At 37.0% G+C, this 115343-nt stretch carries 121 protein-coding genes (2 of these 121 running past the window's edge); 68 read left to right on the top strand and 53 right to left on the bottom strand.

Features of this window, described 5'->3' with window-relative positions; all coding sequences use genetic code 11:
• The 4 genes in view from A1704_RS01640 to A1704_RS01625 are tightly spaced (at most 27 nt apart) and all read left to right on the top strand, a layout consistent with a single transcriptional unit that may run on beyond the window.
• A protein-coding gene (locus A1704_RS01640) for an MFS transporter (protein WP_062669836.1) crosses the window boundary here: on the top strand, positions 1 to 230 show its 3' portion. The gene continues 1216 nt to the left of window position 1, outside the view; only the last 230 of its 1446 coding nucleotides appear in the window; its start codon lies off the left edge, out of view; its stop codon occupies positions 228 to 230.
• 10 nt (positions 231 to 240) lie between these two features.
• Complete coding sequence (locus A1704_RS01635) at positions 241 to 1350, top strand: endo-1,4-beta-xylanase (RefSeq protein WP_062671541.1); 1110 nt, start codon at positions 241 to 243, stop codon at positions 1348 to 1350.
• Positions 1351 to 1371: 21 nt separating this feature from the next.
• On the top strand, positions 1372 to 2346 hold the full coding sequence (locus A1704_RS01630; RefSeq protein WP_062669834.1) for a glycoside hydrolase family 43 protein: 975 nt from the start codon (positions 1372 to 1374) through the stop codon (positions 2344 to 2346).
• 27 nt (positions 2347 to 2373) lie between these two features.
• Positions 2374 to 4407, top strand: a complete 2034-nt coding sequence (locus tag A1704_RS01625) for an alpha-glucuronidase (RefSeq protein ID WP_062669832.1) — start codon at positions 2374 to 2376, stop codon at positions 4405 to 4407.
• A gap of 122 nt (positions 4408 to 4529) precedes the next feature.
• On the opposite strand, the gene A1704_RS01620 is transcribed toward A1704_RS01625, so the two are convergent.
• A complete protein-coding gene (locus A1704_RS01620) occupies positions 4530 to 5126 on the bottom strand; it encodes a hypothetical protein (RefSeq protein ID WP_062669830.1) in 597 nt (198 codons plus the stop codon).
• 156 nt (positions 5127 to 5282) lie between these two features.
• Here A1704_RS01620 and A1704_RS01615 point away from each other — a divergent pair, with 156 nt between their 5' ends.
• The 3 genes from A1704_RS01615 to A1704_RS01605 all read left to right on the top strand — a co-directional run bounded on the left by A1704_RS01615 (position 5283) and on the right by A1704_RS01605 (position 7385).
• Positions 5283 to 6155 carry an AraC family transcriptional regulator gene (locus A1704_RS01615; protein WP_062669828.1) on the top strand — a complete coding sequence of 291 codons (873 nt, stop codon included), beginning with the start codon at positions 5283 to 5285 and terminating at the stop codon, positions 6153 to 6155.
• A 176-nt stretch (positions 6156 to 6331) separates the two neighbouring features.
• The gene (locus A1704_RS01610; RefSeq protein WP_062669826.1) at positions 6332 to 7132 is read left to right on the top strand and encodes an HAD family hydrolase; all 801 of its coding nucleotides are present in this window, start codon (positions 6332 to 6334) and stop codon (positions 7130 to 7132) included.
• 46 nt (positions 7133 to 7178) lie between these two features.
• Entirely contained in the window at positions 7179 to 7385 is a 207-nt protein-coding gene (locus tag A1704_RS01605) for a hypothetical protein (protein WP_062669825.1), read from the top strand.
• 117 nt (positions 7386 to 7502) lie between these two features.
• On the opposite strand, the gene A1704_RS01600 is transcribed toward A1704_RS01605, so the two are convergent.
• The 16 genes from A1704_RS01600 to A1704_RS01525 all read right to left on the bottom strand — a co-directional run bounded on the left by A1704_RS01600 (position 7503) and on the right by A1704_RS01525 (position 22852).
• Positions 7503 to 8324 carry an alpha/beta fold hydrolase gene (locus A1704_RS01600; protein WP_062669823.1) on the bottom strand — a complete coding sequence of 274 codons (822 nt, stop codon included), beginning with the start codon at positions 8322 to 8324 and terminating at the stop codon, positions 7503 to 7505.
• A gap of 49 nt (positions 8325 to 8373) precedes the next feature.
• Complete coding sequence (locus A1704_RS01595) at positions 8374 to 8892, bottom strand: DsbA family protein (protein ID WP_062669821.1); 519 nt, start codon at positions 8890 to 8892, stop codon at positions 8374 to 8376.
• A gap of 2 nt (positions 8893 to 8894) precedes the next feature.
• Positions 8895 to 9356 carry a redoxin domain-containing protein gene (locus A1704_RS01590; RefSeq protein WP_062669819.1) on the bottom strand — a complete coding sequence of 154 codons (462 nt, stop codon included), beginning with the start codon at positions 9354 to 9356 and terminating at the stop codon, positions 8895 to 8897.
• Between the two features lie 4 nt (positions 9357 to 9360).
• Entirely contained in the window at positions 9361 to 10053 is a 693-nt protein-coding gene (locus tag A1704_RS01585) for a YoaK family protein (protein ID WP_062669816.1), read from the bottom strand.
• 5 nt (positions 10054 to 10058) lie between these two features.
• Entirely contained in the window at positions 10059 to 11105 is a 1047-nt protein-coding gene (locus A1704_RS01580) for a cupin domain-containing protein (protein ID WP_062669814.1), read from the bottom strand.
• A 133-nt stretch (positions 11106 to 11238) separates the two neighbouring features.
• Positions 11239 to 11796 (bottom strand): hypothetical protein, encoded by a 558-nt coding sequence (locus tag A1704_RS01575; protein ID WP_062669812.1) that lies wholly within the window; start codon positions 11794 to 11796, stop codon positions 11239 to 11241.
• 199 nt (positions 11797 to 11995) lie between these two features.
• Positions 11996 to 12547 carry an antibiotic biosynthesis monooxygenase gene (locus A1704_RS01570; protein ID WP_062671539.1) on the bottom strand — a complete coding sequence of 184 codons (552 nt, stop codon included), beginning with the start codon at positions 12545 to 12547 and terminating at the stop codon, positions 11996 to 11998.
• 22 nt (positions 12548 to 12569) lie between these two features.
• Positions 12570 to 13628, bottom strand: a complete 1059-nt coding sequence (locus tag A1704_RS01565; RefSeq protein WP_082798677.1) for an NADH:flavin oxidoreductase/NADH oxidase — start codon at positions 13626 to 13628, stop codon at positions 12570 to 12572.
• A 12-nt stretch (positions 13629 to 13640) separates the two neighbouring features.
• A complete protein-coding gene (locus tag A1704_RS01560) occupies positions 13641 to 15848 on the bottom strand; it encodes a hybrid sensor histidine kinase/response regulator (protein ID WP_062669808.1) in 2208 nt (735 codons plus the stop codon).
• Positions 15849 to 15958: 110 nt separating this feature from the next.
• Positions 15959 to 16654 carry a LytR/AlgR family response regulator transcription factor gene (locus tag A1704_RS01555; protein ID WP_002978774.1) on the bottom strand — a complete coding sequence of 232 codons (696 nt, stop codon included), beginning with the start codon at positions 16652 to 16654 and terminating at the stop codon, positions 15959 to 15961.
• Positions 16655 to 16708: 54 nt separating this feature from the next.
• Positions 16709 to 17182: a Dps family protein gene (locus tag A1704_RS01550; RefSeq protein WP_002978775.1), complete on the bottom strand. Its 474-nt coding sequence runs from the start codon at positions 17180 to 17182 to the stop codon at positions 16709 to 16711.
• Positions 17183 to 17346: 164 nt separating this feature from the next.
• Positions 17347 to 18186, bottom strand: a complete 840-nt coding sequence (locus A1704_RS01545) for a sugar phosphate isomerase/epimerase family protein (protein ID WP_062669806.1) — start codon at positions 18184 to 18186, stop codon at positions 17347 to 17349.
• 19 nt (positions 18187 to 18205) lie between these two features.
• On the bottom strand, positions 18206 to 19615 hold the full coding sequence (locus A1704_RS01540; RefSeq protein ID WP_062669805.1) for a carbohydrate porin: 1410 nt from the start codon (positions 19613 to 19615) through the stop codon (positions 18206 to 18208).
• A gap of 5 nt (positions 19616 to 19620) precedes the next feature.
• Entirely contained in the window at positions 19621 to 20865 is a 1245-nt protein-coding gene (locus tag A1704_RS01535) for a sugar MFS transporter (RefSeq protein WP_062669803.1), read from the bottom strand.
• Positions 20866 to 20876: 11 nt separating this feature from the next.
• A complete protein-coding gene (locus tag A1704_RS01530; protein ID WP_062669801.1) occupies positions 20877 to 21791 on the bottom strand; it encodes a carbohydrate kinase family protein in 915 nt (304 codons plus the stop codon).
• 53 nt (positions 21792 to 21844) lie between these two features.
• Positions 21845 to 22852: a LacI family DNA-binding transcriptional regulator gene (locus A1704_RS01525; RefSeq protein ID WP_062669799.1), complete on the bottom strand. Its 1008-nt coding sequence runs from the start codon at positions 22850 to 22852 to the stop codon at positions 21845 to 21847.
• 659 nt (positions 22853 to 23511) lie between these two features.
• On the opposite strand from A1704_RS01525, the gene A1704_RS25110 reads away from it, so the two are divergent.
• The 3 genes from A1704_RS25110 to A1704_RS01515 all read left to right on the top strand — a co-directional run bounded on the left by A1704_RS25110 (position 23512) and on the right by A1704_RS01515 (position 25066).
• Positions 23512 to 23682, top strand: coding sequence for a bacteriocin-like protein (locus A1704_RS25110; RefSeq protein ID WP_409993834.1), 171 nt, complete (start codon positions 23512 to 23514; stop codon positions 23680 to 23682).
• Between the two features lie 577 nt (positions 23683 to 24259).
• On the top strand, positions 24260 to 24673 hold the full coding sequence (gene arr / locus A1704_RS25060) for an NAD(+)--rifampin ADP-ribosyltransferase (RefSeq protein ID WP_065119540.1): 414 nt from the start codon (positions 24260 to 24262) through the stop codon (positions 24671 to 24673).
• A 207-nt stretch (positions 24674 to 24880) separates the two neighbouring features.
• Positions 24881 to 25066 (top strand): bacteriocin-like protein, encoded by a 186-nt coding sequence (locus tag A1704_RS01515; RefSeq protein ID WP_062669797.1) that lies wholly within the window; start codon positions 24881 to 24883, stop codon positions 25064 to 25066.
• Positions 25067 to 25158: 92 nt separating this feature from the next.
• Here A1704_RS01515 and A1704_RS01510 read toward each other — a convergent pair whose 3' ends face one another.
• Positions 25159 to 25842, bottom strand: coding sequence for a hypothetical protein (locus A1704_RS01510; protein ID WP_062669796.1), 684 nt, complete (start codon positions 25840 to 25842; stop codon positions 25159 to 25161).
• Between the two features lie 385 nt (positions 25843 to 26227).
• Here A1704_RS01510 and A1704_RS01505 point away from each other — a divergent pair, with 385 nt between their 5' ends.
• Positions 26228 to 26596 carry a hypothetical protein gene (locus A1704_RS01505; RefSeq protein ID WP_034694405.1) on the top strand — a complete coding sequence of 123 codons (369 nt, stop codon included), beginning with the start codon at positions 26228 to 26230 and terminating at the stop codon, positions 26594 to 26596.
• Positions 26597 to 26634: 38 nt separating this feature from the next.
• On the opposite strand, the gene A1704_RS01500 is transcribed toward A1704_RS01505, so the two are convergent.
• Complete coding sequence (locus A1704_RS01500) at positions 26635 to 27270, bottom strand: hypothetical protein (RefSeq protein ID WP_062669795.1); 636 nt, start codon at positions 27268 to 27270, stop codon at positions 26635 to 26637.
• Between the two features lie 154 nt (positions 27271 to 27424).
• Between A1704_RS01500 and A1704_RS01495 the strand changes: the two genes are divergently transcribed.
• The 16 genes from A1704_RS01495 to A1704_RS01420 all read left to right on the top strand — a co-directional run bounded on the left by A1704_RS01495 (position 27425) and on the right by A1704_RS01420 (position 41633).
• Positions 27425 to 27997 carry a C40 family peptidase gene (locus A1704_RS01495; protein WP_062669794.1) on the top strand — a complete coding sequence of 191 codons (573 nt, stop codon included), beginning with the start codon at positions 27425 to 27427 and terminating at the stop codon, positions 27995 to 27997.
• A 214-nt stretch (positions 27998 to 28211) separates the two neighbouring features.
• Positions 28212 to 28850: a methyltransferase family protein gene (locus A1704_RS01490; protein WP_062669793.1), complete on the top strand. Its 639-nt coding sequence runs from the start codon at positions 28212 to 28214 to the stop codon at positions 28848 to 28850.
• A gap of 71 nt (positions 28851 to 28921) precedes the next feature.
• A complete protein-coding gene (locus A1704_RS01485) occupies positions 28922 to 29734 on the top strand; it encodes a 2,3,4,5-tetrahydropyridine-2,6-dicarboxylate N-succinyltransferase (protein ID WP_062669791.1) in 813 nt (270 codons plus the stop codon).
• Positions 29735 to 29763: 29 nt separating this feature from the next.
• On the top strand, positions 29764 to 30933 hold the full coding sequence (locus A1704_RS01480) for a glycosyltransferase family 87 protein (protein ID WP_062669788.1): 1170 nt from the start codon (positions 29764 to 29766) through the stop codon (positions 30931 to 30933).
• 5 nt (positions 30934 to 30938) lie between these two features.
• Positions 30939 to 31868, top strand: a complete 930-nt coding sequence (locus tag A1704_RS01475; RefSeq protein WP_062669786.1) for a glycosyltransferase family 2 protein — start codon at positions 30939 to 30941, stop codon at positions 31866 to 31868.
• Between the two features lies 1 nt (position 31869).
• Positions 31870 to 32646, top strand: a complete 777-nt coding sequence (locus tag A1704_RS01470; RefSeq protein ID WP_062669784.1) for a polysaccharide deacetylase family protein — start codon at positions 31870 to 31872, stop codon at positions 32644 to 32646.
• Positions 32643 to 33740 (top strand): glycosyltransferase family 4 protein, encoded by a 1098-nt coding sequence (locus A1704_RS01465; RefSeq protein WP_062671537.1) that lies wholly within the window; start codon positions 32643 to 32645, stop codon positions 33738 to 33740. The genes A1704_RS01470 and A1704_RS01465 overlap by 4 nt, the downstream gene beginning before the upstream one ends.
• Positions 33741 to 33987: 247 nt before the next feature.
• Complete coding sequence (gene hisG, locus A1704_RS01460) at positions 33988 to 34845, top strand: ATP phosphoribosyltransferase (protein ID WP_062669782.1); 858 nt, start codon at positions 33988 to 33990, stop codon at positions 34843 to 34845.
• Positions 34846 to 35060: 215 nt separating this feature from the next.
• The gene (gene hisD, locus A1704_RS01455) at positions 35061 to 36338 is read left to right on the top strand and encodes a histidinol dehydrogenase (protein WP_062669780.1); all 1278 of its coding nucleotides are present in this window, start codon (positions 35061 to 35063) and stop codon (positions 36336 to 36338) included.
• Positions 36339 to 36424: 86 nt separating this feature from the next.
• A complete protein-coding gene (gene hisC, locus A1704_RS01450) occupies positions 36425 to 37450 on the top strand; it encodes a histidinol-phosphate transaminase (protein ID WP_062669778.1) in 1026 nt (341 codons plus the stop codon).
• Positions 37451 to 37452: 2 nt separating this feature from the next.
• A complete protein-coding gene (gene hisB, locus A1704_RS01445) occupies positions 37453 to 38547 on the top strand; it encodes a bifunctional histidinol-phosphatase/imidazoleglycerol-phosphate dehydratase HisB (RefSeq protein ID WP_062669775.1) in 1095 nt (364 codons plus the stop codon).
• Positions 38548 to 38549: 2 nt separating this feature from the next.
• Complete coding sequence (gene hisH / locus A1704_RS01440; protein ID WP_062669773.1) at positions 38550 to 39128, top strand: imidazole glycerol phosphate synthase subunit HisH; 579 nt, start codon at positions 38550 to 38552, stop codon at positions 39126 to 39128.
• Between the two features lie 2 nt (positions 39129 to 39130).
• Positions 39131 to 39850 carry a 1-(5-phosphoribosyl)-5-[(5-phosphoribosylamino)methylideneamino]imidazole-4-carboxamide isomerase gene (gene hisA, locus A1704_RS01435; RefSeq protein ID WP_062669771.1) on the top strand — a complete coding sequence of 240 codons (720 nt, stop codon included), beginning with the start codon at positions 39131 to 39133 and terminating at the stop codon, positions 39848 to 39850.
• On the top strand, positions 39843 to 40595 hold the full coding sequence (gene hisF / locus A1704_RS01430) for an imidazole glycerol phosphate synthase subunit HisF (protein ID WP_062669769.1): 753 nt from the start codon (positions 39843 to 39845) through the stop codon (positions 40593 to 40595). Before hisA ends, hisF begins: the two co-directional genes overlap by 8 nt.
• Positions 40592 to 41179, top strand: coding sequence for a bifunctional phosphoribosyl-AMP cyclohydrolase/phosphoribosyl-ATP diphosphatase HisIE (gene hisIE, locus A1704_RS01425; protein ID WP_062669766.1), 588 nt, complete (start codon positions 40592 to 40594; stop codon positions 41177 to 41179). The genes hisF and hisIE overlap by 4 nt, the downstream gene beginning before the upstream one ends.
• A complete protein-coding gene (locus A1704_RS01420; protein WP_062669764.1) occupies positions 41148 to 41633 on the top strand; it encodes a tetratricopeptide repeat protein in 486 nt (161 codons plus the stop codon). The genes hisIE and A1704_RS01420 overlap by 32 nt, the downstream gene beginning before the upstream one ends.
• Positions 41634 to 41777: 144 nt before the next feature.
• Here A1704_RS01420 and A1704_RS01415 read toward each other — a convergent pair whose 3' ends face one another.
• The 6 genes from A1704_RS01415 to A1704_RS01390 all read right to left on the bottom strand — a co-directional run bounded on the left by A1704_RS01415 (position 41778) and on the right by A1704_RS01390 (position 47634).
• Complete coding sequence (locus tag A1704_RS01415; protein ID WP_062669762.1) at positions 41778 to 42947, bottom strand: M20/M25/M40 family metallo-hydrolase; 1170 nt, start codon at positions 42945 to 42947, stop codon at positions 41778 to 41780.
• Between the two features lie 207 nt (positions 42948 to 43154).
• The gene (locus tag A1704_RS01410) at positions 43155 to 44330 is read right to left on the bottom strand and encodes a M28 family peptidase (protein ID WP_062669760.1); all 1176 of its coding nucleotides are present in this window, start codon (positions 44328 to 44330) and stop codon (positions 43155 to 43157) included.
• Between the two features lie 62 nt (positions 44331 to 44392).
• Positions 44393 to 45571 carry a M28 family peptidase gene (locus A1704_RS01405; protein WP_062669758.1) on the bottom strand — a complete coding sequence of 393 codons (1179 nt, stop codon included), beginning with the start codon at positions 45569 to 45571 and terminating at the stop codon, positions 44393 to 44395.
• 351 nt (positions 45572 to 45922) lie between these two features.
• Positions 45923 to 46267 (bottom strand): 50S ribosomal protein L20, encoded by a 345-nt coding sequence (gene rplT / locus A1704_RS01400; RefSeq protein ID WP_002979659.1) that lies wholly within the window; start codon positions 46265 to 46267, stop codon positions 45923 to 45925.
• A 117-nt stretch (positions 46268 to 46384) separates the two neighbouring features.
• Complete coding sequence (gene rpmI, locus A1704_RS01395; protein WP_034694453.1) at positions 46385 to 46582, bottom strand: 50S ribosomal protein L35; 198 nt, start codon at positions 46580 to 46582, stop codon at positions 46385 to 46387.
• A 230-nt stretch (positions 46583 to 46812) separates the two neighbouring features.
• Positions 46813 to 47634 (bottom strand): alpha/beta fold hydrolase, encoded by an 822-nt coding sequence (locus A1704_RS01390; protein WP_062669756.1) that lies wholly within the window; start codon positions 47632 to 47634, stop codon positions 46813 to 46815.
• A gap of 357 nt (positions 47635 to 47991) precedes the next feature.
• Between A1704_RS01390 and A1704_RS01385 the strand changes: the two genes are divergently transcribed.
• From A1704_RS01385 to A1704_RS01370, 4 genes are all read left to right on the top strand, one after another.
• A complete protein-coding gene (locus A1704_RS01385) occupies positions 47992 to 48234 on the top strand; it encodes a hypothetical protein (RefSeq protein ID WP_062669754.1) in 243 nt (80 codons plus the stop codon).
• Positions 48235 to 48606: 372 nt separating this feature from the next.
• A complete protein-coding gene (locus tag A1704_RS01380) occupies positions 48607 to 51075 on the top strand; it encodes a tetratricopeptide repeat protein (protein WP_062669752.1) in 2469 nt (822 codons plus the stop codon).
• 61 nt (positions 51076 to 51136) lie between these two features.
• On the top strand, positions 51137 to 53344 hold the full coding sequence (locus A1704_RS01375; RefSeq protein ID WP_062671530.1) for a tetratricopeptide repeat-containing sensor histidine kinase: 2208 nt from the start codon (positions 51137 to 51139) through the stop codon (positions 53342 to 53344).
• A 2-nt stretch (positions 53345 to 53346) separates the two neighbouring features.
• Positions 53347 to 53976: a response regulator transcription factor gene (locus tag A1704_RS01370; RefSeq protein WP_062669750.1), complete on the top strand. Its 630-nt coding sequence runs from the start codon at positions 53347 to 53349 to the stop codon at positions 53974 to 53976.
• Positions 53977 to 54057: 81 nt separating this feature from the next.
• Here A1704_RS01370 and A1704_RS01365 read toward each other — a convergent pair whose 3' ends face one another.
• Together A1704_RS01365 and A1704_RS01360 are read right to left on the bottom strand one after the other, a co-directional pair.
• Positions 54058 to 54624 carry a hypothetical protein gene (locus A1704_RS01365; protein WP_062669748.1) on the bottom strand — a complete coding sequence of 189 codons (567 nt, stop codon included), beginning with the start codon at positions 54622 to 54624 and terminating at the stop codon, positions 54058 to 54060.
• An 86-nt stretch (positions 54625 to 54710) separates the two neighbouring features.
• On the bottom strand, positions 54711 to 55784 hold the full coding sequence (locus A1704_RS01360; protein ID WP_062669746.1) for a hypothetical protein: 1074 nt from the start codon (positions 55782 to 55784) through the stop codon (positions 54711 to 54713).
• Between the two features lie 158 nt (positions 55785 to 55942).
• Here A1704_RS01360 and A1704_RS01355 point away from each other — a divergent pair, with 158 nt between their 5' ends.
• The gene (locus A1704_RS01355; protein WP_131797462.1) at positions 55943 to 56485 is read left to right on the top strand and encodes a hypothetical protein; all 543 of its coding nucleotides are present in this window, start codon (positions 55943 to 55945) and stop codon (positions 56483 to 56485) included.
• Between the two features lie 95 nt (positions 56486 to 56580).
• On the opposite strand, the gene infC is transcribed toward A1704_RS01355, so the two are convergent.
• Positions 56581 to 57081 (bottom strand): translation initiation factor IF-3, encoded by a 501-nt coding sequence (gene infC / locus A1704_RS01350; protein WP_027372223.1) that lies wholly within the window; start codon positions 57079 to 57081, stop codon positions 56581 to 56583.
• Positions 57082 to 57255: 174 nt separating this feature from the next.
• Positions 57256 to 59175 carry a threonine--tRNA ligase gene (gene thrS, locus A1704_RS01345; RefSeq protein WP_062669742.1) on the bottom strand — a complete coding sequence of 640 codons (1920 nt, stop codon included), beginning with the start codon at positions 59173 to 59175 and terminating at the stop codon, positions 57256 to 57258.
• 242 nt (positions 59176 to 59417) lie between these two features.
• Between thrS and A1704_RS01340 the strand changes: the two genes are divergently transcribed.
• Positions 59418 to 60392 (top strand): dipeptidase, encoded by a 975-nt coding sequence (locus A1704_RS01340; protein WP_062669740.1) that lies wholly within the window; start codon positions 59418 to 59420, stop codon positions 60390 to 60392.
• 169 nt (positions 60393 to 60561) lie between these two features.
• On the opposite strand, the gene A1704_RS01335 is transcribed toward A1704_RS01340, so the two are convergent.
• On the bottom strand, positions 60562 to 62106 hold the full coding sequence (locus A1704_RS01335) for a hypothetical protein (RefSeq protein WP_062669739.1): 1545 nt from the start codon (positions 62104 to 62106) through the stop codon (positions 60562 to 60564).
• A gap of 148 nt (positions 62107 to 62254) precedes the next feature.
• Here A1704_RS01335 and A1704_RS01330 point away from each other — a divergent pair, with 148 nt between their 5' ends.
• From A1704_RS01330 to leuB, 4 genes are read left to right on the top strand one after another with little or no spacing between them, the layout of a single operon-like run.
• Positions 62255 to 63418 carry a 2-isopropylmalate synthase gene (locus A1704_RS01330; RefSeq protein WP_082798676.1) on the top strand — a complete coding sequence of 388 codons (1164 nt, stop codon included), beginning with the start codon at positions 62255 to 62257 and terminating at the stop codon, positions 63416 to 63418.
• A 30-nt stretch (positions 63419 to 63448) separates the two neighbouring features.
• Entirely contained in the window at positions 63449 to 64837 is a 1389-nt protein-coding gene (leuC, locus tag A1704_RS01325; protein WP_062669736.1) for a 3-isopropylmalate dehydratase large subunit, read from the top strand.
• 15 nt (positions 64838 to 64852) lie between these two features.
• The gene (gene leuD, locus A1704_RS01320; RefSeq protein WP_062669734.1) at positions 64853 to 65461 is read left to right on the top strand and encodes a 3-isopropylmalate dehydratase small subunit; all 609 of its coding nucleotides are present in this window, start codon (positions 64853 to 64855) and stop codon (positions 65459 to 65461) included.
• Positions 65442 to 66566 (top strand): 3-isopropylmalate dehydrogenase, encoded by a 1125-nt coding sequence (gene leuB / locus A1704_RS01315; protein WP_062669733.1) that lies wholly within the window; start codon positions 65442 to 65444, stop codon positions 66564 to 66566. The genes leuD and leuB overlap by 20 nt, the downstream gene beginning before the upstream one ends.
• 98 nt (positions 66567 to 66664) lie before the next feature.
• On the opposite strand, the gene A1704_RS01310 is transcribed toward leuB, so the two are convergent.
• The 10 genes from A1704_RS01310 to A1704_RS01265 all read right to left on the bottom strand — a co-directional run bounded on the left by A1704_RS01310 (position 66665) and on the right by A1704_RS01265 (position 76079).
• Positions 66665 to 66850, bottom strand: coding sequence for a hypothetical protein (locus A1704_RS01310; protein WP_062669731.1), 186 nt, complete (start codon positions 66848 to 66850; stop codon positions 66665 to 66667).
• 72 nt (positions 66851 to 66922) lie between these two features.
• Positions 66923 to 67528, bottom strand: coding sequence for a DUF4230 domain-containing protein (locus A1704_RS01305; protein WP_062669730.1), 606 nt, complete (start codon positions 67526 to 67528; stop codon positions 66923 to 66925).
• Positions 67529 to 67531: 3 nt separating this feature from the next.
• Positions 67532 to 68095: a TlpA family protein disulfide reductase gene (locus tag A1704_RS01300; protein WP_062669728.1), complete on the bottom strand. Its 564-nt coding sequence runs from the start codon at positions 68093 to 68095 to the stop codon at positions 67532 to 67534.
• 3 nt (positions 68096 to 68098) lie between these two features.
• On the bottom strand, positions 68099 to 68566 hold the full coding sequence (locus A1704_RS01295; RefSeq protein WP_034694493.1) for a pyrophosphohydrolase domain-containing protein: 468 nt from the start codon (positions 68564 to 68566) through the stop codon (positions 68099 to 68101).
• A 104-nt stretch (positions 68567 to 68670) separates the two neighbouring features.
• Positions 68671 to 69402, bottom strand: coding sequence for an energy transducer TonB (locus A1704_RS01290; protein WP_062669726.1), 732 nt, complete (start codon positions 69400 to 69402; stop codon positions 68671 to 68673).
• Positions 69403 to 69516: 114 nt separating this feature from the next.
• Complete coding sequence (locus A1704_RS01285; protein WP_062669724.1) at positions 69517 to 69927, bottom strand: hypothetical protein; 411 nt, start codon at positions 69925 to 69927, stop codon at positions 69517 to 69519.
• A gap of 10 nt (positions 69928 to 69937) precedes the next feature.
• On the bottom strand, positions 69938 to 70651 hold the full coding sequence (locus A1704_RS01280; protein ID WP_062669722.1) for a glycohydrolase toxin TNT-related protein: 714 nt from the start codon (positions 70649 to 70651) through the stop codon (positions 69938 to 69940).
• A gap of 473 nt (positions 70652 to 71124) precedes the next feature.
• Positions 71125 to 74055, bottom strand: a complete 2931-nt coding sequence (locus tag A1704_RS01275; protein ID WP_062669720.1) for a reprolysin-like metallopeptidase — start codon at positions 74053 to 74055, stop codon at positions 71125 to 71127.
• Between the two features lie 365 nt (positions 74056 to 74420).
• Positions 74421 to 74918 (bottom strand): DinB family protein, encoded by a 498-nt coding sequence (locus A1704_RS01270; RefSeq protein ID WP_062669718.1) that lies wholly within the window; start codon positions 74916 to 74918, stop codon positions 74421 to 74423.
• Positions 74919 to 74939: 21 nt separating this feature from the next.
• A complete protein-coding gene (locus A1704_RS01265) occupies positions 74940 to 76079 on the bottom strand; it encodes an acyl-CoA dehydrogenase family protein (RefSeq protein WP_062669716.1) in 1140 nt (379 codons plus the stop codon).
• Positions 76080 to 76270: 191 nt separating this feature from the next.
• Here A1704_RS01265 and A1704_RS01260 point away from each other — a divergent pair, with 191 nt between their 5' ends.
• The 6 genes from A1704_RS01260 (at position 76271) to A1704_RS01235 (ending at position 83384) form a co-directional block, all read left to right on the top strand.
• On the top strand, positions 76271 to 78184 hold the full coding sequence (locus A1704_RS01260) for an endonuclease (protein WP_062669714.1): 1914 nt from the start codon (positions 76271 to 76273) through the stop codon (positions 78182 to 78184).
• Between the two features lie 446 nt (positions 78185 to 78630).
• Positions 78631 to 79236, top strand: coding sequence for a SatD family protein (locus tag A1704_RS01255; RefSeq protein WP_034698295.1), 606 nt, complete (start codon positions 78631 to 78633; stop codon positions 79234 to 79236).
• A gap of 2 nt (positions 79237 to 79238) precedes the next feature.
• A complete protein-coding gene (locus tag A1704_RS01250) occupies positions 79239 to 79934 on the top strand; it encodes a DUF3307 domain-containing protein (RefSeq protein ID WP_062669712.1) in 696 nt (231 codons plus the stop codon).
• Between the two features lie 36 nt (positions 79935 to 79970).
• On the top strand, positions 79971 to 80693 hold the full coding sequence (gene purC / locus A1704_RS01245) for a phosphoribosylaminoimidazolesuccinocarboxamide synthase (RefSeq protein ID WP_047430685.1): 723 nt from the start codon (positions 79971 to 79973) through the stop codon (positions 80691 to 80693).
• A 99-nt stretch (positions 80694 to 80792) separates the two neighbouring features.
• Entirely contained in the window at positions 80793 to 82292 is a 1500-nt protein-coding gene (gene purF, locus A1704_RS01240; protein ID WP_062669706.1) for an amidophosphoribosyltransferase, read from the top strand.
• Between the two features lie 144 nt (positions 82293 to 82436).
• Positions 82437 to 83384: a glycerophosphodiester phosphodiesterase family protein gene (locus A1704_RS01235; RefSeq protein WP_062669704.1), complete on the top strand. Its 948-nt coding sequence runs from the start codon at positions 82437 to 82439 to the stop codon at positions 83382 to 83384.
• An 89-nt stretch (positions 83385 to 83473) separates the two neighbouring features.
• On the opposite strand, the gene A1704_RS01230 is transcribed toward A1704_RS01235, so the two are convergent.
• The 6 genes from A1704_RS01230 to aroB all read right to left on the bottom strand — a co-directional run bounded on the left by A1704_RS01230 (position 83474) and on the right by aroB (position 89290).
• The gene (locus A1704_RS01230; RefSeq protein ID WP_062669702.1) at positions 83474 to 84193 is read right to left on the bottom strand and encodes a porin family protein; all 720 of its coding nucleotides are present in this window, start codon (positions 84191 to 84193) and stop codon (positions 83474 to 83476) included.
• Positions 84194 to 84558: 365 nt separating this feature from the next.
• The gene (locus A1704_RS01225) at positions 84559 to 85257 is read right to left on the bottom strand and encodes a porin family protein (RefSeq protein ID WP_065119536.1); all 699 of its coding nucleotides are present in this window, start codon (positions 85255 to 85257) and stop codon (positions 84559 to 84561) included.
• Between the two features lie 431 nt (positions 85258 to 85688).
• Complete coding sequence (locus tag A1704_RS01220; protein ID WP_062669698.1) at positions 85689 to 86276, bottom strand: porin family protein; 588 nt, start codon at positions 86274 to 86276, stop codon at positions 85689 to 85691.
• 205 nt (positions 86277 to 86481) lie between these two features.
• On the bottom strand, positions 86482 to 87102 hold the full coding sequence (locus tag A1704_RS01215; protein WP_062669696.1) for a porin family protein: 621 nt from the start codon (positions 87100 to 87102) through the stop codon (positions 86482 to 86484).
• A 230-nt stretch (positions 87103 to 87332) separates the two neighbouring features.
• Positions 87333 to 87968, bottom strand: coding sequence for a porin family protein (locus tag A1704_RS01210; protein ID WP_062669694.1), 636 nt, complete (start codon positions 87966 to 87968; stop codon positions 87333 to 87335).
• Between the two features lie 275 nt (positions 87969 to 88243).
• On the bottom strand, positions 88244 to 89290 hold the full coding sequence (gene aroB / locus A1704_RS01205; RefSeq protein WP_062669692.1) for a 3-dehydroquinate synthase: 1047 nt from the start codon (positions 89288 to 89290) through the stop codon (positions 88244 to 88246).
• A gap of 101 nt (positions 89291 to 89391) precedes the next feature.
• Between aroB and A1704_RS01200 the strand changes: the two genes are divergently transcribed.
• Complete coding sequence (locus A1704_RS01200) at positions 89392 to 90573, top strand: pseudouridine synthase (RefSeq protein ID WP_228432286.1); 1182 nt, start codon at positions 89392 to 89394, stop codon at positions 90571 to 90573.
• Positions 90574 to 90762: 189 nt separating this feature from the next.
• Here A1704_RS01200 and pncA read toward each other — a convergent pair whose 3' ends face one another.
• Positions 90763 to 91368, bottom strand: coding sequence for a bifunctional nicotinamidase/pyrazinamidase (gene pncA, locus A1704_RS01195; protein ID WP_062669690.1), 606 nt, complete (start codon positions 91366 to 91368; stop codon positions 90763 to 90765).
• Between the two features lie 214 nt (positions 91369 to 91582).
• On the opposite strand from pncA, the gene A1704_RS01190 reads away from it, so the two are divergent.
• From A1704_RS01190 to A1704_RS01170, 5 genes are all read left to right on the top strand, one after another.
• Positions 91583 to 92725, top strand: a complete 1143-nt coding sequence (locus tag A1704_RS01190; protein WP_062669688.1) for a DEAD/DEAH box helicase — start codon at positions 91583 to 91585, stop codon at positions 92723 to 92725.
• A gap of 216 nt (positions 92726 to 92941) precedes the next feature.
• A complete protein-coding gene (locus tag A1704_RS01185) occupies positions 92942 to 93478 on the top strand; it encodes a YfiT family bacillithiol transferase (protein WP_062669686.1) in 537 nt (178 codons plus the stop codon).
• Positions 93472 to 93933, top strand: a complete 462-nt coding sequence (locus A1704_RS01180; protein ID WP_262486803.1) for a DUF1569 domain-containing protein — start codon at positions 93472 to 93474, stop codon at positions 93931 to 93933. The genes A1704_RS01185 and A1704_RS01180 overlap by 7 nt, the downstream gene beginning before the upstream one ends.
• Positions 93930 to 94310: a bacillithiol system redox-active protein YtxJ gene (gene ytxJ / locus A1704_RS01175; RefSeq protein WP_062669684.1), complete on the top strand. Its 381-nt coding sequence runs from the start codon at positions 93930 to 93932 to the stop codon at positions 94308 to 94310. Before A1704_RS01180 ends, ytxJ begins: the two co-directional genes overlap by 4 nt.
• Positions 94307 to 94903: a Crp/Fnr family transcriptional regulator gene (locus A1704_RS01170; RefSeq protein ID WP_034698263.1), complete on the top strand. Its 597-nt coding sequence runs from the start codon at positions 94307 to 94309 to the stop codon at positions 94901 to 94903. The genes ytxJ and A1704_RS01170 overlap by 4 nt, the downstream gene beginning before the upstream one ends.
• 145 nt (positions 94904 to 95048) lie before the next feature.
• On the opposite strand, the gene A1704_RS01165 is transcribed toward A1704_RS01170, so the two are convergent.
• Positions 95049 to 96470: an aminotransferase-like domain-containing protein gene (locus A1704_RS01165; protein WP_062669682.1), complete on the bottom strand. Its 1422-nt coding sequence runs from the start codon at positions 96468 to 96470 to the stop codon at positions 95049 to 95051.
• A 96-nt stretch (positions 96471 to 96566) separates the two neighbouring features.
• On the opposite strand from A1704_RS01165, the gene A1704_RS01160 reads away from it, so the two are divergent.
• The 15 genes from A1704_RS01160 to A1704_RS01095 all read left to right on the top strand — a co-directional run bounded on the left by A1704_RS01160 (position 96567) and on the right by A1704_RS01095 (position 108626).
• On the top strand, positions 96567 to 97451 hold the full coding sequence (locus A1704_RS01160; RefSeq protein WP_117753074.1) for a DMT family transporter: 885 nt from the start codon (positions 96567 to 96569) through the stop codon (positions 97449 to 97451).
• A gap of 85 nt (positions 97452 to 97536) precedes the next feature.
• Positions 97537 to 97770 carry a hypothetical protein gene (locus A1704_RS01155; protein WP_062669679.1) on the top strand — a complete coding sequence of 78 codons (234 nt, stop codon included), beginning with the start codon at positions 97537 to 97539 and terminating at the stop codon, positions 97768 to 97770.
• 316 nt (positions 97771 to 98086) lie between these two features.
• Positions 98087 to 98683 (top strand): Crp/Fnr family transcriptional regulator, encoded by a 597-nt coding sequence (locus tag A1704_RS01150; protein WP_062669677.1) that lies wholly within the window; start codon positions 98087 to 98089, stop codon positions 98681 to 98683.
• A 46-nt stretch (positions 98684 to 98729) separates the two neighbouring features.
• The gene (locus A1704_RS01145) at positions 98730 to 99344 is read left to right on the top strand and encodes a Crp/Fnr family transcriptional regulator (RefSeq protein ID WP_062669675.1); all 615 of its coding nucleotides are present in this window, start codon (positions 98730 to 98732) and stop codon (positions 99342 to 99344) included.
• A 214-nt stretch (positions 99345 to 99558) separates the two neighbouring features.
• The gene (locus A1704_RS01140) at positions 99559 to 100353 is read left to right on the top strand and encodes a KGG domain-containing protein (protein ID WP_062669673.1); all 795 of its coding nucleotides are present in this window, start codon (positions 99559 to 99561) and stop codon (positions 100351 to 100353) included.
• Between the two features lie 72 nt (positions 100354 to 100425).
• The gene (locus tag A1704_RS01135; RefSeq protein ID WP_062669671.1) at positions 100426 to 101013 is read left to right on the top strand and encodes a ferritin-like domain-containing protein; all 588 of its coding nucleotides are present in this window, start codon (positions 100426 to 100428) and stop codon (positions 101011 to 101013) included.
• 62 nt (positions 101014 to 101075) lie between these two features.
• On the top strand, positions 101076 to 101378 hold the full coding sequence (locus A1704_RS01130; RefSeq protein WP_131797461.1) for a hypothetical protein: 303 nt from the start codon (positions 101076 to 101078) through the stop codon (positions 101376 to 101378).
• A 15-nt stretch (positions 101379 to 101393) separates the two neighbouring features.
• The gene (locus A1704_RS01125) at positions 101394 to 101771 is read left to right on the top strand and encodes a hypothetical protein (protein ID WP_062669667.1); all 378 of its coding nucleotides are present in this window, start codon (positions 101394 to 101396) and stop codon (positions 101769 to 101771) included.
• 58 nt (positions 101772 to 101829) lie between these two features.
• Positions 101830 to 103968 carry a catalase gene (locus tag A1704_RS01120; RefSeq protein WP_062669665.1) on the top strand — a complete coding sequence of 713 codons (2139 nt, stop codon included), beginning with the start codon at positions 101830 to 101832 and terminating at the stop codon, positions 103966 to 103968.
• A 126-nt stretch (positions 103969 to 104094) separates the two neighbouring features.
• A complete protein-coding gene (locus tag A1704_RS01115; RefSeq protein WP_047430617.1) occupies positions 104095 to 104595 on the top strand; it encodes a CinA family protein in 501 nt (166 codons plus the stop codon).
• 5 nt (positions 104596 to 104600) lie between these two features.
• Entirely contained in the window at positions 104601 to 105392 is a 792-nt protein-coding gene (locus A1704_RS01110; protein WP_062669663.1) for an SDR family NAD(P)-dependent oxidoreductase, read from the top strand.
• Positions 105393 to 105415: 23 nt separating this feature from the next.
• Complete coding sequence (locus tag A1704_RS01105) at positions 105416 to 106162, top strand: SDR family oxidoreductase (RefSeq protein WP_062669661.1); 747 nt, start codon at positions 105416 to 105418, stop codon at positions 106160 to 106162.
• 37 nt (positions 106163 to 106199) lie between these two features.
• Positions 106200 to 106364: a hypothetical protein gene (locus tag A1704_RS24325; RefSeq protein WP_157885741.1), complete on the top strand. Its 165-nt coding sequence runs from the start codon at positions 106200 to 106202 to the stop codon at positions 106362 to 106364.
• A gap of 20 nt (positions 106365 to 106384) precedes the next feature.
• The gene (locus tag A1704_RS01100) at positions 106385 to 107917 is read left to right on the top strand and encodes an FAD-dependent oxidoreductase (protein ID WP_202967935.1); all 1533 of its coding nucleotides are present in this window, start codon (positions 106385 to 106387) and stop codon (positions 107915 to 107917) included.
• Positions 107918 to 107969: 52 nt separating this feature from the next.
• Positions 107970 to 108626 carry a DUF6766 family protein gene (locus A1704_RS01095; protein WP_062669656.1) on the top strand — a complete coding sequence of 219 codons (657 nt, stop codon included), beginning with the start codon at positions 107970 to 107972 and terminating at the stop codon, positions 108624 to 108626.
• On the opposite strand, the gene A1704_RS01090 is transcribed toward A1704_RS01095, so the two are convergent.
• Complete coding sequence (locus A1704_RS01090) at positions 108608 to 109411, bottom strand: AraC family transcriptional regulator (protein ID WP_062669654.1); 804 nt, start codon at positions 109409 to 109411, stop codon at positions 108608 to 108610. The genes A1704_RS01095 and A1704_RS01090 overlap by 19 nt on opposite strands.
• 115 nt (positions 109412 to 109526) lie before the next feature.
• Here A1704_RS01090 and A1704_RS01085 point away from each other — a divergent pair, with 115 nt between their 5' ends.
• Positions 109527 to 110663, top strand: coding sequence for an NAD(P)H:quinone oxidoreductase (locus A1704_RS01085; RefSeq protein WP_062669652.1), 1137 nt, complete (start codon positions 109527 to 109529; stop codon positions 110661 to 110663).
• Between the two features lie 126 nt (positions 110664 to 110789).
• On the opposite strand, the gene pdxR is transcribed toward A1704_RS01085, so the two are convergent.
• Positions 110790 to 112241 (bottom strand): MocR-like pyridoxine biosynthesis transcription factor PdxR, encoded by a 1452-nt coding sequence (gene pdxR / locus A1704_RS01080; RefSeq protein WP_062669650.1) that lies wholly within the window; start codon positions 112239 to 112241, stop codon positions 110790 to 110792.
• Positions 112242 to 112342: 101 nt separating this feature from the next.
• Between pdxR and A1704_RS01075 the strand changes: the two genes are divergently transcribed.
• Genes A1704_RS01075 through A1704_RS01065 form a run of 3 tightly spaced genes read left to right on the top strand, consistent with a single transcriptional unit; the run spans position 112343 to position 113957 of the window.
• Positions 112343 to 112798, top strand: coding sequence for a cupin domain-containing protein (locus tag A1704_RS01075; protein WP_062669648.1), 456 nt, complete (start codon positions 112343 to 112345; stop codon positions 112796 to 112798).
• A gap of 31 nt (positions 112799 to 112829) precedes the next feature.
• Positions 112830 to 113714 (top strand): dihydrodipicolinate synthase family protein, encoded by an 885-nt coding sequence (locus A1704_RS01070; RefSeq protein ID WP_062669646.1) that lies wholly within the window; start codon positions 112830 to 112832, stop codon positions 113712 to 113714.
• A gap of 9 nt (positions 113715 to 113723) precedes the next feature.
• A complete protein-coding gene (locus A1704_RS01065) occupies positions 113724 to 113957 on the top strand; it encodes a hypothetical protein (protein ID WP_062669643.1) in 234 nt (77 codons plus the stop codon).
• A gap of 138 nt (positions 113958 to 114095) precedes the next feature.
• On the opposite strand, the gene A1704_RS01060 is transcribed toward A1704_RS01065, so the two are convergent.
• The 3 genes from A1704_RS01060 to A1704_RS01050 all read right to left on the bottom strand — a co-directional run.
• On the bottom strand, positions 114096 to 114602 hold the full coding sequence (locus A1704_RS01060) for a pyridoxamine 5'-phosphate oxidase family protein (protein ID WP_062669636.1): 507 nt from the start codon (positions 114600 to 114602) through the stop codon (positions 114096 to 114098).
• Positions 114603 to 115000: 398 nt separating this feature from the next.
• Positions 115001 to 115303 carry a DUF3817 domain-containing protein gene (locus A1704_RS01055; RefSeq protein ID WP_062669634.1) on the bottom strand — a complete coding sequence of 101 codons (303 nt, stop codon included), beginning with the start codon at positions 115301 to 115303 and terminating at the stop codon, positions 115001 to 115003.
• Between the two features lie 2 nt (positions 115304 to 115305).
• Positions 115306 to 115343: the 3' end of a hypothetical protein gene (locus A1704_RS01050; protein ID WP_062669633.1), read on the bottom strand. Its footprint extends 421 nt past the window's final position; 38 of the gene's 459 nt are visible here — the last part of the coding sequence; the start codon falls outside the window, past its right edge; its stop codon occupies positions 115306 to 115308.

Raw genomic sequence — 115343 nt, 5'->3', positions numbered from 1 at the left:
GCATCGGAAGCTCTCTGGTAGCTTTGATCATTGGAAAATACGGATACATTTCAGTACACGGGAGCGAACAGGTTATTCAGCCTGAGACAGTGGCAGCAGGAGCGAAGATGCTTGTGAGTATTTTCCCGTCCATACCGTTTTTCATTGCCTGCGGACTGCTTTTATTTTACAAAATCAATAAAAAAATGGAAGTTCAGATTGAAAAAGATCTGGCTGAAAGAAGAAAATAAAAAAATTACTATGAAACGTATTTTAATTGGTTTGGCGGCTCTTACCGCTTCCGGGCTGTCGGCGCAGAAGTCTGACGGTACTTTAAAAAAAGCATTTCAGGATAAATTTTATATCGGAACTGCCATGAGCCTTCCCCAGATTGACGGGACAGATCAGAAAGCAGCGGCGATTATCAAAAAACAATTCAGTTCTGTTGTTGCCGAAAACTGTATGAAATCTATGTTCCTGCAGCCTCAGGAAGGAAAGTTCTTCTTTGATGACGCCGATAAATTTGTTGATTTCGGGATGAAAAACAATATGTTCATCATCGGACATACGTTAATCTGGCATTCACAGCTTCCAAAATGGTTTTTTTCAGATAAAAATGGAAAAGATGTTTCTCCGGAAGTGTTGAAAAAACGCATGAAAAACCACATAACAACGGTAGTTTCCCGTTACAAAGGGAAAGTAAAAGGATGGGATGTGGTGAATGAAGCCATTCTTGAAGACGGAACCTACAGGAAAAGTAAGTTTTACGAAATTCTGGGTGAAGATTTTATTCCTTTGGCATTTCATTATGCACAGGAAGCTGATCCCAATGCAGAATTATATTACAACGATTATAATGAATGGTATCCTGAAAAGGTAAAAACAGTCATTGCAATGGTTGAGAAACTTAAATCAAGAGGAATCCGTATTGATGGAGTAGGAATGCAGGCCCATGTCGGAATGGATAACCCTTCTATCGATGAATATGGAAAAGCAATTCTGGCCTATTCCAATGCCGGAGTTAAAGTCAATATTACGGAGCTGGAAATTAGTGCGCTGCCTTCTCCATGGGGCAGTTCTGCCAATATTTCAGATACCGTTGCCTACCAGAAAGAAATGAATCCTTACACCAAAGGACTTCCCAAGGAAGTAGAAATGAAGTGGGAAAAACGTTATCTTGATTTCTTTGGCTTGTTCTTACAACATAAAGATAAAATAAGAAGGGTAACTTTATGGGGAGTAACCGACAAACAATCCTGGAAAAACGATTTCCCGGTAAAAGGAAGAACAGATTACCCGTTACTATTTGACAGAAAAGACCAGGAGAAACCTGTGGTACAAAAAATAATAAAACTGGCAGAGAAAAATTAAAATCAATAGAATTTTTACTTAATGAAAAAATCAAAATATTTATTTCCGGAAGATTATATGGCAGATCCTTCCGTTCATGTTTTTGAAGATAAAATCTATATCTATCCTTCCCACGACCGCGAAAGCGGAATTGAAGAAAACGATAACGGAGATCACTTCGATATGAATGATTACCATGTTTTCTCAATGGATGATGTGGACAGCGGAGAAATTAAAGATCATGGCGTGGTGCTTTCGGTAAAAGATATTCCATGGGCGGGAAGACAGCTTTGGGATTGTGATGTTGCCTTCAAAGACGGGAAGTATTATATGTACTTTCCCCTGAAAGACCAAAATGATATCTTCAGAATCGGTGTTGCAGTGAGTGATAAACCTTACGGACCTTTCATTCCTGAAAAACATCCGATGATGGGAAGTTACAGCATCGATCCCTGCATTTTTGAAGATAAAGGAAAATATTATATGTATTTTGGAGGGATCTGGGGTGGACAATTGCAGCGATACAGAGATAATAAAGCACTTGAATCTGCTATAATTCCAGAAAATAATGAACCCGCAATCCATTCAAAAGTGGCACTGCTGAGCGATGATATGCTTCAATTTGCGGAAGCTCCTAAAGACGTTGTCATCATCGATGAAAACGGAAAACCATTGCTTCATGGTGATAAGCACCGCTTTTTTGAAGCGTCATGGATGCATCAGTACAATGGCAAATATTATTTTTCTTATTCTACAGGAGACACCCACCTGATTTGCTATGCGACCGGGGATAATCCTTATGGTCCGTTTACGTTTCAGGGTGAAATTCTTACTCCGGTGGTTGGATGGACCACTCATCATAGTATTGTGGAATTCAAAGGGAAATGGTATCTGTTTTTCCATGATTCTGTTCCGAGTGGTGGTAAAACATGGCTGAGGAGTATGAAAGTGATTGAACTGGAATACGATCACGAAGGTAAAATCAAAACGATTGAAGGTCTTGATGACCAGTCATAGTCATCTTTAATAACTTAAAATTTTTCAATGCGATATCTGAGATTCAACATTCTATTTTTGCTGATATTTCCTTTGCTGGTTTTCGCGGAGGACGGAAGTCAGCTATGGCTTCGGTTTCCTGCAAAAAACGGAATATCGGCAGATAAAATTATTTCCAAAGGCAGCAGTCCAACCCTGAATATTGCCAGAAAAGAGCTGGGCAGCCACTGGCAGGGACAGACGGTGGAACTTCGTACCGAAAACAAAGAGAAAAACCTGAAAGACGGTTACAGGATTGTTTCCACGCCTGAAAAAATTGTTATTTCTGCGGGTAAAGAAATAGGACTGTTGTATGGAGTCTATCATATCTTACGATTGCAGCAGACAAAAGCCGATCTGTCCCATTTAAATACGATTGAAAAACCTTCATATGATGTAAGGATTCTGAATCATTGGGATAATCTGGACGGAAGCATTGAAAGAGGATACGCCGGAAGATCACTTTGGAAATGGGAAGATTTACCGGGTAAAATTTCTCCGCGCTACGAAGAATATGCAAGAGCAAATGCTTCCGTAGGAATCAATTCCGTTGTTTTGAATAATGTGAATGCATCGCCCAATATGCTTAGGGAAGATTATCTTAAAAAAGTAAGGGTTCTGGCTGATATTTTCAGGCCTTATGGCATCAGGGTATATCTTTCCGTCAATTTTTCTTCACCTAAAGTGCTGGGCGGATTACAGAACTCAGATCCATTGAATAAAGACGTACAGAAATGGTGGAAAGATAAAGCAGCTGAAATTTACAAGTTGATTCCTGATTTCGGTGGATTTTTGGTGAAAGCCAATTCCGAAGGCCAGCCTGGCCCTCAGGATTACGGAAGAACCCATGCAGACGGAGCCAATATGTTGGCTGATGCCTTAAAACCTTACAACGGAATCGTCATGTGGAGAGCCTTTGTATACAGTCCGAGCAAAGACGACAGAGCCAAACAGGCTTATCTGGAATTTGTACCTCTGGACGGTAAATTCAGGGATAATGTGATTATTCAGATCAAAAACGGACCTGTTGATTTTCAGCCCCGTGAAGCATTTAATCCACTTTTTGGAGCTTTAAGAAAAACTTCTGAAATGGTAGAATTTCAGATTACCCAGGAATATCTGGGCTTTTCAAACCATCTCGTTTTCCTGGCTCCATTATTCAAGGAAACATTGGACAGCGATACTTATTCTGACGGACAGGGATCCACGATTGCAAAAATTACAGACGGCACATTAAGACCTGCAAAATTGACAGCCATTTCAGCCGTTGCCAATATAGGGGAAGATACCAACTGGACCGGACATCATTTTGCACAGGCCAACTGGTATGCATTCGGGAGATTGGCATGGAATCATCAGCTGACCTCACAGCAGATTGCAGAGGAATGGATTAAAATGACATTCACAGACGATCAGAACTTTCTGAATCCGGTAAAAGAAATGATGCTTTCTTCCAGAGAAACTGCTGTGGATTATATGATGCCGTTAGGATTACACCATATCTTTGCAGGAGGCCATCACTACGGCCCTGAACCGTGGGGAGATTATAAAGGCGGAAGACCGGACTGGTCCCCTGTCTATTACCATCAGGCTGATGCTAAAGGGTTAGGTTTTGACAGAACAAAAACAGGAAGTAATGCGGTTTCACAGTATTTTACACCACTGAATGAAAGATACGGGAATATCTCAACCTGCCCGGAAAATCTTATCCTGTGGTTTCATCATGTTCCGTGGGATTATACAATGAAAGATGGAAAATCTTTGTGGGATGAGCTGTGCTATACCTATGATTCCGGGGTGAAGAAGGTAAGGGATTATCAGAAAACCTGGGATAGAATGGAACCTTATATTGATAAACAGAGATTTGCTGATGTTCAGTCAAAGCTTAAAATTCAATCTAAGGATGCGGTATGGTGGAAAGATGCCTGCCTGCTGTATTTCCAGACTTTTTCCAAAAAGCCGATTCCTTACGACACAGAACGTCCTGTTCATGAACTGGAAGATCTGAAAAAGATTAAACTGAACATGGGCCATCACAATTAAAAAATGAGGCAGCTCTTTTTCTGTTAGGAAATGGAGCTGCCTCAAAACAATAAACTGTAAGTAAAATTTTAATCCAAAATAATTGGAATGATCGATAGGTCAATCTATCTGTATATTCCGTTTTATCGGAGAGAAATTATTTTATTAAAAACATTTCCGTTTTCTTCTACCTGGATGATATACTGATCAGCAGTTTTAGGATCAAGATCAAAAGTGATATCTACCTTGCCGTCAGCATATTTTTTATTCGAAGTATAGTACGTTGTATTGGAAAGGTCATATACTGAAATGCTTACAGTACCTTTTACATCAGACATGTGAAGCTTGGCCATATGCCCGGAAATTGTATATTCAGGCTTATTCACAGCGCTTACAGGTGTTTTTTCCACCTCCATTACATTATCAGCATTAATTTTTATCTTGTATTTCTCTATCTTGGCTTCTGATTCTGCTACCAGATAATACGTTCCCGGTGTAAAGTTTTGAAAATCATAAGTCTTCATCACATGATCTCCATCTTTAAGATTTTCGGAAAATAGTTCATCATGTGCAGTGTTATAAACAAAAACAGAAACACTTTTAGCATTTGAAAGCTCAAAGTTCAGGGTTTTGTCTTGTACATTTCCAAAGGAAAGGGAAAAATCTCTGTCCTTACTCATTACGTTTGCTGAGAACAATAAGGCTCCTGCAAAAAATACGGCTTTTAATAATGTGCTCATGGGTTAAGGCTTTTAGGATTAATACTGCAAAGCTATTGCAGCAATAATTCTCACGCTATAATTAAATTTTCATATTGATGTACTATATTAACCTTGTTTAATGATATTAATGTATTATTTGTTAATTTTGCATATGAAATTATTTGTATTTGTCCTATGAAACATGTAAATCCTTCTTTTGAGGCGGTAAGACCTACTATAGGAAGTAGTTTTACCAGTCTTAAATTTCTGACTAATGAGAATATAAAATCTCATGTCTGGCATTACCATCCTGAGGTTGAGCTTATTTTTGTATGCAAAGGCTCCGGGAAGAGACAGATCGGAAGCAGTATCACTTATTTTTCAGAAGGAGATCTTGTACTGATAGGAAGCAATCTTCCACATTGTGGACTGACCAATGAAAGTACGCATAATGAGTATGAAATGGTCATTCAGTTTAAGCCTGACTTTCTGGGAGAACCTGTTTGGGATATACCGGAGATGCAAAGGATTTCGGCTCTGCTGGAAAAGTCAAAGGCAGGAATCGTATTCGGGGAAGAGGTGAAGAAAACAATCGGGAAAGAGATTACGGAGATGCATGAAACTTCTTCACTGGACAAGCTGTGCAGGTTTCTGAAAATTTTGGATGAACTGTCTGTGACTCAGGATTACAGGATTTTAAATGCAGGAAAATATTACCTTCAGACGCAGGTTGAAGACAATGAAAGAATCAATCTTATTTTCAATTACGTTAAAGATCATTTTAAAGAAGCTATAACCCTCGAAGAAATGGCTGATCTTGCCAATATGAAAGTGCCGTCTTTCTGCCGTTATTTTAAAAAAATTACCAATAAAACCTTTACGCAGTTTGTTAACGAATACAGAATTACCCATGCCCTTAAGCTTCTGGCGGAACAGCCATTGAGTATCACAGAAGTTTGCTTTGAATCAGGGTTTAATAACTTCAGCTATTTTAACAGGACTTTTAAAGATTACATCCAAAAAAGCCCTTCTCAATACCGGAAAGAATTTAATTACTTTATCCAATAGTTTTATACGAAAATGCTGGCAAAGTCTCAGCGGGACATTACTTCGGAACAAAGTGCAGCTATATTAAGAAACCTTCCCACCATTCATTGCAAGAAAAAATAATAAATCAATATCTTTGAAAAGAATAAGCAAATGACGATTCTGTTGCAAACAGAATATTGTTTTTAAATAAAATTATGGAACAGATTAAATTAATTGTGACGGACATGGATGGGACGTTTCTCAATTCCAGCCATGAAATGAGCCCTGAGTTTGCAGAAGTTTATAAAGAACTGAAAAAAAGAAATATTGTATTTGTACCCGCAAGCGGAAGACAGATGCCGGGAATTACCCATTACTTCGTAGAAATAGAAAGTGAGATTGGTTTTATTGCTGAAAACGGAGGGTATGTTATCTATAAAGATCAGGAGCTTTTTGCCGATACACTGGAATACAAATATATTGTTGAGATCATCAAAGCTGTTCGTGAAATACCAGGCGCCAAAGCTGTATTATCTGCTAAAAAAATGGCTTATTATGAGACCGAAGATCAGCAGTTTGTAGATTTTTTCTCAAAGTATTATACCGAAAATATGAAAACGGATGATCTTACGGAAAAAATTGATGATACAGCTTTTAAAATAGCAGTCTATCATCCTGATGGTTCAGAAAAACACCTGTATCCGGCTCTTAAAAAATTTGAAGAATTCGGTCTTGAGGTAGTTATTTCAGGAGCGCATTGGCTGGATGTTATGAATAAGGATATCAATAAAGGGAATGCTCTGAAAATCTTACAGAAATCTTTGGGTATTTCTCCTGAAAATACAATGGCTTTCGGGGATTATATGAACGATATAGAAATGCTGAAGAATGCCAAATACTCTTACGCCATGAAAAATGCGCATCCCAATGTAAAGCAGATCGCTAATTTTGAAGCATGTACCAATGACAGCTTCGGGGTTCTGAAAACAATTAAAGATTATCTGCATGTGAATTGATATTTCCTAAAACTATACTACCAGAAACACTATTAAATATAAGGATATGAACAAACCAAGCGCAAGAAAACCCGCCAAACCCTGCTATGAGCATATTGGAGGAAAATTAGGGCAGCTTCTGCTGGAACAATTTGTAGAGAAGGGCTGGATTGCCAAGGATAATCCTGCCGAACGGCAATATTACATTACAGATAAAGGAACAGAAGAATTTACAAAACTCGGGATTGACCTTTCAAAAATAAAGGGTGAATAAAAAGTAAAAAATAGTAGAACTATAAGGTTTTGTTTTTCAATATGTTATATTGTATTGAATAATAAAAAGATGAACCCTTGAAAGGTTCATCTTTGTTGTTTAGAAAAGTATTGATACTTATGATCTGATAAATTCCAAAAGGTCTTTATTAATGGTTTGATGTTCCGTAGTCGGCATTCCGTGAGGGAATCCCGGATACGTGATCAGTTTTCCGTTCTTTAACAATTTAATTGATTTTAATGCAGCATTGGCAATAGGAACGATCTGGTCATCTTCGCCATGCATTACCAAAACAGGAATATCCACTGCTTTTAAATCTTCGGTTAAATCTGTTTCCGAAAAGGCTTTAATTCCGTCATAATGGGCTACAATTCCACCCATTAATCCTTGTCTCCACCAGTTTCTCTGAACACCGTCTTTTATATTGGCACCTTCTCTGTTATAGCCGTAGAAAGGAAAAGTCAGATCATAATAAAACTGGTTTCTGTTATTCATAGTCTGTTCTCTAATGTTGTCGAAGACTTCCATCGGAACGCCGTCAGGATTATTCTCACTCTTCACCATTACCGGTGGAATGGCACTGATCAGAACCGCTTTCTTAGCTCTTCCATTCGAGTATTTATTCACATAGCGGATTACTTCACCACCACCTGTTGAGTGCCCGATGTGTACAACATCTTTCAGATCTAAAAATTCAACCAGCTCAGCGGCATCAGAAGCGTATTGTTCAATAGTGTGATTATAGATATTCTGGCTGGAACGCCCGTGACCTCTTCTGTCGTGGGTAACCACCCTGTATCCTCTCTGTAAAAAGAAAATTACCTGTGCATCCCAGTCATCAGATGATAAAGGCCATCCGTGGTGAAACATCAGTACAGGTCCTTCTCCCTGATCTTTGTAAAAAATTTCTGTTCCGTCTTTTAATGTTAATGTGCTCATGTTGTTTATTTTTAATGTTATGAATTGATTTTGTTTAAATATTTTCTGATTAATAGGCTGTGTTTTCACGTACCAACTGGAAAAGATCTTCTGCACCGCCATTGAATTTATTTCCGTTAATGAAAAAAGAAGGAGTTCCGTTCACTCCGCTGACGATACCGCTTTCAAAGTCTGTATCTATCTTTTCTACTAATTCCTTCTTATGAATATCAGCTTTGAATTGGGGAATATTTAATCCCAGTTTTTCTGCAAGCTTTAACGGAAGATCAGCATTCAGATATTCCTGGTTTTCATAAATAGCATCATGCATTTCCCAGAATTTTCCCTGCAAAGCTGCCGCTTCTGCTGCCAGCGCTGCTGTTCTTGCATACTGATGCATTTCTGACAGAGGAAAATTTCTGAATACAAATCTGATCTGATCTCCAAATTCCTTTAGTAACTCTTTAAGAACCGGATAGGCTGCTCCGCAGTAAGGACACTGATAATCCCCGTATTCTACAATGACTAAGCTGGCATCTGAGCTGCCCTGAGTGTGGTCAGCATTGCTGACTGATGGTTTAAGTGACATAATTATTTTGTGTTAAGGTTTTCTAATGCTTCTAAAATTCCGTCTGCACCAGGATTAATGGCGGTGGGAGAGAGGTAGCTCCATTCGATGATGCCGTCTTTATTGATGACAAAAAGGGCTCTGTTGCATTCTCCTTCTTCGTCATTGTAAACACCATATTTCCTGGCTGTTTCTCCTTTGGCTTCAAAGTCTGCAAGCAGTGGAAAGTGCAGGTTTCTGGATTGTGAAAATGCCAGGTGGCACCATTTGCTGTCTACGGAAATTCCGAAAATCTCCGCATCATATTTTTTGAAATACTTCAGCATTTCATTGTACAATGCCATCTGGTCACTGCACACCGGGCTCCAGTCTGCAGGGTAAAATGCAAGGATAACGTTTCGTCCTCTGAATTCGGATAAGGTAATCTTTTGATCCGGGGTTGCAAATAATGTAAAATCAGGCGCAACCATATTTTTTTGTAGCATAGGATTAGTTTTTAAATGTTGGAATTGGTATTGTGAATGCACAGATGAGCAGTAAGGCCGCCGGAAACATCAGTGTCCAGTTTCCTAAACAGGAGAGCAGGAAAGGAGCAACTGAAGCACCCGAGAGAAAGCCCATCCATAAGAATAACAAATGAAAAATATTCACTTTGTATTCCTTCCGCTCCTCTGCCTGATTACTCATGACAAACAGAGCAGCTGTTCTTGCCAGACTGTTTAAAGTACCTGTCACAAAATCGGTATTGATCTTTTGGTTACCTACCGATTTGACAATGGTATTCATAAGACCCATTGAGAAACCGATAACAGCTATAGACACTCCATTGGCAATATGTTCATAGTAATCACTGATGCTGTAAAGGATCATGATTCCGGAAACTGTGTAGAAGATCATCTTTGTGCTTCTGAGCTTCTTTGATAATGATAGACACGTTCCTGTATAAATCCCCGCCAGAAAAAAGGTGATTACAATGACAGAACTGATGATAACACCATATTTTTCACTGAAAATTGCTGCACCTAACTGGGTTGTATTGCCGCTCATAAAAGAAACGTAGGTTTTCCATTGTATCAGTCCTGTGGTATCTGTATATCCTGCGATAAAAGCCAGGAATACTGCCAGTTTCTCCTGCGTTCTGACGGTCTTGTCAGGGAGCAGGATTTTTGTTTCCGGAAGCACAGACGCTATTTTCCAGGTTTGATGAATACTTTCTTTTCCGGAAATTTCTCTATTTCTCCTTCCTTCAGTCCGAAATTGGTGATGACCACATCTTTAGGGTTTCCTGCCAGCCATTCGCTGATATCAATGGATTCATAGGTGCCGCTATTAAATCCGATCAATACCTTACAGACGGTATCTCCGGTATTTTTGATATAGTGCCCGGCTCCCATAGGTACATAGCCTACATCACCGGCATTGAACTGTTCTGTGACAGAAACTCCTTCCGCCAGGAATACCGACATTTCTGCCTGTCCGGATATAAAATACTGCCACTCATCTGCATTAGGATGCCAGTGCATTTCTCTTAAAGCGCCAGGCTGCAGCTCCAGTACAGAACCGGCCATTGTGGTGCTGATCGGAAATTCTTTACGGGTAACCAATCTCTGCAGTCCTCCACCAGGAATGATTCTTGGCTGCTGGGAATGCAGAGGATATCGGTGCAGGCTTGTCAGTTCAATGTCTGATTCCTCGGGACGGGCTGTGGCATTCACAGAGAGTTCATCAGGAATAACTCCCGCTGCAAAGTAAACCTCTTTCTGTGGAAGTTCTGCTACTTCTTCAAGGCTTAGTCCTAAATTCTGTGCAACGATTTCAGGGGGCATACTTGACACAAAATCTGTAACGCTGAAGGTATGGTCTTCGGAAAAATTACCGTTGTCAAAAATCAGAATGAAATGACATTCCTCTGTTCCGGTAGCCTGGATGGAATGTCCGTAGCCTTTCGGGAAATACCATACGTCACCGGGTTCAAAATTATCAGTATAACTTCGTCCGTCCGGATGTATAATTGTTGTACGTACCGTTCCTGAAATTACATACGCCCATTCTGCAGCATTGGCATGCCAGTGAAGCTCTCTCATGCTTCCGGGCTGTAATCTCATGGAAACTCCGGCAATACCTACAGAAGCAGGGAATTCTTTTACGGAAGCACCTCTTGTTGTACCACCGTCACTGGTACGCGGTTCCTTTTTTTCTAATTCGTATCTGAAACTTAATGATGATGGATTCATAGTATTATTTTTTCTGTGATTAATGCTCTTTGTTTTTGCTATTGTAAAGCTACTTCTGAATTTTACTTTTTCTTGATGTCATTCGGTGAAAAGGCAAAATGAGTCGTTGAGGATATAGAGGGTTGCTACTTTTTTAAAAAGGCTGGTTATATTGACCTGTCAGTGCTTTATTTTCAATGCTTTTTGCAAAGTTTGGTGTTTCTTCATGATTGTGGGCGTCAGAAGCAGCCTGTCTGGATGCGGCTGCATCTGCAAGGTTGATCCCATGATCTTTCATATATTCAAACATTTCTGGAGTAGCTGTCGCATGAATTTCATTGGTGTAAAGACAGGTGTTTTCGTCAATCTTTGTCGCTTTCAGCTCCCATAGAACCTGAACTTTTGTACGTCCGTTTTTTGTAATTGAATCAGAGATGGAAAGCATGCGGCAGTAATCGGGACGGTGAACATCTGCAATATAATGCTGAACCATCAGTGCATCCCCAATAGTTTCTACGTTTAAAGACACTGGTTGGCCATCAAAAGTAACTGAAATAGCAGCTCCGATATGCTGGGTAGAGCAGCGTTGGTATTCGGCGTCCGGCAGATTAAGGAGCCAGTCTGCGATATTCACTTTTTCAATGGGTGCATTGATGATGGCACTTACGCTTGAATGAGATAGTGCGTTTTCGGGAGTTTGTAAGATTTCCATAGTTGTTGATTTTGATTTTTATGTTATTGATGATGTAAAGCTACAAACCGGTTGTTTTAATTTTGCCTACTGTTCGCTCAACAGGCGAAAACAATCGTTGAATAAGCTGATGATGTTCAAACGATAACAGGGAACGCTCCTGAAACAAAAAAATCACTGTAGGTTACAGTGATTGATAAAGGATAGTTTTTAAATGTGGTTATTTATACAGCCATTTTTTGATCAGTCTCGTATAATTGGGCATGACGACAAATACCATCAGAAAAACAATGATACCCGAATTGATGAATCCATCAGAATAATGATTGGGTGGAATATATAAAAATCTTAAAAAAGGAATGATCAAAGCAGGAATAAGAACAGACAGCGGATAAATGGCGGACCAGGTTGCCAGAAACTGTTTCCAGCGTACCGGAACTTTATTCCCTTCATTTTCTGTCGTAAAAAGAAAATCAAGCCCGGATCTGATCTGATAATGGTCATTTTTTCTGAACAGCGGATTGGCTTTCTCAATGAGTTTTTTCCGGTTATCCGACTCCATCCAGCTTTTAAGATGATTAATCGTATCAAAACGGATAATGACAGTGTATACAAAAGTCAGATCGGGAATAGGACGAACAATCTGAAGATCAATAAAGCCTTCCGAATGCCTGGTGACAGGAATAATTTCGTCCAGCCATTTTTCATACTGTGATTGTTTTCCATCCAGAATATGATGGGTAATGACTACTGAAGCACCCTGATTTTCCATAACTGATTTTTTATGGGTTAATTTAATACGCTCTTTTATACTGCCACGGAATTTCTGTTTCAATACCTAATGTCTTGGCAGAATGAATAGCAAAATAAGGATCTCTCAGATGTTCCCGGGCAATGATTACCAGATCTGCATCTCCATTGACAATAATATCATTAGCCTGTTCTGCTTCCGTAATCATTCCAACAGCTCCTGTTAAAATCCCGGTCTGTTCTTTAATCGCTTTTGCAAAAGGAACCTGATATCCGGGAAATACCTTATCCTTGCTTACATTGGTAAATCCGCCGCCGGAAGCAGTAATGAAATCTACACCATTTTCTTTAAGGATCCTTGAAAGTTTAATGCTGTCTTCCAGAGTCCAGGCTTCCTCCGATTCTATATAGTCAGTAGAGGAAATTCTTACGAAAAGAGGCATCTCAGCAGGAATAGCTTTTCTGATTTCCTGAACGGTTTCTACAAGGAAACGGATCCTGTTTTCAAAACTTCCGCCATATTCATCCTTTCTTTTGTTGATCACTGCGGAATAAAACTGATGGAACAGGTAACCATGCGCTGCATGCAGTTCAATGGTATCAAAGCCTGCTTCAAGAGCATGAAGGGCTGCTTTAACAAATTTAGTCTTCAGTTCCTGAATCTCATCAATGGTGAGTTCTTCAGCAAAAACTCCGTTGAATTCCTGGGCAGAAGATGATTTTACCCTCCAGCCTCCTTCTTCCGGAGTGAGAGGTTTCATTCTTTCATTGGGATGTTTCAGGCTGCCTTTTCCTCCTGCATGCCAGAGTTGAATTCCTATTTTGGCATCCTGTTCATGCACAAAATTTACGATGTTTTTCCAGGCATTTTTCTGTTCATCGTTCCAGATTCCTACATCGGATAATGTAGCCAGACCTTCTTCTGAAACGGCTGTACATTCGGTAAGAATCAATCCTGCACCGCCAACAGCCCTGCTTCCAAGGTGAACGAGATGCCAGTTGCCGGGAACTCCGTTTTTAGCGCTGTATTGCTGCATAGGAGATAGTGCAATCCTGTTCTTTAAGGTAAGACTGCGAATGTGTATGGGTGAAAATAAATTCATTTTTTCTTATTTTTAAATTGTTTTTGAGAATGCTTCAGCTTCGGAAACTGCTTCTGCCAGAACTTTCTGTACTTCTGTCAGTATTTTTTGCAGATCAGTATTTTCTGCTGATGCTGTTTCAAGAATATCAAGTCTTTCCTTTAACAGAGGATGTAATCCCATGATGGCAATGCTGGATTTCAGATCATGAGCCCACAGTTTCATCCCTGAAAAATCCCGGTTTTCATAAGCTGTTGTCAATTTCTGTAGATGATTGGGAATATTCTCAATAAACTGTTGAGTGACCATTTGTTCGAAGCTTTTGTCACCGCCGCTTACCGTGTGCATATAAGTGAGATCAATATACTGATAGTCAGATGATGGATTTTCGGTTTTCTTTTCGTTTTTATTATTTTCTTTAAACCCTAGTTTCGAAATCAGCATAAACAACTCTTCTTCATTGACAGGCTTAGGAATATATTCGTTCATCCCACGGCTCAGGCATCTTTCTCTTTCTCCTGCCAGCGCATGGGCGGTCATTGCGATGATCGGAATATCCAGTCTGAGTTCTTCCCGTATTTTCTGGGTGGCAGCATAGCCGTCCATCTGCGGCATCTGTATATCCATTAAAACCAGATCGCATGCATTGCTTTTGAGATAGCTTACTCCTTCAAGACCATTCGATGCAATATGAAAATCAATATTCCACTGGGAGAGCAAATGTTTCATCAGGCTTTGATTGATCACATTATCATCAACCACCAATACTTTCAGGGGCGTATTGGACTTATCTTTAAAATAGTGGGGATCAACAGCTGGAATGACAGTAAGCTGTTCCTCAGCAATTCCGTAAGGAATATAGAAATGAAATGTAGTTCCTTTGCCTTGTTCACTGCTTACTTCGATGTTTCCGTTTTGCAGTACAATTAGGCTTTTCACTATGGATAAACCTAATCCTGTTCCACCGTAATTTCTTGTCGTTGAATCTTCTCCCTGATTGAATCTTTCGAATATTTCAGTAAGCTTTTCTTTGTCAATTCCTATTCCCGTATCTGAAATTTTAAATCCCAGAACAGCTTCGTTCTCTGTTTGCTGTTTACTGTAGATTTCAACAGAAATATTTCCCTGATGAGTAAATTTTATGGCATTTCCGATCAGGTTCACTAAAATCTGCGTCAGTCTTGTGGCATCTCCCACCAATGTGTCAGGAATTGAAGGATCAATCGTACTGGAAATGGTAAGTCCTTTTTCTTTGGCCCGTTCTGTAAAAAATGTTTCTACGGAATTAACGAGACCGTTAATGCTGAAAATTCCAGGGGTAATGCGCATCATCCCGGCTTCTATTTTAGATAAATCCAGAATGTCATTGATGATCGCCATCAGGTTTTCTCCGGAACGCTGTATGGAAGAGACAAATTCTGCTGAGGTTTCATCCAGTGGGCGTTTTTGCAGCAGATTGGTAAACCCGAGAATTCCGCTTAAAGGAGTTCTGATTTCGTGGCTCATATTGGCAAGGAAATTTTCTTTGGTCTGTGCTGCTACCAACGCTTTTTTCTCGGCAATATCAAGTTCGCTTATAAGTAACCTCTGGCGTTTGAACTGTCTGAGAATGTGATATCCAACGACAGAACCGCTCAAAATCAGTAAGATCAGTAAAGAAATATCATAGAATCTTGCTTTTTGCCCCATTTCTTCACTTTTCTGGCTGAGTTCAACCATATTCAGCTTTCTGCTTTCATATATTTTAGCCGTGATGCTGGTGATTTCATTAGAAATTTTTCTTGCACGCGGATTGGCAATGGAGGTATTATCATCCATGTTTCCAACAGAAAGATAACGGTGCAGGAGTTTATCTTTGGTTGTTTTCTTTTCCATGGCAAGAACGCTTAATCTGTGAATCAGCTTTTCTTCCTCGGCATTTACATTGTCCTTGGAAAGAGAATCCAGGAAATTTTCAATCTGACTGATTTTTTGGTCAATGCCTTCAAGATGGGTGGTATCATTCGTTGCAATAGACGCCCTGATTCTGCTTTCCACTCCAAGAATATCACGGTCAATCTCCCGTAAATGATTGCTTGAACGCAATTCGCTCAGCAAGGTATTGTTATTCTGAATCAGCGCTTTGGTATTTCCTGCAGAATTGAGCTGAACAGCTATCAATAGGAGTGAGCCCGCAATAAATGTCAGGATAATAAAATAGCTGAATCGTTTGTTATCCATTACTGAAGATATGTTTTTCATAATTAACGGTCTGATTTTAAGATAAAATACCGGTAAAAAGTCAAGATGGACCCGGAACTGTTCACGGGCTTAAATCAAGCCGAATTTAAATGTTTGATTGCCTGTAACGGCTAAAAGACATTCATTCGTGTATTGAGAGCTTTTCTGTATGCGTCTGCCACAGGAATGAATTTGCCATTGATCATAATACCGCCGTCCTGCAGGGTGTCAATTTTGCCTACTGAAACAATATAGGAACGGTGAACTCTTATAAAATGATCCTTGGGAAGACGTTCTTCAGCCGTTTTCATTTTGCCGTGAATGGCAAACATCTTTTCCTTGGTGTAAAATTTTACATAATCACCCATAGCTTCTGCATAGAAAATATCATCCAGCTTTAGGCGCCTTGTAATATTGGAATCCCTTACAAAAAGAAACTCATCCCTTGTGATTTCAACATTTTCTTTTCTGCTTTCAAGAATCGTCTGTGCCTTGCTTACAGCCTGCAGAAATCTTACCGGCATAATGGGCTTCAGAAGGTAATCTGCAATATTAAGCTCAAAGGCTTCCAGTGCATATTCTTTTTTCGAGGTCGTGAAAATAATGATGGTCTCTTTACCGGAAAGCGTTTTCGTGAGCTCAATTCCTGTCATTTCCGGCATTTCTATATCGAGAAATATCAGATCGACGGAATTGGACTGAAGATAATGATAAGCTTCTATAGCATTGGAAAACTCGCTGACGATGGAAAGATCCGGAACCTGTTTGGCGAGGTGTGCTAATGTTGTTCTTGCAATATCATTATCATCCACGATTAAGGCTTTCATAGGTATAGTTGTTTATGATTCACACAAAGATAATTATAACTTTTTTATTTTGTGTTATCTGAAATAGGAACGGATCATCCAGGCCATTTCTTCATGGGTTTCCATCAGGCCTGTAATAAAATCGCTGGTACCGTAATCTTTATACTTTTCTGCAAATGGAGTGATATTTCCGCGGAGAAATTCGATAATGCTTTCATGATCACTCAATAAATCCTTCATGTATCCCAGACCATCGTTTGTTCTTTCACTGTATTCCGTTAAATGAGTCAGTTCCAGATAGATTTTCATCGTGGCCGGTGCATAATGTCCGATTTTACGCATTCTTTCTGCAACGCTGTCAATAAGTTCATCCAGTTGTTTGTATTGTTCTTCAAAGAAAATGTGATTGGCATGGAAGTTATCTCCGGTTACGTTCCAGTGGGCATTTCTTGTTTTAATGTAAAGCAGTGTTTCATCTGCCAATAATTTTGCTAATTGTTCTGCAACAGCTTCTGTGTTTTTTTCTGTAATTCCGATTTTTGTTTTCATAATAATAAGATTTTAGTTGAGCATTATTGCTTTTTTCTGATGTAAAGGTCAGCCATAATCCTATAAAACGATCGGTATTTTCGGCGAACGGGCAGAATCAATCGGTGAAAAGCGGACAATCTCCGCTTTCCATAAGTTTCAGAATAATATAACAGATAATTTTATCAGCTGAGATGCTTCTTTAAAAAGGCAAGACTTCCTTCTGCCAATGTTTGAGCATCATAAGGTGATTTCTGCCATAATGAAACCTTTTCCTGCATTTCCGGAATTGAGGAACTGAAATTTTCAAGAACGAGATTCCCTTCAAAATTGATTTTTTTCAATGCAGAGAAAAATTCTTCCCAATTGATGGTTCCCTCTCCAAGCATTCCCCGGTGAGACTCTGTAACATGAACGTGCTTCAGCATTTTTCCGGATTTGATAATCGGGTCATAAAAATTATCTTCCTCGATATTCATATGGAAGGTATCAAGGTGAAGGAAGAGATTATTTCGGCCCGTTTTCTTAATAAGTTCAAGTACATTTTCTGCTGTATTGCAGACATAGGATTCATAGCGGTTAATAGGTTCTATGGCGATATCTATACTTTTGGCCTGGGCGTAATCCGCCACATTGCACCACACATCAGCAATGATTTCTTTTTCGTTTTCTGTGAGTGGTTTTCCGGTAAAAACATCGATTCCGCCATGCAGGACACCAGCCAGAAGATGGGTTTCCAACTCATATACTTTATCGATGGCTTTTTTGATAAGCTTTTCCGCAGCTTCAGGCTCAAACGCAATATGAGCATCTTTGGGAAGATTCAGCGAACATACTGCTTCCAGATGATTGTCTTTCAATTGTTTTTTTACGGTGACAGCGTCAAAATCCATTGATGTGGGTAACAGTATTTCAATCAGATCAAACCCGGCCTGAGCGGTTTTTTCTATTGCATATTTTCCTGATTCTGCATTCCATAACGGTGTAATCCAGGAGAGTAGGGAAGCCCCTAATTTTATATTCATTATATTTTTTTTATTTATTTTAAAAAATCCACCATTCCGTTCTTATTCCGAAATAAGTCCCGAATCTTTGGGCTCCTGACTGCTGTAAAAACGGTGAGTAAAGACTGTTCATCGCCTCATCATTATACCTTGACACTTCTGCAATCAACCGGATGTGGGGTCTTGCCCATACACTTCTTTCCGCAGTAGGTACGATGGTAGGAGCTAAAACCAGCTTCATCATCGATGCAGCATCCTGCGTTCCGTTTTTTCGGGTGGCATAATGGAACTCAGAAAGGATATGAAACCAGTTGTTGAAATAATAGGTCGCTCTTATACCGGTATTAAACTCTGTTTTTTTGTTGAAAATTTCACGGTTATAATAGTCCATCGCTTTATCAGTACTGGCTGATCCTCCCTTACTTTTGGTGAAAACTGCATAGGGATTAAGTGACCAGCGGTTTGAAATATTCCAGAGGAAATGTTCAACAACCGTAAAAGAGTAAGCTCCTTTATACGTTTTTGCGACCTCATCAGGAGCTCCGTAGGTTCGCCAGGTCTGTGTATTACCATTATCACCTCCATTGGCAATTCCGGTCCCGTATCTTACAGAAAACTGATTGAATGAACCCGGAATTGTAGTTGCAATATCTGTATTTAATTTAGCTCCAAAAACCCAGCCCTGATCCGATGGGTATTGCTCTACAGAATTTTCTCCTGATTTTTCTACATGATGAAATTCCGCCATCAGTTTCAGCTTGTGTTTTGTATTTTTAAATGGCAGCGTCTGCTCAAGGACAAAAACTTCTCTTTGTCTGTAGATCAGGTTTTTTGATCCGCTGATCACATTGGTGTAAGAATAAGGAGTGGAGTTGCTGGCCACGGTATCAATAGCCGCCGGGAAAAATATGGAAAATCGTGTGTTTTTGTGCCTTACACCCCAACCGGTTGCCGAATGGTCATCAAAATAAAAGTAATCTGCAATGTGAATGTCATCATATCTCAGCCATCTTGATCCTGCCCAGACATCCCAGTCACTTCCCATAATATTTCTGGCTTCTACAAAGGCTTCCGGCAAGGCAATAATCATCCCCTGATTGGATTTTGAGTCTACATTTCCCAGAAAAGTTCCTCCTGAATAAAAGCTCAGTCTTGCCTGCATATCGATCTTTGTACTTTTTGTACTGTCACCGTTCACCACAGGGCTAAAATGGAAGGCTGGTAAGAAATCTACGTAATCTCCCTGATCCATTCTGCCTCCTAAAGATCCCTGATTGTTCAGATTCAGTTGTCTCCCGGTTTTGCCATCAGCATTTGGAGAATAACCAGCTCCGATTCTTCCTGTTGTCCCAAAGGAAAATTTTTTGTTGGTTATTGTGATCTGGGCATTAATTCCCCTTCCGGCGCATATAAGTAAAATGCCCCAGGCTAATAAAAGCTTTGTTTTCATAGGGATTATTTAAGTGTTTTGGGCTTGTAGAATTTTAATGCAAATAATAAAATAACGACATAGCAGAGAATAGGAAGGAGATAGGCATGGGCAATGTCTTTTTCTGCAATTCTACCCATAATCGGAGGGAAAACAGCACCTCCAAACATCGCCATAACCAGAAATGAGGAAGCCTGCTGAACTTTTGACCCTAATCTTTTAAGTCCAAGACTGAAAATGGTAGGATACATTACACTCAGGAACAGGTTGAGCAAAATAAGGCTTATAAATGATACCCATCCGAAACTTTGGGAAATAATAAGGCACAGAATGATGTTACATGCGGTAAAAATAGCCAGCAGTTTGTTGGGAGCAATGAATCTCATCAGGAAAGTCCCGATAAATCTTCCGATCATCATCATCGCCATACTTAAAGAAAAATAATAAGAAGCCTGTATCTCCGGAAGGTGCATTTTTTCTACCCCGTAATTGATAAAATAGGCCCATGTCCCGCCCTGTGCGGCAATATTAAAGAACTGGGCAATAACGGCAAATATAAAATGTCTCTGCTTGTAGAGCGGTGCGTGCGGATCTGATACAGACTGGTCTTCTCCTTTTTCATTGTCTGAAGTGATGATATCTTCAGCATGAGGGTCTTTAAGGTCCGGTACTCTGATAAAGCTGAAAATTATGGTAATCACGAGAATGACAATCCCAATCCATGTATAAAGATTTTTAACTGAATCCAGGGATCCTGATCCTGAATTAGGCGTCCCGAAAATGAAATATCCTCCCAACAAAGGACCGATAATGGCTCCCAATCCATTAAAAGACTGTGCAAAATTAACCCTCTGATCACTCGTTCTTTCATCACCAAGAGCTGCTACAAAAGGATGGGCTACTGTTTCAAGGGTTGCCATCCCCATCGCAAGGACAAAAAGAGCTAGTCTGAAAAAATTAAATGAGGAAGTGTCGGCGGCTGGAATGAACAGAAAGGCTCCCAGTGCGAAAAGCGAAAGCCCTAGTATAACGCCTAATTTATAACCAAATCTTTTCATAAAAAGGCCCGCCGGAATCCCCATGAGTGCATAAGCCCCGAAGATGGAAAGCTGTACCAAGCCAGATTTGGATTTCGAAATATGGAGGACATTCTGAAAATGCTTATTCAGTACATCACCCATGGTAAGCGCAATGGCCCAGAAGAAGAATAAGGACGTAACAAATGACAGGATGATGTAATATTTCTTATCTGTAAATTTTGGAGTATTCATATCGTATGTTTTTAAGAGGTTTTACAGCTGTTTTTTTCTCTGAATGCCTTGAATTCTTCATAGGTGTAATCAGGGCATGCCCCCGATTTCGAAGTGATAAAAGCACCCAGTGATGTGGCCTGTTTCATGATCTCTTCCGGAGATCTTCGCTGAATTCTTTTAGACAGGAACCCGGCCAGAAAAGAATCTCCACTGCCCACAGTATCTGCAATTTCAATATGAACTGCCGGGAAATCATACGCAATATTCCCCACAAAGTATCTGGCACCTTTACTTCCTTTTGTAAGGACAATTTCATTTAAATTAAAATAAGCCTGGAGATGTCTGATGCTTGTATCTTCGTCAATATACTCTTCACCTAGATATTCAAGAATGGTTTTGAGTTCTGCCTTATTCATTTTAACAAGATCAGCTTTATGCAATAATTTTTTAATGAATTCAAAATCAATAAAAGGAGGTCGGAAGTTAACATCAAAAACTTTGAATTTTGAATATTCCAAAAGTTCCAGCAGAGTATTCTGAGATGCTTCACTTCTTGTGATCAGACTTCCAAAAACAAATGCTTCTGAATTTTGTATCAGTTCCTTATGCTCCGGCAGTGGCTGAATATAATCCCAGGCAATATCCTGCACAATGTCATATGCAGCCTCTCCATGCTCATCAAAATCGGCAATGACAGTTCCTGTGGCCTTTTCCTGGTCGATCTGTATGAAATCTGTTGTTATTCCCCAATCCTGGATCTGATTAAGAAGTCGATGTCCTAAATCATCATTTCCTATACGGCTTAGCATTTTGGTATCGATTCCCATTTTGAAAAGATTGTAGGCAACGTTAAATGGCGCACCACCAGCTCTGGAACCGGTAGGGAAGATGTCCCACAGAACTTCTCCGAAGCACACCACATAGTTTGATTTATTTGTTATCATATTAGGTTAAACGTTTAAGTTATTGTTTAAAAAAATGTTTTATATCAGATTAATTATTTTAAAGAGGCTTTAGCAACCAGCTTTGCGGATAATGTTATTCTCTTTCCGGTAGCTGTATAATCATTGATTTGCCCGTCCAGAAGCTTAATTGCTTCTTCTGCCATTTCTTCAATCGGCTGTTGGATGTAGGTGATTTCCGTAGGGAAGAGGTCATAAGCATCGGTTTCATCAAATGCGATTACAGAGACCTGTTCCGGAACTTTTATATCGTTTTTAACGAGATAGGAAAGTCCTGCTACCGCAAGCTTATTACTGGAAAAATATAACGCGGTATTTTCAGGTTGTTTTCCCAGGTTATTTTCAAGCTGAGCACGTACCTCTTGTGCTATATTTTCTAATCCCACCAGAAGATATTGTATATCAGCTGTTTTGCTGGAAGAGCTTATTGCCTTTTCAAAACCATGCTGTCGGTCCAGCAGATGCGGAAGTTCAGTTTCGTAACCAATGTAGATCATTTTATCAAAACCCTTACTAAGAAGCAGGCTGGTTGTTCTCTCGGCTATCTCCTGATTATCAATGGTAATTCCCGGAACAGAAACACCTTTAAGATACCTGTCGATCGTTACAACAGGATATTTAAGCTGAATAAGGTTTTCAAGCGTCTTTTCTGATCCTGCTACAGGAGCAACGATCATTCCATCTACCTGCTGTTGTGAAAAAAGCTGGGTAAGTTTTTCAAATTTTTCTGCATTTTCGTCAGAACTACCAATAATCAGGGTATAACCTAATTGTAAAGCTTTATCTTCCAGATTCCTTGCTATATGAGAATAGAAGTCATTGGAAATGTCTGCAACGATGAGCCCCAGCAGCTTGGTCTTATTCGTTTTAAGACTTTTTGCAATCTTATTGGGAGTATAGTTAATCGTTTCAGCAATTTCAAAAATTTTTTTACGGGTCTCCTCGCTGATACGTTGCTCTTCCTTTCTGTTGAGAACATAAGATACTGTGGCTACGGAAACTCCTGCCAGTTTAGCAATATCTTTTATAGAAGACCTTTTCATTTTATTTTTTTAATAGGCAAAAATATTTCATAAAATAGTAAAAAAACAATAGTGTAATTTATTTGGTAGTTAAAAAAAATAGTGTAATTTGGCAAATTTTATCATTCTGATTAAAACATTGATTTACAATTGTTTACATTTTGTTGACTGTTGTAATATTAACCATTTGTTAAATTATCTTATGGTAATTATTAATTTTGGTTAAACGTTTATTCTATGAATTTCAAAAATTGTATATAATTTTCATTTCTGCCTGGCCAGTTAAGACTTAAAATTAAAAATATTTAATAGGATTGGAAAGTAATTTCCGGCTATATAATTTAGATTTCCTGTTTCTCAAGAAATCGTGGCGATTTGTATTTCGGGTTAATTAAAATCTTTTAAATGCAGGTTTACAATAGGGAGTTCTAATCCGGTATTATCCACGACAATAAAGCCCTTTTTATAAAGGTTTTTTATATATTCAGCCTTTTTGGTAATTGTATTAATCTTTATCAAAAACAATAACGGTTAACACAGAAGAAAGATTTTAACTTTGGATCAGCAAGGCCTATTTCTTATTGATAAAGAATCGTAAAGAAAAATTTTCAATTGTTTTGTGATTAATTTTATTTAGTTATATTTGAAGGTACTAAAAACTAATACATTAATAAATAACTATGAAAAATCTAAAGAAAATTACAAGAGATCAAATGAAAAATGTTCAGGGAGCAGGGACTCCAATTACATGTCCTGCAAAATACTATCTTAAATGCGAATCGATCTATGTTTGTGATCCAGACCAGGGTATTTATGATTGTGTTTGCTCTTGCGTTCCAATAGGATCTTAATAAAAACCTTTATATAGCAGAAGCCTTCTCTTTGAGAGGGCTTTTTTGTTATATTTGCAGGAAACTTCTAGTCATATCCATCTCAAAGATTCTAGGTAAACTTATACTAGGCATTCTCATATTATTCCTGTTCTTAGGCATGTGTTTAAACTACAAAAAGGATCTTTTATTTTCTCAATTTTCCAACTATACATTTTTAAATAAAGAATTCCAATAGAATAAACTAGATTTGGAAAAAAAATAAAACATGGAATTTTCTCCTTTTAATCCTGTGATCAAGCTTTGTCTGCAAGGGATGAGCTTTGAAGACAAGGGAATGCCTGAAGAAGCAGCTCAATTATTTTTAAAAGCCTGGGAAGATGCATCAGACGATCATGAAAAGTTTCTGGCAGCTTATTATCTGTCACATCACCAGAAAACCACCGCTGATCAGTTGAAATGGTTTGAAACTTCCTTAAAGTTTGCCTTAAAAATAAATGATGATACTGTTAAAAGTGCATTACCTTCTCTTTACCTGAATATTTCCAGATGCTATAATGAGTTAGGAGATCATGAAAAATCAAAAAACAATGCTGAATTGTCAGAGTTACTTCAAAAACATCCGTCTGATAAAGGTCCTTTTTACCACGGAACAAAAGCCGACTTACAGATCGGAGAACTGTTGACAGCGGGAGGAAATTCTAATTACAAATCAGAATTCAAAATGAATCATATTTATTTCACTGCTTTAATCAATGGAGCAGGGCTTGCTGCTGCACTGGCAAAAGGCAATGGAGCAGAGCGTGTTTATATTGTAGAACCCACAGGGAATTTCGAAAATGATCCCAATGTAACAGATAAGAAGTTTCCGGGAAATCCAACCCGATCTTATCGCTCCGAAATGCCTTTGAAAATTATCGGAGAAATTACAGAGTGGAGTAGGCCCAGTCCGGAAGATCTTCAGAAATTCCGTGAAAAACTGGACAACAGTCAAGGAGAAATTATTAATTAGGAATTATGGAAAAAAGCTGATTTATGACTGTACTCATAAAAGCCGGGATGGATATTTCATACATTTGGGATAAGTTTTTCATTCATTCAATAATAGTTTTTAGCCTCTTTTTAGAGGCTTTTTGTTTGAAAAGTTAAATTTTTCACAAATTAAATTACCGTTTAATGAATATTCTTATATTTGAAATGAACTAAAACATTTTAAACCATGAAAAATTTAAAGAAAATCTCGAGAGAAGAATTAAAAACAGTTAAAGGAGCAGGACCTAATGTTCCACAATGTCCTCCAGGTGCTTTATGGAGATGTGAAGCCATTGGTGTTTGTTCAGAAGATTTTGATCAATGGGACTGTCTTTGTGGTTGCTATCCGGTAACGCTTCCTTTTCCAAGATAAATCAAAGCCCTCTTTTCAGAGGGTTTTTCATTTAACAAAAACAGCCACAATGAAAATATTGTGGCTGCCTTTTTGAAATCAAATATCAACTATTATAAAGATCTGGAGCGGGCAATATTAATAAGGTACACAAGGTGTGCGTACATGCTTCGCTTTACAGACTCTACTTTTATATCTCCGGTGGCCTGATTGATGGTAGTAACCAAATCTGTATTACATTGACCCGCAAAGTTTCCACTTCCTAAATAGTTCACTGTATTGGTACTTGGATAAGAGATTCTGGGATAGTCAGGTGCTGTCTGATTAGCCACAGCAGTTGCATTGGCAAACCCTTTATTATCAACATATCGGGCTGTCCATGTTCCTAGAAATTGTCCGTTTCCTGTATTAATTCCCTGCCCTACAATAATTTGAGTGTCAACAGGATTACTGAATCCCGCACAAGAAGAGTAATGGTTTACAGAAACGGTACAGGAAGAAGCATTGTCGCCAGGTTGGAAGCATTTTCCTTCGTATACAGTCGATCTTTGTTCACTGGAAGAGGTAGATGTGTTCAGTATAGCCTTTGGCGCAAAAATTTCTTCTGGAGAAATAAGCGTTAAAACTCCTTGTGCATCTGCCGCAACAATCTTTTTTTCAGCATTTGAAAGTCCTCTTACTCTTACCAGACCATTCACATCCAAAGTATGACTTGGAGTGGCGGTATTGATCCCAACCTGCGCTGTTGAACTTCCACAAATAGCAAGTGCTGCCAAAAATAATGTTTTTGTTTTCATGTTATTTTTTGAAAAAGGTTAAATTTTTCACTAAGGTAAGAAATATCTTTAAAATAGAATGCAAACGGCATGAAATCTAATATAAACTAATTGTAAATGGATATTAAACATATTAATATTAAGTTTAACGTATAAATTTTAAAATAACTCAAAATTTATAGACACTCTATTTGTTTGAAAAATATTTGTATTTTAGCCGAAATATGTCGTTTTTTAATAAACATATTGGGTGCTAATTAAAATTCAGATAATTTGAATGAAAAAATTAGTAGATTTGCACGAAACAAAAAAATAATAAATATTAAGCAATATTCTCTCTGACTGGGTCTCTAGAAGGAAAGTACAGAAGAATAACAGGATTTTAGGTTATAAAACTACTGAAACTATGAAGAAACTTTTTTTACTTTTATTAACGGCGTTTTTATTTATCGGTTGCAGCTCTGATGATGATACTATTTATGATTATGTAGGAACATGGTCTGGTTCTTATGAAGGAGCAGACAAAGGAGTTTGGAACTTTGTGGTAGATGAAAGTGGTAAAGTGGTAGGAACAATGCATTCTGATGTTAATAATGAAAACTACAGCATTACCGGAAATTTAAGTGAGACAGGAGATCTTAACGCCAGAGTGGGGCTTCCTTCACAAGGAGATTTCAAAGGAACGTTAACCACAGAAAAAAAAGGAAACGGAAACTGGTCCAACTCACTTCCAACACCTGCCGTATCAGGAAGCTGGAAAGGAGAAAAGAAATAAAACAAGAAGTCTGCAGAATATACTGCAGACTTTTTTATTTAAACAAATCCCATATGGGTAATTTTATCATTTTCATCCTTTAATGCTATAAAATAGAGAAGACCATCCTCAGAAAAATACTTTTTAAAAGATGGATTCTGTTGTGTGTTCCAGCTGATTATTTCTTCATTACTTTCTATATTATAATTTTCAGAATCTAATTTCATCGTCATAATCATAGTATATTCTGATGTACAATGGTCATTTTTATACAGAACCTGATCTTCCATTCTTACACAATCTGAAACCTTCCTGACCGTTCCCCATTGAAAATCTCTCAGGAGTTTTCTTCCTTCTTCAGTCTTTAAGCCGTTTTCAACCGTTCTTTTTCCTCTTTCAGAAGTGTTATCTAAATCTTTGATAGCAGTCATCACCTTTGCAAATTTCTGGTAGAGTAGAGGATCGCCTGTTTCTTTAATATATACTTCCAGACTTTTCCGGATCATTTTCCCCATTTTGGAACAGTGTCCGAATTCAGAACTGTTCTGTCTTACTTTCTCATAGGATGGATTCTTTTTAAACGCAGCTTTATTAAACCCGCTTTTCTTCCGAACCACATTTTTGCCATTCAGAGTATAAAATACCAGATCGCCTACTGCTCCTGTGATCTTGATTACACTTTCATAGGTTGCCATATCTTTAAAATAGAAATCAAATATACCAATAAATAATGAAAATCAAAATTTTAACATATATTTATAATATAGTTGTAGTATAGTTATATTATAATTAAATTATAAAATGTATATTTGTGGTAAATTTTGTTAATTAATTATAAATCAGAAGAATATGGGAGCGGAATTATTTCAACAAAAAATAAAAGTAAAGCAGTTGGTGGTTACCCTGGCAGCTGCTGTTTTTATGGTTTCCTGTGGATCCTCGAAAAGTGCTTCTGCGAGCAAAAAGTCAAATACAAAAGCAGTAGCGAAGGCTGAAAATCTCAGAAAACTGGATTCAAAATTTAATGGCAGTGTTTCCAGGTCCATCAATGATATTTTGAAAGATGCAGAAAAGTATATCGGAACACCATATAAATTTGGAGGAAATACTTCTTCAGGATTTGACTGTTCGGGATTTACGGTAAAAGTATTTGAAGAAAATAATTTTAATCTTCCCAGAAGATCTTCTGATCAGGCCGATGCCGGAAAGAATATTGATATCAAAGACGTAAAACCGGGTGATCTGTTGTTTTTTGCGACAGCCGGAGGAAGCAGAGTATCCCATGTGGGAATTGTTCATGATATTGGCCCTGATGGAGAAGTGAAATTCATTCATGCTTCTACCTCAAAAGGCGTAATCATTTCATCCCTGAATGAAAAATACTGGAATAAAGCTTACCTTCATGCTCAAAGAGTGTTGTAAGGTTTTATTATGAATGATATTGGATGTCAGGACAAAATATTCAATGGGAACGGACTTTAGCTCAAACTTATAACTATTCTTTAACCACCCCGTCAAAAATTCTCTGAATTTTTGCCACACCTCCGGTGGAGGGGAATTGCCAGGTTTTACAATTGCGCATTTCTGCAAATCAATAATATTCTTGTCATTGCAATAGCATTGCATCCCAAAACCTATGAAATTTGTCCAAAACTATTATCATATGGCAGATTTCATCATATTCTTTATTCCTTTATATTTCATACTCTTCTTTATCATTTCCTTTGTTGGAATTAGTTATAAAGTAGCCAGACAGATTGGCAAAAATCCTAATGTTCTTCCCAAAGATGATTCTGCATATGGACTTGTGGGATTGTATTTTAAACTGGTTTTATTTGCTTTGTTTATCTATACAATACTTCTTTTATTTTTTCCGAAAGACATTTTCCCTGCTTTTAAAATCAATGTGCTGGAATATGATCTCATTCAATACATAGGGTTGGGTTTAATGATGATGGCATTGATTTGGGTTGTTATTGCCCAGTTACAAATGAAAAACTCATGGAGGATTGGAATTGATAACTCAGCAAAAACAGAACTGATAACTCACGGATTATTCAGGTTTTCAAGAAATCCTATATTTCTGGGTATGATTATCAGTCTTATAGGATTTTTCCTTGCTTTCCCTACCGTAATTGCTTTTGCTTTTCTACTGACGGGAAGTATGTTGATGCAGATCCAGATCAGGCTTGAAGAAGAGTATCTCTTAAAAGAACATGGACAAATTTACATCGCCTACAAAAAGAAGGTGAGGCGCATGTTGAGTCTTTATTAAATGCATGATGTTACAACCTGTTTTGCTGAACTTTTTTGTATCTTTGGGCGGTATAATTTTAAATAAGAAACATGTCGTTACAACAAACTATTGAAAATATCTGGGACAACAGAGAATTATTGCAGAATGAAGACAGCCAGAAGGCGATCAGAGAAGTCATTTCTTTAGTTGATAAAGGGGAACTTCGTACTGCAGAACCTACAGAAAACGGATGGCAGGTAAATGAATGGGTGAAAAAAGCTGTAGTAATGTATTTTCCGATCCAGAAAATGGAAACTATTGAAGTAGGCCCGTTTGAATTTCATGACAAAATGCCTTTGAAGAAAGGTTATGCTGAAAAAGGGGTGAGAGTTGTTCCACATGCAGTAGCGAGAGAAGGTGCTTACATTGCTCCAGGAGTTATTATGATGCCATCTTACGTTAACATTGGTGCTTATGTAGATTCAGGAACAATGGTAGATACCTGGGCAACAGTAGGAAGTTGTGCACAGATCGGTAAAAACGTTCACTTGAGCGGTGGCGTTGGTATCGGTGGAGTATTGGAGCCATTACAAGCTGCTCCCGTAATCATTGAAGATGACTGCTTTATCGGTTCAAGATGTATCGTTGTAGAAGGAGTTCACGTAGAAAAAGAAGCTGTACTGGGTGCTAACGTGGTATTGACTGCTTCTACAAAAATTATCGATGTTACTGGAGATACACCTATTGAAATCAAAGGAAGAGTTCCTGCACGTTCAGTAGTAATCCCTGGAAGCTATACAAAACAGTATCCTGCAGGAGAATATCAGGTTCCATGTGCACTGATCATTGGTCAGAGAAAAGAATCTACAGACAAGAAAACATCTCTGAATGATGCATTGAGAGAGAATAATGTAGCCGTTTAAGATTAATATTTTAATCTAATACCACAATCTTGAAAGAAAAATTTCTTAAAATACTATTAAACCCTAAATATATATTTGGGGTTTATCTTATTATATCCGTTGTTACTGCAATTTCCAAATATCTGAGAGGAGATTATGCGATCAATAACTATCTGATTTTTAAAAACGTATTCTTTAATACCATTCATCAGAAAAACTTATTTATCCATTATCCCGATCTCTATTTTGATCTGAACCATTATGGTGTATTTTTCAGTGCTTTGATTGCGCCGTTTGCCATGATGCCGGATTGGCTGGGAATCTCACTTTGGAATATTGCCAATACTTTCATCTTTATCTACGGAATTTATAAACTGCCTTTTTCAGACAGTAAGAAAGCCATTTTCGGATTGCTTTGCCTTCAGGAATACATCACAGCAGCTTTAAGTCTGCAGTTCAATGTGGCGCTGACCGGTCTTTTGTTGTTGTCTGCAGTGTATATTTACGAAAGAAAAGAAGTAAAATCCGTAACTGCAATTTTAATAGGAATATTTGTAAAAATCTACGGAATTGTAGGATTAACTCAGTTTTTCTTTATTAAAAGCAAAACTAAATTTATACTTTCAGGAATTGGCATTGCTATATTATTTTTCGTACTTCCGATGGCCTATTCAAGTCCGCAGTTTGTCATTCAGTGTTACTCGGACTGGTTTCAGTCTATTGTAGAAAAGAATAGCGAAAATCAGGTTCTTGGAAATATGCAGGATATCTCTTTAATGGGCTTTGTGAGAAGAATTTTAGGTGATGCATCCATTTCAAACCTTGTGTTTTTAGCAGGCGGATTGCCTCTTTTTGCTTTACCTTACATCAGAATAAAGCAATATAAGCATTATGCTTTTCAATTGATGATTCTGGCTTCAACATTACTATTCCTGGTATTATTCAGTTCAAGTTCAGAATCTCCAACCTATATTATTGCGGTGGTAGGAGTACTGATCTGGTTTTTCCTTCAGAAAGAAAGAACACCATTGATCATTGGATTGTTGGTTTTTGTTATTATTTTTACCTGTTTCTCAACTTCGGATCTTTTCCCGAAATTTGTAAAAGAGAATTATATTATCAAATATTCGTTAAAAGCCGTACCTTGTATTGTGATCTGGTTGAGAGTGACTTATGAACTTCTGACTAAAGATTTTGAAAAAAATTACAGCCTGAATTAATACATATGAAGAAAATTTCAATTGTAATTCCCGCTTATAACGAAGAAGGAAACGTGGCCATGATCCATCAGAAAATTAAAGAAGTTTTTGATGGTTTGAACAATTATGACTTTGAAATCATATTTGTGAATGATGGCAGCAGGGACAATACTCAACAAAAATTAGAAGAACTTTCCAGTCAATACGATGAAGTAAAATTCATCGAATTTTCCCGCAATTTTGGACATCAGCCAGCTGTAAAAGCCGGAATGGACAATGCCCACGGAAATGCAGTCATTTCTATGGATGGAGATCTTCAGCATCCTCCGGCTCTTATTCCTGAAATGATTCAGAAATGGGAAGAAGGCTATGATGTAGTTTTTACCTTTAGAACGTATCCGAAAGAGATTTCATTTTTTAAAAGAAAAACATCAGACCTATTTTACAAGCTTTTATCAAGTTTATCAGATGTTAACTTAACAAAAGGTGGTGGCTCAGATTTCAGATTGTTGGATGCGGGCGCTGTTGAAGTCATGAGAAACTTTAATGAAGACGATCTCTTCCTGAGAGGATTAACAAGTTGGATGGGTTTCAAGCAAACAGGAATCGACTTTACTGCAGCAGAAAGACTCTCAGGAAAAAGCAGTTACAATATCAAAAAGATGTTTACTTTTGCTTTCACCGGAATTACGGCTTTTAGCGTGAAGCCTCTTTATCTGGCAGCTTATCTGGGATTTTTATTCTCAGCACTTTCAGTAATCGGATATGGAGCCTACGTAATTCATTCATTTATTGCCAAAACAGAGATTTCCGGTTGGGCATCTTTGATTATGACCATTGTTTTCTTTGGAGGACTTCAGTTGATCATCCTCGGAATCATGGGAATTTATTTAGGTAAAATATTCAAACAAGTGAAAGACAGACCAAATTATATTATTAAAAACAAAAATTTTTAGAATGGTTTTATTGAGTTTTGACATTGAAGAATTTGATATGCCATTGGAATATAAGGGTGAAATTCCCTTTGAAAAGCAGATTTCAATTTCACAGACAGGATTAGAGAGAATTCTCGATATTCTTAAAAAACATAATGCTAAAGCTACTTTTTTTTCCACAGTAGTTTTTGCAGAAAATAGCAAACACCTTATCGAAAGGTTATTGAATGAGGGGCATGAGCTGGCCTCTCACACGTGGTTTCATTCAGAATTTGAAGACAAACACCTGAAAGAATCAAGAGAAAGGCTGGAAGAATTATTTTCCACAAAAGTGACAGGATTAAGAATGCCGAGAATGATGCCGGTAGATGAAAAAGCAGTGGAAGAAGCAGGATACGCATACAATTCCTCCATCAACCCTACATTTTTGCCGGGAAGATATAATAATTTAAAAGTATCCAGAACCTATTTCAAAGAAGGAAATGTGACTCAGATTCCGGCTTCGGTTTCTCCTAACTTCAGGATTCCTTTGTTTTGGTTAAGCTTTCACAATTTCCCTTTGTTTTTCTACAAAAAACTGGCTTCGGATTGTTTGAAAAAAGATCAATATCTGAACATTTATTTCCATCCTTGGGAATTTGCAGAAATTAAAGATGATACCTTTAAACTTCCTGGATTTACGGTAAAAAACTCAGGAAAAGATATGGTGGAAAGATTTGACTCGTTTGTAGGATGGTTGAAAGAAAAAGGACATACATTCGGAACATTTCAGGAATTTCAAAAACAGATCCAACGATGAAGATTGCCTTTGATGCCAAACGGTTTTTCCACAATACATCCGGCCTGGGAAACTATTCGAGAGATCTTGTAAGAATCCTTTCCGAATATGAACCGGAGAATGAATATCTGTTATTAAACAAAAATAAGTCCGAGAGAGGGAAAGATATTCTGGAACGCCCGAATGTTCACTTTATTGAAACCTCAAAAGGAAACTTTTCACGTCAGCTGAAAATGGGTAAAGATGCTCAGAAGCAGGACGCAGATATTTTTCATGGATTATCAGGCGAACTTCCACTCAAATGGGATCCAAAGCCTATTAAAAAGGTGGTTACCATCCATGATCTGATTTTTGTAAGATATCCGCAGTATTATTCTTTTTTTGACAGGAAAATTCATTTCTGGAAATTCAAAAAAGCCGCTGATACGGCTGACAAAATCATTGCGATTTCAGAACAGACAAAAAAAGATATTATTCAGTATTTAAAAGTTCCTGAGACTAAGATTGAAGTTATTTATCAGGGATGTCATCATGCTTTTAAAGAACAGCAGTCTCCGGAATTAATGAAGGCTGTCAAAGAGAAATTTAAGCTTCCCGAAAGATTTGTACTGAATGTAGGCACTATCGAAGACCGTAAAAACCTTTTGAATGTTGTAAAAGCGATCAACGGTACAGAAATTCCATTGGTTGTGGTGGGACGAAAAACCGGATACTATCAGAAAATAGAACGCTTTCTGAAAAGAAACAAAATGGAAAAACAGGTGCTTTTCCTTGAAGGCGTTTCTATGGATGAGCTGGCCTGTCTCTATAAACTGGCAGATATTTTTGTTTATCCTAGCTTCTTTGAAGGCTTTGGAATCCCTGTCATTGAGGCACTTTTCTCGAAAACTGTTGTTGTTACCAGCAATACCAGTTGTCTGCCTGAAGCAGGTGGAAAAGACTCTGTGTATGTAAATCCTGAGAACGATCTTGATATCCGAGCCAAATTAAAATTTCTCTGGGAAAATGAATCCGAGCGAAAACGCCGTGAGGAAAAGGGTTTCGAGTTTGTTCAGAAGTTTAATGACGAATCCATTGCAAAAGAGTTGATGAGTTTTTATCAAAAAATTATTTGAAAAAACTTTGCATTTTAAAAATAAATCCTACATTTGCATCATAATTCAATACAATGAAACCAACATTTTTAGCATTACATCATTATCATCATCATCTCTGCTAGACGGAATTGATTGATATAAGTATGTGCTAAAATCAAAAATAATTAAAACCGTCTGAGTAAATAGACGGTTTTTTTGTTTCCTGAATTCTCATCAGAAATTTCAACAGATCAGTTTTTATTTGCTCGGACCCAAAAAAGGCAAAATGAGTAAATTAAAAATTGCAATCCAAAAAAGCGGCCGGCTTTACGAAGAATCTCTTCAGCTTCTCAAAGACTGCGGAATCTTCGTCAACAACGGTAAAGACCAACTCAAAGTTTCAGTAGATAACTTTCCGATGGAAATCATGTATCTCCGGAACTCAGACATCCCGCAATACCTCGAAGACGGAGTGGTGGATGTAGCCATTCTTGGCGAAAATCTTCTGGTTGAAAAAGGTAAAAACATTAAAACGATCCAGCAACTTGGCTTTTCAAAATGCCGTGTTTCATTAGCTGTTCCCAAAGAAGTAGAAAGCGATGAAATCTCTTATTTCCAGGGTAAAAAAATTGCTACCTCTTATCCTAACACTCTGAAAAACTTTTTAGAAAACCAGGGAATTGTATCAGATATTCACGTGATTTCCGGTTCTGTAGAAATAGCACCTAATATCGGTCTGGCAGACGGAATATGCGATATTGTAAGCTCAGGAAGCACCTTATTCAAAAACGGATTAAGAGAAACGGTTACTTTGCTAAAATCGGAGGCAGTTTTGGCTCAAACGCCTCAATTATCAGCTGAAAAAGAAGCCATTCTTGAAAAATTTGTATTCAGAATCAAAGCAGTTTTAAAAGCAAAAAATTCAAAATACATTCTGATGAATGTTCCCAACGAAAAAATACAGAAAGTTGCCGGCGTTCTTCCCGTATTGAAAAGTCCTACGGTGATTCCGCTTGCAGAAGAAGGCTGGAGCAGTATTCATTCCGTGATTGATGAAGAACGTTTCTGGGATGTCATTGACGAACTCAAAGAAAATGGGGCTCAGGATATTTTAATCATTCCAATTGATAAAATGGTTATTTAAAAAAAATAAGAATGGTTAATGTTGGCCGACGCAAAGACGCAATAGAATAAAAATTAGGACTGTTTTAAGACGCAAAGATTTTATCTGCGATAAAATTGAATACTATTTAATACTCACATGCTTGCTGAAAATCTAAGATTTTCTTGCGTCTTAAAAAAAGATATATGAATTAAAAACTTTGCGCCATTGCGTAAAAAACAATTAAAAATAATACAATGAAAATATATAGATATCCCATAAAAGACAGCTGGAAAGACTTAGTAAAACGTCCTGTTTTGGAACAGAAAGAAATCTCAGGACTTATCACAGACATTTTTGCAGAAGTTGAAAAAAACGGAGATAAAGCTTTAAGAGAATTCAATGAAAAATTTGATAAAGCAGACACTCAAAGCATTTCTGTGACCGAAGAAGAAATTGAAAACGCAGAAAAACAGATTAGTAATGAACTGAAACAGGCTATCCAACAGGCTAAAGAAAATATTTCTAAATTTCACGCTTCTCAAAAGCAGGAAATTCAGAAAGTTGAGACAGTGAAAGGAGTGGTTTGCTGGCGTGAAAATCGTGCAGTAGAAAAAGTAGGGATTTATATTCCGGGAGGAACAGCTCCGTTATTTTCTACCGTATTGATGCTTGCGGTTCCTGCCAATCTTGCAGGTTGTAAAGAGATTGTTCTTTGCACACCACCGGATAAAAACGGAAATATCAATCCCGCAATTTTGTATGCCGCAAAACTTTGTGGAGTTTCGAAAATCTTTAAAACAGGTGGGGCGCAGGCTGTTGCAGCGATGACTTTTGGGACAGAGACTATTCCTGCAGTTAATAAAATTTTTGGTCCTGGAAATCAGTTCGTGGTAGCGGCAAAAGAATATGCACAACGGTATGGAGTTGCCATTGATATGCCAGCCGGTCCGAGTGAAGTTCTTGTCATAGCTGATGAGCAGGCTGTTCCTGATTTTTGCGCTGCCGATCTTCTTTCACAGGCAGAACACGGCAGTGACAGTCAGGTGGTTTTTATCACTACAGATATTAAAGTATTTGAAGAGACGGTTAAGGCTATTGAACATCAGATCATAGACTTGCCTAGAAATGAATTTGCGGCTCAGGCTTTGGAAAACAGCTCTTTTATTTTGATCAATACGCTGAAAGAGGCTCTTGAGTTCAGCAACCTTTATGCTCCTGAACACCTTATTTTGGCTATCGCTGATTTTGAAAAATACATTCCGCTGATTGAGAATGCAGGTTCGGTTTTTCTTGGAAACTACTCTTGCGAGAGTGCGGGCGACTACGCCAGTGGAACCAACCACACGCTTCCTACCAATGGTTATGCAAAAAACTACAGCGGAGTATCCCTGGATAGCTTTGTGAAGAAAATAACATTCCAGCAACTTTCAAAAGAAGGACTTCAGAATTTGAGAAAAACCATAGAACTCATGGCAGAAGCAGAAGGTTTGTTTGCTCACAAAAATGCAGTATCAATAAGATTAAAATGGTAAATGTTGAGAAACGCAAAACCATAAAACCATTTGAAAATAAAGGTCCTGGACTTAACGGTTTAAAATAGATTTAGATAAACAATACAATGAAAAATAACAGTATCAAAACACTCGTAAGAGAAAATATATTACAATTACAACCATACATCAGTTTCAGGGATCACAATGAATTTAATGCTCCGGTAATGCTGGATGCGAATGAAAGCCCTTTTGGAGAATGCAACCGTTACCCTGATTCTACCCAGAAAAAGCTTAAAAGCAAGCTTGCAGGGATTAAAAAAGTTGCACCTTCACAGATTGCCATAGGAAACGGAAGTGATGAGCTGATAGATCTTATCATTAAAATTTTTTGCGAGCCTAAAAAAGATGCCATTCTGATGATGAATCCGTCCTTTGCGATGTACGGTTTCTATGCAGCCATCAATGAAAATAAAATTCTGAAACTGGATCTGGATGAAAACTTTGAAATCGTAAAAGATAATTTCTTAAAGGTGGCAGATGATTCTTCACTGAAAATTTTCTTTTTATGTTCTCCTAATAACCCTACCGGAAACAGTGTGGATGATATTGAATTTTATATTCAGAATTTCAGCGGAATTGTAGTGGTAGATGAAGCGTATATCGAATTCTCTGGTAAAAAATCAAGTATTGAGTTGTTGGAAAAATATTCTAACCTGATTGTGCTGCAAACCTTCTCTAAAGCATGGGGAATTGCCGGAGCAAGAGTAGGTATGGCATATGCATCTGAAGAAATTATCAGTCTTATTAATACGGTAAAAGCACCTTATAATGTGAATGTTTTGAGCCAGGAATTGATTTTAAAGACTCTCGCGGAAGAAAACAGACTTCAGGAGAACGTAAGTCGTATTCTGGAAGAAAGAACATGGCTTAAACAGCAGTTTGAAGGAATTCAATGTATTTCCGAAGTCTTTTCAACAGATGCCAATTTCTTTCTGATCAGAATGGAAAATGTTGATAATGTCTATGCAAAAATGCTGGAAGAGGAAGTTTTAACCAGCAGAAGAGATCCGGCCATTCCGGGATGTATCAGGATTAATGTGGGAAACCGTGCCGAAAATGAAAAATTAATTAATCTTTTAAAAAGTATCTAACAATGAAAAAAGTACTCTTTATAGACCGCGACGGAACGCTTATTATCGAACCGCCTGCAGATTTTCAGGTTGATTCTCTGGAAAAGCTTGAGTTTTATCCGGGAGTTTTTCAAAATCTTGCAAAAATTGTCAATGAATTAGATTATGAATTGGTAATGGTCACCAATCAGGATGGATTGGGAACTGAGAGTTTTCCTGAAGACGATTTCATAAAACCTCATGAGAAAATGTTGCAGGCATTTGAAAATGAAGGGATAACTTTCAGTGATATTTTGATTGACAGAAGCTTTGAATCCCAAAATCTTCCCACCAGAAAACCCGGAGTTGGAATGCTCGGAAAATATATTTATGGGAATTACGACCTTGAAAATTCCTATGTAATTGGTGATCGAAATACCGATGTTCAACTTGCTAAAAATCTAGGTACTAAAGCTATTTATCTTAACAAAAACTTAAATAGCGAAGCGGAGCTATCTACTTTAAAATGGTCGGAGATCTATCAGTTCTTAAAATCAGGAATGAGAAAGGCTAAAGTATCCAGAAAAACCAATGAAACAGACATAGAAATTACGGTCAATCTTGATGGAAACGGAAAATCAGATATTTCAACCGGGCTTAAATTTTTTGATCACATGCTGGACCAGATTGCCAGACACGGAAATATGGATCTTACGATTAAAGTGAACGGAGATCTTGCCGTAGATGAACACCACACGATAGAAGATACCGGAATTGTGCTGGGAGAAGCTATTTTAAAAGCCTTAGGAAAGAAAAAAGGTATTGAACGATATGGTTTCCTGCTTCCGATGGATGACTGTCTTTCTCAGGTGGCTATCGATTTCGGCGGAAGACCGTGGCTGGTATGGGATGCTCCGTTTAAAAGAGAAAAAATTGGAGACATGCCTACGGAAATGTTTTTTCACTTCTTTAAATCCTTCACCGATGCTTCAAAGTCCAATCTGAATATCAAAGCAGAAGGAGATAACGAACACCACAAAATTGAATCCATTTTTAAAGCATTTGCAAAAGCCGTTAAAATAGCAGTGAACCAATCGGATGCTAACTACAGTTTACCTTCTACAAAAGGAAGTTTATAAATATGATCGCTATAATAAAATACAACGGAGGAAATGTAAATTCCGTTCAGAATGCCCTCAACAGACTGAATGTTGATTCCGTGGTCACCGATGATCCCGAACAGATTTTAAAAGCTGACAAAGTGATCTTTCCGGGCGTGGGAGAAGCTTCATCAACCATGAAACTGCTGAAGGAAAAAGAGCTTGATCTGTTGATTCCTGGTCTTATACAGCCGGTTTTAGGAATATGTCTGGGAATGCAGCTGATGTGTAAAGGAAATGAAGAAGGAGATACCGAAGGAATGGGGATTTTTGATATCAATGTCAGAAAGTTTCCGGCAAAGGATATTGTTCCGCATATGGGCTGGAATACCGTTTCCGGGCAGACTTCGCCACTGTTTTCAGGAATAGAAAAGAGTGGTGATGTGTATTTTGTTCACAGCTATTATTGTGAACTGTCAGACTATACAACATCGGTTTGTGATTATATCCTGCCATTCAGTGCTTCATTGCAGAAAGACAATTTCTATGCAGTACAGTTTCACCCGGAAAAATCGGGAATGGTAGGGAATCAGATCGTTAAGAACTTTATAAATTTATAATGATGAAGATAATTCCGGCTATTGATATTATCGACGGTAAATGTGTCCGTTTATCAAAAGGAGATTACAATACAAAGAAAATATACAATGAAGACCCTGTAGAAGTGGCCAAAGAGTTTGAAAGTTTTGGTATTCAGTTTCTTCACCTGGTAGATCTTGACGGGGCAAAATCAAAGCATATTGTGAATCAGAAGGTTCTGGAAAATATTGCTCGTGCCACTTCGTTGCATATTGACTTTGGAGGAGGATTAAAGACTCAGGAGGATATTGAAACAGCCTTTAATTCCGGTGCAAAACAGATCACTTTAGGAAGTATTGCAGTGCAAAATCCTGAATTCTGCTATGAAATGATTCAAAAGTATGGTGAGAAAATTATTCTGGGAGCAGACTGTGATAACAGAAAGATTAAAACCTCGGGATGGCTCGAAGAAAGTGACAATGATATCATCGATTTCATCCTTCAGTATCAGGAAAAAGGAATACAGACCACTATTTGTACTGATATTGCAAAAGACGGTATGCTGGAAGGTCCTTCAACAGGTCTTTATATTGAAATTTTATATAAAACATCTGTTCAGCTGGTAGCAAGCGGCGGTATTTCAAGTATTGCTGATGTCTATAAGATGAAGGATGTCGGCTGTTCGGGAACAATCATTGGAAAAGCAATTTATGAGGGAAAAATAAGTTTACAACAACTTCAAAATTTTATTGAAAATGCTTAAGAAAAGACTTATTCCATGTCTGGATATCAAAGATGGAGCAACTGTAAAGGGAGTCAACTTTGAAGATCTTAAAAATGCAGGGGATCCTGTAGAACTTGCCAAAAAATATGAGCGGGAAGGAGCTGATGAGCTTGTTTTCCTTGATATTACGGCAACTATTGAAAACAGGAAGACTTTTGTAGAACTTGTAAAAGAAATTGCCAAAGAGCTCAGTATTCCATTTACGGTAGGAGGCGGAATTTCGTCTGTGGAAGATGTAAGAAAGCTTTTGGAAGCCGGGGCAGACAAAATCAGTATCAATTCTTCCGCGGTTAAAAATCCGTCCCTTATCTCTGATCTGGCTAAAGAATTTGGGAGCCAGTGTATAGTGGTTGCTATTGATACAAGGCAAGTAGGCGATAAAGATCTGGTGCATATCAAAGGAGGAAGAGAAGCTACTGAACTTTCAACACTGGAATGGGCAAAACAAGCGGAATCCCTTGGAGCAGGCGAAATTCTGCTAACTTCTATGGATGGTGACGGCACAAAAAACGGCTTTGATATTAGGATTACAAAGCTGGTTTCAGAAAGTATGAGCATTCCGGTGATTGCTTCCGGAGGCGCTGGTACCATTGATGATTTTGTTAAAGTATTTAATGAAACAAAAGCTACAGGAGGCTTGGCAGCCAGTATTTTCCACTTTAATGAAATAGGAATTCAGGATTTGAAACAACAGTTAAAAACTCAAAAAATTGAAGTACGATGAAAATAGATTTTAGTAAAGATAACGGGCTTGTTCCGGTAGTGATTCAGGATAACAGAACGCTGCAGGTTTTGATGTTGGGCTACATGAATGAGGAAGCTTTTGAGAAAACAAAAAAAGAAGGAATTGTTACTTTTTTCAGCCGTTCCAAAAACAGACTCTGGACAAAAGGTGAGGAATCGGGTAATTTTTTAACGGTAAAAAGTATTGACATCGACTGTGATAAGGATACCATTTTAATTAAAGCCGTTCCGAAAAATGTAGTATGTCATACCGGAAGTTTCAGTTGCTTCGGAGAAAAGAGTCCCAAAGGATTTCTATATGAACTGGAAGAAAAAATCTCTCAGAGAATAGATACAAAGGCTGAAGACTCATATACTTACTCATTATATCAGAGAGGAATCAATAAAATGGCTCAAAAAGTAGGCGAGGAGGCCGTAGAATTGGTTATAGAGGCAAAAGACAATAATGATGATCTCTTTAAAAACGAAGCAGCAGATCTGCTGTATCACTTTTTAATTTTATTGAAAGCCAAAGGGTTTTCAATGGAGGAGATTGAAGAGATTCTTAAAGGCAGAGATCAATAAAATTGACTCGCTTTTTGATTGTGAGACAAGAATTCTTTCGGTAAATGAAAAGCGTTATTTTAAGATCATAGAAAATAAACTTTCAGATATGATTGATGGGTTACAGAAAGCTAAGAATTTAATGGATAACGGGCAATATATGCCCGCTGTAGAAATTTTACAGAATATCAGCAAGTTATCTACAAAATCTGAAATCTACAGACTATTATTCATGTCAAACTGCTGGTATAAACTAGGAGAATATCAATGGGCTATTGATATTGCGGATAATTTATTACAAAGAGACAAGCACAATAAATTAGCATCTCAGATAAAATATCTGTCCTATTGTGGACTTAAAGATTTTGATAAAGCCTTAGAAGAAATTATACGGTTTTTGTCATTTAATGAAGCGGATGTATATAAAATAACCCCTGGAAGAATTATTAGCAGATATCAAAAATGGTTTTATTAATGAACAAGCTATTATTTCTAAAATAAAAGGACTCGCATTAAAAAATAACTGTTTGAAGTAAAAATATTTAAACACGCTCTTCTAAAACAAAACAGCAGGAATAGAATAACCCTGCTGTTTTTTTATTATCAATGAATTGATTTCTTATCTTTCAATCATAATATTCTTAACAAGGGTTTCTTCGCCCACTTTCAAAACTCCAATATAGACTCCGTTCTGAAGAGATGAAACATTAACCTTTCTTTCGTTATTGACTTTCAAAAGTGACCTTCCCAAAGAATTGCTGATTTCAAAGCTGAAATCCACTCCCTTAGAATCCGGTAAGTCAATATTAATCATATTATTGGCTGGATTAGGGTAGATCTTTACAGCTTCCAGTGAATTTTTTGAAGCGGGTTTGCTCATGGTGGTTGATGCTGCTGCAAAATGCTGTAAAGCACCCACGGTTGCTTTTCCGATCTTGTATACATAAACAGGATCCATATTGGTGAAAGTATCCTTAGAGCTGTGAGGGTAAGTGCTTCTTATCCTTTCAAAAAATCCGGTAATCACTTCACCTTTCTGTTCGAAAGGAATATAATCCGTATCAGCTGCCGGATCTACAGCAGTCAGAAGAGGAGAGTAGAGTGCTGTACAATTTCTTAGTTGTTGAGTGACAGCAGCAGAAGCTGCATTGTTACTGGAAACACCTCCCTGGTCTTCATCACAATATACGGTTGTATTGTTGTTTCCTTTCACTCCGCCTACCTGATCCAGATTGAAGACCAGTTTGATATCTAATTTGCGGACACCTCCCTGATATACTACGTTGTTCACATAATGGCTGCTTCCTTTTAATCCCTGTTCTTCACCTGAAAAATGGATGAACTTTATAGAATATTCAGTAGGAACGTTTTTCAGAATCCTTGCTGCTTCAAGAATAATAGACGTTCCGCTGCCGTTATCATTCACTCCAGGGCCATAAATGGTATCGAAATGCCCACATATAATGACATACTTGTTAGGATACAGCGTTCCTGTTTTGGTGATGATTAAATTTTTGGAACTGGTACTTCCAAAGGTAAAAGGACTTTCTTCTATCTGGCTCGCAGTATAGCCGTAAGAAAGATACTTGTTTTTAATCCAGTTCAGGGTATTCGTATTCGCTACTGAACCTGTGGTTTTTACGCCTAAATTACTGAATTCCTGGAGATTGTTGGTGATGTTGGTTTGTGTTACCAGGTCAGCTCTGTCTTTGTAAGCCTGAATAAAAGTTTGAGCCGCAACACTCTGCATCATCAATGCAGAGCATAAAAGTGTTGTGATTTTTTTCATATAAATAATATTATTTTGGTAACACGAATGTAGTAAATAAATCACAATAAAGTGTTTAATATTTTAAAATAAAAGAATATTTACTATGAATATCATATTGATTATTGCGAATGTTTTGTAAATACTGTAATGTGGATCTGGTATAAAAATAAAAACCTTTGAAACTATTCAAAGGTTTTATTTACAAATAGAGGCTTGCATATTGTATTATCTTTCAATCATCACTTTTCTGACAACCTTTTGATCCCCAATTTTTAAAATTCCGATATAAGCTCCGTTTTCAAGTGAGGACGCGTTAATTTTGGTTTCATTGTTTCTCTTGAAAATAGAACGTCCTTGGAAATCAGTGATTTCAAAAGTGAAGTTTTTAACCCTGGAATCCGGAAGTTCAATATTGATGACATCTTTGGCAGGATTTGGATAGATTTTTACACTTTCCAGTGTGTTTTTTACAGCGGTTTCATGCGTTCCCAATGTTCCGGTAGCAACGGCGAAATGCTGCAGTGCTCCCACAGACGCTTTTCCTATCTTGTAAATGTATACAGGATCTGTATTGGCAAAAGTATCATTCACTGTATGCGGATAGGTGCTTCTTATTCTTTCAAAGAAACCTGTAATCACTTCGCCTTTCTGTTCAAAAGGGATGTAATCCGTATCAGCAGCGGGATCTACAGCAGTCAGAAGAGGAGAGTAGAGTGCTGTGCAGTTTCTCAGTTCCTGAGTTACAGCAGCCGAAGCTGCATTATTGGAAGAAAGTCCGCCTTGATCTTCATCACAGTAAACAGTATTGTTGTTATTTCCCATCACACCGCCTACCTGGTCGAGATTAAAAACAAGTTTAATATCCAGAACACGAGTGCCGCTCTGATACGCTACATTGTTGACATAATGCTTACTTCCCAGAAGTCCTTGCTCTTCCCCGGAAAAATGAATGAATTTTATAGAATATTCAGTCGGAACATCTTTCAGAATCCTTGCTGCTTCAAGAATAATAGAAGTTCCGCTTCCGTTATCATTGATTCCCAGGCCGGTAATACTGTCGAAATGTCCGCAAATAATTACGTATTTATTGGGGTATACAGTTCCTGTCTTGGTAATAACAAGGTTTTTAGAATTATAGCTCCCTGCTGTAAAAGGGTCTTCTACAATCTGGCTGGCTGTATATCCGTAAGAAAGATATTTGTTTTTGAGCCACGTCAGGGCGTTGGCATTAGCAGCTGACCCAGTAGTTTTTACCCCTAAATTAGCAAATTCCTGAAGGTAAGTTGTAATATTGGTTTGATTTACCATATCCGCCCTGTCCTGATAAGCCTGAATGAAACTTTGAGCGCCAATACTTTGAAAAGCAACAGAAGCCAATAAAAAAGTAGTGATTTTCTTCATTCTATGAAAGTAATGCTGAATATTCCTGAATGTAAAACAGATTTAGAATATTCCACCTGACATTATTTATTAATGATTATTTTTTTTGTAGTATTTCCTTTATCGGTTTTAATGGTAAAGGTGTAGACTCCGTTTGTTAATCCTGAAGTATTTATTTTGTCCTGGTTTTCAAGCGATAACACAGTATTTCCTGACATGTCGTTGACTTCAACTTTGAATTGTTTTACTTTTTCCTGAAATTCCACAGTCACAAGATCTTTAGCCGGATTAGGATAAAACCTGATGGCTTCTGTTGAGTGTTGTGCTGTATCTTTAGTGCTTAAAAGATTGCTGGTTGTAGAGGCAACGGCAAAGTGCTGTAAAGCTCCCACAGCTGCTTTTCCTACATTGAAGACATATACAGGATCCAGGTTGGCAAAAGTATCACTTACTGTATGTTCGTTTTCACTTCTCAGATATTCGTAGAACCCGGTAATGGTGTATCCTTTCGCCTCAAAAGGCATATAATCGGAGCTGTAAGCATACGAAAGATTCGTCTGAAGAGGAGAGTAAAGGGTAGTACAGTTCATCAGTTCCTGTGTTACAGCAGTAGAGGCTGCATTGTTGGAAGACACTCCACCAGTATCTCTTTCGCAGGTAATCGTATTGTTGTTATTTCCAATAAGCCCACCTACCTGGTCAATATTTAAAACCAGTTTTATATCCAAAACCTGACTGCCATTCTGATAAGCTACATTATTTACATAATGGTTACTTCCCACAAGCCCCTGTTCTTCCCCGGAAAAATGAATAAACTTGATAGAGTATTCTGTTGGAACATTTTTCAATATTCTTGCTGCTTCAAGAATAATGGAAGTTCCGCTTCCGTTGTCACTTACTCCAGGGCCTACAATTGTATCATAATGCCCACAGATAATAACATATTTGTTAGGGTAGACTGTTCCCGTTTTGGTAATAATTAAATTTTTTGAAGTGTTGCTTCCGTAAGTAAAAGAATCTTCGGACATGTTAGTTGCTGTATATCCGTAGGACAGATATTTGTTTTTAAGCCAGTCAAAAGCATTGTTATTGGCTGTTGTGCCAGTTTTTTTAATTCCAAAACCTGCAAATTCCTGAAGGTTTGTACTAATATTGGTTTGGGTAACCATATCTGCTCTGTCCTTATAAGCTTGAATAAAACTTTGTGCACTTATATTCTGCAGTGCAATGGATGTGAGCAAAAAAGCTGCAACTTTTTTCATTTTTGATACTTTCTTTAGATATTGCTAATATAGCAATAAATCATCATTTATTGTTAGTTATTAACTGGAATAGTGTTGATTTGTTTGATTTATCAATAATAATTTATCTTTTTATTAAATTTATTATTGTGTTAGGTTAAAATTCGCTAAATAAATAAAATTTAGGTAAATTTTTCTTTATTATTGAATATGTTTAATGATAAATTCATCTTTTGTGAATTCTAACTCATAAAGTTTACTGTTGTTATGGTAATTAGAATGGAATTTACCATATAAGAAATTGAAAAGTATATAACCAAAAAAATCCCGGGAAAACCCGGGACTTATATTGATAACAAAATCTATTCTACATTATTTTACTTGATCTACAACAGCTTTGAAAGCTTCAGGGTGATTCATTGCTAAATCTGCTAAAACTTTTCTGTTAAGTTCGATGTTGTTCTTTTTAAGAGCTCCCATAAATTGAGAGTAAGACATTCCGTGCTCTCTAGTTCCCGCGTTGATACGAGTGATCCAAAGTGCTCTGAAATTTCTCTTTTTCTCTTTTCTACCACGGTAAGCATATTGCATTGCTTTTTCTACCGCGTTTTTAGCTACAGTCCAAACGTTCTTTCTTCTTCCGAAATAACCTTTAGCGTGCTTAAAAATTTTCTTTCTGCGAGCTCTTGAAGCTACGGCATTTACTGATCTTGGCATAATTTAAATTGTTTTTTTGAAAAGGGCGGCAGTGTTATTGCTCTTATTTGCACCGTTTCAGGGTTAAAATTGTGAATTTGTTTGAATTCTTATAAACCGAATATAGATTTATAAAAACTACTTAATTGCTAATTGACGTTGAACGCTTTTCTCATCCACTTTAGCTACGTAAGAAGTAGACGTAAGATTTCTCTTCTGCTTAGTTTCTTTCTTAGTTAAGATGTGGCTTTTGTAAGCGTTTTTTCTTTTGATCTTACCTGTTCCGGTAAGAGCAAAACGTTTCTTAGCACCTGATTTCGTTTTTAATTTTGGCATTGTTTTGCTTTTTTATTGTTTTTGTTATCAATATCTGTTTTGGCTACTCCTAAAGACATTAGGAATAATAGTTTGCAAAATTACGAAAAAAAAGTGATACACGAAAGGAATTTTTAATGTATATCAACAGGAAGGTCTTTTGGGTTGAATTATAAAGGCAAACCCATATCAATACGGATTTGCCTACAATGCTATACGTTCATAAAAACGTAATGATGTTCTTATTCTTATTATGATTTAAAAAACTCCAGAAGATCTCTGTTGATGGTTTCAGCCTCTGTAGTTGGCATTCCGTGTGGAAAACCGGGATAGGAAATCAGTTTCCCGTTTTTAAGAAGGGTAGCAGCTACCTTGCCTGTGGTTTCAAAAGGTACAATCTGATCATCTTCACCGTGCATTACCAATACAGGAACATCTACACTTTTAAGATCCTCGGTGAAATCTGTCTCAGAGAATGCTTTCACACAGTCATAATGTGCTTTGATAGAACCATTCATACCTTGTCTCCACCAGTTTCTCTGGATTCCTTCTGAAACTTTGGCTCCTTCTCTGTTGTACCCATAAAAAGGGAAGGTAATATCGATGAAGAATTGCTGTCTGTGTTTTGCGGTATTGTTTCGGATATCATCAAAAACGGAAATAGGAACTCCATTCGGGTTATTCTCATTCTGAACCATAATAGGTGTCACTGCACTTACCAGAACGGCTTTTGCCACTCTTCCGTTACCATGCTTTGCTACATATCGGATTACTTCACCACCGCCTGTAGAATGTCCTACGTGGATTACATCCTTCAAATCCAAAGCTTTAACAATTTCTGCTACGTCAGATGCATAAGTATCCATATCATGTCCGTAAGGTGTCTGTTCAGATCTTCCGTGTCCTCTTCTGTCATGAGCAATTACTCTATAACCCTGTTCCAGAAAGAAGAACATTTGGGCATCCCAGTCATCACTCGATAATGGCCATCCGTGGTGAAAGAAAACCGGCTGTCCTTTCCCCCAATCTTTGTAATAAATTTCTGTTCCGTCTTTTAATGTAAGTGTGCTCATTGTTTCTTTTTTTAATATTAATAAATAGTGTGTTTGATTTTTTATATCACAAATTTAGATAGAAAATCTTTAGAATATCTTGATCTAAGATAATAATTGTTTAAAAATTTGTTAACAATAATAATGTATAGGTAATACTCTTTAAAGAGTAAATAGATTGAAAATGTTTTTGTTACGAAGAAAATACTCAAAAAAGTAAGGCAGCACAAAATATACCTGATAATCGGGATTGCAGTATTTGACGGTTCTCTCTAATATTGACGATGAATATGAAACATACAATTCAGGTAGGCTTGATCATTACTATTTTCAGTCAAACCTGCTGAACTTATTGTTAACCTGTAAATTTAAACTGTTATGCTTTCATCCGCAGACCTACACCTGGAAAGAGCTTTATTTTTTGCTGTCTTAATTATATTTTTTGGAGCAGGATTCCTGTGTACGCTGATTACTTTCATTATCAATTTTATACAAAAGAAAGATAAAAAAGTGGTGTATTACCTTCTTATATTTCTTATTTCCGGCCTTATCGGAGTAGTTTTAACTGCATTTTATTGTTACATGATCCTGTTTGAACAGGCCGAAACCTATAGGCCGTAAGAAGATGTGATGCATTATATTATGAAACAGACTAAACTAAAAACCACTGATATCAGGGATGTTTTTATACTGTCTCTATTTTTATCTTTGACCTAAAAATCTAATAAAGATAAAACGGTTAAAATCTCTCCCGAATAAACAATAATTTATAACTTTTATAGCTTTCTTTTTCACACCCGATTCAACGATAAATTCTTATTTCGAATAAACACTAAAAAACTATGGGTAAAAACACTAGCCAAATACAATGGAGTGAGGAAGAAGCTGTAAAAGTAATATTGATGCGTATCTTGGAATTATGCAGCTACTCTGGAGGTAACCTCAGGTAACAGGGAATGCTGTAATGCTTTCCGACATTATAAAATTTGACGAATGGCGCACCGGATTTATTTATACAACTACGATCAGAAAGCAAATCAGACATTCGATACCTATCTGGGCGAGTGGAACTATGAAATTCCATTATTGCTGTATCCTCTGCTCGCAGAAGAGATCAAAGTGGAAGGTGTTGAATTTTTCTCCGATAAAAACCAGGGAATTGTTCAGCTGCGTTATTTTTTCAATCTGCTGGCAGATACTTTTCAGCTGCATTACAAGAAAGCTTATTACGAACCCGTTAATAAGATGTTCGAGTTTCTGGAAGCTTTACCTTACGACACTTTTGTATTGAATGCAACAGATGTTTTCAATATGAACGAAGAAGAACATACGGTACAGGCAAAGGAATGGCTGGTAGAAATTCAGCAAAAAAGCAAGCTGTATAAAAAGGCTGTTAAAGCCCGTAACCTTTCGCTGCTGGATCCCTTGTTTTCACAGACAGGATATTCCTCATTTCTTGAAATTTTACAAACCGACTGGGTTAATTACGGATTAGGATATTTTGAAGAGCTTGCCTATAAAAAAGCGGCATCTTCTGTATTTGAAGAGAACGGGAAGTTTGGCCTTAAAGATGCAAAAGGGGGTATTTTAGCTCCGGCAGTTTATGATGATATTTTTGAAGCCGATGATTACTACAATATATCGGTAATTCAAAAAGGTGCTTTTTTTGGTTACCTGCAAAGTGACGGAAAAGAATGGGTTTCTCCGGTATATGAAGATGCTTTTGACGTATTCGATTTTGGGCAGGAACCTTTAGGTGAAGTAAAGGTGAATGGCAAATCAGGGATTTTAAAAATCTATTCAAACACCTGGATGATTCCTGCGGAATACGATGCCATTGAAAGAGCAGCCTATGGATTTCTTTTGGTAGAAAAAGATGGAAAATTCGGAGTTTACAACGATGAAAACATACTGATTATCCCTATTGAAAGCGAAAATCCATATGAATATGATTATTTCCCTGAATTATTTTTCACCAGACAAAAAGGTACCGGAAAACGAAAATATTATACAAAAGAAGGAAACTATCTCGGAGACTTTTTAGAAGGCAGCATCTCAAAAGCAAGTACCTGTTTCTGGATCAAACCGAACAAATTTGACAAGAAGGGCAGATTGATTGATGAAAGAGGCCGCCTCATTATAGACGAAGCAGATCAGATGATCTTAATTGATAATTATGAAACTCTTGCTGTTCGTAAAGACAAAAGCTGGAAGATCTATCATGCTTTAAAACATCAGTTTCTGCTGGAAAATGAATCTGTTAGTAAAATAAAAGCACAGTCCAATGCCGGATATAAAAATAATGTCTTTATCCTGGAAACCAATGCAGGATCAGGACTTTTTGATGCAGGTAATGGAAATTGGTTAATCACTCCCCAACCGGAAATTAAGCAGATTCACTATCTGGAAAATGGATTTTTATCGGTTCAAAAGAATGAAGGGTATCAATTGTTCGATTTTGAGAATGGTCTGTCAGCCCAATTGTATGATTATATTTCCAATCCTTTGAATTACAGAACAAAAGAAGGTTTATTGTTTCTGTATCAGGGTGAAAATATGTTGAGGATGCATGAAGACAAAAGCATTCACCGGGTAGAGGCTTCCGAATATGGTGCCGTTTATCTGGACCGGTATTCATTCCGGGGAAAAGATCTGGAATACTTTACTTCCTTTTATAACCGTTGGAAAAGCCAGAAAGGTAAGAACCCCGAACAATTCATGGAGGTTGGAACGATTAAAAAAATGGCTTTTGACGAAAAGGAAAACCAGAATTACCACGAAGCACTTCGTCTTTTTGAGTTATCTGCTCAAAAGGGTGACATGGATAGTTTGGTAGAAATAGGGCTACTGCTTACGGATCCTGAAATAGAATCATTATTTGATCCGCAAAGAGGCATTACATATTACGAAAAAGCAGCACAACGAAACCATCCTATAGCCTGGAATAATATCGGGGCTTTATACCACAACGGAATAGGGTATTCTTTTAATATCAAAAAAGCAATTGAGGCCTATGAAAAGAGTGCCGAGCTTGGTGACGAAATGGCACTTGTCAACCTGGGTGATCTGTATTATTTTGGACAACACGTGAAGCAGGATTACAGTAAAGCTTTGGATTTTTATCAGAAAGCTGAGAAAAAATATACCTACAATTACGATAAAATCTCAGAAATCTATTACCAGTTAAGAGACTATAAAAACCTCTTGGTATACTTGAAGAAAGACTATGATCAATCTTATTCCGGGATTTATTACGGCATTATCTACGAACACGGTATGGGAGTAAAAACGGATCTGAAGAAAGCCATTAAGTATTATGAACAGGCCAATACTTACAGTGCCTACGAATATGCAACACAACGTTTGATGTATTATTATGGTGAAGATCCGGTCTTTAAAAATGAAAAGAAATACCTGAAGTGGAGTGCTTTTGCTGAAAAGCATGGTTTCGAAACAGATTAACAGGGATTTACCTATATTTACGTTCCTTAATGGAATGCAATTTAATAAAGATAAGGGTTTGATGCACAGGTTATTACTTATATTTACTTTACTTATTTGTCCATTTTTTGTTCAGGCACAGGATGTTTTAAGCAAATTAGAAAGAGAATACAGCCATGCCTCAAACAATACGGCAGAACAGCTCAACCTGGCTCCCAGGTACGCTACAGCATTATTCTTTCATAATCTTAAGCCCAAATCTTACCAGATTTTAGATACTAATATTTCCCTTGCTGCAAAACAGGCGGATGGAAAGTATGCCACAATTTTATATGCGGTACAGGCCATGAATTACCGGCTGGATAATAAAACCGCGGAGTCTTCAAAAAGCCTTGATATGGCTAGGGCATACAGCTTAAAAACGAATAGTAATGAAGCAAAGGGTTATGTACAATATGCAAAAGGCTGGATTCTGGTACGCAATAATAAAACGACCGATGCTGTCGCTGCTTACCTGAAAGCGATCGAATATTATGAAAACTCACCAACTACTTCCACACTATATGGAAGATTGGGTAATGCAGCCAAGGAATTATCTGCCATTTATTCTGACCTGAATGAATATCAGCTGGAAGAAAAATACAGCAAACAATTTCTATTGTTAGCTTCCAAGCAAAATGACCCCAATCTTATCTTTGATGCTTACATGCGGATGGGGTACGTATATGAACAAAAATATACACAGGAGCCATCCAATACAATGTTTCGAAATAAAACGGAACAGTATTATTTACAGGCTATTGCGACTTTTAATAAAAATAAAGATGCGATGCTTAGCAGAAACAGCCTCTCATATGCTGCCATCAATTTAGCTAATTTATATACTGGGTTTGACAGTGATAAAGCTATGCAATATGCACAGTTAGCCAATAAAGTGAGCCTGGAGATTGGTGATGCTATTCACATTGCTTCTTCCTTTGGAATTCTGGCAGAATTGGCATTGCAGGATAAAAATTATGATTTAGCCAAATCTTATTTTCTGAAAGCCTCCATGGAAATTGGGAAAAGCCCGGTAAGAAATCATATGATAGAATTGTCTATCCTTGAATCTCTATCCAGAATTAGTGAAGAGCAGGGTAATTATAAAGAAGCACTGACTTATTATAAAAGCTATGTTGATCAATACAAGAGCATTTACGATCAGGAAAAACTGGATATCACCAAAAGATTAGAATCACAGTTTGATAAAGAGCGACAGGAGCAAAAGTACATCAAGCTACAGCTCGAAAGCGACAAGAAAGCACAGGAAATCAAACTTATTAATATTTTGCGTGCACAGCGTGAACAGGTTTATAACAACCTAAAATTGGTAGAAGAAAACCAGCGTGAAAGACTGAAATTCTCAGAACTTGAATCCGAGAAAAAAGAACAGCAGCTTCGTTTGGCAAAACTGGAAACCCAACAGAAGAATAACGATATTAATACCTTTAAAAAACTCCTGGCGTTCAAGGAAAAGATCAATACGTACTACATTTTTTTTATTATTTTTTTCATCATTTTGATCCTCTTGTTGCTGTATGCCTATAAGCAGCGTGCCAGGTCTATTAAACGAAGAGACGAACTGCATGCTTTAGCCATGGAACAGGAAAAGCAAAACTCGAAAATATCTACCCTTACTGCATTGCTTGAAGGGCAGGAGCAGGAGCGTGGCCGTCTGGCCCGTGATCTCCATGACGGATTGGGAGGTTTGCTGTCCGGAACTAAGCATCAACTTTCTTATTTAAATCCTCATCAATCCGAAAATATTGAAGAAGGAATTTCAAAATCAATTGAACAGATCGATGGTGCTGTGGAAGAACTGAGAAGGGTGGCACATAATCTAATGCCTGATTTATTAACAAAATACGGTCTGGAAGTGGCTATTCAGGAGTTTGCTTCCCGAATTTCCAATCATGCTCTGGAAATCCATACAGAGTTTATCAATTACAGCAATTCCATATCGAAGGAAAAGCAATTGATCATTTACAGGATTATTCAGGAACTGGTCAACAATGCGATAAAGCATGCCGAGACTTCTGAAATTATCATTCAGGTAAGCGAAGAAGAAAACCTAATAAATCTTACAGTAGAGGATAACGGTAAAGGTTTCGATCATACCAATTTAGACGTTAGAAAAACGGCAGGTTTTCACAATATAGAATTGAGAGTCCAGTTTTTAAAAGGAACCATGAATATCACCTCCGAATTAAATATTGGCACCAGTATAGAACTTCAAATCCCTATTCATTAAACATGATAAAAGTAGCCATAACAGACGATCATCCGCTTCTATTGGAAGGTCTGAAAAATATTTTAGGCAACAGCGGAACAATAGATGTCGTAGATTGTTTCAAAAGTGTCTCCGAAATGAATGCAGGCCTTGCAAAACAGGCGGTTGACATTCTGCTGCTCGACATTAATCTGGAAGATACCAACAGCATTGAACTCATCAAACCTTTAAAGAAAAAGTACAGCAGCCTTCAGATTATTATCCTTAGTGTTCATAACGAACTGCCCGTCATCAACAGTACTCTTGCTGAAGGGGCTTTGGGATATATTCAAAAAAATGCTTCAGTTTCCGAAATTATAGAAGGAATTAATGCTGTATATAGCGGTAACAGGTTTTTATGCTCTCAAACCAAAGCTGTTCTGGAGAAAAAATCAACAGACGGATTAAGTCAGGTTCCGAAACTAACCAGAAGAGAAAAAGAAATTCTGGGTGAAGCAGCAAAAGGGCTTACTACCAATCAAATGGCGGAAAAGCTTTTTATAAGTCCGCACACGGTAGAAAGCCACCGCAAAAATCTTATCGAAAAATTTCAGACCTCCAACCTGAGTTCAGCTATAAAATTAGCTATAGAATACGGCTTGATTATCGAATAAAATAATCATCCCGAAAAAAGGCTGCTCACATCATGTAAGCAGCCTTTTTCTTATATAATCAAATAATTTGGGTGTGTACGGTTAATCTTTAAATTTCAACGCAGCCTGAAACAGATTCTTTTTGTCTACTAAATCGTATTCGTCATTGTAAACCGGCTGGTACATCAGGATGAAAACGCTGCCATCAAAATCTTTTAAACTGATGGGCTGATCTACCATGATATCATAAAATCTTGTAATCGTACGGGTAGCAGTCCATTGCTTTGCATTGCCTTTTGGGTTTTTATCAAATCTGTGATCTTTTGCATCTGTATAATACCAGTATGAAGGCGCGGAATCCATCAGAAACATTTCTTTATCCTTGTTATAGAGCTCTTCGGCCATACCTGTATTCTGGAACCATGGAACTTCAGTATTCAAAACGCCCAAAGCTCCTGCATAGATGTCTTTATTTGTTGTGGCACCCACTAAAAATCCTTCCAGATTGGAAGACGTGATTTCAAATAAAAAAGGAGATTTTTTCAGTTCATAAACATCATTCACGGGGTCAATTACTTTTCCATCCTGTTTAATAACGACTTTTAACGATTGTGCAAAAGTCATAAAACTTAATAAACAAAAAAGAAGGGTCAAACTTAATTTTTTCATTGTATCTCTTTAAATAATTGCAGCAAAGATATTAGACTTTATTTCCCTGTGCACTCGCTGATTTCAGGGGTTTTTATTTCATCAAATTAAAGCAGGTCGGTCTTCAGCTGGATTTTTATATAAGCCGTTTTATGTTTTTTACCATTAGCCGAAGCAGAGTTAAGAGGGTAGACTTCTGCATAGAAAGTGTCATTATCGGTCCAGAAAGCCTTTTTATCATCTGCTATTTTAAAGTTGGTGAAATTCACATATAAAAGGTTGTCCTGTTTCTTAGTTTGAGGAAAGTATTTAGAAATAACAAAATTACTCCCCACATCATGATTGGATGAAATGAAGGTAACCCAGCCTTTAGTTGGAAGGATTTGCGGATAACCTTCTGTACTCAGTTCAAACATAACTGCATTTTTTAAATTATAAAAAGAATAGTAGGAATCTGCAGCTTCATCAGAATTTTCTTTGAATACTTCCAGGTTTAAATAAGGCGACCTTCCTACATATTCATTGGCAAGCGGTCCGGTCTCGGTAGAGATACTTTCATGTTGTGTAATGGCGTCTTCTCTGCCGTTTTCTTTGTAAACCCAGTTATCTGCCTGCAGTTGTATATTGGGATTTTTTACCAGCTTTTCACCAATTTGTTTTTTTGAACTGGCTTTAAATTCCTGTTCAGAAATCTCCACAATGGTCCCGAACTTCTTAAAAGATTTATTCTTAGAATCACTAGATTCTCTAAAAGTGCTGCTTCTGATCTCATAAAGGTCAACCCCTTTTAACGTAAGTTCGTATGCCGGTGTGAATTCCGACTTCAGGACAAACGCTTCAATACTGTTCGAAATGTTATTATTAATGCTGTAATGAATAGAATAGAAGTCCTCAAACTCTTCAAATCCATAATAATTATCGAGTTTATTGTAAGGCATTTTCAAATAGGGAGCATCTGTACTCGGCGCGGTAAAAAACTGTACAGAATCCAGTTTAGTAAATAATTGAAACGGTACCTCCTGAACATTGTCCACGCCTTGTATTTTTTTGAAATCGGCAAATGTTACCGTTTTCTGCTTTACTTCAGTTTTTACATTATGTGTTTCTGATGTTTTATCCTTTTGGTTACATCCTGCAAGAATCACCATGGATGATATAAAGAATTGATTGATGACTTTCATTTTTATATTTTTGCGCAAATGTATCAGTATTCGGACCAATAGCCAATAAAACCACCTGATATAGGGAATAAATGGCCGAAAACAGGGATATTTTGAACGATGGATTTTGGAGAATTTTACAAAATGAAAACCTCAATATTGTAATTTACTTTATAAAAATGAAAAACTTAATAATCAGCCTTTCAATGGTGACTGCTTTATTAGCATCCTGTTCACCTTCTTCAGACAAAAAAACAGAAACAAATACATCTCCGGATACTCAAAAAGAAGTGGCATCATCTCAACCGGAACCAGTAGAAATTCCAGCTGATTTTTCAACATTGGTTCCTATTGACGTATTGAATAGTAAAAGCCCCAATGTGCATGATAAATATGGGATAGAATTCTCCGGGAACTGTTACTCATGCGATTTGGCCAGTCTTTCTATAACGAAGAAGCAGATCAGATGGACCAACGTCTGTGATGAAAAAGACACTTTTGAAATTGATGATTTTTCATACACTATTGAAGAAAACAAAACGATCTTTAAAACACCGGAAAGAACCTATATTTTAACTCAAATAGATAAAGCACCCGTTTACGAACTTGTGATAGAAGGCAAAAAACTGGAGTTAAAGAACAAAAGAATATCAAAATATTTTACCACCAAAAAAGCTTTGCCGCTTTTCACAGAACATGACTGTGGAGATTTTGAGGGATAAGCCGTAGAGTAGCCCGGGACAGTCTTGTCTTAAAATATAAGCATAAAAAAACCTCAAAGTAATTTGAGGTTTCTTTATATAAAATAATGACTTAATTATTTTGCTGGTTTTTTAGGACTCATCATCATAATCATCCTTTTTCCTTCAAGTTTAGGAAGTTGGTCTACTTTACCCACATGCTCAAGTTCCTGAGCAAGTTTTAAAAGCAAAATTTCTCCCTGGTCCTTAAAGATAATCGAACGTCCTTTAAAAAATACGTAGGTTTTTAATTTAGAACCTTCTTCAAGGAATTTTTCAGCATGCTTCTTTTTGAATTCGTAATCGTGATCATCAGTCTGAGGTCCGAAACGGATCTCTTTTACTACCACTTTTACCTGCTTGGCTTTAAGTTCCTTCTGTTTTTTCTTTTGCTCGTATAAGAATTTCTTGTATTCCAATACTCTTGCAATAAATGGTTCTGCCTTGTCAGAAATTACTACTAAATCCAATTCCTGTTCTGCAGCAATTTGTCTTGCTTTGTCAATTGGATAAATTCCTGGCTCTACGTTATCGCCCACTAAACGAAGCTCTCTCACACGAATTTTATCGTTGATCAAGTGAGCGTCCTCTTGTACCGGACGTCTCTGTGGGCCCCTGTTGTTAAATCTTTGTGCTATTGTATTATAATTTTATTGGTTAATTACTTAATTTAATTGATTTAAATATTTAAAATTAAAAGATTCCAGTTAATTATTAAAATTTTTGAATCCTTCAATCTTTTAATTTAAAAGTTATATGGCTGCTTCTTTTTTGAAGTAAGCAACGAAATCCTCCAGCTTCATCACTCCAAGATCTCCTTCTCCACGTCTTCTTACAGAAATCGTGCCTTCTTTCTCTTCATTTTCTCCTACAACAAGCATGAAAGGAATTTTCTTCAATTCAGCATCACGGATCTTTTTACCTGTTTTCTCATTTCTTTCATCAATCTGACCGCTAATATCGTGATTTTCCAAAAATTGTGAAACTTTTTTTGAATAATCTACATATTTTTCACTGATTGGTAGAATAATAAACTGATCCGGGCTCAGCCATAACGGGAAATCACCTGCAGTGTTTTCCAGCAGAATAGCGATAAAACGCTCCATAGAACCGAAAGGTGCTCTGTGGATCATCACCGGTCTGTGCTTTTCATTATCATTTCCGATATAATGAAGATCAAATCTTTCCGGTAAGTTATAGTCTACCTGAATCGTTCCAAGCTGCCATTTTCTTCCCAAAGCATCCTTCACCATGAAGTCAAGCTTCGGACCGTAGAATGCCGCTTCTCCGTATTCTACTACTGTTTTTAACCCTTTCTTTTGAGCTGCATTGATGATCGCACTTTCTGCTTTCTCCCAGTTTTCATCAGAACCGATATACTTTTGTTTGTTTTCAGGATCTCTTAATGAAACCTGAGTTACAAAATCTTCAAACCCTAAAGATTTGAATACATACAACGTAAGATCAATTACTTTTTCAAATTCTTCAGAAAGCTGATCCGGAGTACAGAATAAGTGAGCATCATCCTGAGTAAATCCACGAACTCTCGTTAAACCGTGAAGCTCTCCACTTTGCTCATATCTGTATACCGTACCGAATTCTGCATATCTTTTTGGCAAATCTCTGTAGCTCCATTGTGAAGTTTTGTAAATTTCACAGTGGTGAGGACAGTTCATCGGCTTCAGCAAAAATTCTTCTCCTTCGTTCGGCGTTTTAATCGGCTGGAAGCTGTCTTCACCATATTTATCCCAGTGTCCTGAAGTTACATACAATTCTTTGGCTCCAATATGTGGAGACATAACGAATTCATAACCTCCTTTTTTCTGAGCATCAGAAAGGAAATTCTCCAGTTTTCTTCTTAAAGCAGTACCTTTTGGCAGCCAAAGTGGTAAACCTGCACCTACTTTTTCAGAGAATGCGAAGATTCCAAGTTCTTTACCTAATTTTCTGTGATCTCTTCTTTTAGCTTCTTCCAATCTTTCTAGATATTCTGTCAGATCTTTCTGCTTAGGGAAAGAAATACCATATACTCTTGTTAATTGTGGGTTCTTTTCATTACCTCTCCAGTAAGCTCCTGCTGCATTTAATATTTTAACCGCTTTTACGATTCCTGTATTCGGAATGTGACCACCACGACATAAATCTGTGAAGTTATCGTGGGTTACAAAAGTGATTTCCCCATCATTAAGATTAGAGATCAATTCCACTTTGTAAGGGTTATCTGCATACGTCTTCAAAGCTTCTTCTTTAGAAACCGGATATAAAGAGAAAGTAGAACCTTTCTTTGCATTTTCCAGGATCTTTTTCTCAATCTTCTCAAAATCTTTTTCAGATAGACTTTCATCCCCGAAATCTACATCATAGTAGAATCCGCTTTCGATAGCAGGACCGATGGTCAACTTAGCATCAGGATAAAACTCAAGGATTGCCTGCGCCAGAAGGTGGGCAGAAGAGTGCCAGAAAGCCTTCTTTCCAAGATCATCATTCCAGGTCAAAAGCTGTACCGTAGAATCCGTGGTTATAGGTGTGGTCGTTTCTACTTGTTTGTCATTAACAATTGCGGAAATGGTGTTTCTAGCCAATCCCTCGCTTATAGATTTTGCCACATCAAGGGGAGTCACTGCTCCCTCGAATTCTTTGACACTATTGTCTGGAAGTGTAATTTTTATCATTGTTTACTAAGAAATTTTAAGATGCAAAAATACGGAATTTTTAGATAAAATACTATATTAGCATATATTTAGAATGAGAATTAATATTAAAAATGTAAAAGATGCAGATGGTTTTAGTCTCACTGAATTCCATATTTCGTTTTTCATAGAAAAATACCTTTGATTTTTTATTCAAGATAACATCAATATTAAGATACTTAGTCTATTTGTAAGTCTTTAAAAACAAATTAATTACAATTAATATGAATGCTATAAATGTTGACCTTCACTGCGATTTATTATGCTATTTGCTGGAGCCGGGTTCATTAATTAACGACAAAGAACTTGGATGCTCACTTCCTTATTTAAAAGAAGGAAATGTAAAGCTTCAGGTGATGGCTATATACTCCGCGACAGGGCAAAATAGTACTGCTTACGGAGTAAAACAGAGCGAAATATTTTCAGATCTCCTGCAAAATGAAAGTTTTTTCTTATTCGATGGTAACAATTATAAAAATCCTGAAAATATAGGCAAAGTAGGAGTTATCGCTTCTATTGAAAATGCATCCGGCTTCTGTGGCGAAGATGACACTTTGGAAACGGGTTTTAAAAATCTGGAAGCGATCATTGAAAAAACACAACGAATTCTTTACCTTGGAATAACCCATCATACTGAAAACCGCTTTGGAGGAGGGAATAATTCCGATGTAGGGTTGAAAGATGACGGAAAAGTCTTGCTTGACTATTTCTCAGAAAAAAACATTGCTATTGATCTTGCCCACACCAGTGATCAGCTTGCCTATGGAATTCTTAATTATATTGATCAGAGAAACTACAAAATTCCTGTTATCGCAAGCCATTCCAACTACAGACAGGTACATGATAAAAAGAGAAATCTTCCCGATGAACTGGCGAAAGAAGTGATTAAAAGAAAAGGGCTGATCGGACTCAATTTTATCCGCAATTGTGTCGATGATACAAATCCGGAAATGTTATATGAACATATTCAGTACGGCCTTGATTTGGGCGGAGAAGATGCAGTTGCGTATGGTGCCGATTTTTTCTTCTGTAAAAACCATCCTGATAAATCCCGTCATCCATTTTTCTTTAAAGGATATGATGATGCATCTGCATTTAATGCTATCAATAAAGAAATTGAGAAGCGTTTTTCACATGAACTGATGGAAAAAATCAGCCATAAAAATGCATTGAATTTTATAAAGAAGATGTATAAATAAAATCATCATCCGATTACATCACAGCATAATTAACAGGTCGCTCCGGAGGAGCGACCTGTTAATACCTAAATCTATAAAAGATTATATTAAAAAATGTTTTTTGATGTTTTATTTTACATGAAATAAAACATTGTAAATTATTGAAAAATATATTATTATATATTCTTATTTAATGCTTTCTTTTATACTTTACTTTCTGCTTGATAATCTCAATTACGTCCACATTCTGAACTTTGGATTTAATCCATCCGTGGATGTCAATATAGAATAATGAACGTCTATAATATTCATTATTGGAATATTCTTCCAGCTTTTTATCAAAGCTTTCAAAAGCTTTTTGTCTCTGATCCGGGATTTGATTATTCAGGTTCTTAAAAAACTGAATGCTTTCAAAATGGAATTCTTCCGGTTTTTTCATTTTCTTCGCAAATTTCAAAGTAGAAGCAATAAATTCATCATAATCTTCATCATTGCCAGACTCATATTTTGCCATTAAGATCAGAATTCTTGTATGGAACAAGAGGTCTTCCTGTACATTTCCTTTGGATTCTATAATCCTCATAGAATATTCAATGGACTTTTCAAACATTTTACTTCCGAAGAACATGGCGGCCATTTTAAGGTAAAGAATCATAAAATGGTGCTCATCAATCCTCTCTCTGAGCTTTTCCATTTTTAATTCCACTTCAGGAATAAGTTTGGTTCCTGTGAAGAATTCTCCTTTTACAAAGTGAATATTCATCAGCGTATTGTACTGAGTAAGAAAAATAAGAGACTGAAGGTTCTCATTCTGAACAAAATTCTCCGAATGAACCATTGTATTGAAGTTCTCGAAATGTTCCTCCAGAATATCAATATTTCCGTATAAAAACAAAATTTTCAGCAAATACGTATTCCCTTTGATATACCAGACAGGATGGCTATAGATCATTTCAGGTTTCTTGTGAAAAAGATCGACCCATTGATAAGCATATTTCAAGGTATATTTATAGTCCTGTAAAAGCTGGTTTTTCCAGACATGGGCTTTGTAATACCATAATTTTTCCGTAAAATTCAGCTTCTCCGGGTTAATACTTTTAATCTCTGCGTTAAAAATATCCATAACTTCCTGCCGGTCTGCATCGTTTTTTACATAACCATGGGTCAGCATTTCGCTATATAATTTCAACGAAAGATTGGATAATTTTGTTGTATAACGGTTTTGTTTACTGATCTCCTGAGACTGCTTGATAAGCTCTTCGGCACGACCTTCAATACTTCGTGTAATGAATTGTGATTCAATTACTTTTTCAAGATCTATGATCTCCGAAGCAATACTCTTTTCATCCAGTTCCAATGCTGTCTGCTTGGTTTTGTCTAATATCTTTAAAGCCTGCTTATAAAGTCCTTTCTGATAGAGGATATTGGCAAAATCTAACTGTTCGCGAAGCTGGATTCTATAATTCTGATGACTCGGGTTCATACGGAGACTCACCAAAATCTGCTTGTAAAGATGAGCCTTAAGATTAGAAAGCTGTTGTTTTGTAGATATTTTTTTTTCAATAATAGTACTTTCGTCATATTCTTTCATCTTGTCCATCTCAGAAAATAACAATAGAAATTTGGCATCTACGTTAATTCCGAGACGGTTTACGTAGAGTTTAAACTGTCTTTTTTCAGAGGTGGTCAATGACTTTACCAATACAAACAAAAAATCTTTCTGCAATTCTGCCATTGTAAATTTTAAGGAATTAAATTATTGATTAATAAATAAATACAATTGTTTTTTAAGCTGTTGAATATTGTAATTTTCAGAAAAAGTGAAAATAAAAAAATATCGCAAGCTGTAGTTTTGAGCCAAAATTAAGTAAAAAACTTCACTTATGAATTCCGAAAAAATCGAAATATTTGATACGACACTGAGAGATGGGGAGCAGGTTCCGGGATGTAAACTGAATACGGAACAGAAGCTGATTATTGCTGAAAGGCTTGACGAATTAGGAATTGATATCATTGAAGCAGGATTCCCGATTTCCAGCCCGGGAGATTTTGAATCAGTTTCAGAAATTTCAAAACTGGTGAAAAATGCAAAGGTATGCGGACTCACAAGAGCGAACAAAAAAGATATTGATGTAGCAGCAGAAGCGCTGAAGTTGGCAAAGAAACCAAGAATCCACACAGGAATCGGGACTTCGGATTCTCATATTAAATACAAATTCAACTCAACAAGAGAGGATATTATTGAGAGAGCAGCAGAAGCAGTAAAATATGCGAAAACATATGTTGAAGACGTTGAATTTTATGCTGAAGATGCAGGAAGAACGGATAATGAATATCTGGCGCGAGTGTGTGAAGCCGTGATCAAAGCAGGAGCAACTGTCCTGAATATTCCTGATACCACGGGATATTGCCTGCCGGAAGAGTATGGTCAGAAAATAAAATATCTGAAAGAAAACGTAAAGGGAATTGAAAAAGCAGTGCTTTCATGTCATTGCCATAACGATCTGGGACTGGCTACTGCCAATTCTATTGCCGGAGCAATTAATGGAGCCCGCCAGATTGAATGTACAATCAACGGATTGGGAGAAAGAGCGGGTAATACAGCGCTGGAAGAAGTCGTCATGATTTTAAAACAGCATAAAAATCTGAATCTGCATACTGATGTGAATTCCAGAATGCTGAATGAAATGAGCGCAATGGTATCTGATCTGATGGGAATGTCTGTGCAACCCAACAAAGCTATTGTAGGAGCTAATGCCTTTGCTCACAGCTCAGGAATTCATCAGGACGGAGTCATTAAAAACAGGGAAACATATGAAATCATAGATCCTGCAGAAGTAGGCGTGAATGCCTCTTCAATCATTCTTACTGCCAGAAGCGGACGTTCAGCATTGGCTTACCGTTTCAAGCATATCGGTTATGAGGTTACCAAAAATGAACTTGATTATCTGTATCAGGAATTTTTGAAAATCGCTGACCTTAAAAAAGAAATAGACAACGATGATCTGAGTGTTATGATGGATTCTTTCGCCAGAAAAATAGGATAGGTTTGATTTAAAATCAAGATAAAGTAAACAATGAACAACAGTAAAAAGACACTTTTTGATAAAGTATGGGACGCTCATGTGGTAGAAACCATTCCTGACGGACCTCAGATCATTTATATCGATAAACATCTTATTCATGAGGTAACAAGCCCTCAGGCTTTCGCAGAACTTGAATCCAGAAATCTGGAAATCTTCAGACCTGAACAGATTGTTGCGACTGCGGATCACAATGTACCTACCTTGCATCAGGATCAGCCTATTAAAGATGATCTTTCAAGAAATCAGGTAGAACAGCTTACAGAAAACTGTAAAAAAAATAATATTGAACTTTTCGGATTGGGACATCAATATCAGGGGATTGTTCATATCATCGCTCCGGAATTAGGAATTACCCAGCCGGGCATGAGTATTGTGTGTGGTGACAGCCATACCTCTACGCATGGGGCATTTGGATCAATTGCCTTTGGGATTGGAACCAGCCAGGTGGCTCAGGTATTTGCCAGCCAGTGTTTATTTCTGAACAAGCCGAAATCAATGAGAATTACCGTCAATGGCAAATTAAACGAAAATGTTCAGCCTAAAGATGTGATTCTTTATATCATTTCAAAAATAGGAACAGACGGCGGAACAGGATATTTCTGCGAATATGCAGGTAATGTCTTCGAAGAAATGTCAATGGAAGGAAGAATGACGGTCTGCAACATGAGTATTGAAATGGGTGCGAGAGGCGGAATGATTGCTCCGGATGAAACTACTTTTGAATACGTAAAGGGAAGAAAATTCGCCCCGGAAGGAGAAGACTGGAATGAAAAAGTAGCCTATTGGAGAACCTTGAAAACAGATGAAGGCGCTGTTTTTGATCAGGAACTCAGCTTTGATGCTGCAGATATTTATCCTATGATTACCTACGGTACTAATCCGGGAATGGGGATTTCAATCCGTGAAGTGATTCCGGCACCGCAAAATGAATCTGAAGAGAAAGCTTTACAATATATGGGACTGGAAGCCGGACAGGCAGTTAACAGTATCAAAGTTAATTATGTGTTCATAGGAAGCTGTACCAATGCAAGAATAGAAGATTTCCGTTCTGCAGCCCAGTATATTAAAGGGAAAAGCAAATCTGAGGCTGTAAAAGCACTGATTGTTCCCGGATCTCAGCAGGTGGTTAAACAGATTTATGAGGAAGGTTTGGATAAAATATTCAGTGATGCAGGATTTCAGATTCGTCAGCCGGGATGTTCGGCATGTCTGGCGATGAATGATGATAAAATCCCGGAAGGAGAATATTGTGTTTCCACTTCCAACAGAAACTTTGAAGGCAGACAGGGACAAGGCTCAAGGACAATTCTTGCCAGCCCGCTTACTGCAGCAAAAGCAGCCATAGAAGGTAAAATATCAGCTTTTGAAAGTTTAAACTAAACAGATTAAAAGTAAATGCAAAAATTAGTTGTTTTAAAATCCCGTGCAGTTCCACTGCCGGCAGAAAATATAGATACAGACCAGATTATTCCGGCAAGATTCCTGAAAAGTATAGACAGAAAAGGGTTCGGAGAAAATCTGTTCAGAGACTGGAGGTTCAATATTCATACTGGGGAACCTAATCCGGACTTTGTTTTAAACAATCCCAAATTCGGTGGTGAGATTCTTGTTGCAGGAAATAATTTCGGTTGTGGGAGTAGTCGTGAACATGCTGCCTGGTCTTTAACGGATTATGGATTCAAGGTCATTGTTTCAAGTTATTTCGCGGATATCTTTAAAGGAAATGCTTTGAATAACGGCCTTCTTCCTGTAAAAGTTTCCGAAGAATTTTTAAAAGAAATTTTAGAGGGTATCAATGAAAATCCTGATAATGAAATCGCTATTGATGTAGAACTACAGTCCATCAGCTTTAAAGATACCACAGAAACCTTTGAGCTTGATTCCTATAAAAAAATATGCCTGCTGAATGGCTATGACGATATTGATTTTTTAATCAGCAGAAAGCAGACGATCACAGAATTTGAATTAAAAACACAAAAAGCAAATGAGCGACAATTATTTTAAAATCGCGGTTCTTCCCGGAGATGGGATTGGCCCGGAAATCATCGGTGAAAGCATTAAAATATTAGATGCTATTGCTGAAGCTTTTCAATGTAAATTCCATTTTGAATATGGATTAATCGGTGCAGAGGCTATTTTTAAAACTGGAAATCCTTTGCCCGAAGAAACGCTGAAAATCTGTAAAGAGTCTGATGCTGTACTGTTCGGAGCTATTGGTGATCCGGTTTTTGATAACAATCCGGAAGCGAAAGTAAGACCTGAACAGGGATTATTGAAACTTCGCAAGGAGTTAGGATTGTTTGCCAATATCCGTCCTTTAAAAACCTATGCCTCTCTGATTGATAAAAGCCCATTGAAAAGAGAAATTATTGAAGGTGCTGATATTCAGATTTTCAGAGAACTGGTAAGCGGAATCTATTTTGGTGAAAAATTTACAGATCCGGAAGGTGCTTACGCTTATGATGTCTGCAAATACAGCCGTGAAGATATTATTCCGATTGCGCACATGGCGTTTCAGGAAGCACAGAAAAGAAAGAAAAAGCTTACGCTTATCGATAAAGCCAATGTTTTGGATACGTCAAGATTGTGGAGAAAGACGTGTCAGGAAATTGCACCGGAATATCCGGATGTAGAGCTTGATTATATGTTTGTGGACAACGCAGCCATGCAGCTGATCCTTAATCCTAAGCATTTTGATGTCATTGTAACGGAAAATATGTTTGGTGATATTATTTCCGATGAAGCAAGTGTGATCGGAGGATCCATCGGATTATTACCATCTGCTTCAGTAGGAGAGAATAATGCTTTGTTTGAGCCTATTCACGGATCTTATCCACAGGCGAAAGGGAAAGGAATTGCCAATCCTGTTGCTTCTATTTTAAGTGTGGCGATGATGCTGGATCATCTTGGTTTAAAGACCGCAGCCGAAAAATTAAGACAGTCGGTAGAGCATGCTATTGAGAATAAGTATGTCACAATCGATCTTAATAGCAAACAGTATTACTCCACAAGTGAAGTGGGAAGCTTTATTGCCGATCATATCAGATATTCTGAAAAGTCTTATTACAATTTTGAAAATATTAAGATCGGAAAATCGACCATTGTATAGAAACAAAAGTTCAGTTAGATAGTTAGAAAGAAAAGTTCCGCCTCGTATGAGACGGAACTTTTCGTTTTTCCTTATTAAATAAAGCCTTAAAAACTCTTTTATTTTTTTGTGTTATCCGTTTTTCCTGATTTGTTTTTGGAAGACTTCTGAACATCTTCTTTATCAATATCAGGCGGATTGGTCTTTTTTGATGCTGCAGGAATATTCTGGAAATCCTGATTTTGCTTTTGGGTTTCTGCGGTATTGGCAGATTCTTTCCTGGTGGTTTTTCCTTTTGTATCCATGAGTTTGAATTTTAAATGTAAAAAATATGGATATTATCATTCAAAGGGTTTGCCAAACAGAATTTTTTTTTTCTAAAGTCCCAGAATACCAATTTTTCCGGTCTTGTCTTCTATTTCATAATTCAAAGCCTTAGCCAATACAAAAATATTATTCAGGTTTTCCATGAGCTGCTTACGGCCTTCTGTTCTCAACTGATTCTGATCAATTGATTTTTCTGCCGTTTCTTTAGCTTTAGCTGTAACATTTTTAATGTCTTTTTCCGAGATCCTGTTAATAAAAGAATCGTCTAAAGATTGAATTTCAACACTTGGAGTTATTCTGATCTCAGCATCAGGAAGCTCGGTAATAATAAGCTTTTTATTGATGGAATCTACTTCGATCTTCATTTTGTTAAGATCATAAGAAACCTGTGCATTGGTTTTGGTATACGTAATAATGCTGTTGCTGGAAATTTCTTTCCCAAAAACTTCATAACCCATTTTGGTTTTCTGCATACTGGAAGTATTCTGCTCCATGACCACCATCTTATTCATCTTGGAAATCTGATTGGTCAGGATATAATAATCCGATTTTTCAGTTTTATTTCCAGGGTTAAGGCAGGATTTCAGACCAAAAAACAGCAGCACCATCGCACCGGCACCGGCTACAAAGGATAATATTGTTCTATAATTTCTCAAAATCTATTTAAAAATTTCTTTGATGACAGATGAATCGTTCTTTTTAAGAATTTGAACCAAATCCCTTTCAATATATCCTGTAGTGGGCATTTCTATAATTCTACCTACTTCTTTTCCATATCTTTTCAGAATAATGGTAGGAACTTTCTGAAGATTGTAAAGACTTTCGTCTCCGGTAGGAGATTCTTTCTTACGGTTAACAGCAATAATATTCAATTTATTTTCCGGATAACCTACGGCTTCCAATATTTTCATCAGTCTTGGAAAATCTCTGTGGCTGTCTTCGCACCAGGTTCCCATAAAAACAATAATATCATAGGTTCCGATTCTCTCTTTTTTTAATTCACTGACTGCTTTTTGATCAAGAACATACTCATCATGTTCTTTCACATACCAATCTGCATAAGGAGCTTTTAAAAACTGCTCTTTCAACTGGTTTCCCAAAAGCATTTTGCCGTCATTCTGGGTTTCAACTTCACGGTTTACCACTACTTTTTGTGCAGTAAGCTGTTGTGAAGCCAAAAACAAGGTTGAAAAGGCAACAATATTGGTAATAAATTTTTTCATATTTTATTTTTCGATAATTGATTTTAAATCAGCAGGAGAGTAGTATTTGTTTTTCAATACTTTATGATCTGCCTGTCTGTAAACATTGAATTTTTCTCCGGACTTTTCATAAAAAGATTCTACTTCCTTCTCTTTGTAAAATTCAACAGTTTCCTTCGCCTGTTCTTCATTATCACATGCTTTCGACATATTGGAGCGCTGAACTTCGTTGAATAGCTCTACAAATTTGTTGCCAAGTCCGAATTCCAGTACAGCACCACTCAAAACATACTGAAGATCACACAATGCATCAGCAATTTCTACAATATTATTGTCAGCAATTGCCTGCTTCAGTTCGTTTAATTCTTCCTGTAAAAGTTCTACTCTCAGATTGCATCTTTCCGGAGAAGGAATTTGTGGGGTATCTAAAATAGGGGCTTTGAAAGTAGTATGGAATTCTGCTACTTGGTTCAGACTATCAATTTTATCCATGAATTTTTTTATTTCCCACAAAGATAGAAAAGGATTTGTAAAATGTGAAATGTACACGAGTAAAATATGAGACTCAAAAGCGCAGGCTGTCTATTGTTTTTATTTTATTCCCGCGAATTAAAGTTAATAGGCATTCTAAACCATGATTTTACTGTTGTTCCATTCTTTTTTGCCGGACTCCACTTCCCTTTTATTTTTTTCAGAGCAAATTTTACATCCTCAAGAAGAATTTTATTGTTTTCTACTTTGGGCTCAATATCTACATTGGTGATGTCTCCATTTTCATCTATTGAAAAGGATATAAGAAATGTTCCTTTTGGGTTGTAAGTTTCCCAATCCAAATAATTATTTAAGCTTTCAACAACTTCTTTTCTAAATGCTTTCATCCCTCCGGGCATGGCAGCGGATTGATATGATTTAACAATATCGTAATTGGGTTTGTAATTTTCAAAAAAATCTTTGGGTTGAAATAGAAAATCGAAATAAGCGGCAACTTTCTGTCCGTTTTGTTCTGCAGGCTGCCAGTTTTTTAAGCTCCCTAAGGATTTGACAGCAAGAGTAAAAGCACATTTGTTCTTTTCTATAATAGGCTCATCGCTCTTTTTCTTTACTAAAGCAGGTTTACCATTCTCATCAATCTTTAGGCTTACAAAATACATCTCATTTTGATCACATGGTTTTGAGCCGCTTTTCAGGAAATAGTCCTGCACATCTGAGAACAATTGGATAGAACCTCCTTGGTATGGAAACTGGTTATCAGGATACTGGGCAAGTGTTTTTTGTGAATATGCTGGCTCAAAGAACAGCATGAAAAGAAGTAAAGTAATCTTTTTCATGAATTAATGTGTTTTCCTGGTTATCAATAATGTTATTAATTTCTTCACTAAAGTAAGAAAAAGTCCACAATCTGAAACTTGTGGACTTTTAATAGGATATAGATAAGATTTCAATTACTCATATTTCCAGATTCCGGAGATAGTCAATATCATCAATCCTGGCTGCTTTTCCCCATAGCTGAAAACGCCTATATATTTTGAATGACAGGAAGTGCAATCGATACCAAAATATAAAGTAGGTAAATCATTAACTGTTAATTCTCCGAAATGCAACATTCTTTGAGAAGTTCCGTTGACAATTTTGTGCTTTAACAATTCATCTTTAGATACTACTTTATCTTCATGATACAGCTGCAGAACAGGAAATCCTGATTCATAAGGTACTATTGCAACAGTATTTTTGTTTCCGCAATGACAGCAGGTGAAAGTGGTTATTGCTGATGGAACAGCTTCATCGTTGATAAAGGTGTTTTTTTCAACAGTAGCTTTTTCGGTTAGGTTTATTTTTTCTGATATTGAATACATCTGAGTTGATTTATGGCTGAATAACTGTGCCTACTAAATTAGGGTATTTTCCGCTTGGGCTTTTCTTAATGGTAACTTTTATATAACCTTCTTCAGCCAGCTTATTCCATGTTTTCTGGTAACCCGTGTTGATGTCGATAGGGATTTTCCACATGGTTTGTTTTCCTTTCCCTGCCTGGTTAAACCAAGGAATGATGTCTGCGGTTTGGGTTTTAAACTGCATGGAACTATTCAAAACATCGATTTCATAGTAAAAATCATACTTGTCTTCAGGTTGATTTAATGCTCTTTGGGTAAAAGTATAAGTGTAACCATTGATAATAGGACTTGTAAAACTTCCTCCTAATGTAGGAACTCCGGTACCGGTATAGTTGCCAACTGCTCCGCTGTATCTGTCGAATTTCTGTCCAACCTGTAAAGGAACATCATCAACAATATTATAACCTCCGTTGGCAGGCGGCCATCCACCATTTAAATTATTAGCTTTAAAAAGTGATTCCAATTCACTCCATTTTCCCCTTTTGTAAAGGTCATAAGCTTGATTTTTTATGGCTTGACTTACCGAATTACCGGGATCATAGGTTACTGCCAATTCATCCGCATTTTTGTAGAATACAGTGGTCACATCAGGATTGATGTCTATTACTTCATCATCATCAGAGCTACAGGCAACCGAGAAAGAAGTGATGGCTAAAAAAAAGATGTACTTAAATAAATGTTTCATATAAAAAATTTAAAATTATTTTAAAATAGTGAGGTATTAGAGGGAATTACCTTTTTGAAACATCATATTATTTACAAAGATTTTAAATGAATTACTGAAATGAGGATTAGTAATGATTTTCTGTTCAGTAAGAGAAATTTTTGAGGCTGGAATTTGTTTTAATAATACACTTTTCTGACAGTAAAGTGTAGAAATATCAATTTACTCCAAAATAGAGTCAAAAACAGCAGCTGCATGAGACATCAAAAACGGCTTTGGAGCTCCCTTAAATACAATCTGGGTAAACGGCACAATAAAATATTGTTATGCGATAAATTTAAATTAAAAAACTCAAATTATAGTTATTTTGTTTTAAATAAAATGTTTTTATGTAATTAATTTCATTTATAATTGTTTATTGTGATGATATTTTACTTTAAAAAAATAAAACTGCCCCATAAGGAGCAGTTTTTACATCGTTTAATTGTAAAGGATTAGTTTTTAACAAATCTCTTAGAAGATTCTCCGATTTGAATCATATAAGCACCTTTGATAAGGTTGCTTACGTTCACGGATCCTCTTTGTAGTTTTCCTGAGTCTATTAGTTTTCCACCCATATCGAAGATTTTATAATCTTCAGAAGTTGTATTGGAAATATAAAGTATATCTCTTGCAGGGTTTGGATAAAGTTTCACATCGGTGATCAGATCTTTCGTACTATGAAGATCTCCTTTTCCGGAAGAAACAATATTAAGGGTATAATCTTCTACTTGTCCGTAAGTGAAAGCTTCACATGAAGAAGTAGGGATTGAACTATACTTCATCATTACTCTCATTCTTGTAGAACCAACAGTAGCGGTAGCCGGGATTGTAATAGATCCTGTAACCGGACTTGTTGTAGAACCTGCTTTTGTCCATGCCAGTTCTCCGCTGTCTGTAAAGTCTCCGTCTCCGTTGTAATCAATATAAACCGCGTAAGCTTCGCTGTATTTTGTGGAAGTCCAAACCGGAGTAATGGAAATTGTGTAAGCGCTTCCTCTTGTAACATTCGTGGAAACTGAAGTGAAGTTTTCATATCCTGCAGTTCCTGTAGACGTATTATTGATAGATCCAAAGGTTACATTTCCTATTCTTTCATCTGCTGTGTTTGAGGCCGAAGAAGAACAATAAGTAACCGTTCCTCCGGAAAGAGTCGTAACACTTACAGTGTTGCTGGAAACAGAAGCATTTCCTGCCGCATCTTTTGCTTTCACAGAGAAAGAATACGTAGTTGTCGGTGAAAGTCCTGTTACAGTATATGTAGTAGAAGCCGTAGAACCAATTAATGAAGCTCCCTGATATACATCGTATCCAGTAACACCAACATTATCTGTAGCTCCAGACCATGAAAGGTTAGTGGTTGTAGCTGTAGTTCCTGAAGCTGCAAGGGTAGGCGCGGTAGGAGCAACGGTGTCAGGAGTTCCGGAACCTGCATTTACAGAGATGTTAGCATTGTTAACATCAAAGAAAATGTGGTTTGATCCTTTTACCATAATTCTTCCTGTCGTTGTATTGGCATTAGGAATAGTAACTGCCTGTGAGCCATCATTCGGAGTTCCTGCCAATAGAGTAGTCCATGTATTTCCACTGTCTGTAGACCAAAGGATATCCACATTAGCAGCATTTACCCCATTGGCTGTAGTTCCTGCCACATTCCATGTTACTGTCTGAGAACTTCCTCCGGCGTATGTTGTTGCAGAGTTCTGTGAAGTGATATTGAATGGTCCGGCAGTTCCGTTAACAGTGATAACAGCATCATCGGAATTATTTCCTGAACCTCCTGCTTTGTTATCACGAACAGTAAATCTGAAGTTTAATGTTCTGGCAACTGAAGAAAGAGCCTCAACTGTGATTTCAGAACCAGCTGTAGTAGTTGCTCCGGTTAAAATCGAAGCCATTCTTGGAAAATATCTTACAGGTGCAGTAGTAGGAGTCCATGATCTGAAATTAGGTCCTGAGGCTTTTGTAGCACTTGCGGCGGAACTTGCTCCTGTCTGAGAAGAAGAAGCGTTGTCCATTTGTTCCCAGATGTAGGTTAAAGAATCTCCGTCAGCATCCGTTCCTGTTCCTGTCAGTACGAATGGAGTTCCTTTTGGAATAGTATAATCTAATCCTGCATTGGCTGTAGGAATTGAATTTCCTGTATTGGTATTAACAGAGCAGGTTTTAGCTTTAATATTATTGGTGATTTGTTGGATACTGATTGCATGGAAAAACGCGTCAGAATGCGGCTGGATATCCTGGCTGGTAATTCCTGCATATCCCATAATGGTTGATCCTGAACCTGGTTCCATATTGGCACCTGTTCCTTCATTATTCATGGAGAAGGTGTGGTTTCCACCGAACTGATGTCCCATTTCATGAGCTACATAGTCGATATCGAAATTATCTCCTGAAGGAATGGCATCTGCCGGAGAAGTATAACCACTTCCTTTTGATCCGTTTGTACAGATACAGCCGATACAGCCTGCATTTCCTCCACCTCCTGAAGCTCCGAACAAGTGTCCGATGTCATAATTAGCTTCGCCAATTACAGATGTTAAAGTGCTTTGCAGCTGTGAATTCCAGTTGCTCATTCCTGAAGCAGCAGAATAGGGGTCTGTAGACGCATTGGTGTAGATGACAGCATCATTGTTGGCAATCAGAACCATTCTTGCAGCGAAATCTTTTTCAAAAACACCGTTTACACGGGTCATTGTGGTGTTCATTGCTGCTAAAGCCTGAGCTTTTGTACCTCCGAAATAAGTGGTGTATTCTCCTGTGCACGATAATGCCAGTCTGAATGTTCTCAGTTTGGCATCGTCAGCGTTAGGTCTTGCTGCAAGAGCAGAATTGGAAACTCCTTTCTGTGCGGCATCCACCACGGTACATTCAAATTTGTTAAGATCATCTTTTTTGTCAGATTTTCTGTACACTACATACGAAGAAAGATCTTTGGTGTAAGGCTCGATGAAAACAGCCGATTTGTCACCATAAATTTCCATAGATGACAGTCCTAGTGGAGAAACACTGAAATAAACTGTGGAATTAGGATCATCCAGACCTTGTCCTACATAGGATTTGATATCCGGATATTTTGCTGCCAACTCAGGGGCAAAATTGGAATTCTCCCTCACTTTAAAATTTTCCATTCTGCCTTCAGAATTCGGAAAAGAGATGATGAGTTCTGATTTTTCGCCTGCAGCCAGTCTCTTGGGAGCTTTTGCCAGAATGTTTTTCAATCCGTTGATATCCAAGTTGTATACCTTAGGATTGCTGATGCCGGTTTTGTTTGCAAAGATTTCTGATGAAGTTCTTTTTGAACCTTCAGACCAAAGACGGTCAGTCTGTGCGAAAGAAATACCCGAAATAAGGAGCATTCCAATCAGCGTTAATTGTTTTTTCATATTAAATATTAAATTTGATTGTGGAATATCAAATCTAATAAAAAATATATTACGGAAAACAAAATTTTTTAAGGAATATTTGGAGTTTATATATAATATATTATGCAATACATTATATATAATTGAAAAGGCTCATTAATACAGAAAAGTGAAAGTAATGAAGGATGTGTTGATTTCAAAAAAAACAATATATTGATATTTTGTTTGTTATTTAATTAAAATGAGACAATATAAATTGATAATTATTTAAAGATATGTGGATAATGTTAGTAAATTGAATTTGTTATGCTGTTCCGTATTCAGTAGACAAAAAAAGCTGTTCCAGAATGAAACAGCTTACTATATTTAATGTATGTAATCCTTAATTACATTTTATCATCAGCAGTGGGGCCATAAAGTCCCGGAACTTTATTTCCGGTTGATCTTAGGTAAACCACAAGCTCACCTCTGTGATGGTACAAATGATTATAAAGAAAAGCTCTTACCACCTGAACCTTTGGCATAGGAGGGAAAAGTACATTTCCATCCATTTCCATTTTCCATTCATTGAAATAAGTGTTCTCATCCGAGTTTTCAAGAGCTTTCTGTGCGTTGGCAACATTTTCTTCGAATTTTGCAAGGATATTCTCCGCTTTGGAAATATCTCCTTTGTCATACTTATACGTACCCATATCAAAAATATCCTTATTGAAAGTGGATTCGTACCAATTGTATACTTCAGCAATGTGAGAGGCAAGCTGACCGGTTGTCCAGTTTTTTTCGGACGGTTTCCAGTCTAGTGCGCTGTCGGGGATTGCCTGTAAAATTTTTCTGGTGTTTTCAGCTTCATGCAGAAATTCACCTAAAAGTGCCTGTTTAATCATTTGTATTGGGATTTTAAAATGTTATTTCGTGATATCTCTTCCGATTACCAGTCTCTGGATTTCAGAAGTTCCTTCTCCAATCGTACAAAGCTTAGAGTCTCTATAGAACTTTTCAGCAGGGAAGTCCTTTGTATATCCGTATCCACCGAAGATCTGAACTGCATTGTTTGAGATTCTTACACAAGCCTCAGAAGCATATAATTTAGCCATAGCTCCTTCTTTTGTCATTTTTTGTTTTGCATTTTTAAGTGTAGAAGCTCTTTGGATAAGAAGTTCAGCGGCATCAATTTCTGTAGCCATATCTGCTAACATGAAGTTGATTGCCTGGAAATCTGCAATAGGTTTTCCGAACTGATGTCTTTCTTTTGCATATTTCAAAGCAGCTTTATAAGCTCCTCTTGCAGTACCTAAACTTAATGCAGCAATAGAAATTCTACCTCCGTCCAAAACTTTCATAGCCTGCTTGAAGCCTTCGCCTACCTCTCCTAAACGGTGAGAATCCGGTACACGTACGTTATCAAAAATTAATTCTGCTGTTTCAGAAGCACGCATTCCCAGTTTATTTTCTTTTTTTCCGGAAGTAAAACCAGGCATTCCTTTTTCTAAAACAAAAGCAGTAGAGTTGTTCTTAGCACCTATTTCTCCTGTTCTTGTCATTATTACGGCAATATCTCCTGAAATAGCGTGAGTAATGAAATTTTTAGCTCCGTTGATGATCCATTCATCACCATCTTTTACAGCTGTAGTAGACATGCCTCCTGAATCAGAACCTGTGTTGTGCTCTGTAAGTCCCCAAGCTCCGATTACTTTTCCGGAAGCCAGCTGAGGAAGCCATTTGTGTCTTTGTTCTTCATTTCCAAATTCATAAATATGATTGGTGCAAAGTGAGTTGTGTGCTGCTACAGAAAGACCAATAGATGGGTCAACCTGAGAAATTTCGTCCAGAATAGTAACATACTCATGATAACCTAAGCCGGAACCTCCATATTGTTCAGGAACTACAATTCCCATAAAACCCATCTCACCCAATTGGTGGAATAACTCTTTTGGAAACGTTTGGCTTTCATCCCATTCCATAATATTCGGTCTGATGTTCTTTTCTGCGAATTCTCTAGCGGTTTCCGCTATCATTTTGATGTTGTCAATAGTCTCTGTATTCATATAATAATAGTTAGTTCCCAAAGATAACCAAATTGATGGAATGCTAAAATAAATTATTTCAATCGTAATATCTAAAGGGTAATCCCTTTAGTTTTCAAATTTTTATACTTTCAGAATTAATACTTTATTAATAAAATATTCAGTCCTTTCCGTTTTTTATTTCACTATTTTAGTTCCCCAATTTTTAAAGCATGAAAAAATTTCTACTTCCTATCATTTTAATTTCCTCTTATATTTCTGCGCAGGTTCCTGCCGGATATTACGACGGAACTGCCGGATTGACGGGATATGCTCTGAAATCAAAACTTCATGATATTATTTCTGAAAAGATGGTCAACTGGCATTATGACGATCTTAAGGTGTTGTATGGACAGACTGATCTGGATAAATATTATGATCATGATGCTTCCAATACTCAGTATCTGCTGGATATCTATTCTGAAATTCCTTCAGGACCTGATTCTTATGAATATACTGCGGATCAGCTGGTAGCAGGTGTCGGCATGGAAGGCCAGGGATATAACAGAGAACACATGATGCCGCAGAGTACATTCAGTACAAGCTCATCTATCAGTGATTATCCTATGTATTCGGATCTGAATTTTATAATTCCTGTTGATGGATGGATCAACCAGCGCAGGAGCAATTATCCTTATGGAATAGGAAATAATACCAACCATTATATTTTTTCCAACACTTCGAGAATATCCAATGCAGCTATTCCCAATTATCCTTATACCGGAAGAGTGTATGAACCTATTAATGAATTCAAAGGTGATATTGCCAGGAGCTTGTTGTATTTTGCAGTACGGTATGAAGGAAAATTAGGTTCATTCAATACAGCTTATACTACTTCGGCCAATCTTACTCCTGCTACTGATCAGTGTCCATTGGATGGAACGGAAGAAAGAGCGGTTGATCTTGCTTATATTGCAATGCTGAAACAATGGAGTGCAGCAGATCCTGTTTCACAAAGAGAAATTGACCGGAACAATGCTGTTTATACTATACAAAAAAACAGAAATCCATTTATAGATCATCCTGAGTGGATTGATATGATCTGGTCCGAAACGCCTGATAATATTGCTCCCGCAGCTCCCGGATCACTGGTTTCAACCCAGCAGAATGCTTATTTTGTGAATCTGAGCTGGACGGCTTCTCCTAATAATGATGTTTTAGGCTACAGAGTTTATATGAATGGATCAGCGACACCTGTTGCGGTTACAAAAGGGACTTCCATCAGCATCGATCATCTGAGCCCGTCAACCATCTATACTTTTACGGTGAAAGCTTTTGATAAAGCATACCTGGAATCTCCATTCAGTAATACGGTGACAGCCTCAACAATTGCTTCGGATTCCTATGCCTCGGATCTTATCATTACCAAATATATATCCGGAACAAATACGGAATCTGTGAAAAATAATGCGCTGGAAATCGTCAATAAAACAGGACATGAGGTTAATTTAAATAATTACAGAATTAATATTCAGTTTAAAAATAGTCTATCCGGAGATTTCTATAATGGTGACACATATGAATTGGAAGGCAGGGTAGGAAACAATGAAACTTTTGTTATCCTGAATCCGAAAGGCACTTTATCATGTTATACTCCTGATGAGGCAAGATTTGCTACAGCTTCTGATCCTATGATGTTTGCGGGAGGAAATTATGTGGAACTTGCGTATAACAAAACAGTTACAGTAGATGCTATCGGGGTAAAATACACGACCAATAATAACGGGAACGTATCTTTATACAGAAAGAACACCATCAATCAGCCTAATAATACTTTTACTATCAGTGAATGGGATTCTTATCCGTCCAATTACTGTCAGAACCTTGGTGGCACATTGTCTACAGCAGAATTGATTGCTGACAATAATGAATTTATTATCTATCCCAATCCGGCTGATGATTATCTTTATGTGAAAGGAGCGGTTGACAAAGTAAAAATAGCCCAAATCATAGATCTTTCGGGAAAAGTGATTTATACCGAAAAAGATCCTTTCAGATATAAGAAACATATTTCTGTACAAGATGTTCCAACGGGAACTTATTTCCTGAAGCTTGATGAAAAGGTACATCAGTTTATTAAAAAGTAAATAACATCAGATTTAAATACTATCAGCTAAACCTAACAGGTTTTTAAAACCTGTTAGTTCTATTTTTATATGGTGTAGAAATAATTCAGGAGATTGCTTCGCCTTGCTCGCACTGACTGTCCTAGCCCTGATAGCAGCGGTTACCCCGCAGTAGAAGTGGGAGAAATGGAGGGTTAAGAAGCCGGAGTAGGTAGGAGCGAGGAGTATTAGCGGATAGCAGGAACAGCTTCTTGCCTGAAAAAAATGAAAAAAGTAGAGTTAAAGTAAATATAATACTAAAAGATCGAACATTTTTTTGCATTTCTGTAATTTTGTAGTTTTATATAACGCCTTAAAAACCTTATGTTTACTATATCATTGATATAAGCTGATTCACTAATAATCAATATCTATAAGTGTTGCTGCTTATATTTTTATATATAAGTAATTATGCTTATATTTGCAGTATGATAGCGGTCATTACCGGTGATATTATAAATTCACAGCATGCGGACACTGAAGTTTGGATTACCAGACTTAAACATCTTCTCGAAAAATGGGGAAGCGCTCCTCACACATGGGAAATCTACAGGGGAGATGAGTTTCAGTTCAAGTGCAAAATTGATGACGTTTTCTGGCGTTTTCTAGCCATAAAATCTCTTATTAAAAGTGTCGAAAATCTGGATGTAAGAATGGCCATAGGTATTGGTGAGGAAAGTTTCTCTTCTGAGAAGATCACTGAATCTAATGGTACAGCTTATGTTAATTCAGGAAGACTGCTTAATGATCTTAAAAGTGACGGTCATACGGTTGCTATTAAAACCTCCAGTGATCCGGTGGACAGGGATCTTAATATCCTGTTGAAATGGTCGTCCAAGGATTTTGATAACTGGACGATGGCTACGGCAGAGATTATTCATGAAATGATCATGAATCAGGATATCACACAGGAGGATCTTGCTAAGAGATTTGCTATTTCACAGTCTTCGGTAAGCCAGAGACTGAAACGAGCCAACTATGAGCTCATCGTTGAAACCAATCAGTATTTCAGAAAGAAAATCTCAGAATTATAGGCATGATCTTCATCAAACTCATATTGGCACATCTACTCGGAGATTTTATACTTCAGCCAAATTCATGGGTTGCAGATAAGGAAAACTATAAACTGAAAAGTAAGTTTTTATACATTCATGTTCTGATTCACATTGTTTTAAGTCTGATTTTTATTTGGGATCTTCAGCTTTGGTGGGTTGCTGTATTAGTGGGAATAACTCACTTTATTATTGATGCAGCCAAGCTTAGTTTCCAGAATGTAAAGACTAAGAAAAGATGGTTTTTCATAGATCAGCTGCTGCATATTCTGGTGATTGGCGGAGTTTCTTTTTATTTCCAGGAATTCAGCTTTGGATTTTTACAGAATCAGGAATTTTTAAAGGTAATTATGGCGGCACTGTTTTTAACAACACCGGCTTCTATTTTTATAAAAATCTTATTGTCATCATGGACGCCTGCTCCGGATGGCCCCAATACTATTCAAACCGAATCTTTATCAAGTGCCGGAAAATATATCGGAATTTTAGAACGCCTGCTGGTTTTCACTTTTATTATGGTGAATCACTGGGAAGGCGTAGGTTTCATGGTGGCTGCCAAATCTGTTTTCAGATTCAGCGACCTTGCACAGGCAAAACAGAGAAAGCTTACAGAATATGTATTAATTGGTACACTGCTGAGTTTTGGACTGGCTGTCTTAACAGGAATAATAATAAAATAAATTAATAAATCTAACTACAATTTAGAAAGTAAAATTATGAGTCAAAAGAAAGAAATGTTGTACGAGGGGAAAGCAAAACAAGTATTTGCAACCGATAATCCTGATGAAGTAGTAGTACGTTTCAAAGACGATGCTACAGCATTTAATGCTCAAAAAAGAGGTCAGGTAGACCTTAAAGGAGAAATGAACAACGCCATCACAACTCTTATTTTTGAATATTTAAATGAAAAAGGGATCAAAACTCATTTCATCCAAAAATTAGACGAAAGAGAGCAGCTGGTAAGAAAAGTATCTATCATTCCTTTGGAAATGGTAGTAAGAAACTACTCTGCGGGAAGCATGGCGCAAAGATTAGGAGTGGAAGAAGGAATTAAATCTCCTGTAACGATCTTCGATATCTGTTATAAAAAAGATGAATTGGGAGATCCGCTTATCAATGATCACCATGCCGTTTTCTTAGGAGCAGCTACTTACGAAGAACTTGACGAAATGTATGAGTTATCTTCAGATATCAATGATATCCTTATCGACCTGTTTGACAAAATCAATATCATCCTGGTAGATTTCAAAATCGAATTAGGTAAAACTTCAGACGGTGAAATCATCTTAGCAGACGAAATCTCTCCTGATACTTGCAGACTTTGGGATAAAGATACCATGAAGAAATTAGACAAAGACAGATTCAGAAGAGATCTTGGTGAAGTTACTGAGGCTTATGTTGAAATCTATAACCGTCTTAAAAATCTTTTACAGAAATAAGATTTAATTTATTTAAAGATTAAACCATTTAAAAATTAAACAGGCTGTAATCTTTTTAATCGTTAAATTTTTTAATCTTTTAATTTAGAAAAAATAGAAATGAAAAGTTTAGACATTCATAAAAGTGAATATTTAAAACAGTTTGAAACCCAGACTTACGGAAGGAATCTTTTCAGAACTCAGGAAGAGGAAAGACTGGATGCCCCTAATGAAGAATGTGGGATCTTCGGAATGTATTCAGATAATGATCTGGATACTTTCTCTCTTTCACAGTTTGGCCTTTTTGCATTACAGCACAGAGGTCAGGAGGCTTGTGGTATTTCCGTTTTAAAGGATGGAAGAATCACAAACATGAAAGACGAAGGACTGGTTTTGGATGTTTATAAAGAAATTCAGGAACCTGAAACTTTTATGGGAAATTCTGCAATTGGGCATACCCGTTATACCACTGCAGGAGATAAGAAGAAATATAATTTTCAGCCATTTTTCGCGAAAAACGAATATGACCAGATTATACTTTCTATAGCACACAATGGTAACCTTACCAATGCCAAAGAATTAAAAGCAGAATTAGAAGCTGAAGGCGTGGTTTTCAGAGCGACTTCCGATTCTGAAGTTATCCTGAGACTGATTCAGAAAAACCTTGATTTAGGTCTTCGTGGAGCGATTAAAGCAACCATGGAAAAGATTGAAGGAGCTTATTCTGTAGTAGGGATGACCCGAAACAAATTCTTTGCATTCAGAGACTTCAACGGTATCCGTCCGTTAGTATTGGGGGCTATTGATGAAAAATCTTATGTAGTAGCTTCAGAATCTGTAGCATTGGATGCTGTGGGTGCTCAGTATGTACGTGATATCCTTCCTGGTGAGATCATTTATACCAACGAAAACGAACCTGGAAAACTTCATTCTTATATGATGGATGAAGCGAAGGGTAAGCAGAGAATCTGTTCTTTCGAATATATTTATTTCGCAAGACCTGACTCTACCTTAGAAAATATCAATGTTTACGAGATCAGAGAAAAATCCGGAGAGAAAATCTGGGAACAGGCTCCTGTAGAAGCTGATTTGGTGATTGGAGTTCCGGATTCAGGAGTTCCGGCTGCTATTGGTTTCTCTAAAGCTTCAGGAATACCTTTCCGTCCGGTTTTGATCAAAAACAGATATATCGGAAGAAGTTTCATCGTTCCTACACAGGAAATGAGAGAAAGGGTAGTAAACCTTAAGCTGAACCCGATCATCTCTGAGATGAAAGACAAGAGAGTAGTCATTATTGACGATTCTATTGTTCGTGGAACAACATCTAAAAGACTGGTTAAAATTTTAAAAGATGCAGGCGTAAAAGAGATTCACTTCAGAAGTGTTTCTCCACCCATTATTGCTCCTTGTTATCTGGGAATTGATACTCCGTCTAAAGATGATCTTATCTCAGCGAATATGACTACGGAAGAACTTAAAAATTATCTTGGGGTAGATTCTTTAGAGTTTTTAAGCATAGACAACCTGAAAGACATTTTAGGATCAGCTAATCACTGTTTCGGATGCTTTACAGAAGAATATCCTGTTGGAAAAGGAGAAGAGATAGATTTATTCAATTAATCTCTTTATCTGAAATATATCAAAATAGAAGAGTTGGATTTGTAATCCGGCTCTTTTGTTGTTTAAATGTAGCAAAAGCTTAATATTCCTGTATTATACAATATATAATGGAGTTTTAATTTTGTCAGATTAAAACTTCAGGATATGAAAAACGCACTTTTTACGGGTATTTTTCTGGTATTTACCCAATTGTATTCTTCGCAGTCTTTTGACAAGCAGGCACACCGTGGAGGAAAATCCCTTTACCCGGAAAATACAATACCGGCTATGAAAAACGGATTAAAAATGAATGTTACCACATTGGAAATGGATCTGGCCGTTACAAAAGATAAAAAAGTAATTCTTTCCCATGATGCTTTTCTTTCACCCGAACTGGTTACAAAGCCGGATGGAACTTACATTCCCAAAGATTCAGGCTTTTATTACAAAATATATGAAATGCCTTACGCAAAGATCAAAACATTTGACGTAGGATTAAAAAAACTGAATAATTATCCTGATCAAAAGAAAATGAAGGCTCAGAAACCGCTCTTTTCAGACGTCATTGATGCTTGTGAGGCCTATGCACGCGAATTGAAAAGACCACTGCCTTTTTACAATATAGAAACGAAAACACGTCCCTTTTCTGATAACATTTTTCATCCTGAACCGAAAGAATTTGTAGATCTGATGATGAAGATTATTGTAGAAAAAAATATTCAGGACAGGGTAATCATTCAATCTTTTGATCCACGGACACTGGAAATTCTTCATAAAGAATATCCTAAAATCATGACCGCTTTACTTGTGGAAAAGGTAGATGATAAAAAACTGGCCCAGCAGCAGGCTTATTTTAAAAATATTTCTGTGGAAAAGTTCAAAATGTATCCAGATCATCTGAGTGGAGTAGCCGGAGATATGAAGTTCCTGAGTTTCACTCCTACTATTTACAGTCCGGAACACAATCTTGTAACGTCTCAATTAGTACAGGAATGCCACTCATTAGGCATGAAAGTAATCCCATGGACTGTGAATACCAGAGAAAGATTAAAGGAATTAAAAGAAATGGGAATAGATGGTGTGATCAGTGATGATCCGAGAATATTTGAATAAAACTTTTGATATAAATAGCCGGAAGAAAATCTTCCGGCTATTTTATGCGTGCAAGGTTAATGCACTTCGGTTAAAAAATTGGTTCTTAATTAGAATTTGTAGTTAAGACCTAACTGAAATACTCTGTTGTTGTTTTCAGCGGCAGACATGCTCTTATCAATCTTTGTTAAGCTGTTTACATATCTTGCATTGATACCGATATTGGAAGTGATATCATATCCTAAACCAAGGCCTAAACCAAAGTTGAATTTGTTGATCATATCTTTGTCGATATCTGTAGAGTGAGAACTTGAAGTAGTTGTTGTAACACCTCCAGTAGTACTTGCTACAGTAGATTCTCCTTTATTTTTCCCGTTAATGAAATAACTGAATTCAGGTCCTGCTTCAATATAAAATTTGTCAGTAGGTCTCATCTGAACCATTAATGGAACTGAAATGTAATCCATTTTTACTCTGCTCTGTACTTTAGTTTTTACATTCGTTACTCCATTGTCAGTTTCTGTAGAATACATTACATCTTTTGCCCCCATTTGGTTGTATAATACCTCTGGCTGTAAGCTGAAATGTTTTGAAAGTGGAATATTAACGAATGCACCTGCGTGGAAACCTAGTTGTTGTGTGTTGATTCCAAATTTCTGCTGGCTGAAATACGCTGAGTTTCCCCCTGCTTTGATCCCGAATCTAATAGGCTGAACATCTTTTTTTAGTGGTGATGCATTGACTGTTTTCGTTTCCGTCTTTGTTTCTGTCTCCTGAGCAAAAGCTAGTGTACCAGCAGTTAATGCTAATCCTAAAAATAACTTCTTCATAATTTTATTTTTTAATTTTACTATTTGTGTGTCGGATATCTCTCAATCAGACTCCAAGTATTTTGCAAATTGCTTGCCAAAGTCGAAAAATGCCTGTTTAAAGGGCTTTTCAAATGGTTTTTGAAAAGTTTATTTTAAACCATTTATCCCTTTTTGATGAATAAATGTTTTGTAAACTGAATGTTTTGTGAAAATAGTTGAATGCTCAATGCGCTTTATTATTGATAATTGAAATCATGAAAAATTTTGAACTGGAATTGACTTTTTCAGGGATTAATAACTCTTCCGGGCTCTTTTTAAGAATAAAAAATAAAAATACCGGACTCTTAAAAGCCCGGCATCCGTTTTGAAAATAATAAATATCTCTATTTAAAGCGATAAGCCACTCCAAGCTGAAGCGCATTGTTTTTGACTTTACTACCGTAATCATTCTTGAAAATTCCTGTTATACCTGCTGTGAATCGCGCAGTTACTCCAAAATTTTGTGTAAAATAATATCCTGCGCCAATTCCAATTCCAAAATTGAATTTATTATATAATTTCATTGAAATTTTATTAGAGAAATTCTCAGAATTAACAGTCGTTGTATTATCATATCTTATTTCGTTTCTTCCGTCTCCTTCTATTTTTCCTCCCAGAAGTAATCCGAATTCAGGTCCTGCTTCCACATACAATTGAGGAAGAATATTGTATTGAACCATAATAGGAAGAGTAAGGTAGTTTAGATTAGTTTTGTACTCATATTCCTGCTTCGTAAAATAATCTCCGGAATCATGAATAAAGAGATCTTCCGTTTTTGACCCTAGCTGGCTGAAAAGAAGCTCGGGTTGTATACTGAATTTTTCAGCAACAGGAATATTGGCAAATATTCCGATATGTGAACCGGCTTTGATTTTTTCGTTATTATCAACTTCGTTTCTTTCCCCTCTGCTGAAAGTAGAACCATTGAAACCAGCTTTAATCCCAAATTTTACCGAAGATGGTTGGGTAGGAGACTTTTCTTTTTCCTGAGCATTCATTAAAAAAGAGCCAACAAGTGTAAGTCCTAGAAAAATTTTTTTCATGATTATAAGTTTTATTTTCTGTTTTTTTTGTGGCAAAATATCTGCCATAAAGATAAGAAGTGATAAAAATCATACGGTATGCGAAAAAGTCAGGATTAAACTAATAAACCTGACTTTTTCTATTGAAATCAAAATGTATTTTAAATAAAACAAAACACTTTTCAGTATTCTGTTGTGCACTCTAATGTCCAGCTATCTCTTGCAGTTCTCGTTAAAAATTAATGGTAATAGTTAGAGTTTGTTTTGAATTTCAATTGAATACACAATTGAATCAATACCTATTCATTGTAAAACAGGAACTGTAAAATTGGAAATTCCGGAATAGAGTACAATTACTATTCTGTACGCAAATTTCTTGCCAAAAAATATTCAAACAATAAAAAAGCCGGATTTACTATAATCCGGCTTTGTATTGAATAGAAAGTTTGTTTTTAGAATTTGTAAGCTAAACCAAATTGGAATACTCCGTTTTTCGCTTTATCTTCAGATAAATCAGGTCTGTTTTTCGCTACATCTGTTAAACCTGCAACATATCTTGCAGTAACTCCGATATTTTGTGTGAAATAGTATCCTGCTCCAAGACCAATTCCGAAATCAAATGATTTGAAAATATCTTTGGCATCTGCAGAGTTTGATTTATATTTTAATTTTGAATTCACAAGGAAACTAAACTGTGGTCCAGCCTCCAGGTATAGATTAGGAAGAGCATTGTACTGAAGCATTAAAGGAACAGAGATGTAATCTAGGTTTGCTTTAGCATCGCTGTCTGCTTTAAATTTTGCTCCCATTCCGCTGTACATTACTTCCGGTTGGAAAGAGAAGTCCTGAGCTACAGGAATATTAGCGAATACTCCTCCGTAAAATCCGGCTTTAGAGTTGAAGTCATTATCAGAAAGAGTAGAGATATTAAGACCTGCTTTTACACCAAATCTAACTGGCGAAGCGGAAGCTGTGGAAGTTTTCTGAGAGAAAGCAAAAGTACCTGCTACTAGGGCAAGGCCTAAAAAAATCTTTTTCATAAGTTTTTTATTTTAATAGTTTTTAAGTTTTATTTAACTTTTCATTAAGAAACAAACTGTATGCCAAAGTGTAAATGTACTGTGAATGTACCATTTATTGTGGTTTTTGAAGAATAATTTTTCTATCGCATTAAAAAAGTCGGATTAATTTTAATCCGACTCCACTTTAATTATAAAAATTTAATGAAAAAAGCTTAATAAAGCTTTAGAATTTGTAGTTTACTCCTACCTGGAATACACCATTTCTAACAGATCCTTCTCTGTCATATCCGTATTGGTATTTTGTTTTTACAATATCAGATAATCCTGCAGTGTATCTTACATTCACGCCAATGTTTTTGGTTAAATTGTAACCGGCTCCCAACCCGATTCCAAAGTCGAACGATTGAGTTGCATTTTTTAAAGCACCAGTAGAAGCGCTTTTCTTTAATCTTGCATCAATTAAAAAGCTAAATTGTGGTCCTGCTTCCACATATAGATTGGGAAGTGCTTTATATTGGAACATTACAGGTACGGAAAGATATTCTAAATTAAGTTTTGCATTGCTGCCTCCTTTCTCTTTAGCTCCCACAGCATTATATAATACTTCCGGCTGAACAGAAAAATCCTTAGCGACAGGAATATTCACAAAAACACCACCATAGAATCCGGCTTTTGAATTCATATCCATATTAGAAAGGTTGGAAACATTTAATCCCGCCTTCAAACCGAATTTGATTTTGGGTGAAGATGTGGATGGAGTAGTAGCCTCTGTAGAAGTTGAAGTGCTTTGAGCAAAAGCAAAAGTACCTGCGATAAGTGCCAGGCCCAGAAAAATCTTTTTCATAGATTAGTTTAATTTTTACGTTGTTTAACGTCCGAGAAGCAACAAACAATATGCCGGTAAACTCCTTGTATAAAGACTTTATGGGTTTTTAACAAATCCATAAATCATCAAATTGGGATGTATTTTTGTTATTCTGTCGACACTTTGTTATTTTAACATAAAAAAGAACAGATTAAAAAATTAATCTGTTCTTTTTTATTGAATATAAAATTTGTTAGTGAATATGTAGCTTACTTAAATTTATAAGCTAATCCTACCTGGAATAGGTTGTTTCTTGTAGCATCAGATCCACTAGGTCTGTTTTTCGCTACATCTGTTAAACCTGCAACATATCTTGCGGTAAGTCCTAAGTTCGGAGTGAAATAATATCCAGCTCCAAGACCAATACCAAAGTTAAATGTATTTAAATTGTCTTTGTAGTTGTCTGTAGTACTTGACTGCCCGTTTGATTCATTTTTGAACTTGTTTTTAGCACTTACCATGAACCCAAATTCAGGTCCTGCTTCCACATAAAGATTTGGAATAAGGTTGTACTGGAACATTACCGGTACTGTAATATAATCTAGTTTAGTAGAAGCTGAATATTTAGTTCCTGCTAACGTATAATCTGATTTATTACCATATTGTGAATACTGAACCTCTGGCTGAACGCTGAATGAAGCGGCTAATGGAATGTTGGCAAATACACCTGCGTTGAATCCTATTTTAGATTTTTGATCATCAAGACCGCTATCTTTTGAAAGGGAAGAAACGTTCATACCTCCTTTTACCCCAAATGTTACCGGATTAGAAGATGTGTTTCCTGTCTGTTGAGCGAATGCGAATGTTCCTGCAGTTAACGCTAATCCTAAAATTAACTTTTTCATAACTTTAATTTTTTTAATTTTACTCTTTCTTAATTTTAAATTTTACTACTTGTCCAGCTTTTCAGTTGAACGGAGAGTATCTTTCAAATTGCTTGCCAAAATTTTTTTTATGAGTAAAATCAATAAAAAATCACTTAGTGTTTAAGTGATTTTTTAAATAAAGTATTGATTGTTAATTATTTGTAATTTTAAATAAATGTTTGTTTAGACGTGGTCTAAATTGACAATTTTGTCAAAAACACGTTTTAAAATAAATTTATTTTTTGAAAAACACGTTAAGCATCGTTCAATTTTCTATAAAAAGATAAAGATTCAAGGATATTTTCCTTGCTGCACTGATGATCATAGATGCAACAACCTATTCCAGAAAGCAGAGAGAAATTGATTTTACTGTCGGTATTCTTCTTGTCATTCAATAGTAAAGCAGTAATATCTTCATCTTTAAAATCGCTGATATCAAGGTATGGATAATATCTCTGAATGTTTTCAATGATTATTTTTGAATCTTCTTCAGAAATAAGGTTTTCAAGATAAGCCAGATGAGCTTCAGCAATCATTCCCATAGCCACAGCTTCACCGTGAAGAATCGGGTTTTCCTGCTGCAGACATAAACTTTCTACTGCATGTCCTATGGTATGCCCGAAATTAAGTGTTTTTCTAATGTTCTGCTCATGGAAATCCTGATCTACAACATTCTGTTTAATATTCATAGACGTTTGAATATGTGGGATTACCGTTTCTACTTCCAGTTTACGGATCTGTGTTAGCTGGTCCCAATGATTTTTATCAGCAATTAACCCATGTTTCAGCATTTCAGCAAATCCGCTTCTTAATTCTTTAAAAGGTAGTGTTTCTAAGAATTTGGGAAAAATAAAGATTTGCTCAGGGAAAGCAAAAGTTCCCACCATATTTTTATAGTGCATCAGATCAATCCCGGTTTTTCCCCCTATGGAAGCATCACACATCGATAGAAGGGTAGTAGGAATATTGATAAACTGTATTCCTCTTTTATAAGTAGATGCCACAAATCCGCCCATATCGGTTATTACACCACCGCCAAGGTTGATAACCAGCGCTTTTCTGTCCGCCTGCATTTCTGTAAGAATTTCCCAAAGTTGATTGGCTGTCTGGATATTTTTCATTTCTTCTCCCGCTTCAATCTCTAAAATTTCAAAGCCAAGATCCGTTTCCATATTTCCTAAAAGAACAGGAAGGCAGTATTCATGGGTGTTTTCATCTACAAGAATGAAAATTTTACTGAAAGTTTTTTCGTGAAGAAACTCGTTGAGCTGTGAAAAATTATCGTTTAATATTGTTATCATCTTCTATTTTATGTAAAGTTAAAATGTAAACTATAGTGCAAAGTTATGATTCTTAATTTTTAACTCGTAACTAAATTACTATCTTTGCATAAATTTTTAGAATGAGCAGAGATAATAATAATTCAGATAGACCAAAGAGACCAAGAATTTCAACCAAGAAAAGTTCTGATGATTCTCGTGCTTCCAGATCTGGAAATTCTTCAGGATCAAAACCTTTCAAGAAGCCGTTCTCTAAAGACGGAGGAAGAAAAGGACCAGAACATCAGGGATCCAACTCAAGATTTGAAAAGAAACCTTTTAAAAGAAATACCGACAGTTTCGAAAATTCTAACGAAGATTCAGGTTCAAAATCTGAAAGAAAACCTTATATCACGAACAAAAGTGAGAGCTATGAGAAAAAATCTTTTGGAAAACCGAAGAGAGGAGGAAAGAATTTCGATACAAGAGATAAGTATGAAAGAGGCAGCCTGAAATACGGAAGAAGACCATCTAATGGTGAAGACAGAAATGATGACAAAACAAGATCTTTTGTACAGAAAAGAAGGTTGAATAAAATTGAAAAAGATGTTCATAAAGACAGCATCCGTCTTAACAAGTATATTGCTAATTCCGGAATCTGCAGCAGAAGAGAAGCTGATGAACTGATTACTCAGGGATTGGTAGAAGTCAACGGAAAGGTGGTAACTGAAATGGGATATCAGGTACAGAAAACAGACAGAGTAGTTTTTGACGGACAAAGCATTACTCCTGAAAAACCTGTATATGTACTTTTGAATAAGCCAAAAGGTTATATTTCTACTACAAAAGACGATAAAGCAAGAAAAACTGTAATGGATCTTGTAGCGAATGCTTCTCCGTACAGACTTTTCCCGGTGGGAAGACTGGATCGTTCTACAACAGGAGTTATCTTACTGACCAATGACGGACACATGACCAAAAAACTGACGCATCCATCTTTTGATGCTAAGAAGATTTATCATGTAACATTGGATAAAAAACTTACTGGTGAAGATTTACGTCTTATTGCAGAAGGAATCCGTCTTGATGAAGGATTAGCTGTGGTTGATCAGATTTCATATATTGAAGGGAAACCTAAGAATGAAATTGGAATTGAGATCCACATCGGATGGAACCGTGTGATCAGAAGAATTTTCCAGAGATTAGGATACGAGGTAGAATCTTTAGACAGAGTAATGTTTGCAGGATTAACGAAGAAGAATATCAAGAGAGGACACTGGAGAATCCTTACAGAACTGGAAGTGAACAACCTTAAAATGCTTTAAAACAATGATAAATGATGAGTTATAAATGATGAATAACAGATTCAGATTTGTAATTTACTTCATTCTCTCAAAAGTATCTTTAGGATAAAAAACAAAAAGCGCAGAATTATTTTCTGCGCTTTTTTATTTTATTAAGCTATAAATTTTAAAATTCATAACTCATCATTTATAATTCATCATTAAAAAGAATTAACCCAACACCGTTACTCCTTTTTCAATCATTTCATAGATGGCAGCTCTGCCGTTGTCAGGTTTTACGTTTACTGCACGTGTTCCATTGAAATGAAGGCACGTTACATATCCGTTAGCTACTGCATCCTGTGCTGTAAATTTAACACAATAGTCTAATGCCAGACCTACAATTTCTACCAGTTGGATATCATGGTATTTCAGGAAATCATCCAAACCTGTTTTCATAAAATGGTTGTTATCCTGGAAACCGCTGTAGCTGTCAATTTCAATATTTTTACCTTTCTGTACAATGTGGGTTACTTTATCTCTGTTCAGATCTTTGTGAAATTCTGCCCCAAAAGTTCCCTGAATACAGTGATCCGGCCACATAAACTGGGGAACACCATTTAAAATAATACTTTCTCCTACCTTTCTTCCATTGCTGCTTGCAAAACTTTTATGACCTGCAGGATGCCAGTCTTGTGTAAGAACCACCTGATCATATTCATTTTCTTCCATCAGGAGATTGATGTATGGAATAATTTCGCTCGCTCCAGGAACTGCAAGTGCTCCGTCTTCACAAAAATCATTCTGTACATCGACTATTATTAACGCTTTTTTCATATTTTGATTTCTCGAATTTTTGATAAATTTACAAAACTAATCTTCAAAAATTTGTCCAAACCTGAATTTTCGGACAAATCGGCAATATAAATTTTCAATGTTTTTGAATGAAAGGCATAAAATTTTAAATAATTGAAGTTTATCTGCAGCCTATTGTATTTTGAGGCTTACACCAAATATCAATAGCGTATCTTTGCAGGAAATAAGTATTTTTATGTCATTTGAATCGTTAGGATTATCACACAATATTATTCGTTCTGTCAAAAAATTAGGATATTTAAAACCGTTCCCTATACAAGAGCAGGCTGTTCCTGTTATTTTGGAAGGGAAAGATCTGATGGGAATTGCTCAGACAGGTTCTGGTAAAACAGCGTGTTTTGTGATGCCGATTCTAGAAAAATTACAGAATGCGGAAGTTAAAAAAAACCGTAATGTTCAGGTTTTGATATTGGTTCCTACCAGGGAATTAGCTATTCAGATCGATGAAGTTTTCAGGGCATTCACAGAAAATCTAAAGAGAGAAGTCCGTACGATGGCTGTTTATGGAGGTGTTTCTATCAATCCACAGATGAAGGGAATGTTTGGAGTGGAAGTTTTGATTGCTACTCCGGGACGTCTGCTGGATTTAATTGATCATAATGCATTAAGTATTTCAGGAATTAAACATTTGGTGATTGATGAAGCAGATAAAATGTTTCAGCTAGGGTTTGGTGAAGAAATGAATAAGCTTTTTGCCATGATGCCTGTAGCGAAACAAACTACTTTATTTTCAGCTACCTTGAATGATAAAGTTGCTGAAATGAAAGAACGTCTTTCTATCAATCCTACAATTATTGAGATTAAAAAAGAAGAAGTTGAAATTGATAATATCGAACAGCTTGCTTATCATGTTGCTCCGGAAAATAAAGGACCTTTTTTACGATATCTGATCAAAGAAAAAAAAGTTGAAAAGGCTTTGATTTTTGTTTCGTCTACAAGATCTGCAGATAATCTGGTAGAGAAACTTAAAAAGAATAAAATAAAAGCTGTGGCCATTCATAGCCAGAAGTCACAGGGAGCGAGAAGAAATAATCTGGAAGAATTTAAAGTAAACGGTGCTCAGATTTTGGTGGCTACAGACTTAATTGGGCGAGGAATCCATATTGAATCCCTGCCATGTGTTATCAATTACGAGTTGCCGCGTTCACCGCTGGATTATATTCACCGTATTGGTAGAACAGGGCGTGCCAATGAAAAAGGAACTGCAATCAGCATTTTGACGGATGATGAATTGCAGCATTTCAGAGTAATTCAAAAGAAAATGGGTCGAAAAGTAACCCTGCAAAGAACAGAAGGTATTGATTTACACGGATATTAATACTTTATTATAATCAAGAAAGGTTTCAGTTTATACAATTTAAGCCTTTTTTAATAAAAAATCGGTACCACAAAAAACATTATCGGTATAATTAATGCTTTATTCACTTTATATTCTTGAATTTTTGATAAATTCGCGCAAGCTGGTATTTGTCAATTATTCTCATCAATAATAGTAATACCAATCGGCAATAATTAAAAAATTAAAACCTGAACAATGATTGATTTAGAGAAAAAAAAGTTTCCAATAGGCCCGTTTGAAGTGCCTGAAAATATTTGTGATATTACATTGGATACTTATATCAAAGTAATCAAAGATTTTCCTGGAAGGCTAAAGAATCTTATTGAACATTTTACAGACGATCAATTGGATACTCCTTACAGAGAAGGAGGCTGGACAGTAAGGCAACTTGTGAATCATCTTTCTGACAGTCATATGAACAGTTTTATCCGTTTCAAACTGGCACTGACAGAAGAAAATCCTACTATAAAGCCTTATGATGAAGCGAAATGGGCGGAGCTTCAGGACAGTTTTCATATGCCCGTAAAACCGGCAATGAGAATGTTGAAGGGAACACACCAAAGATGGGTAGCTCTTCTTAAAAGTCTTACCAATAAACAGTTTGAAAGAACCTTCCATCATCCTGAGCACAATAAAAATTATAATTTAAGAGAAAGCCTTGCTTTATATGTGTGGCACTGCAATCATCATTTTGCTCATATTGAAAATCTGAAGATAGAAAAAGGTTGGTAAGAAAACGTCTTAATAATCCTATATATTATCAGGAAATTATTAACAGGATTTCTATGTTATCTGAAAACTCTATTGGAAAATGGGGGAAGATGAACGTGTGTCAAATGCTAAAGCATTGTGATTTAGTTCTTCAGGTGGCTTTGGGAAAGTTCGAACTTCCCCGTATTAATGTCATTTTTGAGGCAGTAGGGATTTTTACTAAAATAGAAATGCATATTTTCAATAATGGAATTCCCAGAAACATGCCTACTTTTCAAAAACTAATCGTTAATTTTGAGTGTGATTTCGATGTTTCAAAAACCAATCTGCTGAAAACGCTGGAAGAATTCCGGGAAGTTTGTGAAAAAAACAACCTGCCGGACCGCCACAGATTATTCGGTACAATGACTGAAAAAGACTGGACATTTTTAGAATACAAACATCTTGATCATCATCTAAAACAATTTAATGTATGAGTTTTTTTGATAAAATATTCGGTGGTAAAAACGAAACCCCTGACCAAAAAACATTCTGGAAAAAGATAGAATCTGAAGAAGACCTTGCCAAAGCAATGGAAGACTCTTTTCAGAATAGGATAGCGATATTTAAACATTCTACAAGCTGTTTCATAAGCAGGACAGTTTTGAAAAACTTTGAAAAAGAAATAGAAAATTCAGACCAACTGGTGAGTGTATACTATCTGGATTTATTGGCACACCGGCCTGTTTCTAACAAAATAGCAGCAGATTTTGAGATCAGACATGAAAGTCCGCAGCTGATTGTCATAGAGAACGGAAAACCTGTTAACAGTGCTTCACACCAGGATATTTCTTTAAGCCAGATTGTATCATGAAGAATATAAATAATTATTTAGCCAAAGTTTTAAATGTTCCGCTTCAGAATGTGAATACGTGTAGTCTTCACTATGAAGTAAAGAAAATTCCTAAAAACCAGTTCCTTCTTCAGTATGGTGAAATCTGCCGACATATTTTCTTTGTAGAAAAAGGCCTGATAAAGATGTATTCCATTGATAAAAACGGAAAGGAACATATTATACAGTTTGCTCCGGAAAGCTGGCTGATTTCTGACCGAAGCAGCCTTTATTTCAATGAAAAATCCATTTATTATATAGAAGCAGTGGAAGATTCTGAAGTTTTGTTTCTTCATCCTGATTTCTTCAACAAACTGGTAGAACAATTTCCGAACAGCATCGAAAGAAGTGATTTTCTTCTTCAGAAACATATCAGAAGTCTTCAAAACAGGATCAATTCTTTATTGGGAGAGACTGCAGAAGAAAGGTATATGAAATTCATCAAAATGTATCCGGATTTACTCCTGAGAGTTCCACAATGGATGATTGCTTCTTACCTCGGAATTACTCCTGAGAGCCTGAGCCGTGTAAGAAAGGAGCTGGCGAGAAAAAATTTCATCCCGGATAATAAATAAGAAAGGCTGGGAGATGGAGGCTTGAAGTTCTGGTAAATATAAAAAAACTTCAAGAGTTATAAGATTTCCTTTACAATATCAATAAGAATTAAGGTAAATTATTTTTAAAACTATTTTAGCTTCAATCTTCCGGCCTCCATCTTCCTTACTTTAAATAAATCTTTTTGGCAAGCTGTCCAACCTGTCTGAGTTTTGTCTGTGTATCTTCCGACCATGGAAGCCCTATGCAGAGCCTCATGCAGTTTTCAAACTGTTCCTGAAAGGTAAACATTCTTCCGGGAGCGATACTGATATTCTGTTTAATGGCCAGATCGTATAATTCTGTTGTTCGAATCTTTTGATCAAATTCTACCCATAAAGACAAGCCTCCCTGTGGACGACTGGTTTTTGTGCCTTCAGGAAAAGATTCCGCAATGGTCTGTACATAGTTCTGATAATTGAACTGTAATGTTCTGCGAAGCTGCTGAAGGTGCTTTTCGTATTTTCCGGATTTCAGAAAATTGGCAACAGCTTCATTCACAATGGAAATAGAAGATGTAGAATGCAGCAGTTTAAGCTTAAGAATTTTATCTTTATATTTCCCCGGAGCAATCCAGCCTACACGATATCCGGGAGCCAAAGTTTTTGAAATAGAGCTGCAATACAGTACGTTTCCGTCCTTATCGAAAGATTTACAACATTTTGGACGGCTGGAACCAAAATAAAGGTCTCCATAGACGTCATCTTCTATCAACGGAATATTATTTTCAGAAAGTATTTTTACAATTTCCTTTTTATTTTCATCAGGCATACAGCTTCCCAAAGGTGAATTAAAATTGGGAATCAACAAGCACAGATCTATTTTAGGCATTAATTTTTTTAAAGCCTCAATTTCTATTCCGGTAGTGGGATGGGTAGGAAGTTCCAAGACTTTTAAACCCAAACCATTGGCAAGCTGAAGAATTCCGGGATAACAAGGGCTTTCAATAGCAACGGTGTCTCCTGGTTTTCCTAAAGCCATTAAACAAAAAGAAAGAGCATTCATTCCGCCATTGGTGGTAATCAGGTCATTTTCGCTCAGATTTCCTCCCCATTGCAAAGAACGTACAGCAATCATTCTTCTTAACTTCAGATTTCCCTGAAGTTCTTCATATTCTGTACCACCGTCTTTTAATTCCCTTGTGGCGTTTACAATTTCTTTCTTAAGTTTAGCCTGAGGTAAGAGAGCTCCTGATGGAATTCCTATAGAGAAAAAGGTAAGATCCTTTTTACCCATATTTTCATATACCTTACTGATCAGTTCATCCGGTTCATCATTATTGGCGATCAATGATGGGCGGCTTACCTCAGGTAAAGGAAGTTTTGCAGAGAGCAGCTGGCTTACAAAATACCCAGACTGTGGTTTAGATTCTACTAAAGACTGTGATTCCAGTTCGAGAAAAACACGCTTGGCAGTATTCATACTCACCTGATGTTCCTGGCATAGCATTCTTACAGAAGGAAGCTTGTCTCCTGTCTTTAGAATCCCATTTCTGATCTGTCCTGCAATTCCGTCTGCAATTTCCGTATATAAAAATTCTTTACTCATATTGTTAAACTGTGCTCATGTAAATATACAAAACTGATACTGTGTTTATTTAATTATCCTTTCTAATTTTGAATATTAATTAAAAGCTTGAATAAAATGATGACAAAGCAACTATCAAAAGATGAAAATATAAGTGGCTGGATCAATGGATTTATAGGTGTAGTTTTATTTAGCGGCGGTTTGCCGGCCACTAAATTAGCTGTAATGGAAATGAGTCCTACTTTTGTAACGATTGTTCGTGCAGCTGTTGCCGGAGTCCTGGCGCTTATCGTATTATGGCTTGGGAAAGAAAAACGTCCTGTCAAAAAAGATTTGATTCCATTATTATTGGTTTCTCTTGGCTGTGTGGTAGGGTTTCCTCTTCTTTCAGCATTAGCGCTTCAATATCTTACTTCAGCGCATTCTATTGTATTTCTGGGAATGTTACCTTTGGCTACTGCTGTATTTGGTGTGATGCGTGGTGGTGAAAGACCTCATCCTATATTTTGGCTTTTTTCGATTGTAGGAAGCCTTTTGGTGATTGGCTATGCTGTTTCACAAGGAATATCTGCATCACCTATTGGAGATATTCTGATGCTGCTTGCCGTTATTTTATGTGGTATGGGTTATGCTGAAGGAGCTAAATTATCCAAGACATTAGGCGGATGGCAGGTGATTTCGTGGGCTTTGGTATTGGCGCTGCCTGTAATGATTCCTTTATTTTTTATTTATTTTCCGGCTGATATTCAAAATGTCAGTTTTCAGGGATGGTTTGGAATGGCTTATATTTCTCTTTTCAGTATGTTTATTGGATTTATATTCTGGTATAAAGGATTAGCACAGGGAGGAATAGCTACTGTTGGCCAGCTGCAGTTACTTCAACCTTTCTTTGGGCTGGCATTGGCTGCATGGCTTCTTCATGAGCAGGTAAGTGTAGGAATGCTAGGGGTGACAGTAGGGGTGATCTTATGTGTTGCAGGAACTAAGAAGTTTGCGAAATAATTAAATATAAAGCATTATGATTTAAGTCATAAGAATCTGCTTCACAATAGTCTACCTTTGATATATCACCACAAAATAGAGCATTATGAAGTTTATTATGTCAAGTCTGCTTATAGGATTTATTGTCCTGAGCTGCAAAAAAGAATCGAGGACAGAAACACATGTAGCTACAGACACAATCATAGCTGATACCATAAGGACGAATTCCGTTTCTCCTGTAAGCCCAATCCCTTCCGATACAATCCATCGTGATACGGTTTCCTCAAAAAAACTTACAGATACTATAGGAGCCCATAAAAACAAAATCCCAAAAAAGTAGCAACTTTTTATGTAATTACTTTGAAAAACCCGTTTTCAATAAGTGAAAACGGGTTTTACTATTTTGTTTTCCGACATACTATCAAAACCACAGATTTAAAAATGTGGTATCAAAAAAGCAATTTAATTACACTTTTAGTAGTGATATCTAATCAATAAATATAAAAACACTTGAAGTTGTTAAATTTTTTAACGTTTTTTAACTTTAGGAGTAATAATTAAGGTGCGGTTTTTGCATGCACATTACTATCGATTACCAATATTTTTACTAAGACTGAGAAGAGGAGAAGAAGAAAACAACACCAAAAACAACTATTATGGTTATCGACGAAAACATTTTGATTTCAGCGGGAGCAGAAACGAGACATTATACCCCTTCAGAAGTGATATTCTACGAAGGGGATATCCCTAATTATTATTACCAGATTATTAAAGGAGAAGTTAAGCTTAATAATTATAACGAAGAAGGAAAAGAATTTATTCAGAACATTTTATCCGATGGAGAAAGCTGTGGAGAATCTATTCTGTTCATAGAGAAACCTTATCCTATGAATGCTGAAGCCATTACAGAATGCAGTGTTCTAAGACTTCATAAATCCATTTTTTTTAATTTACTAAACCAGAACCCTGAATTATATATGGAGGTTAACAGTTTTCTTTCTGAACGCCTTTATTATAAATTTATTATGATGCAGAATCTTTCTTCTCAAAACCCATCCATCAGGCTTAGGGGGCTTATGGATTATTTGAAGAGCTTTCAGAAAGATGCACGTCCATATTCATTCCTGATTCCATTAACAAGGCAGCAAATGGCTAGCCTTACAGGTCTTTGTGTGGAAACAGCAATAAGGACTATTAAACATATGGAACGAGATAAAATCGTAAGAATTGAAAATCGTAAAATCTTATATTAGATTAAATTTCTATGTTTTGTTTTTTATTTAAAACCTATTTGATATTATGAAAACAATCAGCTGTATGAATATTGATGAAAGTCTTCTGCACTCTTTTGGTGCAGAAGACAAGGATTATAAAAAGCGGGAAGCAGTTTTTAGAGAAGAGGATCATGCACTTTATTATTTTCAGATTAGTGAAGGGAAAGTAAAATTGAATAATTATAATGAAAACGGAAAAGAATTCATTCATAATATTCTGGGCAAAAAACAAAGCTTTGGAGAAGCCATGCTTTTTCTCAATCAGAATTATCCAATCAATGCCATATGTCTTGAAGATTCCCGGATTATCAGACTTCCCAAAAATAATTTCTTTGAAATGATCAAACAGAATCCAGATCTTTCTCTTGAAATGAATGCCTGTTTTTCACAGGAGATTTTTTATAAATTGAAAATGGTACAGAGCCTTGCATCAGAAAACCCTATGCAGAGGCTTAAGGGTTTACTGGAATATCTTAAAAGCTATCATGATGAAGACTGCCAAAAATGTTTTCACATTGAATTTACAAGACAACAGATTGCCAACCTTACAGGTATGCGCGTGGAAACAGTAATCCGTACTCTGAAAAAAATGGAAAAAGAGGGTAGTATTATCCTAAAAGACAGAAAAATTTTGTATTAATCTGCATAAACATGATTCAGGTCATAAAAAAGTGAATTATTCTAACGTATATTTGACATACATTCTTTCACAATTCTTAAGCCCTTAGTAAAAGGCAAGCAAAAAGCATTTCGCTTTTATTATTATTTAAAATTACCGACACCCAATTGTTGCCGTCTAATACTAGTCACGGACTGCAATAGACATCACTAAATATTAATAAAAAAATTCAGTTATGAACACTAGAAATTCGAGAAGCAGCAGCTCAAGAGGGCGTTCGCATTCGCCAGAAAACCTTGAAGAAGTATATCAATTAGGATATGATCATGGTTTTAATGATGCAACAAGAGATGAAGATTATGACGATGATTTTTCAGAATATGAAAATTATTTTGATAATGAAAATGACGATTATGATGATGATTACGATGAAGATGATTATGATGAATACGACGACGATTATGATGATGAAGATGATGAAGATTATGATGATGACGAAGAAGACGATGATGATCAGAGGGGTCGTAGAGGAGGAAGAAGCAGTTCAAGAGGCGGAAACGGCAATCAGCAGAGAGACAGCCAGGGAAGATTTACTTCCGGTAGAGGCGGTTCTCGTGGAGGAAACTCCGGTGGTAGTTCCCGAGGACGTTCAAATTCTGGTTCCGGCTCCCGATCAGGAGGCAGAGGCAGGTCATCATCGGGAGATGGTACTTCAAGAAGAGGTTTCGCTTCCATGAGCAAAGCTGAGCGTACGAGAATAGCCAGAATGGGAGGTCAGGCTTCACATGGTGGAGGCAGATCTTCGAACTCAGGTTCCGGCTCAGGAAGAGGAGGTTCATCGAGATCAGGAAACAATAGTAATAGCTCAGGAAGAGGAGGTTCAAACTCAAACTCAGGAAATTCAAGAAGAGGATTTGCTGCGATGAGTAAATCTGAGCGTACAAGAATAGCCAGAATGGGAGGTCAGGCATCCCACGGAGGCGGAAGATCTTCAGGTCGTTCCGGATTCGGAGGCAGACGTAATTCATAATTCTTTTTCCAGGATTGCCTCTTTAGACTTATATAAAGAGGTAATCCTTTAATAACAAACACCATTTACACCATGCCCAATAAAATATTAGAAGCTGAAAGTGCAGTTCCTGCTACCAAGAAAGGTACGGCAGACAAAGAAACAGTCAACAAGGATGAAATGAAAAGTTCTCCGCTGCATAAGTTTTTTGTAAGTGCTCTTAAAGATATTTATTTTGCTGAAAATGCCATTCTTGAAGCGCTGGAAAAGATGCAGGAAGCCGCAACAACGGAAGAACTGAAGGATGCGTTTGAAGATCATCATCTTCAGACCCAAAAACACGTTAAGCGACTGGAAAAAGTATTCCAGCTTATTGAAGAAAAGCCCGAAAAAAAAGAATGTAAAGCTATTAAAGGAATCATCGAAGAAGGCGAAGAAGTCATCAAATCCACAGAAGATGGTTCTGCAACAAGAGATGTAGCACTAATTATTGCTGCACAGAAAGTAGAACATTACGAAATTGCCACTTACGGCGGGCTGGCCCAGCTAGCCATAACCATGGGACATGATAAGGCTGCAGACCTTCTTGAAAGAACCCTTCAGGAAGAAGAAGATACGGATTCGTATCTTACAGATATTGCGGAGACATCCATCAATTTCGATGCAGAACAAGAAGACTAAACTATGCAATAAGCCATATAGCTTGTTCTATATGGCTTATTTTAATCATGAAATCAAAATATATGGACTGTCAGAAAATCATAAAAACACTGAAACACAAAGATTTTGTAAAAGTCTCCCATACAGGGACGTGTTTCGAAGATGGAGCTGCAATTTATGCTAAAGAGATCAGAGAAAATATCTTCCTGCTATTTATCATTCTGAAAGATATTGATATTGAAAATATCCAGGCGTTAATTGCTCATTTCGACTGTTTAGGCAGTATAGGCTTAAAAGAACCGGAGCAGATCATGTTTTATTTATCCATAAAAGATAAAAATGACCTTCATTATTTTGAACAGTATTTGAAAGTTTCCAATAACTAATACCATTTTTTGAATATGACATTTGAAAACGACACTTTGCAACAGTCCGAATTGAATAACAAAAATAATGCAATAGAGAATGAGTCTTTATTTCCGTCTGTTATGAATTCTTACGGAGTGACAGCTTTTCTGATCAAGTCTCTGGAAAAGATTAAGAACAATGCTACCTGTGAAGTTCTGAAAGGAGTTATAGATACTTATCTCGAAGAATATATCCTCAATATCCAGGAGTTCCACTCTAATAACACAACGAAAACTACGGATATGGATGCTGAAATAAGATATGAATCTCCCGCATTTACTTTATATGCCAAAACAGCTTATTATAAAGTTCTGAAGGAAGAAGAATATATCAACAGGATTCTTGAAATTCTGGGAAATAAGACAGATTAATTTCTGTGTCCCATGATCTACTGCTTTTGAAAGAAAATACACCAACCACAAAAAGATTATGAATATGAACACCAACGAACACAACAAGAAAGCAGAACAACTGGATGTACACAGTACTTCCAATGATAATGAAAAACTGACTACCAATCAGGGCTTAAAGATCAATAACAATCAGGATTCTTTAAAAGCCGGAGAGCGCGGCCCTTCATTACTGGAAGATTTCATTCTGAGGGAAAAGATTACCCATTTTGATCATGAAAGAATCCCTGAAAGAGTAGTTCACGCCAGAGGTTCCGGCGCGCATGGCATTTTTAAACTTACTAAAAGCCTTGCAGAGTATACCAAAGCAAAATTTTTAACAGAACTGGGAAAAGAAACACCTGTATTTGTACGGTTTTCAACTGTAGCAGGGAGTAAAGGAAGTACAGATCTTGCAAGGGATGTCCGTGGATTTGCGGTGAAATTCTATACTGAAGAAGGAAATTATGACCTGGTGGCCAATAATATGCCGGTATTTTTTATTCAGGATGCGATCAAGTTTCCTGATCTTGTGCATGCCGTAAAACCGGAACCAGACAATGAAATTCCGCAGGCTGCATCTGCTCATGATACATTTTGGGATTTTATTTCACTAATGCCCGAAAGTATGCACATGATTATGTGGCTAATGAGCGATAGAGCGATCCCGAGAAGTCTGAGAATGATGGAGGGCTTTGGCGTACATTCTTTTAAATTCATCAATGAGGCAGGAAAAGTACATTTTGTAAAATTCCATTTTAAGCCCAGATTAGGCGTGCATTCCGTAGCCTGGAGTGAAGCTCAGATGATTTCCGGAGTAGATTCTGACTTCCATAAACGGGATCTATGGGAAGCCATTGAAAATGGTGATTATCCGGAATGGGATTTCGGGGTACAGCTTATTCCTGAAGAAGATGAACACAAATTTGATTTTGATCTTCTTGACCCTACAAAAATAGTTCCCGAAGAAGAAGTTCCTGTAGAAATTGTTGGAACTTTAACGCTTAACAGAAATCCGGATAATTTCTTTGCAGAAACCGAGCAGATTGCTTTTCACCCGGGACATATTATTCCTGGGATTGATTTCACCAATGATCCGCTGCTGCAGGGAAGATTATTTTCATATACCGATACACAGCTTTCAAGACTGGGGTCGCCTAATTTCCATGAAATACCGATCAACAGATCCATCAATACGGTTCATAACAACCAAAGAGATGGCCATATGAGACAGCAGATCGTGAAAGGAAAAAGCAGCTATGAACCGAATTCCATAGGCGGTGGATGTCCTTTTCAGGCCATGATGTCTGAAGGCGGCTTTACCTCCCAGCAGGAAAGAGTTTCAGGAGTGAAGATCAGAGAAAGGAGTAAAAGCTTTGTAGATCATTATTCACAGGCGAAATTATTCTATAACAGCCAGTCTGCACCGGAGAAAACACACCTTCAGAATGCGTTGATCTTTGAATTGTCAAAGGTAACCCGTCCTGAGATCAGAGAAAGACTGGTAGGGCAGCTTGCCTATATTGATACAGATCTTGCATGGAAAGTAGCGGAAAAATTAGGAGTGGAAGTTAAAAAACTGGAATGGCCCAATCAAAGTCTGCCGGCGGATAGTAACATCATAGAACTTCAAAGCGAAGAAAGAGAACCACATACACAGTTTTCTGATGCTTTAAGCATGATGAATACCGTTAAAAACACGATTAAAAGCCGAAAAATAGGCTTTATTCTGGCTAACGGTGCAGATGGAGGAGCTGTCAATGATCTTAAAACAAAACTTGAAGCAGAAGGTGCCAGAGTGGAACTGATTGCAACAAGTGTTGCTCCGGTAAAACTCAATGACGGTTCCGAGCTGACTCCCAAACATTCTCTTACCAGTACGGCAAGTGTCTGTTTTGATGCTCTTACCATCTGTCCGGGAGAAAATTCCGTAAAAGAATTGATGATTGCTGAAAACAAACATCTGGTTCTGCATTTCATCAATGAAGCTTATAAACACTGTAAAGCAATTTACTTTGGAAAAGATACAGAGGTACTTTACCATAATTCCAATGTATCAGCGAAACAACATGAGGATCCTGCAATCATTACATGGGAAGACAATGATCCATCAGATAAATTCATCCAGGCTGTTGCTCAGCACAGAGTCTGGGATCTTGAAAAGGAGAGAAACGCTTAAATGATAAACACCCTTCACACCACACCAAGCAACTTAAATATTTTTATGTGAAAGCAAAGCTGCTGTCTATTTATTCAGCAGCTTTTTTAGCTTTCTTTTTTTAACCTCATTAAAAATTATACTATTATGGATTTTCAGAAAAATCTTTTAGAATATATAAGTCAGTCACTGATGACCACCGATGAAACCATTTCAATTGCAGAAAGTGTTACGTCAGGATGCTTGCAACTGGCTTTTTCACAGATGCCTAATGCGTCAATGTTCTACAAAGGAGGAATGACAGCCTATTCTTTGTCAGAAAAAGTAAAATTACTAAAGGTTGACAGACAGGAAGCTGAAGAATGTGACTGCGTTTCAGAGAATATTGCAGAGACGATGGCTTTAAATGTAGCAAGACTTTACGAATCCGACTGGTCTATTGCCACTACCGGCTACTGTACGCCAATCCGGAATTCAGGATATAAAATTTTTGCCTATTTCTCATTCTCTTACAAAGGTGAGATTGTCCTGACTAAAAAACTGGAATTACATCCGAAAACACAAGCTCTAAATGCCCAGCTGTATTACACGGAATTTATTCTGGGCTGTTTTAAAAGTGAGCTTAACAGGCTTTTAATCTTAAAATAAAATTTATGCAACGCAAGAATCAATTTGTACTTATTACAGGTGCTACCAGTGGTATTGGTTATGAACTCGCGAAACAGTTTGCCATGAACGGCTACGATCTTGTCATTGTAGCCAGAGACCATGAAGAACTGGTAAGAAAAGCCGAAGAATTTAAAAACCATGGAGTAAACGTGATCAGTATCTCTAAAAATCTGTTTTTAGAAGAAGAAGCGTATTCTCTTTATTCTGAATTGAAAATGAATGCAATAAGTCCTGAAATATTAGTTAATGCCGCAGGACAGGGAGTGTATGGGAAATTTCAGGATACGGATATTCATAGGGAAATAGATATTGTTCATTTAAATATTATTTCAGTTCTCATCCTTACAAAGCTTTTTATTAAGGACAGGCTTCCAAAAGGATCAGGAAAAATTCTGAATCTGGCTTCTGTGGCCAGTAAAGCTCCTGGCCCATGGCATTCGGTATACCATGCTACCAAAGCATTTGTTTTGTCGTGGTCTGAAGCCATTCGTGAAGAGCTGAAAGACTCCGGAATTACAGTGACGGCTCTTTTACCCGGCCCTACAGATACTGACTTTTTTAATAAAGCAGATATGAACCGCAGTAAAATACTGGAAGATAAAGATAGTCTGGCCTCTCCGGAAGAAGTGGCAATTGACGGCTATAACGCTCTGATGAATAATGAAGATAAAATAATTTCGGGTTTGAAAAATAAACTGTCCGTAGCGATGGCGAATCTTACAAGTGATAGTATGGCCGCTCATAGAATGGCAGAAATGCAGAAACCAATAGAATAGAGCAGAAATAAAAAGATTATGAAATGGGAAAATTAGATAACAAATCTGTTTTGATTACCGGAGCCGACAGCGGAATAGGTAAGGCAGTGGCTCTTCTTTTTGCTTTGGAAGGAGCAGACATTGCTATTATTTATCATTCAAGTGATAGTGATGCTGAAAAAACAAAAAGAGAAATTGAAAACCTGAATAGAAAATGCATCATCTTTCAGGGAGATATCAATGATTATGAATTTTGTGAAAAAACAGTAAAAGAAGTTAATTCATCATTCGGAAAAATTGATATCGTCATTAATAATGCCGGAGTTCAATTTCCTGCAGACAGTATTGAACAACTTGAAGAGAAAAACATCAGACAGACCTTTGATTCCAATATTGTAGGAATGATTTTATTAACGAAAGTTGTATTTCCTTACCTGAAACAAGGAAGCTGCGTAATCAATACCACTTCCGTTTCCGCTTATCAGGGACATCCTGAGCTCCTTGACTATTCTGCAACAAAAGGCGCTATTGTTTCTTTCACCCGCTCATTGGCACTGCAGGCCAAACCCAAAGGAATCAGGATTAATGCCGTTGCTCCGGGACCTGTGGCTACACCGCTTACTGAAGAAACTTTTAATGAAAAAGAAGAAAATCCCAACAAACCACCGTTGGAAAGAAATGCAACGCCTGAAGAAATAGCCTTCAGCTTTCTTTTTCTGGCAAGTCCGGATGCCTCACAAATGACAGGACAGGTACTTCATCCCAATGGAGGACTGATAGTAAACGGATAAAGTATATTAAAGTATAAAACATCAAAATATTTAAAATATGAAAACTACAGCACTTATTTTAGGCGTTATCAGCCTGTTTGCTTTTACTTCCTGCCGATGTAATATTGATGAAGACGAAAACAAGAAAAGGGATCAGAAAAGCAGTTCGTCCAATACCGATAAATCAGGTCTGCCCGAAAGTGATACCCTGAGTATCAGATAAATTAACTATAAAAAATTCTGATGATGTACAGAGACGGTGCAAGAAAAAGTATTTGGCAGGAAGAGATCAGAAAATTTTCTGCAGAAACGGATCTCAGCTCATTATTTGACGTTGCCATTGTAGGAGGTGGAATTACAGGAGTTTCAACAGCACTGAAACTTCAGGAATCCGGAAAAAAATGTATTATTCTGGAAGCAGCCAATATAGGATTCGGAACTACTGGCGGCACAACAGCTCATTTGAACGATTTTTTTGATACAACCTTTAATCAGGCTATCCGTGATTTTGGACTGGATAATGCACAACTGTATGCACAATCCGGAACTGATGCCATCAGTATTATTGAAGATAATATTCAGAAATATCAGATCAGCTGTGATTTCACAAGAAAGTCAGCTTACCTTTTTGCCCTGGATGAAAAACAGGAAGAACAGTTAAAAGACATTGTAGAAGGAGCAGCTAAAGTAGGCCACGAAATGAGTTATGTAAATGAAATTCCTTTTCCTATCCCGTTCAGAGAAGCGGTGCTTATTCCTGGTCAGGGGCATTTTCATCCGATAAAATATATTAAAGGACTTTGCGGGGCTTTTATAAAACTGGGCGGTTCTATTCTGGAAAATTGTCTTGTTGAAGAACATGATGAGCAGAAAGACAATGTTATTTTAAAAACCTCCCAGGGAGAAATACAAGCAAAACATGTAGTATATGCCACTCATATTCCGCCGGGAGTGAATCTGCTTCATTTTACTAACGCGCCTTACAGAAGCTATGTGACGGCATTTACTCTGAAAAATGATAAATATCCGCGGGAGTTAGGTTATGATCTCTGTGAACCTTATCATTATTACCGTATTCAGAATATCGATGGTGAAAACTTATTGATTGCAGGCGGTGAAGACCACAAAACAGGACATGCTGATGACACCGGAGCATGCTTCTCAAGGCTTGAAAATTATGTACGGAAATACTTTGATGTGGAAACCATATTCTACAGCTGGTCCAGCCAATATTACGAACCAGTAGATGGGCTTCCATACATTGGGAAATTACCAGAAACTAAGGAAAGAATTTTTGTGGCAACAGGCTTCAGAGGTAACGGAATGATATTCGGGACACTTTCCTCACAAATAATACATGATTTAATCATTACCGGAAAAAGTAAATATGGAGACTTATTTAATCCTTCAAGAATCAAACCTATTGCCGGATTTTCTGATTTTGTGAAGGAAGCAGCAACTGTGGCATTTGATTTTGTGAAAGATAAAATTTTCAAGGATAAAATTGAATCCTTTTCAGAAGTTGGAGAAGGTGAAGCAAAAGTGATCAAATACAAATCCGAATCTTATGCACTGTACAAAGAAAATGATGGCACGTTGCATCTTCTGAGAAGTACCTGTCCACATGCAGGATGTGAAGTGCGGTGGAATAGTGCTGAACTGAGCTGGGACTGCCCATGTCACGGATCCCGGTTTAATGTTAACGGAAAAATCCTTACCGGGCCTACCACAAAGAACCTGCCAAAGGTATTTCCTTACCAAAAACGTGATTTATAAACGTTAAACCTTAAACTTTGAACCCTGAACTCTAACCTTTAAACTCCGAAATATGTCACGCAACAGCTTCCTGTATCGCAACAGCTTAAGTATTGTTCTCATTATCCTGATGATTATTTTTCTTGCAGGACAGTTATTTATGGGCTGGAAAACAGAAAATAAAGAACTTATTGAAAACGGACAGCCTGCTTTAAAGATTGGTGAATACATCCATAGCGGGCATTTTATACAGGCAACTTTTGAAAATTGGGAAAGCGAATTCCTACAGATGATGCTGTATGTTTTATTAACGATTTCCCTGAGACAAAAAGGCTCTAGTGAATCAAAATCTATGACAGAGGACGAAGATGTTGATAAAGAACCCGTACCACACCCAAAAGCACCGTGGCCTGTTAAAAAAGGAGGCATATGGCTGAAACTCTACAAACACTCTTTATCACTCGCTTTTGCCATTCTCTTTCTAGCAAGTTTTATTTTACATTTTTATGGAAGTCTTAAGGATTTCAATGATGAACAGATGATAAAAGGAAATACTGCTGTAACGGCCATTCAATATATTTCAGAATCAAGATTCTGGTTTGAATCTTTTCAAAACTGGCAGAGTGAATTCCTGGCAGTAGCTTCTCTTGTTCTTCTCTCTATATGGCTCCGCGAAAAAGGTTCTCCGGAATCAAAACCCGTTGATATGGCTCATGATGAAACCCCTTGATTTTTATTCATCTTTGGCTTTGTCTGCATAATCGCAAAATATGATGCTGTGAATGCTGACAGGCTTTGGTAACCTACTTTATAAGCTACTTCACTCAAAGTATATTGTTGGGTATCAATTAACTCAATGCTTTTTAAAATTCGGGTTAGCTGGAGGTATTTCTGTAACGTAATTCCTGTTTCATTTTTAAAAATTCTCTGGAGACTTCTCACAGACATTTGTGCTTTTTCGGCTAAAGAAACAATATCCAGATTATATTTAAAATTGGAATTAATATCATTGCACACGGGAATCAGTCTGGTGTCAGTTGGTACAGGGATTTCTAGACCGCTGCTTTCCCTGCAGAAATTAGGAAGACTTTTTAAAATAGCTCTAAAGAAGATATCCTGTTCTTCATTTTCATTCAGAGATTGGTTCCATTTTGAGGCATACAAAAGCATTTCTTTCAAAACAGGTGGAACAGCAAATACCTGAACATTCTGATAAAATTCATCTTCAAAAACAGATTTGAAAAGAAATACCATCAGATTAACGGTTTGTGCCTCTGAGGTAATTTTGTGGGCCCTTCCTGAAGGAATCCAGATGACATGATATTGTGGGACAAGATAAATTTTCCTGTCAATATGAAAATACTGATAACCTTCTTCCACAAATGTAAGCTGGGCACGGGTATGCCTGTGTTCATAATCATCATGTTTCCAGTTTTTTTCGCACCACACATAAGCTTCTTTTTCTATAGAATCTACAAACTGGCTTTCCGTTTTTTCAATCAGTCCACATTTCATATGTCGTTTTGTATGTATATTTTGGCAAATTTAATAAAAACGACAGTAGTAATTTTGTATTATCAATGTAATAGCTACATGATTAATCCAAAATATAATTTATATCTTATTCAGAATGAAAAAACTATGTATTTTTTTTATTTTAATTTTATTATCTAATAACACTTACATCATGGCACAAAATAAAGCTAAAATATTGGTTCTTATCCATTCCGATAATGGTGGAACTTACGAACTGGCTAAAGAAATAGCCAAAGGAATGGAAATTGAAAATAATGCAGTTCCGTATATCAAATTAGTCAAAGCCTCACAAAATCCAACCCTGAAAAATCTTCCTGTAGCAACTGTAGATGAACTAACCTCGTATGATGGAATTGCTTTTGGTTCACCGGTTTATTTCGGGAATATCAGTACGGGGATGAGTGAGTTTTTATCGAAAACCGTTCCGTTGTGGACTAATCACGCTTTGGAAGGAGTTCCTGCCACTGTTTTTATGTCAGCGGGAAGCGGAGCAGGAAAAGAGCTTGCTCTTCAGGCCTTTTGGAACAGTCTTGCTGTGCACGGGATGGTATTGGTATCTAATGGAATTCGTGGAACAGAAGAGCTGAACAAATCTATTCCACAGGGGAATACGGTTTTGGGAGTTACCAGCATGGCTTCATTAAAAGATGTGGAAAGACCAACGAAAGGAGAACGAAATATTGCTGAACTTCAGGGAAGAAATTTCGCAAAAATAGCACTGGCGTTAAAGGATACTCATCCTAAGAAAACAATAGCTGCTGCTGAAAATCACCAGAATTTCAATGAAATATTGAAGCAGAAAAATATTACACTTCCACAGGTTCCAAAACCGGCAGGAAATTATCAGCCGTTTGTACGTTCCGGAAATCTGGTATTTATCAATCAGGTTGCTTTAAAAGACGGGAAAATTTTCAATCCGGGAAAATTAGGTGTTGAAGTAAATGAGCAACAGGTGAAAGATGCTACAAAAGTAACCATGCTGAACGTGATTTCAGTATTAAATGAAGCGGTTGGAGGAGATTTGAGCAAAGTAAAACAATGTGTTCAGCTTACAGGAATCTTCAATACCAAGGATGATTATACAAAACATGCAGATCTGATGAATATTGCTTCCGATCTTGCGGTTGAAGTCTTCGGGGAAAAAGGAAAACATGCCAGAGCTACTTTGGGGGCTTCTTCTATTCCTGTAGGTTCTTCAGTAGAGATTCAGGCAGTTTTTGAAGTAGAGTAGATTTTCATAATCATTAATGTTTTTTACATAAAAATCTGACAGATCTGACAGATTACACCGAGCATAAAAATCTGTGTAATCTGTAAAATCTGCGAGGGATAAAAACCGGGGTATAATTATTTTCCATTATAATTCAACGTTATCTTTGATCATAAACCTTGAAAAAATCTCAGCAATCAAAGGAATACTTTGTTTCAGCTGTTCTTCGGAAAGCGCTCCATAGCTTAATCTGAATCCATTTACATTATTTTGACTATATTGTTTAGGATGAATAATCTTAATATTTTTTTCCAGTAATAAAGTTGTTGCCGCATCCCAATCCAATTGTACTTTAGGAACTATCCAAAAAGCCAGACCACCTTCGGGTAGTGTAAAATCAGCAATATCTTTCATGTTTTTCTTCAACAATTCAAAAACAAAATCTCTTTTGTTCTTATAATGAACGGTTGCTTTTCTGATGTGCTTTTTTATAGCACCTTCTTTAATGAGCTGAAGAACTGCCTGTTCCATGATCACATCTCCATGCACATCAATAATCTTTCTCAGATCACCAATTCTTTTCAGCAGTTCCTGATTTTTAGTGGTCAGATAACCAATCCTCAAAGCGGGAGCTACCACCTTACTTAAAGTTCCGATATACACATAATTGTGCAGTTCGGGAAAACTTGAAATCGGGAGAATAGGACGATATCCGAAGTGAAACTCATTATCATAATCATCTTCAATGATGGTCATATTGTACTGATTTGATAACTCAATCAGTTTTAATCTTCTTGAAAGGCTTAGCGTAACGGTAGTAGGATATTGCCTGTGAGGAGTAATGTATAATGCTTTTATATTTCGATGTTGTTTTAAAAGCTTTTCAACAGCCTCGACACTGATTCCTTCATGATCTACAGGTACAGACAAAAGCTGTGCTCCCGCATACTGAAACGCTTGCCATGCAGGCTGATAGCCGGGATCTTCCACAACAACCATATCACCAGGACTTAAAAGACTCTGAGCAGTAAGGAACATACCCATCTGACTGCCTCGGGTGATAGAAATTTCGTTTTCAAGAATATGCATTCCGCGCTGATGATTAAGCATCTGAGAGATCATTTTTCTAAAATCCAAATCTCCATGTTCATCTCCGTAACCCATCATCTGCCATTTGGCTTTAATACTGAAAATTTGCCTATAAGCTCTTGCCAATTCTGTTACAGGTGCAATTTTACTATCGGGATGCCCGTCATCGAAATTAATTAAAATTCCATTAGGCAAGACCTGTAGATTTTTAGAATCCTGCAATGCATTTGCATTTTTTTCATGTAAGACAGGAAGCTTTTCTGACACGAAAATACCTTTTCTTTCCTTTGAAATTACCCATTCTTCATTGATCAACACCTGATAGGCTTCTACAACAGTGTTTCTGTTTATTTTTAACGTTTGAGCAAGGTTTCGGCTTCCGGGAAGGGCATCCCCTGCTTTTAATCTTCCTGTACGAATATCAGTGATAATAGTATCCGCAATCTGTAGATAAACTGCTTTATCAAGCTTTTTATCAATTTCTAATTCCAATTTCCAAGGCCGTAACATCTGGACTATCTATTTATGTAAAAACTGAATCATTTAAACAGTCCAAATATAGAATAATTTTGTCATGCAATAAAGCACAAAACCATAATAATTTTAAAATCATGGATAAGAAACAATTCAGTTCTAAAGATTTCCACGAAACTTTTGCAAGACCTAAGTATGTAAAACCAAGCCATTTGATCCATAAAAATGTAGAAAATGCTGGAGAGCATAATCAGTTTTCAACAGAAAGAAAGCATCCTGTTTTCTTTGTAGATCTTCCGAGTAAGAATGTCAGTATGACGATTGGAGGTTTAACTCCCGGGCAGCAAACCAACAGACACCGCCATACTTATGAAACTGTATTATTTGTAATTGAAGGAAAAGGTTGGACAGAAGTAGAGGATGAGAGAGTATATTGGGAAGCTGGCGATGCTGTATATATTCCTTCCTGGGCCTGGCATAAACACCAGAATCTGAGCGATACCGAACCTGCCAAATATATCGCTTGTGAAAATGCTCCTCAGCTGCAGAACTTAGGAGTCGCTTTGAGAGAGGAAGAAGGAAGAGACCTCTAATATCAATATTTTAAACTTTTAAACAAAAAACATGAAAAATGTACCGTTCAAAGGGATTATAGCCTATCCTATAACCCCTTTTGATAAAAACGAAAAAGTAGATATTCCGCTTTTCAAGCATTTGGTAGAAAGGCTGATCACTTCCGGAAGCCATGGTATTGCTCCATTGGGAAGTACAGGAGTCATGCCTTATCTGTCTGACGAAGAAAAAGAAGAAGTTACTGAAGCTACTTTACAGCAGGTAAAAGGTAGAATTCCGACATTGGTAGGGGTTTCTAATCTTACAACAGAAAAAACAATTCACCATGCCCAGTTCGCAGAAAAAGCTGGAGCAGATGCGGTAATGATTATCCCGATGAGTTACTGGAAGCTGACGGATGATGAAATTGTAGCGCATTATGATGCCGTTGCCCGTAAGATTTCCATTCCGATTATGGCGTACAATAATCCGGCAACAAGTGGAGTAGACATGTCTCCGGCTTTGCTGAAAAGGCTGCTTGAAATTCCCAATGTAACGATGATCAAAGAAAGTACGGGAGACATCCAGAGAATGCATTATCTAAGGCGGGAACTTGGAGAAGAGGTTGCATTCTATAACGGTTCAAATCCTTTGGCTCTGGCTGCATTTTCTGCGGGAGCGAGAGGCTGGTGCACTGCAGCTCCCAATCTCATTCCTGAATTGAATATCAGTCTTTATAATGCAGTGGAGGAAGGTGATCTTGAGAAAGCAAAAATAATTTTCTATCAGCAGTTTGATCTTTTAAAATTTATTGTGAACAAAGGATTGCCAAGAGCGGTGAAATCGGGTCTCAATATTCTGGGTGAAGATGGCGGAAATTTGAGAAGTCCTTTAAAACCTTTACACGAAAAAGAAACCGAAGAATTAAAAAATATTATTGCAACGCTTATTAATTAGTACAATCCTATGAAAAAGTCCATTTTTTATCATGCAGGATGCCCTGTATGTATCAGTGTAGAACATGATATTGTTAGCCTTATAGGTTCGGAAAATGTTGAGATTATCCATTTAGGTGATGACAAAAGCAAAATTGAAGATGCTGAAAAAGCGGGTGTAAAATCTGTACCAGCTTTAGTAACTCCCAACGGAAATGTTCTTCATATTAATTTTGGAGCGTCTATGGAGGATGTGAAAAATTAGAATTTCACTAATTTAGTATAAACGGCTCAATTTCTTGAGCCGTTTTTTATCTTGCAGATTATACAGATTACGCAGATAATTACATAGAAATCTGCTTAATTTGCAACATCTGCGAGAGATTTTTTTATTCCGGACTTTTTAAATCGTTGCATTTCCCTCAACACCGTCAGAATTATTGGTTTTGTTTCCGGTTATGGCAGAAGCTACAAAACTGAAAAGGCTTACCAGTTTCCCTGCTTTGGTATCCCAATAATAGGTTTCTTTAGGTTCTACGCGGATGATGGTAACATTGGGGTCATCTTTTCCGTCAAACCAGGCTTTAGCCAGAGGAGACCATTTATCTTCGATCGTTGCTTTATCTTTATAAACAGAAGCTTTTCCGTAAACGGAAAGATATTGGGAATCGCTGTTGTTCATAAAAAACAGTTGTACTCTACGGTCTTCTTTTATCTCAAAATTTTTGTTACTGGTACCACTGCTTATGAACCATAGATTTCCGCTGTCGTCTGTTTCCTGCAGGGTCATGGGTCTTGAATTGATGGGAGTGGTTTCCAGTTCTGTACAGAACATACATATTCTTGCATTTTCTGACAATTCTTTGATCTTTTTGATCGCTTCCAGATGGGTAAGGTTTTCTGTTGACATATTCTTATATTTTAGTGATTGGTAAGTAGTATAAGATTCAAATACCTGACCAAAAGAGGATAAAATGTGGTATCTTACATGGATTTCTTTTAGTTTTTTTTGAAATCGCAAAGAAGCAGAATAATTTTTAATACTATATAAGATGCAAGCATTTCATCAATTTCTATCTTTTGCAGATCATACAGATTTCGCGGATGATTGTATATATCTGCATAATTAAATTCTGCAAGAGAATTAAATGTTTGATTTTACATCTCTTGAATTCAGATATTGTCTTTTTCTGCCCATAAGTTTTCTGTAAATTTGATGAATGCAGATTTCGCCTCCCAAACACCTGGCTTCTTATATCAGACATTATATCTTTTTGGAAAATTCCCGGGAGGATATAAAAAGAATTTTCATAGCTTGCTTAGAATTTTTTTGTCAATATAAAAAGTACCAAACGGAATAAAGCAGGCCAAAATTACCTTCCATGTTATTTCTTTAAATTTCCAGTTCTGCTCTACGCCCACACTCAGTGTATTGAACAGGAAGAGTAGGAATAATGTTCCGTGCACAGGGCCAATGAGTCTTACCCATAAAGGATTGTCCATCCAGTATTTCATAGGGACTGCAATAAATATCAGAATCAGTAAGGAAATTCCTTCCAAAATAGCCAGAATCCTAAGCCGGCCGATTTTTGTTTTAAATAAATTGATCATAATTATCTGAAATAAGGTCTGTTTGCAAAAGGAGAAAAAG

This window comes from Chryseobacterium cucumeris, from assembly GCF_001593385.1.
GTDB classification, from domain to species: domain Bacteria; phylum Bacteroidota; class Bacteroidia; order Flavobacteriales; family Weeksellaceae; genus Chryseobacterium; species Chryseobacterium cucumeris.
This window is presented reverse-complemented; position numbering and strand designations above follow the sequence as displayed.

Excerpts from the sequence above, each read along its gene's own strand:
- A1704_RS01635 (WP_062671541.1), top strand. The coding sequence starts at position 241 with ATGAAACGTATTTTAATTGGTTTGGCGGCTCTTACCGCTTCCGGGCTG.
- A1704_RS01630 (WP_062669834.1), top strand. The coding sequence starts at position 1,372 with ATGAAAAAATCAAAATATTTATTTCCGGAAGATTATATGGCAGATCCT.
- A1704_RS01625 (WP_062669832.1), top strand. The coding sequence starts at position 2,374 with ATGCGATATCTGAGATTCAACATTCTATTTTTGCTGATATTTCCTTTG.
- A1704_RS01620 (WP_062669830.1), bottom strand. The coding sequence starts at position 5,126 with ATGAGCACATTATTAAAAGCCGTATTTTTTGCAGGAGCCTTATTGTTC.
- A1704_RS01615 (WP_062669828.1), top strand. The coding sequence starts at position 5,283 with ATGAAACATGTAAATCCTTCTTTTGAGGCGGTAAGACCTACTATAGGA.
- A1704_RS01610 (WP_062669826.1), top strand. The coding sequence starts at position 6,332 with ATGGAACAGATTAAATTAATTGTGACGGACATGGATGGGACGTTTCTC.
- A1704_RS01605 (WP_062669825.1), top strand. The coding sequence starts at position 7,179 with ATGAACAAACCAAGCGCAAGAAAACCCGCCAAACCCTGCTATGAGCAT.
- A1704_RS01600 (WP_062669823.1), bottom strand. The coding sequence starts at position 8,324 with ATGAGCACATTAACATTAAAAGACGGAACAGAAATTTTTTACAAAGAT.
- A1704_RS01595 (WP_062669821.1), bottom strand. The coding sequence starts at position 8,892 with ATGTCACTTAAACCATCAGTCAGCAATGCTGACCACACTCAGGGCAGC.
- A1704_RS01590 (WP_062669819.1), bottom strand. The coding sequence starts at position 9,356 with ATGCTACAAAAAAATATGGTTGCGCCTGATTTTACATTATTTGCAACC.
- A1704_RS01580 (WP_062669814.1), bottom strand. The coding sequence starts at position 11,105 with ATGAATCCATCATCATTAAGTTTCAGATACGAATTAGAAAAAAAGGAA.
- A1704_RS01575 (WP_062669812.1), bottom strand. The coding sequence starts at position 11,796 with ATGGAAATCTTACAAACTCCCGAAAACGCACTATCTCATTCAAGCGTA.
- A1704_RS01570 (WP_062671539.1), bottom strand. The coding sequence starts at position 12,547 with ATGGAAAATCAGGGTGCTTCAGTAGTCATTACCCATCATATTCTGGAT.
- A1704_RS01565 (WP_082798677.1), bottom strand. The coding sequence starts at position 13,628 with ATGAATTTATTTTCACCCATACACATTCGCAGTCTTACCTTAAAGAAC.
- A1704_RS01560 (WP_062669808.1), bottom strand. The coding sequence starts at position 15,848 with ATGAAAAACATATCTTCAGTAATGGATAACAAACGATTCAGCTATTTT.
- A1704_RS01555 (WP_002978774.1), bottom strand. The coding sequence starts at position 16,654 with ATGAAAGCCTTAATCGTGGATGATAATGATATTGCAAGAACAACATTA.
- A1704_RS01550 (WP_002978775.1), bottom strand. The coding sequence starts at position 17,182 with ATGAAAACAAAAATCGGAATTACAGAAAAAAACACAGAAGCTGTTGCA.
- A1704_RS01545 (WP_062669806.1), bottom strand. The coding sequence starts at position 18,186 with ATGAATATAAAATTAGGGGCTTCCCTACTCTCCTGGATTACACCGTTA.
- A1704_RS01540 (WP_062669805.1), bottom strand. The coding sequence starts at position 19,615 with ATGAAAACAAAGCTTTTATTAGCCTGGGGCATTTTACTTATATGCGCC.
- A1704_RS01535 (WP_062669803.1), bottom strand. The coding sequence starts at position 20,865 with ATGAATACTCCAAAATTTACAGATAAGAAATATTACATCATCCTGTCA.
- A1704_RS01530 (WP_062669801.1), bottom strand. The coding sequence starts at position 21,791 with ATGATAACAAATAAATCAAACTATGTGGTGTGCTTCGGAGAAGTTCTG.
- A1704_RS01525 (WP_062669799.1), bottom strand. The coding sequence starts at position 22,852 with ATGAAAAGGTCTTCTATAAAAGATATTGCTAAACTGGCAGGAGTTTCC.
- A1704_RS25110 (WP_409993834.1), top strand. The coding sequence starts at position 23,512 with ATGAAAAATCTAAAGAAAATTACAAGAGATCAAATGAAAAATGTTCAG.
- A1704_RS01515 (WP_062669797.1), top strand. The coding sequence starts at position 24,881 with ATGAAAAATTTAAAGAAAATCTCGAGAGAAGAATTAAAAACAGTTAAA.
- A1704_RS01510 (WP_062669796.1), bottom strand. The coding sequence starts at position 25,842 with ATGAAAACAAAAACATTATTTTTGGCAGCACTTGCTATTTGTGGAAGT.
- A1704_RS01505 (WP_034694405.1), top strand. The coding sequence starts at position 26,228 with ATGAAGAAACTTTTTTTACTTTTATTAACGGCGTTTTTATTTATCGGT.
- A1704_RS01500 (WP_062669795.1), bottom strand. The coding sequence starts at position 27,270 with ATGGCAACCTATGAAAGTGTAATCAAGATCACAGGAGCAGTAGGCGAT.
- A1704_RS01495 (WP_062669794.1), top strand. The coding sequence starts at position 27,425 with ATGGGAGCGGAATTATTTCAACAAAAAATAAAAGTAAAGCAGTTGGTG.
- A1704_RS01490 (WP_062669793.1), top strand. The coding sequence starts at position 28,212 with ATGAAATTTGTCCAAAACTATTATCATATGGCAGATTTCATCATATTC.
- A1704_RS01485 (WP_062669791.1), top strand. The coding sequence starts at position 28,922 with ATGTCGTTACAACAAACTATTGAAAATATCTGGGACAACAGAGAATTA.
- A1704_RS01475 (WP_062669786.1), top strand. The coding sequence starts at position 30,939 with ATGAAGAAAATTTCAATTGTAATTCCCGCTTATAACGAAGAAGGAAAC.
- A1704_RS01470 (WP_062669784.1), top strand. The coding sequence starts at position 31,870 with ATGGTTTTATTGAGTTTTGACATTGAAGAATTTGATATGCCATTGGAA.
- A1704_RS01465 (WP_062671537.1), top strand. The coding sequence starts at position 32,643 with ATGAAGATTGCCTTTGATGCCAAACGGTTTTTCCACAATACATCCGGC.
- hisG (WP_062669782.1), top strand. The coding sequence starts at position 33,988 with ATGAGTAAATTAAAAATTGCAATCCAAAAAAGCGGCCGGCTTTACGAA.
- hisD (WP_062669780.1), top strand. The coding sequence starts at position 35,061 with ATGAAAATATATAGATATCCCATAAAAGACAGCTGGAAAGACTTAGTA.
- hisC (WP_062669778.1), top strand. The coding sequence starts at position 36,425 with ATGAAAAATAACAGTATCAAAACACTCGTAAGAGAAAATATATTACAA.
- hisB (WP_062669775.1), top strand. The coding sequence starts at position 37,453 with ATGAAAAAAGTACTCTTTATAGACCGCGACGGAACGCTTATTATCGAA.
- hisH (WP_062669773.1), top strand. The coding sequence starts at position 38,550 with ATGATCGCTATAATAAAATACAACGGAGGAAATGTAAATTCCGTTCAG.
- hisA (WP_062669771.1), top strand. The coding sequence starts at position 39,131 with ATGAAGATAATTCCGGCTATTGATATTATCGACGGTAAATGTGTCCGT.
- hisF (WP_062669769.1), top strand. The coding sequence starts at position 39,843 with ATGCTTAAGAAAAGACTTATTCCATGTCTGGATATCAAAGATGGAGCA.
- hisIE (WP_062669766.1), top strand. The coding sequence starts at position 40,592 with ATGAAAATAGATTTTAGTAAAGATAACGGGCTTGTTCCGGTAGTGATT.
- A1704_RS01415 (WP_062669762.1), bottom strand. The coding sequence starts at position 42,947 with ATGAAAAAAATCACAACACTTTTATGCTCTGCATTGATGATGCAGAGT.
- A1704_RS01410 (WP_062669760.1), bottom strand. The coding sequence starts at position 44,330 with ATGAAGAAAATCACTACTTTTTTATTGGCTTCTGTTGCTTTTCAAAGT.
- A1704_RS01405 (WP_062669758.1), bottom strand. The coding sequence starts at position 45,571 with ATGAAAAAAGTTGCAGCTTTTTTGCTCACATCCATTGCACTGCAGAAT.
- rplT (WP_002979659.1), bottom strand. The coding sequence starts at position 46,267 with ATGCCAAGATCAGTAAATGCCGTAGCTTCAAGAGCTCGCAGAAAGAAA.
- rpmI (WP_034694453.1), bottom strand. The coding sequence starts at position 46,582 with ATGCCAAAATTAAAAACGAAATCAGGTGCTAAGAAACGTTTTGCTCTT.
- A1704_RS01390 (WP_062669756.1), bottom strand. The coding sequence starts at position 47,634 with ATGAGCACACTTACATTAAAAGACGGAACAGAAATTTATTACAAAGAT.
- A1704_RS01385 (WP_062669754.1), top strand. The coding sequence starts at position 47,992 with ATGCTTTCATCCGCAGACCTACACCTGGAAAGAGCTTTATTTTTTGCT.
- A1704_RS01380 (WP_062669752.1), top strand. The coding sequence starts at position 48,607 with ATGGCGCACCGGATTTATTTATACAACTACGATCAGAAAGCAAATCAG.
- A1704_RS01375 (WP_062671530.1), top strand. The coding sequence starts at position 51,137 with ATGCACAGGTTATTACTTATATTTACTTTACTTATTTGTCCATTTTTT.
- A1704_RS01370 (WP_062669750.1), top strand. The coding sequence starts at position 53,347 with ATGATAAAAGTAGCCATAACAGACGATCATCCGCTTCTATTGGAAGGT.
- A1704_RS01365 (WP_062669748.1), bottom strand. The coding sequence starts at position 54,624 with ATGAAAAAATTAAGTTTGACCCTTCTTTTTTGTTTATTAAGTTTTATG.
- A1704_RS01360 (WP_062669746.1), bottom strand. The coding sequence starts at position 55,784 with ATGAAAGTCATCAATCAATTCTTTATATCATCCATGGTGATTCTTGCA.
- A1704_RS01355 (WP_131797462.1), top strand. The coding sequence starts at position 55,943 with ATGAAAAACTTAATAATCAGCCTTTCAATGGTGACTGCTTTATTAGCA.
- thrS (WP_062669742.1), bottom strand. The coding sequence starts at position 59,175 with ATGATAAAAATTACACTTCCAGACAATAGTGTCAAAGAATTCGAGGGA.
- A1704_RS01340 (WP_062669740.1), top strand. The coding sequence starts at position 59,418 with ATGAATGCTATAAATGTTGACCTTCACTGCGATTTATTATGCTATTTG.
- A1704_RS01335 (WP_062669739.1), bottom strand. The coding sequence starts at position 62,106 with ATGGCAGAATTGCAGAAAGATTTTTTGTTTGTATTGGTAAAGTCATTG.
- A1704_RS01330 (WP_082798676.1), top strand. The coding sequence starts at position 62,255 with ATGAATTCCGAAAAAATCGAAATATTTGATACGACACTGAGAGATGGG.
- leuC (WP_062669736.1), top strand. The coding sequence starts at position 63,449 with ATGAACAACAGTAAAAAGACACTTTTTGATAAAGTATGGGACGCTCAT.
- leuD (WP_062669734.1), top strand. The coding sequence starts at position 64,853 with ATGCAAAAATTAGTTGTTTTAAAATCCCGTGCAGTTCCACTGCCGGCA.
- leuB (WP_062669733.1), top strand. The coding sequence starts at position 65,442 with ATGAGCGACAATTATTTTAAAATCGCGGTTCTTCCCGGAGATGGGATT.
- A1704_RS01310 (WP_062669731.1), bottom strand. The coding sequence starts at position 66,850 with ATGGATACAAAAGGAAAAACCACCAGGAAAGAATCTGCCAATACCGCA.
- A1704_RS01300 (WP_062669728.1), bottom strand. The coding sequence starts at position 68,095 with ATGAAAAAATTTATTACCAATATTGTTGCCTTTTCAACCTTGTTTTTG.
- A1704_RS01295 (WP_034694493.1), bottom strand. The coding sequence starts at position 68,566 with ATGGATAAAATTGATAGTCTGAACCAAGTAGCAGAATTCCATACTACT.
- A1704_RS01290 (WP_062669726.1), bottom strand. The coding sequence starts at position 69,402 with ATGAAAAAGATTACTTTACTTCTTTTCATGCTGTTCTTTGAGCCAGCA.
- A1704_RS01285 (WP_062669724.1), bottom strand. The coding sequence starts at position 69,927 with ATGTATTCAATATCAGAAAAAATAAACCTAACCGAAAAAGCTACTGTT.
- A1704_RS01280 (WP_062669722.1), bottom strand. The coding sequence starts at position 70,651 with ATGAAACATTTATTTAAGTACATCTTTTTTTTAGCCATCACTTCTTTC.
- A1704_RS01275 (WP_062669720.1), bottom strand. The coding sequence starts at position 74,055 with ATGAAAAAACAATTAACGCTGATTGGAATGCTCCTTATTTCGGGTATT.
- A1704_RS01270 (WP_062669718.1), bottom strand. The coding sequence starts at position 74,918 with ATGATTAAACAGGCACTTTTAGGTGAATTTCTGCATGAAGCTGAAAAC.
- A1704_RS01265 (WP_062669716.1), bottom strand. The coding sequence starts at position 76,079 with ATGAATACAGAGACTATTGACAACATCAAAATGATAGCGGAAACCGCT.
- A1704_RS01260 (WP_062669714.1), top strand. The coding sequence starts at position 76,271 with ATGAAAAAATTTCTACTTCCTATCATTTTAATTTCCTCTTATATTTCT.
- A1704_RS01255 (WP_034698295.1), top strand. The coding sequence starts at position 78,631 with ATGATAGCGGTCATTACCGGTGATATTATAAATTCACAGCATGCGGAC.
- A1704_RS01250 (WP_062669712.1), top strand. The coding sequence starts at position 79,239 with ATGATCTTCATCAAACTCATATTGGCACATCTACTCGGAGATTTTATA.
- purC (WP_047430685.1), top strand. The coding sequence starts at position 79,971 with ATGAGTCAAAAGAAAGAAATGTTGTACGAGGGGAAAGCAAAACAAGTA.
- purF (WP_062669706.1), top strand. The coding sequence starts at position 80,793 with ATGAAAAGTTTAGACATTCATAAAAGTGAATATTTAAAACAGTTTGAA.
- A1704_RS01235 (WP_062669704.1), top strand. The coding sequence starts at position 82,437 with ATGAAAAACGCACTTTTTACGGGTATTTTTCTGGTATTTACCCAATTG.
- A1704_RS01230 (WP_062669702.1), bottom strand. The coding sequence starts at position 84,193 with ATGAAGAAGTTATTTTTAGGATTAGCATTAACTGCTGGTACACTAGCT.
- A1704_RS01225 (WP_065119536.1), bottom strand. The coding sequence starts at position 85,257 with ATGAAAAAAATTTTTCTAGGACTTACACTTGTTGGCTCTTTTTTAATG.
- A1704_RS01220 (WP_062669698.1), bottom strand. The coding sequence starts at position 86,276 with ATGAAAAAGATTTTTTTAGGCCTTGCCCTAGTAGCAGGTACTTTTGCT.
- A1704_RS01215 (WP_062669696.1), bottom strand. The coding sequence starts at position 87,102 with ATGAAAAAGATTTTTCTGGGCCTGGCACTTATCGCAGGTACTTTTGCT.
- A1704_RS01210 (WP_062669694.1), bottom strand. The coding sequence starts at position 87,968 with ATGAAAAAGTTAATTTTAGGATTAGCGTTAACTGCAGGAACATTCGCA.
- aroB (WP_062669692.1), bottom strand. The coding sequence starts at position 89,290 with ATGATAACAATATTAAACGATAATTTTTCACAGCTCAACGAGTTTCTT.
- A1704_RS01200 (WP_228432286.1), top strand. The coding sequence starts at position 89,392 with ATGAGCAGAGATAATAATAATTCAGATAGACCAAAGAGACCAAGAATT.
- pncA (WP_062669690.1), bottom strand. The coding sequence starts at position 91,368 with ATGAAAAAAGCGTTAATAATAGTCGATGTACAGAATGATTTTTGTGAA.
- A1704_RS01190 (WP_062669688.1), top strand. The coding sequence starts at position 91,583 with ATGTCATTTGAATCGTTAGGATTATCACACAATATTATTCGTTCTGTC.
- A1704_RS01185 (WP_062669686.1), top strand. The coding sequence starts at position 92,942 with ATGATTGATTTAGAGAAAAAAAAGTTTCCAATAGGCCCGTTTGAAGTG.
- ytxJ (WP_062669684.1), top strand. The coding sequence starts at position 93,930 with ATGAGTTTTTTTGATAAAATATTCGGTGGTAAAAACGAAACCCCTGAC.
- A1704_RS01170 (WP_034698263.1), top strand. The coding sequence starts at position 94,307 with ATGAAGAATATAAATAATTATTTAGCCAAAGTTTTAAATGTTCCGCTT.
- A1704_RS01165 (WP_062669682.1), bottom strand. The coding sequence starts at position 96,470 with ATGAGTAAAGAATTTTTATATACGGAAATTGCAGACGGAATTGCAGGA.
- A1704_RS01160 (WP_117753074.1), top strand. The coding sequence starts at position 96,567 with ATGATGACAAAGCAACTATCAAAAGATGAAAATATAAGTGGCTGGATC.
- A1704_RS01155 (WP_062669679.1), top strand. The coding sequence starts at position 97,537 with ATGAAGTTTATTATGTCAAGTCTGCTTATAGGATTTATTGTCCTGAGC.
- A1704_RS01150 (WP_062669677.1), top strand. The coding sequence starts at position 98,087 with ATGGTTATCGACGAAAACATTTTGATTTCAGCGGGAGCAGAAACGAGA.
- A1704_RS01145 (WP_062669675.1), top strand. The coding sequence starts at position 98,730 with ATGAAAACAATCAGCTGTATGAATATTGATGAAAGTCTTCTGCACTCT.
- A1704_RS01140 (WP_062669673.1), top strand. The coding sequence starts at position 99,559 with ATGAACACTAGAAATTCGAGAAGCAGCAGCTCAAGAGGGCGTTCGCAT.
- A1704_RS01135 (WP_062669671.1), top strand. The coding sequence starts at position 100,426 with ATGCCCAATAAAATATTAGAAGCTGAAAGTGCAGTTCCTGCTACCAAG.
- A1704_RS01130 (WP_131797461.1), top strand. The coding sequence starts at position 101,076 with ATGGACTGTCAGAAAATCATAAAAACACTGAAACACAAAGATTTTGTA.
- A1704_RS01125 (WP_062669667.1), top strand. The coding sequence starts at position 101,394 with ATGACATTTGAAAACGACACTTTGCAACAGTCCGAATTGAATAACAAA.
- A1704_RS01120 (WP_062669665.1), top strand. The coding sequence starts at position 101,830 with ATGAATATGAACACCAACGAACACAACAAGAAAGCAGAACAACTGGAT.
- A1704_RS01115 (WP_047430617.1), top strand. The coding sequence starts at position 104,095 with ATGGATTTTCAGAAAAATCTTTTAGAATATATAAGTCAGTCACTGATG.
- A1704_RS01110 (WP_062669663.1), top strand. The coding sequence starts at position 104,601 with ATGCAACGCAAGAATCAATTTGTACTTATTACAGGTGCTACCAGTGGT.
- A1704_RS01105 (WP_062669661.1), top strand. The coding sequence starts at position 105,416 with ATGGGAAAATTAGATAACAAATCTGTTTTGATTACCGGAGCCGACAGC.
- A1704_RS24325 (WP_157885741.1), top strand. The coding sequence starts at position 106,200 with ATGAAAACTACAGCACTTATTTTAGGCGTTATCAGCCTGTTTGCTTTT.
- A1704_RS01100 (WP_202967935.1), top strand. The coding sequence starts at position 106,385 with ATGATGTACAGAGACGGTGCAAGAAAAAGTATTTGGCAGGAAGAGATC.
- A1704_RS01095 (WP_062669656.1), top strand. The coding sequence starts at position 107,970 with ATGTCACGCAACAGCTTCCTGTATCGCAACAGCTTAAGTATTGTTCTC.
- A1704_RS01090 (WP_062669654.1), bottom strand. The coding sequence starts at position 109,411 with ATGAAATGTGGACTGATTGAAAAAACGGAAAGCCAGTTTGTAGATTCT.
- A1704_RS01085 (WP_062669652.1), top strand. The coding sequence starts at position 109,527 with ATGAAAAAACTATGTATTTTTTTTATTTTAATTTTATTATCTAATAAC.
- pdxR (WP_062669650.1), bottom strand. The coding sequence starts at position 112,241 with ATGTTACGGCCTTGGAAATTGGAATTAGAAATTGATAAAAAGCTTGAT.
- A1704_RS01075 (WP_062669648.1), top strand. The coding sequence starts at position 112,343 with ATGGATAAGAAACAATTCAGTTCTAAAGATTTCCACGAAACTTTTGCA.
- A1704_RS01070 (WP_062669646.1), top strand. The coding sequence starts at position 112,830 with ATGAAAAATGTACCGTTCAAAGGGATTATAGCCTATCCTATAACCCCT.
- A1704_RS01065 (WP_062669643.1), top strand. The coding sequence starts at position 113,724 with ATGAAAAAGTCCATTTTTTATCATGCAGGATGCCCTGTATGTATCAGT.
- A1704_RS01060 (WP_062669636.1), bottom strand. The coding sequence starts at position 114,602 with ATGTCAACAGAAAACCTTACCCATCTGGAAGCGATCAAAAAGATCAAA.
- A1704_RS01055 (WP_062669634.1), bottom strand. The coding sequence starts at position 115,303 with ATGATCAATTTATTTAAAACAAAAATCGGCCGGCTTAGGATTCTGGCT.